The organism is Rhizobium indigoferae, from assembly GCF_034554815.1.
Classification (GTDB): Bacteria; Pseudomonadota; Alphaproteobacteria; order Rhizobiales; family Rhizobiaceae; genus Rhizobium; species Rhizobium leguminosarum.
In genome coordinates this window covers 1077296-1190082 of sequence record NZ_CP140637.1, presented here as the reverse complement: position 1 = coordinate 1190082, position 112787 = coordinate 1077296, and the positions used below count along the sequence as shown (strand labels likewise).

General features: G+C 60.2%; 107 protein-coding genes and 8 pseudogenes (2 of these 115 running past the window's edge). 68 read left to right on the top strand and 47 right to left on the bottom strand.

Features of this window, described 5'->3' with window-relative positions; all coding sequences use genetic code 11:
- From U5G49_RS32315 to U5G49_RS32205, 24 genes and pseudogenes are all read left to right on the top strand, one after another.
- A protein-coding gene (locus tag U5G49_RS32315) for a threonine/serine exporter family protein (RefSeq protein ID WP_376770341.1) crosses the window boundary here: on the top strand, positions 1-137 show its 3' end. 1210 nt of this gene lie to the left of the window's left edge; 137 of the gene's 1347 nt are visible here — the last part of the coding sequence; its start codon lies beyond the left edge, outside the window; the stop codon is at positions 135-137.
- A gap of 103 nt (positions 138-240) precedes the next feature.
- Positions 241-549, top strand: coding sequence for an FAD assembly factor SdhE (locus U5G49_RS32310; RefSeq protein ID WP_193446733.1), 309 nt, complete (start codon positions 241-243; stop codon positions 547-549).
- Positions 550-617: 68 nt separating this feature from the next.
- Positions 618-1004, top strand: a pseudogene (locus tag U5G49_RS32305) (response regulator transcription factor); the annotation flags it as partial.
- Between the two features lie 227 nt (positions 1005-1231).
- Positions 1232-1627: a succinate dehydrogenase, cytochrome b556 subunit gene (gene sdhC, locus U5G49_RS32300; protein ID WP_193443273.1), complete on the top strand. Its 396-nt coding sequence runs from the start codon at positions 1232-1234 to the stop codon at positions 1625-1627.
- Between the two features lie 11 nt (positions 1628-1638).
- Positions 1639-2019, top strand: a complete 381-nt coding sequence (gene sdhD, locus U5G49_RS32295; protein ID WP_193443271.1) for a succinate dehydrogenase, hydrophobic membrane anchor protein — start codon at positions 1639-1641, stop codon at positions 2017-2019.
- A gap of 7 nt (positions 2020-2026) precedes the next feature.
- Positions 2027-3868, top strand: a complete 1842-nt coding sequence (gene sdhA, locus U5G49_RS32290; protein ID WP_193443269.1) for a succinate dehydrogenase flavoprotein subunit — start codon at positions 2027-2029, stop codon at positions 3866-3868.
- 17 nt (positions 3869-3885) lie between these two features.
- A complete protein-coding gene (locus tag U5G49_RS32285; protein ID WP_193443266.1) occupies positions 3886-4668 on the top strand; it encodes a succinate dehydrogenase iron-sulfur subunit in 783 nt (260 codons plus the stop codon).
- Positions 4669-5019: 351 nt separating this feature from the next.
- Positions 5020-6468 carry a class II fumarate hydratase gene (fumC, locus tag U5G49_RS32280; RefSeq protein ID WP_193443264.1) on the top strand — a complete coding sequence of 483 codons (1449 nt, stop codon included), beginning with the start codon at positions 5020-5022 and terminating at the stop codon, positions 6466-6468.
- Positions 6469-6638: 170 nt separating this feature from the next.
- The gene (locus U5G49_RS32275; protein ID WP_193443262.1) at positions 6639-8264 is read left to right on the top strand and encodes an NAD-dependent malic enzyme; all 1626 of its coding nucleotides are present in this window, start codon (positions 6639-6641) and stop codon (positions 8262-8264) included.
- 149 nt (positions 8265-8413) lie between these two features.
- A complete protein-coding gene (locus U5G49_RS32270) occupies positions 8414-9751 on the top strand; it encodes an NAD(P)/FAD-dependent oxidoreductase (RefSeq protein WP_193443259.1) in 1338 nt (445 codons plus the stop codon).
- A gap of 72 nt (positions 9752-9823) precedes the next feature.
- A pseudogene (locus U5G49_RS32265) lies at positions 9824-10150 on the top strand (nicotinate-nucleotide--dimethylbenzimidazole phosphoribosyltransferase); the annotation flags it as partial.
- A gap of 213 nt (positions 10151-10363) precedes the next feature.
- On the top strand, positions 10364-11575 hold the full coding sequence (locus U5G49_RS32260) for an acyl-CoA dehydrogenase family protein (protein WP_246288798.1): 1212 nt from the start codon (positions 10364-10366) through the stop codon (positions 11573-11575).
- A gap of 64 nt (positions 11576-11639) precedes the next feature.
- Positions 11640-12443, top strand: coding sequence for an enoyl-CoA hydratase-related protein (locus tag U5G49_RS32255; protein ID WP_193443253.1), 804 nt, complete (start codon positions 11640-11642; stop codon positions 12441-12443).
- A gap of 37 nt (positions 12444-12480) precedes the next feature.
- Positions 12481-13707 (top strand): CaiB/BaiF CoA transferase family protein, encoded by a 1227-nt coding sequence (locus U5G49_RS32250; RefSeq protein WP_193443251.1) that lies wholly within the window; start codon positions 12481-12483, stop codon positions 13705-13707.
- A 41-nt stretch (positions 13708-13748) separates the two neighbouring features.
- Positions 13749-13964, top strand: coding sequence for a Clp protease/crotonase-like domain-containing protein (locus tag U5G49_RS32245; RefSeq protein WP_193443249.1), 216 nt, complete (start codon positions 13749-13751; stop codon positions 13962-13964).
- Positions 13965-13987: 23 nt separating this feature from the next.
- Positions 13988-14926, top strand: a complete 939-nt coding sequence (locus U5G49_RS32240; RefSeq protein WP_193443247.1) for a 3-hydroxyacyl-CoA dehydrogenase — start codon at positions 13988-13990, stop codon at positions 14924-14926.
- A 2-nt stretch (positions 14927-14928) separates the two neighbouring features.
- Complete coding sequence (locus tag U5G49_RS32235) at positions 14929-15879, top strand: 3-hydroxyacyl-CoA dehydrogenase NAD-binding domain-containing protein (RefSeq protein WP_193443244.1); 951 nt, start codon at positions 14929-14931, stop codon at positions 15877-15879.
- A 38-nt stretch (positions 15880-15917) separates the two neighbouring features.
- Positions 15918-17570, top strand: coding sequence for a fatty acid--CoA ligase (locus U5G49_RS32230; RefSeq protein ID WP_193443242.1), 1653 nt, complete (start codon positions 15918-15920; stop codon positions 17568-17570).
- A 285-nt stretch (positions 17571-17855) separates the two neighbouring features.
- Complete coding sequence (locus tag U5G49_RS32225) at positions 17856-18929, top strand: HlyD family secretion protein (protein WP_193443239.1); 1074 nt, start codon at positions 17856-17858, stop codon at positions 18927-18929.
- Complete coding sequence (locus U5G49_RS32220) at positions 18911-21271, top strand: ABC transporter permease (RefSeq protein ID WP_246288802.1); 2361 nt, start codon at positions 18911-18913, stop codon at positions 21269-21271. The genes U5G49_RS32225 and U5G49_RS32220 overlap by 19 nt, the downstream gene beginning before the upstream one ends.
- The gene (locus U5G49_RS32215; RefSeq protein WP_193443237.1) at positions 21261-22259 is read left to right on the top strand and encodes an HlyD family secretion protein; all 999 of its coding nucleotides are present in this window, start codon (positions 21261-21263) and stop codon (positions 22257-22259) included. Before U5G49_RS32220 ends, U5G49_RS32215 begins: the two co-directional genes overlap by 11 nt.
- A gap of 504 nt (positions 22260-22763) precedes the next feature.
- Positions 22764-23354 (top strand): helix-turn-helix domain-containing protein, encoded by a 591-nt coding sequence (locus U5G49_RS37210; protein WP_193443235.1) that lies wholly within the window; start codon positions 22764-22766, stop codon positions 23352-23354.
- Between the two features lie 100 nt (positions 23355-23454).
- The gene (locus tag U5G49_RS32210; protein ID WP_193443233.1) at positions 23455-26277 is read left to right on the top strand and encodes an ATP-binding protein; all 2823 of its coding nucleotides are present in this window, start codon (positions 23455-23457) and stop codon (positions 26275-26277) included.
- A 436-nt stretch (positions 26278-26713) separates the two neighbouring features.
- On the top strand, positions 26714-26983 hold the full coding sequence (locus U5G49_RS32205) for a hypothetical protein (RefSeq protein WP_193443231.1): 270 nt from the start codon (positions 26714-26716) through the stop codon (positions 26981-26983).
- A gap of 29 nt (positions 26984-27012) precedes the next feature.
- Here U5G49_RS32205 and U5G49_RS32200 read toward each other — a convergent pair whose 3' ends face one another.
- The 3 genes from U5G49_RS32200 to U5G49_RS32190 all read right to left on the bottom strand — a co-directional run bounded on the left by U5G49_RS32200 (position 27013) and on the right by U5G49_RS32190 (position 30226).
- Positions 27013-27240: a hypothetical protein gene (locus U5G49_RS32200; RefSeq protein ID WP_193443229.1), complete on the bottom strand. Its 228-nt coding sequence runs from the start codon at positions 27238-27240 to the stop codon at positions 27013-27015.
- A gap of 706 nt (positions 27241-27946) precedes the next feature.
- A complete protein-coding gene (locus U5G49_RS32195) occupies positions 27947-29119 on the bottom strand; it encodes an MFS transporter (protein ID WP_193443227.1) in 1173 nt (390 codons plus the stop codon).
- Between the two features lie 81 nt (positions 29120-29200).
- The gene (locus U5G49_RS32190) at positions 29201-30226 is read right to left on the bottom strand and encodes a sensor histidine kinase (RefSeq protein ID WP_193443225.1); all 1026 of its coding nucleotides are present in this window, start codon (positions 30224-30226) and stop codon (positions 29201-29203) included.
- A 191-nt stretch (positions 30227-30417) separates the two neighbouring features.
- Here U5G49_RS32190 and U5G49_RS32185 point away from each other — a divergent pair, with 191 nt between their 5' ends.
- On the top strand, positions 30418-30729 hold the full coding sequence (locus U5G49_RS32185) for a DUF982 domain-containing protein (RefSeq protein WP_193443223.1): 312 nt from the start codon (positions 30418-30420) through the stop codon (positions 30727-30729).
- 151 nt (positions 30730-30880) lie between these two features.
- Here the strand turns inward: U5G49_RS32185 and U5G49_RS32180 are convergent, their stop codons facing one another.
- Together U5G49_RS32180 and U5G49_RS32175 are read right to left on the bottom strand one after the other, a co-directional pair.
- Positions 30881-31084, bottom strand: a complete 204-nt coding sequence (locus U5G49_RS32180) for a cold-shock protein (protein WP_193443066.1) — start codon at positions 31082-31084, stop codon at positions 30881-30883.
- Between the two features lie 190 nt (positions 31085-31274).
- On the bottom strand, positions 31275-31532 hold the full coding sequence (locus U5G49_RS32175) for a hypothetical protein (protein WP_193443221.1): 258 nt from the start codon (positions 31530-31532) through the stop codon (positions 31275-31277).
- Between the two features lie 175 nt (positions 31533-31707).
- Between U5G49_RS32175 and U5G49_RS32170 the strand changes: the two genes are divergently transcribed.
- A complete protein-coding gene (locus U5G49_RS32170; RefSeq protein WP_322790951.1) occupies positions 31708-32325 on the top strand; it encodes a CGNR zinc finger domain-containing protein in 618 nt (205 codons plus the stop codon).
- A 108-nt stretch (positions 32326-32433) separates the two neighbouring features.
- Here the strand turns inward: U5G49_RS32170 and U5G49_RS32165 are convergent, their stop codons facing one another.
- Positions 32434-32745, bottom strand: coding sequence for a hypothetical protein (locus tag U5G49_RS32165; RefSeq protein ID WP_284199527.1), 312 nt, complete (start codon positions 32743-32745; stop codon positions 32434-32436).
- Positions 32746-32819: 74 nt separating this feature from the next.
- Here U5G49_RS32165 and U5G49_RS32160 point away from each other — a divergent pair.
- Positions 32820-33651 (top strand): annotated as a pseudogene (locus U5G49_RS32160) (sensor histidine kinase); the annotation flags it as partial.
- Here U5G49_RS32160 and U5G49_RS32155 read toward each other — a convergent pair.
- Positions 33582-33780 (bottom strand): annotated as a pseudogene (locus U5G49_RS32155) (BA14K family protein); the annotation flags it as partial. The pseudogenes U5G49_RS32160 and U5G49_RS32155 sit on opposite strands and share 70 nt — an antisense overlap.
- 8 nt (positions 33781-33788) lie before the next feature.
- Complete coding sequence (locus U5G49_RS32150) at positions 33789-34109, bottom strand: plasmid stabilization protein (protein ID WP_284199526.1); 321 nt, start codon at positions 34107-34109, stop codon at positions 33789-33791.
- 146 nt (positions 34110-34255) lie between these two features.
- On the opposite strand from U5G49_RS32150, the gene U5G49_RS32145 reads away from it, so the two are divergent.
- From U5G49_RS32145 to U5G49_RS32120, 6 genes and pseudogenes are all read left to right on the top strand, one after another.
- On the top strand, positions 34256-35149 hold the full coding sequence (locus U5G49_RS32145; RefSeq protein ID WP_193444373.1) for an SDR family oxidoreductase: 894 nt from the start codon (positions 34256-34258) through the stop codon (positions 35147-35149).
- Between the two features lie 218 nt (positions 35150-35367).
- On the top strand, positions 35368-35838 hold the full coding sequence (locus tag U5G49_RS32140; protein WP_193444372.1) for an Hsp20 family protein: 471 nt from the start codon (positions 35368-35370) through the stop codon (positions 35836-35838).
- A 74-nt stretch (positions 35839-35912) separates the two neighbouring features.
- Positions 35913-36212 carry a DUF982 domain-containing protein gene (locus U5G49_RS32135; RefSeq protein ID WP_193444371.1) on the top strand — a complete coding sequence of 100 codons (300 nt, stop codon included), beginning with the start codon at positions 35913-35915 and terminating at the stop codon, positions 36210-36212.
- A 9-nt stretch (positions 36213-36221) separates the two neighbouring features.
- Positions 36222-36500, top strand: a complete 279-nt coding sequence (locus tag U5G49_RS32130) for a hypothetical protein (RefSeq protein WP_193444370.1) — start codon at positions 36222-36224, stop codon at positions 36498-36500.
- Positions 36501-36586: 86 nt separating this feature from the next.
- Positions 36587-37104, top strand: a pseudogene (locus U5G49_RS32125) (OB-fold nucleic acid binding domain-containing protein); the annotation flags it as partial.
- 847 nt (positions 37105-37951) lie between these two features.
- Entirely contained in the window at positions 37952-38656 is a 705-nt protein-coding gene (locus tag U5G49_RS32120) for an SDR family NAD(P)-dependent oxidoreductase (RefSeq protein ID WP_322790950.1), read from the top strand.
- A 38-nt stretch (positions 38657-38694) separates the two neighbouring features.
- On the opposite strand, the gene U5G49_RS32115 is transcribed toward U5G49_RS32120, so the two are convergent.
- A complete protein-coding gene (locus U5G49_RS32115; protein ID WP_193444368.1) occupies positions 38695-39597 on the bottom strand; it encodes a LysR family transcriptional regulator in 903 nt (300 codons plus the stop codon).
- 132 nt (positions 39598-39729) lie between these two features.
- On the opposite strand from U5G49_RS32115, the gene U5G49_RS32110 reads away from it, so the two are divergent.
- The gene (locus U5G49_RS32110; RefSeq protein WP_284199524.1) at positions 39730-40368 is read left to right on the top strand and encodes a glutathione S-transferase family protein; all 639 of its coding nucleotides are present in this window, start codon (positions 39730-39732) and stop codon (positions 40366-40368) included.
- 259 nt (positions 40369-40627) lie between these two features.
- Here U5G49_RS32110 and U5G49_RS32105 read toward each other — a convergent pair whose 3' ends face one another.
- The 8 genes and pseudogenes from U5G49_RS32105 to U5G49_RS32070 all read right to left on the bottom strand — a co-directional run bounded on the left by U5G49_RS32105 (position 40628) and on the right by U5G49_RS32070 (position 46527).
- Positions 40628-40939 (bottom strand): putative quinol monooxygenase, encoded by a 312-nt coding sequence (locus tag U5G49_RS32105; protein ID WP_193443197.1) that lies wholly within the window; start codon positions 40937-40939, stop codon positions 40628-40630.
- Positions 40940-41184: 245 nt separating this feature from the next.
- A pseudogene (locus U5G49_RS32100) lies at positions 41185-41541 on the bottom strand (hypothetical protein); the annotation flags it as partial.
- A gap of 294 nt (positions 41542-41835) precedes the next feature.
- Positions 41836-42861, bottom strand: coding sequence for an isopenicillin N synthase family dioxygenase (locus tag U5G49_RS32095; RefSeq protein ID WP_284199523.1), 1026 nt, complete (start codon positions 42859-42861; stop codon positions 41836-41838).
- Between the two features lie 222 nt (positions 42862-43083).
- Positions 43084-44112, bottom strand: coding sequence for an NADP-dependent oxidoreductase (locus tag U5G49_RS32090; protein ID WP_193443193.1), 1029 nt, complete (start codon positions 44110-44112; stop codon positions 43084-43086).
- A 241-nt stretch (positions 44113-44353) separates the two neighbouring features.
- On the bottom strand, positions 44354-44905 hold the full coding sequence (locus U5G49_RS32085) for an OsmC family protein (protein WP_193443191.1): 552 nt from the start codon (positions 44903-44905) through the stop codon (positions 44354-44356).
- 226 nt (positions 44906-45131) lie between these two features.
- Entirely contained in the window at positions 45132-45848 is a 717-nt protein-coding gene (locus U5G49_RS32080; protein WP_193443212.1) for a hypothetical protein, read from the bottom strand.
- A 276-nt stretch (positions 45849-46124) separates the two neighbouring features.
- A complete protein-coding gene (locus U5G49_RS32075) occupies positions 46125-46316 on the bottom strand; it encodes a hypothetical protein (RefSeq protein WP_027687159.1) in 192 nt (63 codons plus the stop codon).
- 13 nt (positions 46317-46329) lie between these two features.
- Positions 46330-46527, bottom strand: a complete 198-nt coding sequence (locus U5G49_RS32070; RefSeq protein WP_193443188.1) for a hypothetical protein — start codon at positions 46525-46527, stop codon at positions 46330-46332.
- A gap of 404 nt (positions 46528-46931) precedes the next feature.
- On the opposite strand from U5G49_RS32070, the gene U5G49_RS32065 reads away from it, so the two are divergent.
- The 4 genes from U5G49_RS32065 (at position 46932) to U5G49_RS32050 (ending at position 52186) form a co-directional block, all read left to right on the top strand.
- Positions 46932-48263 carry an NtaA/DmoA family FMN-dependent monooxygenase gene (locus U5G49_RS32065; protein ID WP_193443186.1) on the top strand — a complete coding sequence of 444 codons (1332 nt, stop codon included), beginning with the start codon at positions 46932-46934 and terminating at the stop codon, positions 48261-48263.
- Positions 48260-49195, top strand: coding sequence for an amidohydrolase family protein (locus tag U5G49_RS32060; RefSeq protein WP_193443183.1), 936 nt, complete (start codon positions 48260-48262; stop codon positions 49193-49195). Before U5G49_RS32065 ends, U5G49_RS32060 begins: the two co-directional genes overlap by 4 nt.
- 188 nt (positions 49196-49383) lie before the next feature.
- On the top strand, positions 49384-50988 hold the full coding sequence (locus U5G49_RS32055; protein WP_193443181.1) for an ABC transporter substrate-binding protein: 1605 nt from the start codon (positions 49384-49386) through the stop codon (positions 50986-50988).
- A gap of 106 nt (positions 50989-51094) precedes the next feature.
- Positions 51095-52186 carry a rhodanese-like domain-containing protein gene (locus tag U5G49_RS32050; protein ID WP_193443179.1) on the top strand — a complete coding sequence of 364 codons (1092 nt, stop codon included), beginning with the start codon at positions 51095-51097 and terminating at the stop codon, positions 52184-52186.
- A gap of 95 nt (positions 52187-52281) precedes the next feature.
- Here the strand turns inward: U5G49_RS32050 and U5G49_RS32045 are convergent, their stop codons facing one another.
- Genes U5G49_RS32045 through U5G49_RS32030 form a run of 4 tightly spaced genes read right to left on the bottom strand, consistent with a single transcriptional unit; the run spans position 52282 to position 57327 of the window.
- The gene (locus U5G49_RS32045; RefSeq protein ID WP_193443177.1) at positions 52282-53442 is read right to left on the bottom strand and encodes an acyl-CoA dehydrogenase family protein; all 1161 of its coding nucleotides are present in this window, start codon (positions 53440-53442) and stop codon (positions 52282-52284) included.
- A gap of 20 nt (positions 53443-53462) precedes the next feature.
- Positions 53463-54500: an ABC transporter substrate-binding protein gene (locus U5G49_RS32040; protein WP_193443173.1), complete on the bottom strand. Its 1038-nt coding sequence runs from the start codon at positions 54498-54500 to the stop codon at positions 53463-53465.
- Between the two features lie 11 nt (positions 54501-54511).
- The gene (locus U5G49_RS32035) at positions 54512-55690 is read right to left on the bottom strand and encodes an LLM class flavin-dependent oxidoreductase (protein ID WP_183907815.1); all 1179 of its coding nucleotides are present in this window, start codon (positions 55688-55690) and stop codon (positions 54512-54514) included.
- Positions 55691-55722: 32 nt separating this feature from the next.
- A complete protein-coding gene (locus tag U5G49_RS32030) occupies positions 55723-57327 on the bottom strand; it encodes an ABC transporter substrate-binding protein (RefSeq protein WP_193443171.1) in 1605 nt (534 codons plus the stop codon).
- A gap of 282 nt (positions 57328-57609) precedes the next feature.
- Here U5G49_RS32030 and U5G49_RS32025 point away from each other — a divergent pair, with 282 nt between their 5' ends.
- The 8 genes from U5G49_RS32025 (at position 57610) to U5G49_RS31990 (ending at position 66509) form a co-directional block, all read left to right on the top strand.
- Positions 57610-58599 (top strand): ABC transporter permease, encoded by a 990-nt coding sequence (locus tag U5G49_RS32025; protein WP_183907819.1) that lies wholly within the window; start codon positions 57610-57612, stop codon positions 58597-58599.
- Positions 58596-59603, top strand: a complete 1008-nt coding sequence (locus U5G49_RS32020) for an ABC transporter permease (protein WP_183907821.1) — start codon at positions 58596-58598, stop codon at positions 59601-59603. The genes U5G49_RS32025 and U5G49_RS32020 overlap by 4 nt, the downstream gene beginning before the upstream one ends.
- Positions 59603-60598 (top strand): ABC transporter ATP-binding protein, encoded by a 996-nt coding sequence (locus U5G49_RS32015; RefSeq protein ID WP_193443169.1) that lies wholly within the window; start codon positions 59603-59605, stop codon positions 60596-60598. The genes U5G49_RS32020 and U5G49_RS32015 overlap by 1 nt, the downstream gene beginning before the upstream one ends.
- Complete coding sequence (locus tag U5G49_RS32010; protein ID WP_193443167.1) at positions 60576-61511, top strand: ABC transporter ATP-binding protein; 936 nt, start codon at positions 60576-60578, stop codon at positions 61509-61511. Before U5G49_RS32015 ends, U5G49_RS32010 begins: the two co-directional genes overlap by 23 nt.
- Positions 61512-61523: 12 nt before the next feature.
- Positions 61524-62582 (top strand): aldo/keto reductase, encoded by a 1059-nt coding sequence (locus U5G49_RS32005; RefSeq protein ID WP_193443164.1) that lies wholly within the window; start codon positions 61524-61526, stop codon positions 62580-62582.
- A gap of 73 nt (positions 62583-62655) precedes the next feature.
- A complete protein-coding gene (locus U5G49_RS32000; RefSeq protein WP_183907829.1) occupies positions 62656-63903 on the top strand; it encodes an acyl-CoA dehydrogenase family protein in 1248 nt (415 codons plus the stop codon).
- A 29-nt stretch (positions 63904-63932) separates the two neighbouring features.
- Positions 63933-65024: an LLM class flavin-dependent oxidoreductase gene (locus U5G49_RS31995; RefSeq protein WP_322790949.1), complete on the top strand. Its 1092-nt coding sequence runs from the start codon at positions 63933-63935 to the stop codon at positions 65022-65024.
- Between the two features lie 75 nt (positions 65025-65099).
- Complete coding sequence (locus U5G49_RS31990; RefSeq protein ID WP_193443160.1) at positions 65100-66509, top strand: FAD/NAD(P)-binding protein; 1410 nt, start codon at positions 65100-65102, stop codon at positions 66507-66509.
- Positions 66510-66600: 91 nt separating this feature from the next.
- Here the strand turns inward: U5G49_RS31990 and U5G49_RS31985 are convergent, their stop codons facing one another.
- Positions 66601-68220 carry an ABC transporter substrate-binding protein gene (locus tag U5G49_RS31985; protein ID WP_193443158.1) on the bottom strand — a complete coding sequence of 540 codons (1620 nt, stop codon included), beginning with the start codon at positions 68218-68220 and terminating at the stop codon, positions 66601-66603.
- Positions 68221-68240: 20 nt separating this feature from the next.
- On the bottom strand, positions 68241-69848 hold the full coding sequence (locus U5G49_RS31980; protein ID WP_193443155.1) for an ABC transporter substrate-binding protein: 1608 nt from the start codon (positions 69846-69848) through the stop codon (positions 68241-68243).
- Positions 69849-70147: 299 nt separating this feature from the next.
- On the opposite strand from U5G49_RS31980, the gene U5G49_RS31975 reads away from it, so the two are divergent.
- Positions 70148-71158 (top strand): LysR substrate-binding domain-containing protein, encoded by a 1011-nt coding sequence (locus U5G49_RS31975; RefSeq protein ID WP_193443153.1) that lies wholly within the window; start codon positions 70148-70150, stop codon positions 71156-71158.
- A gap of 31 nt (positions 71159-71189) precedes the next feature.
- Here the strand turns inward: U5G49_RS31975 and U5G49_RS31970 are convergent, their stop codons facing one another.
- From U5G49_RS31970 to U5G49_RS31940, 7 genes are all read right to left on the bottom strand, one after another.
- Positions 71190-72038, bottom strand: coding sequence for an NADPH-dependent oxidoreductase (locus U5G49_RS31970; protein ID WP_193443151.1), 849 nt, complete (start codon positions 72036-72038; stop codon positions 71190-71192).
- 22 nt (positions 72039-72060) lie between these two features.
- Entirely contained in the window at positions 72061-73386 is a 1326-nt protein-coding gene (locus tag U5G49_RS31965) for an LLM class flavin-dependent oxidoreductase (protein ID WP_193443149.1), read from the bottom strand.
- Positions 73383-74603: an acyl-CoA dehydrogenase family protein gene (locus tag U5G49_RS31960; protein ID WP_193443146.1), complete on the bottom strand. Its 1221-nt coding sequence runs from the start codon at positions 74601-74603 to the stop codon at positions 73383-73385. Before U5G49_RS31960 ends, U5G49_RS31965 begins: the two co-directional genes overlap by 4 nt.
- Positions 74604-74616: 13 nt before the next feature.
- Complete coding sequence (locus U5G49_RS31955) at positions 74617-74958, bottom strand: DUF3088 domain-containing protein (RefSeq protein WP_193443144.1); 342 nt, start codon at positions 74956-74958, stop codon at positions 74617-74619.
- A 10-nt stretch (positions 74959-74968) separates the two neighbouring features.
- On the bottom strand, positions 74969-76324 hold the full coding sequence (locus U5G49_RS31950) for an LLM class flavin-dependent oxidoreductase (protein ID WP_193443142.1): 1356 nt from the start codon (positions 76322-76324) through the stop codon (positions 74969-74971).
- Between the two features lie 11 nt (positions 76325-76335).
- Positions 76336-77514: an acyl-CoA dehydrogenase family protein gene (locus U5G49_RS31945; RefSeq protein ID WP_193443140.1), complete on the bottom strand. Its 1179-nt coding sequence runs from the start codon at positions 77512-77514 to the stop codon at positions 76336-76338.
- A 195-nt stretch (positions 77515-77709) separates the two neighbouring features.
- Positions 77710-78432, bottom strand: a complete 723-nt coding sequence (locus tag U5G49_RS31940; RefSeq protein ID WP_193443138.1) for a GntR family transcriptional regulator — start codon at positions 78430-78432, stop codon at positions 77710-77712.
- Between the two features lie 215 nt (positions 78433-78647).
- Between U5G49_RS31940 and U5G49_RS31935 the strand changes: the two genes are divergently transcribed.
- From U5G49_RS31935 to U5G49_RS31915, 5 genes are all read left to right on the top strand, one after another.
- Positions 78648-79403 (top strand): ABC transporter ATP-binding protein, encoded by a 756-nt coding sequence (locus U5G49_RS31935; protein ID WP_193443136.1) that lies wholly within the window; start codon positions 78648-78650, stop codon positions 79401-79403.
- 13 nt (positions 79404-79416) lie between these two features.
- A complete protein-coding gene (locus U5G49_RS31930; RefSeq protein ID WP_193443134.1) occupies positions 79417-80412 on the top strand; it encodes an ABC transporter substrate-binding protein in 996 nt (331 codons plus the stop codon).
- Between the two features lie 10 nt (positions 80413-80422).
- The gene (locus U5G49_RS31925) at positions 80423-81193 is read left to right on the top strand and encodes an ABC transporter permease (RefSeq protein WP_210262113.1); all 771 of its coding nucleotides are present in this window, start codon (positions 80423-80425) and stop codon (positions 81191-81193) included.
- Positions 81194-81204: 11 nt separating this feature from the next.
- Positions 81205-83571 carry a CehA/McbA family metallohydrolase domain-containing protein gene (locus U5G49_RS31920; RefSeq protein WP_193443132.1) on the top strand — a complete coding sequence of 789 codons (2367 nt, stop codon included), beginning with the start codon at positions 81205-81207 and terminating at the stop codon, positions 83569-83571.
- 114 nt (positions 83572-83685) lie between these two features.
- Positions 83686-83946 (top strand): hypothetical protein, encoded by a 261-nt coding sequence (locus U5G49_RS31915; RefSeq protein WP_193443216.1) that lies wholly within the window; start codon positions 83686-83688, stop codon positions 83944-83946.
- Between the two features lie 179 nt (positions 83947-84125).
- Here the strand turns inward: U5G49_RS31915 and U5G49_RS31910 are convergent, their stop codons facing one another.
- Both U5G49_RS31910 and U5G49_RS31905 read right to left on the bottom strand, forming a co-directional pair.
- Complete coding sequence (locus tag U5G49_RS31910; RefSeq protein WP_193443130.1) at positions 84126-84968, bottom strand: phosphoenolpyruvate hydrolase family protein; 843 nt, start codon at positions 84966-84968, stop codon at positions 84126-84128.
- A complete protein-coding gene (locus U5G49_RS31905) occupies positions 84961-86157 on the bottom strand; it encodes a Tm-1-like ATP-binding domain-containing protein (protein ID WP_193443128.1) in 1197 nt (398 codons plus the stop codon). The genes U5G49_RS31910 and U5G49_RS31905 overlap by 8 nt, the downstream gene beginning before the upstream one ends.
- Before the next feature lie 130 nt (positions 86158-86287).
- Here U5G49_RS31905 and U5G49_RS31900 point away from each other — a divergent pair, with 130 nt between their 5' ends.
- From U5G49_RS31900 to U5G49_RS31870, 7 genes are all read left to right on the top strand, one after another.
- Positions 86288-86941: a GntR family transcriptional regulator gene (locus U5G49_RS31900; protein WP_112908296.1), complete on the top strand. Its 654-nt coding sequence runs from the start codon at positions 86288-86290 to the stop codon at positions 86939-86941.
- Between the two features lie 117 nt (positions 86942-87058).
- Positions 87059-88273: an ABC transporter substrate-binding protein gene (locus U5G49_RS31895; RefSeq protein ID WP_246288784.1), complete on the top strand. Its 1215-nt coding sequence runs from the start codon at positions 87059-87061 to the stop codon at positions 88271-88273.
- An 80-nt stretch (positions 88274-88353) separates the two neighbouring features.
- Positions 88354-89277 carry a carbohydrate ABC transporter permease gene (locus U5G49_RS31890; protein ID WP_407693061.1) on the top strand — a complete coding sequence of 308 codons (924 nt, stop codon included), beginning with the start codon at positions 88354-88356 and terminating at the stop codon, positions 89275-89277.
- Positions 89274-90101, top strand: coding sequence for a carbohydrate ABC transporter permease (locus tag U5G49_RS31885; RefSeq protein ID WP_193443124.1), 828 nt, complete (start codon positions 89274-89276; stop codon positions 90099-90101). Before U5G49_RS31890 ends, U5G49_RS31885 begins: the two co-directional genes overlap by 4 nt.
- A 2-nt stretch (positions 90102-90103) precedes the next feature.
- Complete coding sequence (locus U5G49_RS31880) at positions 90104-91195, top strand: Gfo/Idh/MocA family protein (protein ID WP_193443122.1); 1092 nt, start codon at positions 90104-90106, stop codon at positions 91193-91195.
- A 16-nt stretch (positions 91196-91211) separates the two neighbouring features.
- A complete protein-coding gene (locus U5G49_RS31875) occupies positions 91212-91592 on the top strand; it encodes a cupin domain-containing protein (RefSeq protein WP_193443120.1) in 381 nt (126 codons plus the stop codon).
- Positions 91593-91625: 33 nt separating this feature from the next.
- On the top strand, positions 91626-92705 hold the full coding sequence (locus U5G49_RS31870) for an ABC transporter ATP-binding protein (RefSeq protein WP_193443118.1): 1080 nt from the start codon (positions 91626-91628) through the stop codon (positions 92703-92705).
- Positions 92706-93197: 492 nt separating this feature from the next.
- On the opposite strand, the gene U5G49_RS31865 is transcribed toward U5G49_RS31870, so the two are convergent.
- From U5G49_RS31865 to U5G49_RS31855, 3 genes are all read right to left on the bottom strand, one after another.
- Positions 93198-94007 carry an NAD-dependent epimerase/dehydratase family protein gene (locus U5G49_RS31865; RefSeq protein WP_193443116.1) on the bottom strand — a complete coding sequence of 270 codons (810 nt, stop codon included), beginning with the start codon at positions 94005-94007 and terminating at the stop codon, positions 93198-93200.
- 4 nt (positions 94008-94011) lie between these two features.
- Positions 94012-94383 (bottom strand): MarR family winged helix-turn-helix transcriptional regulator, encoded by a 372-nt coding sequence (locus U5G49_RS31860; RefSeq protein WP_246288781.1) that lies wholly within the window; start codon positions 94381-94383, stop codon positions 94012-94014.
- A 333-nt stretch (positions 94384-94716) separates the two neighbouring features.
- A complete protein-coding gene (locus U5G49_RS31855) occupies positions 94717-95607 on the bottom strand; it encodes a LysR family transcriptional regulator (protein ID WP_193443112.1) in 891 nt (296 codons plus the stop codon).
- A gap of 75 nt (positions 95608-95682) precedes the next feature.
- Between U5G49_RS31855 and U5G49_RS31850 the strand changes: the two are divergent.
- Positions 95683-95784 (top strand): annotated as a pseudogene (locus tag U5G49_RS31850) (Atu4866 domain-containing protein); the annotation flags it as partial.
- Between the two features lie 43 nt (positions 95785-95827).
- On the opposite strand, the gene U5G49_RS31845 reads toward U5G49_RS31850, so the two are convergent.
- Entirely contained in the window at positions 95828-96727 is a 900-nt protein-coding gene (locus U5G49_RS31845; RefSeq protein ID WP_193443110.1) for a LysR family transcriptional regulator, read from the bottom strand.
- A 96-nt stretch (positions 96728-96823) separates the two neighbouring features.
- On the opposite strand from U5G49_RS31845, the pseudogene U5G49_RS31840 reads away from it, so the two are divergent.
- Positions 96824-97658, top strand: a pseudogene (locus U5G49_RS31840) (SDR family oxidoreductase).
- Between the two features lie 48 nt (positions 97659-97706).
- Positions 97707-98201: a lipocalin-like domain-containing protein gene (locus U5G49_RS31835; RefSeq protein ID WP_193443107.1), complete on the top strand. Its 495-nt coding sequence runs from the start codon at positions 97707-97709 to the stop codon at positions 98199-98201.
- A gap of 226 nt (positions 98202-98427) precedes the next feature.
- On the opposite strand, the gene U5G49_RS31830 is transcribed toward U5G49_RS31835, so the two are convergent.
- Positions 98428-99339, bottom strand: a complete 912-nt coding sequence (locus U5G49_RS31830) for an NmrA/HSCARG family protein (protein ID WP_193443208.1) — start codon at positions 99337-99339, stop codon at positions 98428-98430.
- Positions 99340-99612: 273 nt separating this feature from the next.
- Between U5G49_RS31830 and U5G49_RS31825 the strand changes: the two genes are divergently transcribed.
- Positions 99613-99876 (top strand): winged helix-turn-helix transcriptional regulator, encoded by a 264-nt coding sequence (locus U5G49_RS31825; protein ID WP_246288780.1) that lies wholly within the window; start codon positions 99613-99615, stop codon positions 99874-99876.
- A gap of 28 nt (positions 99877-99904) precedes the next feature.
- On the opposite strand, the gene U5G49_RS31820 is transcribed toward U5G49_RS31825, so the two are convergent.
- Positions 99905-100837 (bottom strand): LysR family transcriptional regulator, encoded by a 933-nt coding sequence (locus tag U5G49_RS31820; RefSeq protein ID WP_193443105.1) that lies wholly within the window; start codon positions 100835-100837, stop codon positions 99905-99907.
- Between the two features lie 170 nt (positions 100838-101007).
- On the opposite strand from U5G49_RS31820, the gene U5G49_RS31815 reads away from it, so the two are divergent.
- The 3 genes from U5G49_RS31815 to U5G49_RS31805 are packed head-to-tail and all read left to right on the top strand — an operon-like array spanning position 101008 to position 103735.
- Positions 101008-101997: an MBL fold metallo-hydrolase gene (locus U5G49_RS31815; protein ID WP_193443102.1), complete on the top strand. Its 990-nt coding sequence runs from the start codon at positions 101008-101010 to the stop codon at positions 101995-101997.
- 26 nt (positions 101998-102023) lie between these two features.
- The gene (locus U5G49_RS31810) at positions 102024-103109 is read left to right on the top strand and encodes an aldo/keto reductase (RefSeq protein WP_193443100.1); all 1086 of its coding nucleotides are present in this window, start codon (positions 102024-102026) and stop codon (positions 103107-103109) included.
- Between the two features lie 41 nt (positions 103110-103150).
- On the top strand, positions 103151-103735 hold the full coding sequence (locus U5G49_RS31805; protein WP_193443098.1) for a dioxygenase family protein: 585 nt from the start codon (positions 103151-103153) through the stop codon (positions 103733-103735).
- A 92-nt stretch (positions 103736-103827) separates the two neighbouring features.
- Here U5G49_RS31805 and U5G49_RS31800 read toward each other — a convergent pair whose 3' ends face one another.
- On the bottom strand, positions 103828-104565 hold the full coding sequence (locus U5G49_RS31800) for an SDR family NAD(P)-dependent oxidoreductase (RefSeq protein ID WP_193443096.1): 738 nt from the start codon (positions 104563-104565) through the stop codon (positions 103828-103830).
- Positions 104566-104634: 69 nt separating this feature from the next.
- On the opposite strand from U5G49_RS31800, the gene U5G49_RS31795 reads away from it, so the two are divergent.
- Positions 104635-105327, top strand: a complete 693-nt coding sequence (locus tag U5G49_RS31795) for a TetR/AcrR family transcriptional regulator (RefSeq protein WP_193443094.1) — start codon at positions 104635-104637, stop codon at positions 105325-105327.
- 46 nt (positions 105328-105373) lie between these two features.
- On the opposite strand, the gene U5G49_RS31790 is transcribed toward U5G49_RS31795, so the two are convergent.
- Positions 105374-106396: an AraC family transcriptional regulator gene (locus U5G49_RS31790; protein WP_284199500.1), complete on the bottom strand. Its 1023-nt coding sequence runs from the start codon at positions 106394-106396 to the stop codon at positions 105374-105376.
- Between the two features lie 41 nt (positions 106397-106437).
- Between U5G49_RS31790 and U5G49_RS31785 the strand changes: the two genes are divergently transcribed.
- A complete protein-coding gene (locus tag U5G49_RS31785) occupies positions 106438-106803 on the top strand; it encodes a DUF1330 domain-containing protein (RefSeq protein ID WP_193443203.1) in 366 nt (121 codons plus the stop codon).
- 382 nt (positions 106804-107185) lie between these two features.
- On the opposite strand, the gene U5G49_RS31780 is transcribed toward U5G49_RS31785, so the two are convergent.
- The 7 genes from U5G49_RS31780 to U5G49_RS31750 all read right to left on the bottom strand — a co-directional run.
- Complete coding sequence (locus U5G49_RS31780) at positions 107186-107425, bottom strand: hypothetical protein (protein ID WP_193443092.1); 240 nt, start codon at positions 107423-107425, stop codon at positions 107186-107188.
- 143 nt (positions 107426-107568) lie between these two features.
- Positions 107569-108189 (bottom strand): class I SAM-dependent methyltransferase, encoded by a 621-nt coding sequence (locus tag U5G49_RS31775; RefSeq protein ID WP_193443090.1) that lies wholly within the window; start codon positions 108187-108189, stop codon positions 107569-107571.
- The gene (locus U5G49_RS31770; RefSeq protein WP_193443088.1) at positions 108186-108824 is read right to left on the bottom strand and encodes a DedA family protein; all 639 of its coding nucleotides are present in this window, start codon (positions 108822-108824) and stop codon (positions 108186-108188) included. The genes U5G49_RS31775 and U5G49_RS31770 overlap by 4 nt, the downstream gene beginning before the upstream one ends.
- A gap of 3 nt (positions 108825-108827) precedes the next feature.
- Positions 108828-109811, bottom strand: a complete 984-nt coding sequence (locus U5G49_RS31765) for an oxidoreductase (RefSeq protein ID WP_193443085.1) — start codon at positions 109809-109811, stop codon at positions 108828-108830.
- 141 nt (positions 109812-109952) lie between these two features.
- Positions 109953-110987 (bottom strand): aldo/keto reductase, encoded by a 1035-nt coding sequence (locus U5G49_RS31760; RefSeq protein ID WP_193443083.1) that lies wholly within the window; start codon positions 110985-110987, stop codon positions 109953-109955.
- A gap of 71 nt (positions 110988-111058) precedes the next feature.
- The gene (locus U5G49_RS31755; protein WP_193443081.1) at positions 111059-111910 is read right to left on the bottom strand and encodes an SDR family oxidoreductase; all 852 of its coding nucleotides are present in this window, start codon (positions 111908-111910) and stop codon (positions 111059-111061) included.
- Between the two features lie 64 nt (positions 111911-111974).
- Positions 111975-112787, bottom strand: the 3' portion of a protein-coding gene (locus U5G49_RS31750) for an MFS transporter (protein WP_193443079.1). 501 nt of this gene lie beyond the right edge of the window; the window shows 813 of its 1314 coding nt (coding positions 502-1314); its start codon lies beyond the right edge, outside the window; its stop codon occupies positions 111975-111977.

Here is a 112787-nt window from a genome sequence, read left to right as displayed (position 1 = left end):
TCTTGATCATTCTGGCAATGACCTTCGGCCTGATCCTGCCGCGCATGCTGCTCAGTCGTTTCCTGCCACCGGCTTCGAGACGATTACCAACTCAAGTGGAGAACAAGATGCCAGGCTTCATGCAGGGGGCGGATTGAAAAGATATCGAGGCTGTCGCTTGTCCATCATGCGACGCATTCAATCCCTGCTAGCGTCGCCGCCTTCGCGGTCTATTGAGGAGCATCAACAGGAGGTAATGCCATGACAGGTGTGACACTTTCGAGTGCCGGTCTCGACCCGCGCCGGCGCCGGATACTATTTCGCTGCTGGCATCGGGGGCTACGCGAGATGGATCTCGTCTTCGGTCAGTTCGCCGAATCTGAAATAGCCTCGCTTTCCGACGCGGAACTTGACGCATTGGAAACCATCATGGGCGAGGAGGACAACGATCTTCTACGGTGGATCATGGGAACCTGGCCGGCACCGGTGCGTTTTCAAACGCCCATGTTTGAGCGCCTTGCCGCCTTCAAGCCAGATTTCGAATACCCGGCCGATATCGATCCAAGGTAGAAATGCTTGTCGCGGCTCCCCAACCAGTAAGGAAAAGCGCCGCGTTCCGATGCGTGCTATCGAAAGATACCGGCCATGGTGACATCCCCATGTCGGTGCAGGCGATGAAGGGCGGTGCCATTGAGTTCCTGACGAAGCCGTTCCGTGATCAGGAGCTCCTGGACGCTATTCAGCTCGGCCTCTCTCGCGATCGTGCCCGGCTGAAGAATGAAGAAACTCTGGTCGCTCTCAGGCAGCGCTTCGCGTCGCTGAGCCCCAGGGAGCGGGAGATCATGATCGAGGTCGTGCGCGGCCGGCTCAACAAACAGATTGCAGGCGATATGGGCATCGCCGAAGCCACCGTGAAGGTGCACCGCAGCCGTCTGATGCAAAAGATGGAGGCCCATTCGCTTCTCGGGCTCGGCCAGATGGCCGAAAAGCTGCAACTGGTACCCCGGGAGCCGCAACACGGCTGAGCCGAGACCCGCTCGAACAGTGGTGGCTCTCCTGGCATTCGATCTGCCGTCCTTCACGTGTAATCCAAAGCTTAGGCCAATAAAACCATGATGCTATTCCGCGCCACCTGCGTGCAATAGATCGCGGCATCCCAAATCGCCAAACTGTCTGCTCATGGCGCGCACTGGTTTCTCGGGAGTTTGCGTTGCCTCAACAGAGTGACAACAGAAGACCCCGCGAGGTTCTGATGGTGAACGTGACAAGAAACCGGCCCCTGTCGCCGCATCTGCAAATTTATAAGCCTATCCCCACGATGGTCATGTCGATCGTTCACCGCATCACCGGTGGCGCGCTCTATTTCGGCACGCTGCTGGTTGCCTGGTGGCTGATCGCGGCGGCGACCGGTCAGGCTTATTTTGACCTGGTCAATTGGGTGCTTGGCAGCATCATCGGCAAGCTTGTGCTGCTCGGCTACACGTGGGCTCTGCTGCACCACCTGTTCGGCGGCTTCCGCCATTTCGTTTGGGATCTTGGCTACGGCTTCGACAAGGCGGTCTCGACCAAGATGGCCAGGGCTTCGATCATCGGTTCACTCTGTCTCACCGTGCTGGTCTGGGTGATCGGCTTTCTCATTCGGTTCTGAAGGTTGTTCTCATGGATATGCGCACTCCTCTGGGCAAGGTTCGCGGCCTCGGCTCCGCCAGGCAAGGCACCGATCACTTTTGGCGCCAGCGCCTGACGGCCGTTGCCAACGTGCCCCTCATCATCTTTTTCGCCATCTTCATGATCGTCTATGCCGGTGCGCCTTATGCCGACGTGGTTCGGGCGCTGTCGCACCCATTCGTCGCCGTCATCATGGGCCTGATGGTGATTGCCTGCGTCATTCACATGAAGCTCGGCATGCAGGTCATCATCGAGGACTACGTCCATGGCGAGTTCGGCAAGCTTGTCCTGCTGATCCTGAACACCTTCTTCGCGATCCTGGTTGCAGGGTTCTGTCTCTTCGCCATTCTGAAAATTGCAATCGTAGGATAACCGTATCATGGCAACGTCTTCGCCCGCCCAGAATGGCAAGGCCTACAAATATGTCGACCATTCCTATGACGTGATCGTCGTCGGCGCCGGCGGCGCCGGCCTGCGCGCCACGCTCGGCATGGCCGAACAGGGCTTCCGCACGGCCTGCATCACCAAGGTATTCCCGACCCGCTCGCATACGGTTGCGGCCCAGGGCGGCATCGCCGCCTCGCTGCGCAACATGACGCCTGACAGCTGGCAATGGCACCTCTACGACACCGTCAAGGGTTCCGACTGGCTCGGCGACGTCGACGCCATGCAGTACATGGTCATGGAAGCGCCGAAGGCGGTCTATGAACTGGAGCACTACGGCGTGCCCTTCTCGCGCAACGAGGAAGGCAAGATCTACCAGCGTCCGTTCGGCGGCCACATGCAGAATTTCGGTGAAGGCCCGCCGGTACAGCGCACCTGCGCCGTTGCCGACCGTACCGGCCACGCCATCCTGCATACTCTGTATGGCCAGTCGCTGCGCAACAATGCCGAATTCTTCATCGAGTACTTCGCGCTCGACCTGATCATGTCGGAAGACGGCAGTCGCTGCACCGGCGTCGTCGCCTGGTGCCTCGATGACGGCACGATTCATCGCTTCGCCGCCAAGATGGTGGTGCTGGCAACCGGCGGCTACGGCCGCGCCTATTTCTCGGCAACCTCTGCCCATACCTGCACCGGCGACGGCGGCGGCATGGTGGCGCGTGCCGGCCTGCCGCTGCAGGATATGGAATTCGTCCAGTTCCACCCGACCGGCATCTATGGTTCGGGCTGTCTGATCACTGAAGGCGCCCGCGGCGAAGGCGGTTACCTCGTCAATTCCGAGGGCGAGCGCTTCATGGAGCGCTATGCGCCGTCTGCCAAGGACCTCGCGTCGCGCGACGTCGTTTCGCGCTGCATGACTCTGGAAATCCGTGAAGGCCGCGGTGTCGGCAAAAACAAGGATCACATCTTCCTGCAACTCGACCATCTCGATCCGGCCGTGCTGCATGAGCGCCTGCCGGGCATCTCCGAGAGCGCCAAGATTTTTGCCGGCGTCGACGTCACACGCGAGCCGATCCCGGTTCTGCCGACCGTTCATTACAACATGGGCGGCATTCCCACCAATTATTGGGGCGAGATGCTCAACGCCGACAGCGGCAATCCGGAACGCGTCTTGCCGGGCCTGATGGCTGTGGGTGAAGCCGGCTGCGCCTCGGTGCACGGCGCCAACCGCCTCGGTTCGAATTCGCTGATCGACCTCGTGGTTTTCGGCCGCGCCGCGGCGATCCGCGCCGGCGAGGTCATCGATCGTGCAGCGCCGGTGCCGCATCTCAATGTCGCAGCCTGCGACAAGATCATGGACCGCTTCGATGGTCTGCGCCACGCCAGCGGCGGCACGCCGACGGCGCATCTGCGCGAGAAGATGCAGCGCGCCATGCAGGAAGACGCGGCCGTGTTCCGCACGCAGGATTCGCTGGAGTCCGGCTGCAAGCGCATCTCCGCCATCTGGGGCGAGCTTGCCGACATCAAGGTCACCGACCGCTCGATGATGTGGAATTCCGACCTCGTCGAGACACTTGAACTGCACAATCTGATGGCCAACGCCATTGCCACGGTCTACGGCGCCGAGGCCCGCAAGGAAAGCCGTGGTGGGCATGCCCGCGAGGACTACACCGGCGGTCCCTACAGCGGCCGCGACGACGTCAACTGGCGCAAGCACACGCTCGCCTGGGTCAACGACGCCGGTGACGTGAAGCTCGACTATCGCCCGGTTCATACCGAGCTGATCGCGGAAGGCATCGATCCGCACAAGCTCCTGCCCAAGGCCCGCGTGTATTGATCTGAAAGGAACTGACTATGGTTGAACTCGCTCTCCCCAAGAATTCTCAGATGCGCGAAGGCAAGATCTGGCCGAAGCCGGCGGGTGCGAAGAACACCCGCGAGTTTCGTGTCTACCGCTGGAGCCCGGATGACGGCCAGAACCCGTCTATCGATACCTTCTACATCGATGTCGACGACTGCGGACCAAGGGTGCTCGATGGCCTGCTCTACATCAAGAACAAGATCGACCCGACGCTGACGCTGCGTCGCTCCTGTCGCGAGGGCATCTGCGGGTCCTGCGCGATGAACATCGACGGCACGAACACGCTTGCCTGTCTCAAGGGCATGGATGACATCAAGGGCACGGTGAAGGTCTATCCGCTGCCGCATATGCCGGTGGTGAAGGACCTCGTGCCGGACCTGACGAATTTCTACGCGCAGCACCGCTCGATCGAGCCATGGCTGAAGACGGTATCGCCGACACCCGCCAAGGAATGGAAGCAGAGCCATGAGGACCGGCAGAAGCTCGACGGCCTCTATGAATGCATCCTATGCGCCTGCTGCTCGACCTCCTGTCCGAGCTACTGGTGGAACGGCGACCGCTATCTCGGCCCGGCCGTCCTGCTGCAGGCCTATCGCTGGCTGATCGACTCCAGAGACGAGGCGACCGGCGAGCGCCTTGACGATCTCGAAGATCCGTTCCGCCTCTACCGCTGCCACACGATCATGAACTGTGCGCAGACCTGCCCGAAGGGCCTCAACCCGGCCAAGGCGATCGCCGAAATCAAGACGATGATGGTCGAACGCCGGGTCGGATAAGCGAACGCCTTATCGCTAACATTCGATCCTCGCCGACCGCTTTTGCGAGCCCGACCGTGCAGAACGCTTTTTCCTCGCGCGCCGTCGCCTAAGGATCATTCAAATGAAGCGCCATGAAGACCAGAAGTCTCAATCCCCCTGCTTCGCTTTCCCGGTTGGGATGTATTTCATCTGTCTGCTGGGAATCGCGACCTACATTGCGTTTGGCACACCTTGGTCCTCCTCGCCGCTGAAGGATGCAGCCGCCCACAACGCGAGGTTTGTCGCGTCAGCACAGCCTGGCTGCATCCGAGAACCGGCCTTGCAAGCCTCATACTGAGTCGCAGCGTCATACAACGAAGTGAGACTGCCATGAACAACATCAGCAGCAAGCAGCACGTGGAGCACCTTACCACCGGTGCAAGCATTCGCAGCGAGGCCGATGGCCTTGGCTCAGTCAACGTTCCCGCCGACAAGCTTTGGGGCGCCCAGACCCAACGCTCGCTCGAGCATTTCAGCATAGGCCACGACCTGATCCCGCGGGAAATGATCACTTCCTATGCGATCTTGAAGCTGGCCGCTGCCACCGCGAACTACGAGGGTGGTCGCCTCGACGTTCAAGTCTGTGAGCTGATCAAGCGTGTCTGCGAAGAGATCCTGGAGGGGAAACTCCACGACATGTTCCCGCTCCACGTCTGGATGACAGGCAGCGGCACCCAGTTCAACATGAATGTCAACGAAGTCATTTCCAACCGCTGTTGCCAACTGATGAACACCCCACTCGGCAGCAAGACACCGGTCCATCCGAACGACCATGTCAACATGTCTCAATCATCCAACGACACCTTCCCGTCGGCGATGAATATCGCCGCCGCCGCGGAAGTCGCGATCCGCTTGATCCCGGCCGTGACCGCGCTTCGAGACGCCATCGCGGCGAAGGCCGAAGAATGGTCCGATATCGTCAAGATCGGCCGGACTCACATGCAGGACGCGACACCGCTGACGCTCGGCCAGGAATGGTCGGGCTATGCCGGCATGCTCTCCGACGATATTGAGCGGATCGAGGACGCGCTCAGGGGTGTCTATCGGCTTGCGCTCGGTGGCACCGCGGTTGGTACTGGAATCAACGCTGCACCCGGATTTGCGGAAGCTGTTGCGGCCGAAATTGCTAGGCTCACCGATCTGCCTTTTGTCAGCGCACCGAACAAGTTCACGGTCCAAGGCGCCCATGACGCACTGGTTCATCTCTCCGGTACACTGCGCACCCTTGCTGTCTCGCTCTACAAAATCGGCAACGATATCCGGCTGTTGTCGTGTGGCCCGCGCGCCGGTCTGGCAGAACTGCTGATCCCGGAAAACGAACCGGGTTCGTCGATCATGCCCGGAAAGGTCAACCCGACGCAGGTCGAGGCGCTGACGATGATCGCTGTGCAGGTCATGGCGAACGACGTGGCCGTCGGCTTCGGCGGAGCCGGCGGCTATCTTGAAATGAATGTCTACAAGCCCCTGATGATTGCCAACATCGCGCAGTCGATCACCATTCTCACAGACGGATGCACAAACTTCCGCGTCTTCCTGGTCGAGGGTACGCAACCCAACCGGAAGAAGATTGCGGAATATGTGGAGCGCTCGTTGATGCTGGTCACCGCGCTCGCGCCGGTCATCGGCTATGATAAGGCTTCGAAAATCGCTCACCACGCTGCTGACCACGATCTGACACTGAAACAAGCCGCGCTCGAGCTCGGCTTCGTTGACGAGCAAACGTTCGATCGCGTCGTCGATCCGGCCAAGATGGTGGCACCCTATGTCGCCTCCGCCTGACGACCATCATGGGCTGCGGACTTATTGTGCCAGGCTGCTAGTTCCCCTGTCGCTTTGGTCGCGGTCGGCGAGCCCATGCCGAAGGACCTACTCCGGCCGGTATGGCACCCTCGGACTGCCGCAGCCATCCGCCACCAATCGGGCTGAACAACAACAGGAAGGAAAGCCACATGTCCACTAACATCCCCACCGGCCATGAGCTGCTGCGTGACTCTCGGTTGAACAAGGGCACCGCATTCACCGCCTCCGAACGCCGCGAATTTGGCCTCGAGGGCCTGCTGCCACCTGTGCCCCTTTCTCTCGAGTTGCAGGTGTCGCGCCTGAACAACGAACTCGCTGAGCTCGACAGCGACCTGCAACGCTACCTGCTGCTGTCCGACCTGCAGGTTCGCAACGAGACGCTGTTCTATGCCCTGCTGATGTCGGATCCGGCCCGCTTCATGCCGATCGTGTACACGCCGACAGTGGGCGAAGGCTGCCAGAAATTCGACCATATCTACCGCAATCCGCGCGGCATGTACCTGCCGATCAGCGCACGGGGGCGGCTGCGCGAACTGCTTGCCAACTGGCCGCAAAAGGGCGTGCGGTTCATCGTCGTCACTGACGGTGAGCGCATCCTTGGCTTGGGCGATCTCGGTGTTGGGGGCATGGGCATTCCGATTGGCAAGCTTGCCCTTTACACCGCCTGCGCTGGCGTGCCGCCGCAGTACTGCCTGCCGGTGACCCTCGACGTGGGGACCAACAATCACGAACTTCTTGAAGACCCGCTTTATCTCGGCCTGCGCCAGGAACGAGTGCGCGGCGAGGCATACACGGCCTTCATCGATGAGTTCGTCGATGCCGTTCAGGCGCTCTATCCGAAGTGCTGCATCCAGTGGGAAGACTTCGCGAACTTTAACGCTGTGCCGATCCTCGCCGATTACCGCGATAAGGTCTGCACCTTCAACGACGACATCCAGGGCACGGCGGCGGTCGCTTTGGCCGGCATCTACGGCGCCTTGCGCATCTCCGGGCAGCGGCTTGCCGATCAGCGTTTCCTGTTTCTCGGTGGCGGATCGGCGGCGACCGGCATTGCCGGGCTGATTAGCCGGGCGATGACGCTCGATGGCATGAGCATGGCCGAGGCAGGCGCCCGCACTGCCTTGTTCGACGTCAACGGCCTGCTGGTGACTTCGCGCACCGATCTTGCGGAGTTCCAGAAGCCCTTTGCTCTCAAGCATGAGCCAGTGACAAGTTTTGTGGAGGCGGTCAAAGCGCTCCGCCCGACGGCGATCATCGGAGTCAGCACCATGCCGAAACTGTTTAATCAGCAGGTGATCGAAGCCATGTCCGAGATCAACGAGCGGCCGATTATCTTCCCGTATTCCAACCCGACCTCGCGGTCCGAATGCACCGCCGAGGAGGCCTATCGCTGGTCCGGGGGCCGGGCGATCTTTGCCAGTGGCAGCCCATTTTCCCCGGTCGAGGTGAATGGCAAGACCTTCGTGCCGGGCCAGGGCAACAACGTCTACATCTTCCCTCCCATGGGCATGGCTGTGTTCGCGACCGAGGCCGAGCGGATAACCGACGACATGTTCATCGTCGCGGCCAAGGCCGTCGCCGAACGGGTGACAGAGGAAGATCTCGCCACCGGGCTTATTTATCCGCCGCAGAGCAGAATCTTCGCAACCTCGCTCCATGTCGCGACCCGCATCGCCGAGTGCATTTTCGATAGGAACCTGGCGCGTGTCGAACGTCCCAAGGACATTGCGGCGCTCATTCAGGCGCGCCTGTACACCCCCAGATATTCGGCCTGAGGCAGGATTGTGATGACCGTCGAGGTCATTGGATGCGGGCGAGCATCGGCTGTTAAGCCGACGCTTTGCTTGGTTGCGTCTGCAACTTTAAGTCCACGGGCGTGCGATCATTGGCCGCCTCCGTCACAGCACTTGCGAAAGGGTGACCCATGAACGCCAAATTGGCAGACCCGTCGAACAACCTTGCCGTCTCAGACGCGGTTCAAACAGGGCAAACGAAAGCGCAGAAGCGTATCGTGATTATTGGAGGCGGTTTCGCAGGGATCGCCGCGGCGCGCGCTTTAGAACGCGCCGATGCCGAGGTCGTGCTGATCGACCGGCGCAATCACCACATATTTCAACCGCTGCTCTATCAAGCGGCCACTGCGGTGCTTGCACCCTCGGAAATCGCAGCGCCGATCCGGCAGCTCGCCGTCAAGCAGAGAAATTTGACCGTGATGCTCGCGGAAGTGACCGGAGTTAGCCTGAGTTCACGAACGGTCGATGCCAGCTGCCCTGGCCTCGGCACTCGCAAGGTCCCGTTCGACCATCTCATTATCGCTACCGGCATGCGCCCAAGCTATTTCGGGCATGATGAGTTTGCCCGGTATGCGCCAGCTCTCAAGGACCTTAATGATGCGGAGACGATCCGAACAAAAATACTTTGCGCCTTTGAGCTCGCCGAAACGACCGATGACGCAAGCGAGCGCGCCCGGCAGATGACCTTCGTGTTGGTCGGCGCTGGTCCTACCGGAGTGGAACTGGCGGCATCGATGGCGCACATGGCTGCTGTTACGCTGCGCAAAAATTTCCGCCGTATTGATCCGGCGGATAGCACCATCATTCTACTCGAAGGCAGCAACCGAGTGCTTCCGACCTTCGCCGAGACCTTATCGAGGAAGGCAACGGCACGCCTCGAAAAGCTTGGCGTCAAGGTTATGACGGGCGTCAAGGTCGAAAAGGTCGATGAGCAAGGTGTGGTCGCCGGCGGCAAAAGAATCTCGAGCGCGACCGTCCTTTGGACCGCTGGGGTGGCTGCATCACCGATCGTGAAAATGTTCGGCGCGGACACCGATCGGGCCGGTCGCGTCATTGTTGGTCCGTGCCTGCAGGTCCCGGGTGTGCCGGATGTCTTCTTCGTGGGAGATGCAGCATCCGTCGTGCAGAACGGACGGCCGGTGCCTGGCGTCGCCCAGGCAGCAATCCAGCAAGGACGTTACGTGGGACGGCTGATCTGCAACCGGCTTAATGGGCGGGAGTCGAAGCGTCCGTTCCGATATTCCAACAAGGGCAACATGGCCGTGGTGGGCAGGAATTTTGCGATCCTCGAGGCCGGTCGTTTTCGAATGAGTGGATTCCTGACATGGCTGATATGGGCATTCATTCACATGGCCTCGCTTCCCCAGCTGCAGAATCGACTGCGGGTCGAGTTCCAATGGCTCTGGTCGTACTTCACCGGCCAACGCACGTCGCGCCTGATTTCCGAGCCGCCGAGGACAGCGGATTAGCGCGGCCTGCCGCTCACCCTCTAGACCAGGGCCGCCACCGCAATATCCGAGGATCACAAGGAATCTGCATCCATGAGTGTTTCAGGTCTGCCGTTCGACGATTTCCGTGCGCTGCTGCGCGATTTGCCGAGGCCGGACGCCCGGGCGCTGGTAGCCGCACGTAAGCGTGACGCGCAGCTGACCAAGCCGCCGGGCGCGCTCGGGCGCCTTGAAGAGATCGCCTTCTGGCTGGCGGCCTGGACGGGCAGGGCGCCCGCCGTCAGCCGGCCGCTGGTTCCGATCTTCGCCGCCAATTATGGTGTCGTGCGGCATGGCATCACGCCTCTTCCATCGTCGGTGACGCAGCAGATGGTGGAGAATTTTGCCGCCGGCGGTGCGGCCATCAACCAGATTTGCCTTTGCAGAAAATGTCTGCAGCCAGGAATTGAGCTGATCTCCAGGCGATTTTCGATCTTTGGGCGGCGACACGTAGGCTGTCGCACGGTGCACGAGGAATTGCGCACACGCGTACTCCCCGCCGCAGGTTTCTCCAAGAAGAAAGCCTCAGCTGAAGCCATAGTCCTGCCCGTACTCCATTTCAAGAAATCGCAATAAATCGTGCAGGAGATGACGATGGCACTCGCGACCGAAAACAAGCAAGCAAAGCCTTTACCCGCGCCGGATAGCGACTTCTATCACCTCATCGATGTCCTGACCGCCGATGAAGCGGCGATGGTCAAACAGGTGAGGGCCTATATGGAAACCCGGGTCCAGCCGATCATCAACAAGTATTGGGCAGAGGACGCCTTTCCCTTCGAACTTCTGCCCTCCTTTAAAGAATTGGGCCTGGGAGGCTTAGGATACGAAGGCTATGGCTGCGCCGGCGGGAGCCAGAAGCTTTTCGGCTTTGTCGCAATGGAATTGGCACGCGTCGACGCCTCGTTCTGCACATTCTTTGGCGTGCACAGCGGCTTGGCAATGGGTTCGATCTATCTCGACGGATCGGAAGAGCAGAAGCAGAAGTGGCTGCCGCCAATGGCGCGGTGGGAGAAGATCGGCTGCTTCGGCCTGACCGAGCCGCTGGTCGGTTCGGGCACAAGCGGCGGGCTGACCACCACTGCCAAGCGCGAGGGCGACACGTGGATGCTCAATGGCGAGAAGCGCTGGATTGGCAACGCAACGTGGTGTGATGTTTCCATCATCTGGGCGCGTGACCTCGCCGACAATCAGGTGAAGGGCTTCATCGTCGAGAACAAGACAACTCCTGGATTCAGTGTCGAGAAGATCGAGCACAAGATCGCGCTCAAGGTCGTTCAGAATGGCGTCATCACCTTAAAGGACGTCTGCGTGCCGGAAGCCAATCGGCTGCAGGGCGGCAATTCGTTCCGCGATACCGCTCGCGTGCTGCGCATGACGCGTTACATGGTTGGCTGGGCCTCGACCGGCATTCAAATGGGCGCATTCGAGGCCACGCTGAAATACACGCAGGAGCGATTGCAGTTCGGCAAACCGATCGCCTCGTTCCAGATGGTTCAGGATATCCTCGCCAAAATGCTCGCCAACGTGACGGCGTGCCAGTGCCTAATGCTTCGCCTGGCGCAGATGGACGACGAAGGCAAGCTTGCCGACCATCACGCCTCATTGGCAAAGGCATTTTGCACGGCAAAGTCACGCGAGACCGTTTCCTGGGGCCGCGAGCTGTTGGGCGGCAACGGCATCGTCGCCGATTATAACGTGGCACGCTTCTTTGCGGACGCCGAAGCACTCTACTCATACGAAGGCACGTACCAGATGCAGAATCTGATCGTCGGCAAGGCCATCACCGGGCTTGGCGCATTCGTGTGAGCCGCGGCGAGCCAGCGGTTCCGTCCCACCCTGGCTCGCCCTTCCTGATAGGAGATACGTCATCATGACTTCAGAAAGCATGGGCTTGATGCTCGCAAATGTCCTCTATGAGAAGAAGGGCAATATTGCCTATGTCACGGTCAATCGTCCGAACGTCCTAAACGCGCTGAATACTGCGACATGGACGGACTTGCGCAAGGCCTTCGAGGATGCCCGGGACGATGCCGTGATACGAGGCGTTGTCCTGACAGGCGCCGGGGACAAGGCTTTCATTGCGGGCGCCGATATCAGCGAACTTGCACAGGTAACGGCCTTCGACGCTGAGCAGTCCAGTCGTTTTGGACAGCACGTCCTCAATCTCATTGAAAACCTCGGCAAGCCGGTGGTCGCCGCGGTGAATGGCTTTGCGCTGGGTGGCGGTTGCGAAGCCGCGATGGCCTGCACCATCCGGATAGCAGTGGATTCCGCTCGGTTTGGCCAGCCGGAAGTCAAGCTTGGGTTGGTCCCGGGTGGTGGTGGAACGCAGCGTCTCCCGCGGCTGGTCGGCAAGGGGAGGGCGCTTCACCTGATCCTGTCAGGCGACATGATTGGTGCGCAGGAGGCGTACCGGATTGGGCTTGTCAACGAGATTGTTCCTGCCGGCGACTTGATCACACGTGCCGAGGCAATTCTGGGAACGATTGCCGCGAACGCTCCCATCGCCATTAGGCTTGCGCTTGAGGCCACACACAAGGGAATGGAAACGAGCCAGGATGGAGGACTGTTGCTCGAGGCCTCCTACTTCGGTCTGTGCGCTGCGACAGAAGACAAGAGAGAAGGCACGACCGCCTTCCTCGAGAAGCGCGCGCCGCAATTCGGTGGTCGATGAACCCCGATGGGGCCTGACAATTCGAGAAGGACAACCCATGACGAACGACAATATTTTCTCAGGTCTGAAGGTGGTGGATTTTGCGAGCTTCATCGCGGGTCCCGGTGCCGCCGTGATCCTCTCCGACTTCGGTGCCGACGTTATCAAGGTTGAGCCCCCCACCGGGGACACCTGGCGCATCGGCTACAAGATCCCCCCGCTGCCGCGCGCCCAGGATAATTATCCCTGGCACCTCAACAACCGCAACAAGCGCGGCATGACGCTCGATCTCAAATCCCCGGAGGCGCGACGCGTGCTCAGGCGCCTAGTGGAATGGGCGGATGTGCTGATCGTCAATACGCCCCATCCCGCGCGTGAAAAACTGAAGCTCGGCTATGAGGATGTCGCGCATTGGAATCCGCGCCTGATCTATGCCGACGTCACCGGTTATGGCGACCACGGACCGGACGCGCAGCTTCCGGGATTCGACATTACCTCCTATTGGGCGCGCAGCGGATTGCTGTCGTTGACGCGTGACGCCGGCGCGCCGCCGACGTTTCCCGTGTCGGGCAGCGGCGACCATGCGACGGCGGTCAGCCTCTATTCCGCGATCGTCACGGCTCTTTACCGGCGCGAACAAACGGGCAAGGGATCATATGTCACGACATCGCTTCTTGCGTGCGGGGTCTGGGCATGTGCCGTTCCCAATCAAGCTGCGCTTGTTGACGCGACCTTCTATCCCCTCCACGATCGCTCCAGTCCGCCCAACGCCACCCTGAACGTTTATAGGGCCGCAGACGACATCTGGTTCCTGATCGTCCTGACCCCCGATAAATGGCCTGCTTTGGCCGACGGCATCGGACGACCGGACCTGCTCACCGACGCACGCTTTGCCGATCCAGCCAAGCAGGCAGCGAATTCCGCCCAGTTGACGTCGATCCTGGACCAGATATTTGCAGCGCAGCCCATGGCGCATTGGCATGACATCTTTGAACAGGCTCACCTGACCTTCGGCGCCGTGCACTCCCCGTCCGAAGTGGTGAAGGATCCCCAGCTCAGGGCGAACGATATCGTCGTGCCGCTCGAGGGTGCCGGCGGCCATGTTCAATTCACGGTCAGCAGTCCCCTCAGCGTGCAAGGCGTTGCCAAGGTGCCGGCGCACCGGGCTCCAGAACTTGGCGAGCACAATGAGGAGATCCTCCTCGAGCTCGGCTTCGGGTCGCAGGAGATCGAAAGTCTCCAGGCCAGCGGAGCCGTTCCGACTGCGCGAGGACACGCCGCGTAGGGCGACCTCGGAAACTATCGCAATCATCGGTCGGATCGAGAATGGAAATGAACGACGTAATCGTTGCTGAATATTCCGAGGGAATCCTTCGTGTTGAATTGAAGCGCCCGGAAAAACGGAACGCGATGACGTCGAACATGTACCTGAAGCTCGCAGAGGTCTTCGACATTGCAGCCGGCGACGAGCGCATACGCACCGTCCTTTGGCATCGCGCCGCCACCAATGAAAAACACGGCGATGTGCCGTGCACACGATGATCAGATTTGTGAAAGGAAAAGCTATGAGTGAGCATTTCGCGACGAAGTCGAATCTCGGATCTGACCGGGCGAGTAGGAACGCACGGCTGTTCGTTCTGGAGGCGAGTGGTGGTCGCATTCACGCGATGAATGCGGATGGCTCCGACAACAAGGTCATTGTTTCCGGGTGTAGAATCCCGGATGGAATCGTGGTCGATGTCGAGGCGGGCCATATCTATTGGACCAATATGGGTGTGCCCGACCGCAATGACGGTACCATCGAGCGTGCCGATCTCGATGGAAGCAACCGCCAGGTAATCATCCCCCCCGGCGTCACATTCACGCCGAAGCAGATCCACCTCGAAAAGCGCAGCGGCAAGCTTTATTGGTGTGACCGTGAGGGCATGCGGGTGATGCGCGCCAATCTCGACGGCACGAATGTCGAGATCCTGGTGAAGACCGGCGAGGGGGAGGATGACCGTCGCGACGCCACGAAATGGTGCGTCGGGATTACCGTCGATCCCCAGCGCGGGCAGATTTACTGGACACAGAAAGGCCCAGACAATGCCAGCGTCGGCCGCATTTTTCGCGCCGGACTAGAGATACCAAAGGGCGAAAATCCCGTCGGCCGGACGGACATCGAACTGCTGTTCGACAACCTGCCGGAACCGATCGACCTTGAGCTCGCTCTGGAGGGCCGGGTCCTATACTGGACGGATCGCGGGAACCCGCCATTCGGAAATACGGTCAACCGCGCACTCGTCGATGTGCCGGCGGGCACTAGGCCTCAGATCGTCGTCAGCGACCTCATGGAAGCCATCGGCATCGCTCTCGACGTTCCGGGCGATCGGATGTTCATCACCGACCTTGCCGGCTCGGTCTATTCGGCAAGGCTCGATGGTTCCGAGAGGCGGGCGTTCCTCTTCGCCCAAGGCAACCTGACCGGCATTGCCTATGCTGAAATCCCCCAGAAGGAGAAATGACAATGGCTGGCAGCAAGCAGATCTCTCAAGTCGCAATCATCGGTACGGGTGTCATTGGTGCGAGCTGGGCGGCGCTATTCCTGGCGAAGGGTCTCGATGTCGTCGCGACGGACATAGCACCAAATGCGGAAGAGTCGCTCAGAAGCTTCGTCCATGCGGCCTGGCCAGCGCTCCAAAGGTTGGGACTTGTCCCCGGCGCCTCCCCGATGCGGCTGGTGTTTACACCGAGCGTGGAGGAAGCGGTAAAGAGCGCCGACCTCGTTCAGGAAAACGGTCCCGAGCGGATTGATTTCAAGCGGAAGCTCTACGCCCAGCTCGACGAACTGTTGCCATGGGATGTGATCATCGCATCGAGCTCCTCCGGCCTGACCATGAGCGAAATCCAGTCCGCCTGCGCATTTCATCCGGAAAGGTGCGTCATAGCACATCCGTTCAACCCACCCCATCTGGTCCCGCTGGTCGAGATCGTCGGCGGGGCAAAGACGTCAGAGGAGACGATCCGGCGCGCTTCGGAATTCTACACAACCCTCGGCAAGAAGACGGTCCGACTCCACAAGGAAGTGCCGGGGCATGTCGCCAACCGGCTGCAGGCCGCGCTCGCACGCGAGGTCTATCATCTGGTGGACGAGGGCGTCGTCAGCGTCGCCGATGTCGACACCGCGCTTAGCTGGGGCCCGGGACTTCGCTGGGGCATCATGGGGCAGGTCATGCTTAACCATCTCGGCGGCGGCCAGGGCGGCATGGAGCATTTCCTGCAGCAATTCACTGGTCCGATGACTGCCTGGTGGAAAGTCCTGGGTTCGCCGCAGCTGACACCGGAACTGCAGCAAAAGCTGATCGACGGTGTTCATGCGGAAGTGGGCTTTCGGTCGATCGACGATCTGGCCGCGGAACGGGACGAAGTTCTGCTTGGTCTTCTCGAATTGCGCGCAAGGGCTGAGGCTAAATCTTAGCTAGCTCAACAGAAATGTGTTTTCGTAAGGATGCAACGATGACTGGAAAACTCATGCAGGTCGTGAGTTCTGCGCACAGCTATCCGCTTCTCATAAAACAACTTTGGCATACGACCCTGCAACAGGCACCCGATCAAGTCATCGTCTATCGCGATATCGCGAGATTCACCTATCGGGAGCTTCGGGAGCGCATCGGTCGGCTCGCCTCCGCTCTGGAGAGGCTCGGCGTTGACGCCGGCGATACCGTCGGCGTGCTCGATTGGGACAGCAATCGCTTCCTCGAAGCTTATTTCGCGGTTCCCATGATGGGCGCCGTGTTGCAGACGGTAAATGTCCGTCTGTCGCCGGAACAGATCGCCTATACGATCGATCATGCGAACACCTCTGTGCTGCTCGTCAATGACGAGTTCGTGCCGATGCTGGAAGGCATCAGGCAGCAATTGCCCAAGATAAGGACGCTGATCGTGATGTCCGACCGGACGGTGCCGCAAACCGGCGGACTCACATTCGCCGGCGAATATGAGGATTTGTTGCGCGGCGCCTCGCCCGGCTATGACTTCCCGGACTTTGACGAAAACCGCCTGGCGACCACCTTCTACACGACCGGGACGTCAGGTCCGCCGAAAGGTGTCTCTTTCAGTCATCGGCAACTGGTTCTCCATTCGCTCGCCGAAATGGCTTTCCTCGGCGCCGCTGCAAAACAGGGCCGTCTCTGTCGCGACGACGTCTATATGCCGATCACGCCGATGTTTCATGCGCATGCCTGGGGGCTGCCGTGGACAGCGACGCTGTCCGGCGTCAAGCAGGTCTATCCAGGTCGCTACGACCCTGCCGTCCTGCTCAAGCTGATCAAGACTGAAGGCGTCACCTTCACCCATTGCGTTCCGACGATCCTGCAAAGGCTTCTTGCCGCCGCGGCGGCTGCCGACACCGACCTCACCGGCCTGAAGATGGTGATCGGAGGTTCGGAACTGCCGAAGGCGCTCGCCAGGCAGGCGCTTGCGCTTGGCGTGGACGTCTTCGCCGGCTATGGCATGTCGGAGAGCGCGCCGTTGCTCTGTCTGTCGCAGGTGCGGTCCGCCGACCTTTCCGGCGATCCTGAAGCGGAGGCGGAGATCCGGACCAGGGCCGGCCTGGCCGCGCCCCTGGTGGATCTGCGTCTGGTCGACGCGGGCCGGAACGAAGTGCCCCCGGATGGAAAGACGCAGGGCGAAATCGTCTTGCGTGCGCCGTGGCTTACACAAGGATACATCGGCAATGCCGACGCGTCCGACGAACTATGGGTCGGTGGCTACATGCGCACCGGCGATGTCGGCATCATCGGCCCGGACGGTTATCTTCGCATCGTCGACCGCATCAAGGATGTCATCAAGACCGGCGGCGAATGGGTGTCATCGCTGCAGATCGAGGACCTTCTTTCGCAGCGTGAGGGCGTTTCGGAAGCAGCAGTGATCGGCGTCAAGGACGAGCAGTGGGGCGAGCGGCCGTTGGCACTCGTCGTCAGGGACGAGCGGACGGGAAGGGACCTCACCGACACGCAGCTAAAGGCGCATCTCAAAGGTTTCGTGGAAGCCGGCGTGATTTCAAAATACGGAATCCCGGACACGATTCTATTCGTCGAAGCGCTCCCCAAAACGAGTGTCGGGAAGTTCAACAAGAACGAACTCAGACACCAATACGGCTCTGGCTGATCCGGGCTTGCTGGATGAGAGACTGCAAACTGAATCTCCCGGAAACACTGGCAAAGGGCTGCACGATCCTGGCGTCGAAGACGGTTGAGTCACGGTTCCGCCGGACGCCATTTTTCGTGCCCAGAGAGTGAGAGCGCATACCATTATGGTCAAATTTCAGCTATCAAACAGGCATTGTGAGGATGATAATCGGCAGCTGCCATGGGAACCTGCTGGATTATCGCCGGCTGGACTAGCAAGAAAGCGATCGACAGGGCGCGTTGCGCGCCGCGGAGGGCGTTTGCGATGAGTGAACAGCTGCAGTCTTCCACCGACATATCTGCGGAAGCCAGCGCAAGATCCAAACTTGCGCCAGGCGGCAATTCACCTGGCCCTCGGCCCTCGCGGGCCGCTGCACTCATCGTCATCTTGACGGTGGCGATAATTGTCGGGCTATCTCTCTGGTATCTCGTACAGCCTCAGCCTTTGCTGGTACAGGGCGAGGCGGATGCCACGCGCATCGACATCGCCGCCCGCGTCGACGGTCGTATTGGCGAACGACCTGTGGAGCGGGGACAGAACGTTGCCGCCAGCCAAGTTCTGGTGAGGATCGACAATCCTCAGATCCTGGCCAAGTTGAAACAAGCGGAAGCGGAGAAAGCGGTCGCCATCGGCGAACTTGCGCGCATTGATGCCGGCATCCGCAAGGAAATTGTTGCCCAACGCCAGGCAGCAATTGCATCCGCCCAGGCCAATCTGGTGCTTGCCCAGCAGACATATGACCGCACAAACGAACTCACCACCAAGGGAGTAGCGTCGACGCAGACGCTGAACGAAGCGACGGCGCAGCTCGACGTCGCCAGGCGCGGCCTCGAACAGGCAAAACTTGCATATGACGAAGCGATCGCTGGTTACACAAAGGAAGAGCGCGGCATCGCCCAGGCCGAAGTGGACAAAGCGGAGGCGGCGGTTGCCACGTTGAACACGCAGGTCGATGAAATGACCGTCAAGGCGCCGGTAGCCTCACAAGTCTACCAGATCGGCACCGAACTCGGCGAATACGTCTCGCCCGGAGTTCCACTTCTCTCGCTGGTCGACTTGAGCGACGTCTGGCTGAGCTTCGATCTGCGTGAGGATCTCGTGAAGAACCTGAAGGTCGGCGACAGGTTGGAGGTCCGCATTCCTGCCCTGGGGGACCGGGAGGTAGCCGTCGAAGTCAAGACCATTGCGACCCGTGGGGAATATTCCGGGTGGCGTGCCACCCGCGCCACCGGCGATTTCGATCTTCGCACATTCGAGGTACGCGCTTACCCGACCGAGACGATTCCAGAGCTTCGCCCCGGCATGAGCGCCTATCTGCAATGGGCCGGGAGCCGCTGATGCCAAGGCCTGTTGCGCCACGCCTGTTGAGCGTCGCCACGCGTGAGGTGGGCTGGATCTGGCGCGACCGCGTGGCCCTGTTGCTCGTGCTCGCGATCCCGCTCATCGCCTTCCTCATCCTGACCGCTACCTTCAGCAATGCCGTGGTGCGCGATCTGCGCGTTGACGTGGTCGACATGGACCATTCCGATACGTCGCTGCGCTTCATCCAGACCATCGACGCAGCGCCTTCCGTCGCGGTCACGCGCCGCTCGTCCGATCTTAACGGCGCGATGCATTCGATCCGTTCTGGATCGGCGATCGCGGCGGTCTTTATTCCCGAAAACTTCGAACGGGACATCCGCGCGTCAAAACGCCCTCAGATTGTGATTTTCTACAACAAGCAGTATTTCTCGCCAGGCAATATCGCGTCCGGTGGACTGCAGGCAGCGATCGCCGCGGCGACCGCTGCATTGCCGAGGCAACCGGGCGACGGTGGTGGATACCATCCGGGGCCGCTGGTCACGGAACAATACGTGCTCACCAATCCGGCGCTGAACTATGTCCAGTTTCTGCTACGGGCGATCTTGCCGACGGTGCTGCATGTGCTGACTGCCATCGCAGGCGGTTACGCCGTCGGTTCCGAGTTCAGTTCGCGCAACGTGCGGACGTGGCTGAACGTGGCAGGAGGCAGCCCGCTGACTGCCCTGGTCGGCAAGCTTGCGCCTTATTTCGGGATCTTCATTTTGATGATGGTTCTGGGCCTCGGCATCATCCACGGCCTCAACCAGATTCCCTTCCGTGGCGACGCGGTCCTCATGGGTGCTTCCGCCTGCTTGCTTGTTATTGCCTATCTGTCGCTCGGCGCCTTGCTGCAGCTGTTGGTCAGGAATCTGCCGCTGGGCCTGTCACTTACCGGCATCATCTGCTCGCCCGCTTTCGGGTTTGCCGGCGTGGGCTTTCCGGCTCTGGCCATGAACGGGTTCGCGCGCGTCTGGGGCAATATTCTGCCGTTGCGCTGGTATGTCCAGATCCTGTTCGACCAGGCAGCTCGTGGGGTTCCGGCCCATGATTCGGTAGGCGCCTTCATGGCGCTCGCCGCACTTGCGCTTGTCTATTTCCTGCTGTCCTGGTTGCGATTGATCGGAATCGCGCGCGGGCCCGATCGTGCGGCGAGGGCGGTAGCCCCACTAGCGCTATCACGGCCTGGCATCGGTGGGGCGTTCTCGGCGGAGTACATGCGAGTGATCAGTGATAGCTCCGTCTTTGGGCTCATCGTGCTCGCGCCGCTTATCTACGGCGTCTTCTATCCTCAGCCTTATCTTGGGCAATTGGTGCGCAAAATACCGGTCGCGGTGGTCGATAATGATTCCACAAACCTCAGCCGGACGCTGATCCAGATGCTTGATGCAGACGAGGCCACCCAGGTTGTGGCCCGTCCCGACACATTGGAGGCCGCGCAGGCAGCACTCGCCCGGCGTGAAGTCTTCGGCATCGTCGGCATTCCAGAAGGAACGCAAAGGGATGTTCTAAAGGGCGTCGGGGCCCGCTTGCCGATCTACGTCGATTCCGCTTATTTCCTTCTCTACAATCGCACGCTGCAGGGGATCACGGAGGCCGCCGCAACCGTCTCGGCGGATGTGGCGGCTGGCAGTGCTCGGGCGGACGGGAGTCTGTACCGAGCAGCCCTCGTCAGGGACTCGCCGGTCGAAATACTCAATCAACCGCTTTTCAATCCAACAGGCGGTTATGCCAGCTATGTCGTGCCGGCAGCCTTCATCCTCATTCTGCAGCAGACTCTCCTGATGGGTTCGGCAAGCCTTGGCGGCCTGGCTTTCGAGCAAGGCGGAACCTCCGCACGCCGCGGTCGGGGAAGACCCACGGCGGTTTTGGGTCAGGCGCTTGCACATTTGCTGCTCGTGCTGCCTGGTTTCGCGCTCTATCTGATAATTCTGCCGCGCATCTACGGCTTCTCGACAAACGGTCGATTCCTCAACATGCTCGCGCTCGCCATTCCGTTCATCCTGTCGGTAAGCTTCCTGGGCCAATTCGGCGGCTGCTGGTTCAAGCGCCGCGAGACGGCGGTGCTGCTCTTCATCGCCATTAGTCTGCCGCTGTTCTTCCAGGTCGGCGTTGCATGGCCGATCGAGGCGATCCCCAATGCCATACGTATCGCAAGCTACGTATTGCCGAGCACCTGGGCGATCGATGGTCTCGTGCGCATCAACCAGATGGGCGCGTCGCTTGTGGATGTGAGAAGCAACTGGCAGAGCCTTTGGATGCTCGCCATCGTGTATGCCGCGCTCGCCATGGCCTCGGCATGGTGGGCAACAAGGCGCAGTGGAGGCCAGGATGAAGCCTAGGACACTTTGTCAATTTGCCCTGCTCAGGCCACTCATGACGGCGTCGATCGTCCTGGCCGCTTTGGGCAGTGGCGCAGCCACCTTCTCCGGTGATAACGGAGATATGGCTGGGGCCGCCCCGGGCATGGTTCAGCGCACCGAAATCCGCATCGCGCCGGAGGTCGGGGGATGGCTCCAAAGCGTTGCCGTCCGGCCGGGACAGCATGTCAAAAGGGGCGACTTGCTGGCGAGCCTGGACAGTCCGGAACTGGCCGCAGCCCTCGGCGAGGCGAGGGCCGCCGCCGCCAGCGCCAAAGCCTCCCGGGATCACGTCTATGCCGGTGTCCGCTCGGAAGAGGTGGCCATCGTGGAGCAATCCGTGAAAACCGCCGAGGCGAACCTGTTGCTCGCCCAACAGCAAAACGCACGCGCTGTCTCCCTTGCGGCGAAGGGTTCCGGAAGCCGGCAATTGCTTGACGATACCACTGCGCAGCTCGGCAAGGCGCAAGCCGATCTCGATCTAAAGCGCGCGCAACTGACGGCGGCAAGCGCCGGACCCACGAGAGAGGAACTTGCGCTCGCCGACGCCAAGGTTGCGGCCGCCCAAGCGGCGGAAAATTATGCGCAGATCGCGTTCGACAGGACGATGCTGAAGGCTCCCATCGATGCTACCATCCTCATCCAGGCTGCCGAACTGGGAGAGGCCCTGACACCCGGCAAGCCGGTACTTACAATCGAGCCCGATGGACAGCGCTGGTTCGCATTTACGCTTCGCGAAGATATTCTCAAGGGTTTGGCAATTGGAAAGGCCGTCGCCCTGCAGACCAGCGATGGGCGCCGCGTTGACGCCCGCGTCACCGAACTGCGACCACTCGGCGAATTCGCCACATGGCGCGCCGCCCGAGCGGTGGGTGATCACGATCTCAACAGTGTTTGGCTGCGCCTCGACCCGACAGGTGACGCTCAGGGCCTAGAACCTGGAATGACTGTTTGGTTGGATTTAAAATAACGGAATCGCTTTCGTATTGCAGGCAAAATCTGCTTTTGCAGCTGGCCAGTCTAAAAGACCGTGTGAGCATGCCTGGCGCTCGCTGCCGTCACTGAGACCATGGCCTGCACCCGGTCGAGACTCGCACTAAGCCGCAATTGGAACCCTCACCATCCTCGTCTTCGACGCTGGGCCGGATAATTGCAACAGACCCCAAGTCCGGAACCGCCACGCTTTCGTGGCGGTCTGCCCTCGAACTCGATCCCATCTGGAAATATCTCCGCATAACCGCATTCGCCATCACTGCTCTCGACGGCTTTGTCTGACCGTCGTCAATGTTGCCGAGCGTAGACCCTTTCCGCACACGACAAGCGACCGTCGATTTTTTCCGTCCGCATGGGCAGTCCCCGGTGCCGCTCATCACACAGAATAACGGTTCATAACGCTTCTTAACAAGTAAATCGGTGGTCGTTTGGACCATGGTCTCCCGCGTTCGAATTTTGGCACGAGATAGCGGGGTTCTATATGGAAAGGCCATATGGCGAGGATATGGATGCTTCGTCTCCAGTCGAACTCGAGTTTAGTTCTCTGGCAAACAGCCTGGAACTCCTTCTTGAAGCCGCGAAAACTGCGCTCGATCATGATCATGAAGCGGCAAGGACATCGCTAACTGCTGCGTCGTTCATCCTCCAGTCGGAAATTGAGCGCCGTTCACGCGCCAGGGGTTCCACAGCAGGTGGATTGGCCCCCTGGCAGGTTGCTCAGGTCCGATCTTTTATCGATAGGAACCTACATCGGACCATTCACGCAAGTGACCTTAGTGCCGTCGCGCGGCGAAGCACAGCGCACTTCTCTCGCTCGTTTAAAATCGCGTTCGGAGAGTCGCCGCACGCCTACATTGTAAGGCGTCGACTTGAGGAAGCCTGTCGCCTGATGCTGACCAGCTCGGCGTCGCTGAGCGAAATCGCTCTGAGCGTGGGATTTACCGACCATTCACATTTGTGCAAGCACTTCAGGCAGGCCCTTGGCGAAAGTCCGTCTCACTGGCGGCGCGAACGTGTGATCCCGGGAACCGCCAATAGTTCCCACGAGCGCGACCCCTGCAATGCCACCTAAATCGGAATATCTGAGGTTTTGATTGACAGTCAATTTGGACAGATGCTTACTGCGCCAGACGGACGATGAGTCCGTCGCCCAGGTTTTGCCGGAGCCTGCCATGGCGGCTAAGCAGCCAAGCACACACAGTGCAACTGGGATCCTATTCGGGCATTTCGAACTTAACCCAGGCGAGCGCACTCTCAAACAGGCGGACGAAATCGTTCCGCTCGGAGCGAGAGCGTTTGACATTCTTGTGACGCTCATCGATCGCGCAGGGCAGGTCGTCAGCAAGAACGAGCTGATCGCCAAAGTGTGGCCGGACGTGATTGTCGAGGAAGGCAGCCTGCGTGTGCATTTGTCGGCATTGCGCAAAGCACTAGGCGACGGACAGTTCGGTCGTAAATACATTACAAATGTGCAGGGGCGCGGCTATTCTTTTGTCGCCCCTGTCACCCGTCAGGAGATCGAGGACCGGGAGAAGTCGCTTGCGCGGGATTCGAATCTGCCGGCGGCGCTCGGCGGGATAGTCGGTCGTGATGACGTCGTTCTCCAGATCCGCAGCCGTCTTGGGACAGAACGGCTGATCACGATCTTGGGGTCGGGCGGCATCGGCAAGACCACGGTCGCCTTAGCGGTCGGACATGCCGTGCTGACGGAATTCTCTGACGCGGTCTTTTTTCTCGATCTCTCATTGCTGACGAGCAGAGAGCAGCTCGTCGTTGCAATAGCTTCTGTCGTGGGATTCATTGCGCAGCCCGGCGATCCGGAAGAGGCACTGTTGGAGTTTCTGCGCTCCCGAAGGGCTCTCCTTATCCTTGACAGCTGCGAGCATGTGGTCGAGCAAGCCGCGGAAATCGCGGATCGCATATATCAGTGCGCGCCCGAATTTTGCCTACTGGCCACCAGCAGAGAAGCATTGCAGACCCCCGGCGAGCGCGTGTTCCGGCTTCAGCCTCTGGACTGCCCGCCTGAGGAACCTGGGCAGACTGCGGACAAGGTTCTTTCCTATCCGGCGGTGCGGCTGTTCATGGAAAGGGTCAGGGCACGTGGCATTGATCTGGCACTCGGCAAGGACGATGCTCGTTTCGTGGCCGAGGTCTGCCGCAGGCTTGACGGCATCCCTTTGGCGATCGAGCTGGCCGCAAGATGGGCCGCTGTTTTCGGCGTCCGGGACACTGCGACGCGACTGGCGTCACACCTCGACCTGCAGAAGCTCGGTCGGCGAACAGCAAATCGACGGCATCAGACGCTGAGAGCTGCGCTGGACTGGAGCTACGACCTCCTATCCGAGATCGAGCGCGCCGTTTTGCGGAGCGTGGCGATCTTCGTGGGGCGCTTCACGCTGGAAGCGGCGCTCGCAGTGGCCTGCCAAGAGGGCACGAGCCGGCTGAGTACCGCTGACGCGGTGGGTTGTCTCGTGGAGAAATCGCTGATTGAAGTTCGCATCGACGAGCAGGGAGCGTCTTATCGACTGCTCGATATCACACGTTCTTATGCTTTGGAAAAGCTAGTCTCGAGCTATGAGCATAGCGAGGTTGCGACGCGGCATGCGAACTATTCAATTGAGCTGTTGGAGGCGAACAGCTCGGCGCCGGGCAATACGCGGCTCGTCAAAGATTATCTCGGAAGTGTTCGCGCCGCCCTCGAGTGGAGCTTCGGTCCGAGCGGAAGCGACAAATTATCCATTAGACTAGCAGCTGCTGCAGGGCCGTTACTTCTATCCATGCCGCTTCTCGCGGAGTGTCGAAATTGGATGGAGAGGGCGATTGAACGAATTTCCCCGGCCTGCGATTTGCGCCATCAGATGGAAATTCATGCGTCGTTTGCCTTGGCGTTGATGTTAATCGAAGGAAACAGCGAAAAGGTCCGCTCTGCCTTCTACGCAGCGCTTGGTTTTGCCGAGCGTTGCGACGACGCCTTTCAGCAGTTGCGTCTGCTCAGCGGTCTCTCGATGTATTTTCTTCACCTGGCCGACGCGGCTGGTGCTGGCGACGTCGCCTCCCGGGGCGAAGCCGTCGCTGCGAAAACCGGAAGGCGAGACGATGCGTCGATTGCCAATTGCCTGCTCGGAACGGCTCACTATCTTTCCGGCGATCAACTGCTGGCGCAAAAATACCTCGAAGCAGCGTTACGCGACCTGCCCGACGAGGCCCCATCAATAGCCAGCCAGTATATGTTCGCACCGCGATCCCAGTCGCTCATGTGCCTGACTCGCTCGCACTGGTTGGTAGGCAATATCGACCAAGCGATTCGCTACGCCGAAACAACCGTTGCGGAGGCCGACAAATCGGAGCATCCGATCACACTGATCAGCGCGCTCGGCATGATGATGTCACTCTATTTCTGGATCGACGATTTGCCGCAGGTGGAGCGCAACCTCGCGAAATTCGAATACATCTCCGGGAAAACATTCTTCGGTCCGTATCGTGCCGTCGCTCACGGACTAAAGGGCCTTTACTTGCTGCGCACGGATCGCACTTCGGAGGGAATGAGGTATTTGCGCGAGGCTCTCAAGAGGCTCACAGTTCGACGATACAAGATGTTGGTCTCAGATTTCGCCACTGAACTGGCCATCTGCATGGCAAAACAAAACCATCGCGCAGAAGCATTAATTCTCATTGACGAGGTTATCGCGAGCTATACCGAAGTTAACATGGTCATTCACCTGCCGGCGCTTTTTCTGACTAAAGCTCTGGTGTTCCTCCAAGGGGAAACGCCCGACCCTAAGTCGGCCGAAGAATATCTCGAGAGATCAATGGCCTTGGCCAGGAAACAATCGGCACTTCCTTACGAGTTGCGAGCAGCATTGCAGCTCGCTCAAATCCGGATCGCAAGCGACGATGCGGAAGGCGCCCGTGATCTGATCAGGCCCATCTACATAAGGTTCTCCGAAGGTTTTGAAACACCTGACCTCATCCGCGCACGGGAAATACTCGACTGACATGCAAGGTACGGTCCACACCGTGTCGCGTCGGCCCTCCTGATGGGGATACCTGGCTCGACGCACTTGTGCCCGAAGAGGAAATCCTGCGGCCCCTGCCCAGCGGGCGGATGAGCGCATCGATACCATGAAGATCAAGAGCCGGAATTTTCAGTGATTCTCGTGACAGACGCCTAGGGTTTGGGTTCGCATCCCATCAAGGCGACCAAGCTGAAGGTGTCCGACTCGGTGACAATCTCGCGCCGGCTCCACGCCGAGCAGCGACCACGAAATTACCCCATTGATTGTCTTTTCGAGGAAAAGTCTGCTGCGAGCGACGCTGGAACTAACGGCCGATGCTCATGTTATCCATTCGTGCTCCATCGCGACAAGGGCGCTCCATGAAGAACACTAGCTTGATGATGCTGCGAGCGATCACGCCTTGGAGGAGAGTACGATGGACGATAATGAGAAAAAAGAAGGCACTGCGGGCGTTATGCCTACCCGGCTCGGCGTCGTCCCGCCAGAGCGTGAGGGTCAGGCAACCTTAACGGCCCACCAAGAAGAGATCGTAAATGCCTACCGCGCCGGCCGAATGGACGAGGTGCAGTTTCAGAGGTATTTGACCGACGATCCTATTCTCGCCGAGTATGTTCGCCGCATCGCGCACCCGCGAGACGATCTGCGACCTCCGGATGGGGCACGTGACAAGCGTCGCGACAGATAGCGGAGGTAACAAAGCCCACCGCCATTCCGCTACTCGGCTGCAAGTCGTATGGATTGGTCGTCGGGAGGCTCTGCGAGCGCCACAATTTCGTAATCGCCGATCATCTGGTGCTGATCGCTCCCCAGCACCGCCAGAGTCCAATAGTCCGGTTCCGCACCGAAGACTGTCGATAGCTGGACGACGGTGAGGCGACCGTCACTCTGCTTGAGTGGTCTGGCCCAATAGAACGCGTCCGGAACTAAACTCTCTGCGAACATTGACGCCTACTCCTTCGGGAGGTTCGTTTTTAGCAGAAATCTAAAATATTGCATCACTCGCCTACTACCGGCAGATAGGACTGGGGATAAATTCGGCTCTATCATGTCCGATCGGCATCAGCCGGGGCGGTCGCATGAAGAACAAATAGCTCATTGGGCACGCGGCACGCAGATCCGCATTCAGACCCGCGACGCCCTGCTAGCCCTGCTGCATTCCTCAGAATGATATCGATGTCCATAATCTGTCCTTGCGCGCGTCGGCATCTACACGCGGATGTAGTGCCAACCGCAATGATGACAATGTCAGTGAGAATGGCCGTCCCAGCGCGTTTGCTGACTGCGTCCCGTTGCGGCGACCGCCACGCCCCTATTATTCTGAGGACAGCCAGAAAATTGGAGACCAAACACAGTGGGAGCTAGATCCCCACCAAATATGCGCTCGTAAAAATCGCCCCGCAGAGACGCGGGGCGCAAGTGAGCGTACATGGAAAGGCGGACGTTAACGAATAATCGCGATCACATCCGCGCGCAAAACGCAACGATCCAGAAAAAGTTCCGCTGTGTCTAAGCAATTTGAACTGAAATAAATTCCCAGCGAAAGAGGGGCATGACCTCCATTTGAAAAGATGCTGGCTATGCTCGGATCGTGGTTCGAAGGCGGCTGCAAATTGACGCTCGACAGATCCACCTTGCGCTCGGCGACCGGTTAACGCTGGTTTGCGACGCTCCGCCAGGCTGGCCTCGCCAGATATGCCGTCAGGCCGATGGCGAGACAGCCTCCTGTGAAGAACAAGATGATTTGAAACGTGGCGGCGGGTCCACCGGCATTTTGGGCAATCCATCCAAATACAGCCGACGAGATCGCAACTCCGAAAAACACAAGGGTGTTGAGAAAGCCCAGCAAAAGGCCTCTATGTTTGGAAGGTGCGAGTTCCTGCGCTTCGGCCATAACCAGGGGATGGAGGTTGCCGATTGAATAAAGCAGGCAGATCAGAGCGACGGCGGCGACAATACTGGAACCGGGCGAGACGCCCATTGCGAAGGCGGCCATCGTCGCCGCGGCCATCCCAGCCGTCACGATGCTTCGCGTTGACACTCTGGATACGAGCGCGGGTATGGCAAAGGACGTCCCTATGCCGACGGCGCTCACGATCGTCAGCGCGAAACCTGAGACACGCTGATCCGCGGAGAACACCCCGGACAGGTAAGGGGTCGCCCAAGCATTGCGAAAAGTCCCTCCGAGCGACAGGGTTAGGCATATTGGCAAGAGGTAGACTAAGCCCGCTGGCCTGCTCTCAGTCGCCTCTTCCGATTGTCCTTCTTGTGGCGTTGGTGCCATTTGAAAGGCCACGCCAACCGCGCAAAGCGCCATTGCTGACGCTGCAACAAGCATCGCCCCGCGCCACCCGAGGATTTCAGAAAGCCAAACCATAGGCGACGCCGAAAAAAGGGCGCCGAGGGAGCCAACAGCACTGACGGCGGCTATCTTTTTCCGCGCGGCCACCCCGTCGCCAAGACTTCCGAATTGATAGACCACTCCCATGAAGATGGGCGCGCATCCCGCGCCCAGGACCGCCTGACCGGCAACGAGCTGCCCGGCCGTTCCTGCCATGGCGACCAACGCGGCCCCCATGGCGCCGACGATCATTAACACAGTCATAGGCGTTCTTGCGCCGAAGCGGTCGAAGGCTGAGCCCAGTGGCATCTGCAGCAGCCCGAATGAAATGAAGAAGGCCGACGCCGCGTATCCATAGCGGCTGGGGTCGAGGTCGATGTCCGCAGCGACCATCGGGCCGACCACACCGAAATAGCTGCGAAAGAACATGCTCATCAGAAAGGCGAGAGCGAGGACGAAGAACTGCTTCCTGTCGTTGTGCATCAAACAGCCGCCGTTTCGGTGCGATTGGTTCCGAACCGACGCCGCCAAGCGCCCCTAACTCTTGCGGATCGTTCTCTCAAATTATTCCTCAGCGTCGGAATACGTTTTGAATTGCAGTTTCTGAAGCGATGCGTCCAGCGACAGGACGAACCCTGTCGGCGCGTAGTCAACAGTGACCTCCCCGAAGGCGGAGAGACTGGAGTTGATGAGTCTGCAGCCGAACCCCTTCTTGCTCGGAGCTTCTACCGCGGGCCCCCCGACCTCCCGCCAACGGAAGTTCAAGCGCTTGTCGCCCGCCTGGCCGCGCACAGACCAGTCGATTTCGACTGTCCCGCTATCTGCCGACAGTGCACCATACTTGTTGGCGTTGGTGACAAGTTCGTGCAGCACGAGGGAGAAGCAAAGAGCCGCCTGGGGACCCAATTCAACCGCGGGACCGCTTGCTTTGAACCGTCCTGACGTCTCAAGTCCAAGATTAACCGCGGTCGCGCCTACAATTGTCGCCATGGTCGTACCCAACCAATTCTGCTGCAGCAGAATATCGTGCGCTTTCGCATAAGCACCGATCCGTGCGGATATCGCCTGTTCCGCATCCTCGATAGAGCTGGCGTTTCGGAAGGATTGACTGGTGATAGCCTGAACGACGGTCAGGGTATTCTTCATGCGGTGAGAGAGTTCGTGCATCAGGACGCGCTGTCGCTCCTCGTTTTCTCTCTGCTCTGTCTGATCTCTCAGAATCTTCACGAAGCCCTCGACTTCGCCGTCATCCGTCGTCAATGCCATCATCTGACCCGACGCCCAAAACAACGAGCCATCCTTGCGAACGTGCCAGCGCTCATCATTGCCATGACCTTCGGTCAAAGCAGCGGTCATTTCCCGTTGAAGAATCCCCGCCTGCTGGTCTTCCTCGGTGAAGATTACCGCAGCGGGCTTGCCGATAATCTCAGCCTCATCCCATCCGAGGATCCGTCGCGCGCCCTCATTCCAGGTGGTCACTAGACCATCCAGATCTGTCGAGATGATCGCATACTCGATCGCGCTTTGGAGGATGGCTTCGAGAAAGCGCTCTCGGGAGCGACTGGAGTTGGAAAAGAGTTTCATGATCATATGACGGCCCGATCCTTCCCGGGGCCCGCAAGAAAAAGGGCCTCATCCTGTTTCTAGGACGCCGCCTGACATTGGGGACGGCGCTGGCATTTGCAATGGGTTACTCGATGGTTCTGACGGTCCTTGAATGATCGGCTATCCCTAACAATATCATTTCATCAGGACCATTGGTGGCATGAAAGGAGGAAAAAATGCCGCAGAACGATGTTCCATGGACCCGGCCGGTAAGAATCCGGCTGCAGTGCGGTTTGGAGCGCACTTTCACGGGCGCATACGGCGCCTTGGACTTTCTCGAAAACGAATGGCCGTTGCGTCACGGAGAGCGCCACGAGCGAGCGGTGAAGACGTGCCGTGGCGCCCTCAACGGCACCACCGCCGGCATTATCGCGCGGGAGGCCTTCGTGGCCGCCTGCCTGGAAGCCGGCATGCCGTCCGTTCTCGTTCCGTGGCAGAGAAAGCCGACCGCGCATCCGGCTCGGCCGGGGCGCCTTGCCATCATCTAGGGTATCAGTGACGACCTCGCCTCATCGGAGGCGAGGTCCGGCATAGCGCCTTCCCCGGCCGCGCGATCGTCGGCTCCGTCGCGCCGGTCTGCGACGACATCGTGGTGCCAGGCTGGCCTGTCTAAGCACTTGGGAAATCTATGACAGCCGATCAGAGGACCGAGACATTCTCAGCCTTCGACTTTCCGGTCTTGCGGTCTTGTCCAATCTCGAAGCTGACTTTATCGCCTTCGCGGAGCGAACCGCCGCGTTGCAAGGCAGAGACGTGAACAAACACATCCTGTCCGCCGCCCTCAGGCGTGATGAAACCGAAGCCCTTGTCGTCGTTGAAGAATTTAACCGTTCCCGTTGGCATAAGAGCCTCCTGTTTCGTCCGTCCGGATTGCGAAGCGGACGCTACAGCGCCAGCGCTGGACGATCAATGGCGAGCATATAGATGCCTGCTTCTGGGCGTCGATGGCACGAATGATTGTGATTGCGACTTCTTCGCTGGAGTTCGGTCGTCACAACAGGGAAATAGACCACCCGCCCGTTGGCAGCTTACCTCAATGAATTGTCTCCGGCTGCTTCTTCGTATGCGAAACGTCATCGAGCGTCGCCATCAGCTTTTCGAATTCGCTTAAGACACGATTAAACTCGACGTCCTGCATGCCGACGATTTCCGGGATCGTCGAGGACACGGAGGCAATGAGGGTGTCGATCCAAACGCAATACTCGGCCGGCACGTTTCCGAGCGCGCGTCGATGCGCTGTCAGCTCGTCGAGGATGCGAACGATGAGGACTCCTCTGTCCGTCCTGCTCAAGAACGGGAGGTCCCGCCTCTTCTGTTTGCCGGCACGCGGTTCACCGCCGCCGGCATGTTGCTTCTTCTCTACGGCCGGTGGGCATGAGGGTTCCGATCTTTGTAACGAGTAAAATATATTTAGATCGTTACAACTCGCCCTTGTTCAAATCGTTCCATAGAACGATATTCAAGTCATGGACACGCAAAAGACGATCGATGACATCAGCCTTCTTGGCGGTCATCCGGCACTCGACTTCGTCAACACGGTCGATAGTCGCGGTGAACGTTGGGGGCCGGATTTCCTGAATAGCTACGATGACCTCGTGGCCTGGGCCCGTCGTCTCGATCTGATCGACGACAAAGAACGCGATACCTTACTCGCCAAGGCTGGCGGGTCGCCGTCCGACGCGAAAAAGGAACTCGGAGAAGCGAAGGAATTGCGGGAGGCTCTCAACCGCCTGTTCCTGTCCGAATTTGATGAAAGCCCGATCAGCCGGGACGATCTCGAGCTTGTTGCCGGGATGGCCCGACATGCGCAATCGCAACAATCACTGGGCTGCGTTGGAGGCAGGATCCAGTGGCGTCGGATGGATGCCAAAGACTTGGATGCAATCAGCACCCGTGTCGCCCAATCAGCTGCCGAACTGCTGACATCGCGAGACGGACGCCGTCCAGTGCGCGCGTGTCAAGGTCCAAATTGCGGCTGGCTTTTTCTGGATCAATCTCGTGGCGGCCACAGGCGATGGTGCTCGGACAAAACCTGCGGATCGCATGCCAGAGTGCGCAAGTTTCGGGCTGTCCAAGCCAGTTGATCACGCCAGGCTGACCGGCCAATTTCGTCTTCGTCAGCGCGCGCCAAAATGGGTTACATGCACCCGCTGACGGCGAAGATCGCGGCGGTATCCTGACCGTGAGGCTCGTCAGGGCTTGAGCTTCACAAGCTGCTCCCCGCTTCCGGCGTCCCAGATCGTCAGGTCGACGACAAAATCTCCCCTCTTCGATATCAGGTCGAGCAAGGCTGCGGCGAGCCGTCCCGCGCAGATCGGATTGGTCGCAAGATCGAGGGTTTCATTGCTCGTCAGCGCCAACCGAAATGAAAGGTCACCGTCTTCCAGGGAAGAAAATGGAGTGGCACTGTCGAATTCAAGATAGGCGTCCGCTTCGCCATCGGCAGAAGGCCGACGACTTTCGAAGGCTCGGTGAAATTCACTCTTTTGTTCAGCGGACAGCATTGTGAATCATTTCCTCTATCGCGATGTGACGATCGTCTTGGCGCTCTCGAGCTCGTCGTCTTCCAGGATCACGTATTCGTCCCTGCCTCGCCAATGCGTCGCCGCAAAGTAAAACGCGCAGTGGTCGTGAGCGAGGCAAACGGCGGCATCGTACTATCGGAATCGCCCGAATCTCATCAATACATGAAGATTTATTCTGGAATCGGCCGTTCGAGTGGAACGCAACATGGCAGGTGAAGTTCACTCTCTTTAGAGACGTCTCGCGGGGGAGCCCGCTGACGTTCGAGCGTTTGTCGGCGAAGATTCATCCGGCCGACCGCGACAGAGTACGATCCGCCTTTGTCGCCACCCGAGTGATAGCCGGCCAATGAGATCGACTTCAGGATATTAACGGAAGCCTCCGACGTCCGTTGGATTTCTCGCGGTCATGGCAACGACGCCGGTATCGTCGCCCGAATGATGTCTGGAATATTTTTGGATGTTACCGGTCGCAAACAAGCGGAAGAGGGGCACGAGCTGCTCACCGGCGAAATGAGCCACCGCGTCAAGAATCTCTTGGCACTCGCTTCCGGTCTTACCGCTATCACCTCCCGATCGACGGCGTCGAACGAGGAGATGGTCAGCCAGCTCACGCAACGCCTGGCGGCCCTTGGACGTGCCCACGACCTCGTCCGTCCGCTCAAGGGCGGGCAGGGGAATGCTGTCCTTCTTCGAGATCTGTTCACCGTTCTACTCGCACCCTACGACGACGAAGGCGCGTTTGCGGGGCGCATTCGCGTAGCAGTTCCTCGGATGGGCGTTGGCGAGTCGTCGGCGACGAGCCTTGCACTCGTCATTCATGAGCTGGCCACCAACTCTCTCAAGTACGGCGCGCTCTCGGTGGAAACGGGGACTTTAGACGTGTCCGACATGTCGCAGCTGCGCCGCGGTCCCTCCAATGGTTGATACGTATTGCCTTCCGGTCGATACGACTTTGTAGCGAGCGGCGCACAGGGCTGCCGCCTCAGCATTCACTTTCGAGCCGCCGCCGCCGTCGGCACCGATCAATGATGGGCGCGGTGCTCCGCGTTCCGTTTCCGGGTCGCAGCCGCTTTCTTTGCCGAAGCCGAACGGTCCGCTGCCGACCGCGACGCTGCCGCCTTGCCGCCCTTCTCGCCGCCTTTGTGGGCGGCCGGATGACCGGTATGCTTGCCTTGCCCGGAACCGCCGGCCTTCTTGCCGCCGCCATCATCCTTGTTGACGGTCGCCCAGGCCCGGCGCTCGGCTTCGTTCTCGGACACGCCACGGTCTTCGTAGCTTTCGGCGATATGGTCAGCCTTGCGTTCCTGCTTGTCGGTGTACTTGGACTTGTCACCACGGGGCATGACATTTCCTCCTTCGTTGATCATCAGGACGAACGACAACGCAAAAAGTTTGTTCCGAGCCGGCGGCGTCACAGGAACAAAGGGATAAAACCTGCGTTCGCAGACAGTCATTCCCCATGCAATTCGCAAAAACCTTAGGTGTCATTATGAGCGACAAGACCTCCTTGAACGATCCGCGCACGCTTTATCCAGCACCGCCTTTCCCAGACCAGCCGCAACAGGCGCCCGGCCTCGCCCGCAAGATGGATCCCACGCCGGATCACGGCGAGAAGAGTTATCGCGGGTCGGGAAAGCTCACAGGTCGGAAGGCACTCGTCACCGGCGGAGATTCTGGCATCGGCCGTGCCGCGGCAATCGCGTTTGCCCGTGAGGGGGCCGACGTCGCCATTGCCTATCTTCCGGATGAAGAGGCGGACGCAAGGGAAGTGATCGGCCTTATCGAAGTCGAGGGCCGCAAGGCCGTCCCGCTTCCGGGCGACATCACGGACGAGTCCTGGTGCAAAGAGCTGGTCGACAGAACCGTTTCTGGCCTAGGCGGTCTCGATATCCTCGTCATCAATGCCGGCCGTCAGCAATACCGCGAAAAGATCGAGGAGTTGTCTACGGAAGATTTCGATAAAACGATGAAGACCAATCTCTATGCGCTCCACTGGATCGCACAAGCCGCCGTGCCCTATATGCCGGCGGGATCCGCGGTGATTACCACGGCCTCCATCCAGGCTTATCAGCCGTCACCGATCTTGCTCGACTATGCCACGACAAAGGCCGGTATCGTTGCCTATACGAAGGCCCTTGCCAAGCAGCTGATTGAGCGTGGCATTCGCGCCAATGTCGTCGCACCCGGACCGGTCTGGACGGTTCTCCAGCCGAGTGGCGGGCAGCCAGACGAGAAGGTGAAGAACTTCGGCAAGGACAGCGACTTCGGCCGGCCCGGCCAGCCGGTCGAACTGGCTCCCGTCTTTGTGCTCCTCGCCTCTCACGAAGCAAGCTTCATCAACGGTGAGGTCTATGGTGTCACCGGCGGCAAGGGCATCGCCTGATCGAGAAGGCTTGCGCGAAGTTCTAGTGTAGCCGTTTATGAGTTGGCTTGAGCCGGTGGAAGACGCCGAAAGCCAGAATTTTTTTCTTCCGCTACTCTTGAATCCGAAATTCTCAAAAACCAAATCGATTGCCGCCAGCCGCTGATAAAGGGCTGGCCTTGCTGGGAGCGCCGCTTTCGGCGCTTCCGTATCCATGTTGCTTCAAGGAGGATATGGCTATGGCAACATCTTACGACTATGCACCGCTCTACCGTTCCAGCGTCGGCTTCGACCGGGTCTTCAATCTTCTGGAAAACGCCCAGCGCGCCCGGTCGATCAGCGACTGGCCGCCCTATGACATTGTCAAGACCGGTGACGACACCTACCGGATTTCGATCGCGGTCGCGGGCTTCACCCAGGACGAACTCGACATCACCTTCCAATCCAATCTACTGACGGTCACCGGCAAGAAGCAGGAAGCGGCTGCCGAAGGCTACCTGCATCGCGGCATTGCCGGCCGGCCGTTCGAGCACCGGTTCGAACTCGCCGACCATGTCAGAGTGAACGGGGCGGACCTCAGCAGCGGACTCCTGTCGATCGATCTGGTTCGGGAGATCCCCGAGGCCCTGAAGCCGCGCAAGATCTCGATCGAGAGCGCTCCTGGTTTGATGTCTGCTCCCGCGCAGATCGAAGCGCACAAGGCAGCTTGACCTGCATTGTCCGCTCAAAAAGGGCGCCGTCACGTCGGCGCCCATCAACATTCCGGGTTGGAAAGGAGAGAGCGATGAAACCCGATATGTTTAGACGGCCTGTTTCCATTCTCGTCGGCCTTGGTTTCCCAGCGGAGGTTCGCAGCGTCATGGATGCCTACCGGCATCTTTCCGAGTGGCCGACATCACTCAGGGACAGCGCGCATGCGATTGCCCTGAAGGCCTGCAGTGCGGCACTGTCTGGCGAGATTGAAGCAGAAACCGCGCGTGGCCTGTTTTTGGCCTTCGCCGAGAAACACGACCTGCTGGCGCCGGAAACCAATATGATCGCGGCCTCACGCCTGCGGCGTGACCGGGATCCACACGTACAGTGAGGTGGTCCGATGACGCACGACATGTTGCAGCAGGCGGCCAGCAACGCGATGGCGATGGGACCAGCGGTCTTGCTTCAGGGTATGCAGCTTCAGCAGCCAATCGATGTGGTGAGAGCGCCGGCTCTTTCGGTCGATGATAAGCGAACGATCCTCGCGGCCTGGGCCTCCGACTTTTACGCTGTCGATTCCAAGCCGGCCCTCCGGCAGGTGCCGGGTATGCCAGAGCCGATTTCGATCGATGAGGTACAGTCTGCGCTGAAAGAACTCGATCGGCGCTATGGCATCTGACGGACTGTTCAAGCGGCCTGCTTTGAGGATTTGGCGAGCCGCTCAGTACACGCCGATTGTCGCAATGGATGCGCCCGATGGCATCGGTCACCTGCGGTGAAGCCATGTCTGCCCGCGATGGTCGTTGGTTGATGACCGCGGGCCTCGTCCTCGTCCGTCAAATGCCCGGATCGGCAAAGGGCGTGATGTATCTGACGATCGAGGATGAGACCGGTCCGGCGAACGTCGTTGTCTGGCCGAAGCTGTTCGAGCGACGCCGGCGCGTCGTGCTCGGATCGAGCATGATGGCGATCAACGGCCGGATCCAGCGGGAAGGGGAGGTCGTGCACCTCATCGCCCAGCAACTGTTCGATCTCTCGGGCGACCTATCCGCCTTGGCTGATCGTGATGGAGATTCAAACTGCCGACGGGCCGCGGCGACGAGTTCGCCCATGGCGCCCCGGGCAGTTCCGATTCAAGGGATCGAGCGCCGGCGGTCAAGCCGAGGGACATTTTCGTGCCCTTATGCCGAGTTGGCATAAGGGTATTTATCACGAGCCGTAAACTATGCCGAGCCAGTTCCCAAAAGCGCGCGATTTCCGATAGGTCCCCATTGTCGGCATAGTCCCCTGCTGTGTGCTCGGCCGGAATGCGCCAATAACAGACATTGGCGTCAGGTTGGATGTATGACCGGCTTGGGGCACGGAATCAGACTGTCGCTCCGTGGCACCCTCTCATGAAAGCGGACGTTCGACAGCGGAACTTGGTCTGGATTCGCCCCAGAAGCGGACTTTCCGGCGTATATTGCTGGCGCCTGCGGCAGAGGCGTTCTTCCGAGCATTTTACCTTACTAACGACAAGCGAGCTATCTCCAAAGGATATATTGATTTTGACTTCGGACCAGGCAGTAATCGCACCGTCCTCAAACACAATGACGGTGTCATAGCCCGCTTTATGCTGAACCTGTCGTGGCTCTTTGCCCACTAACCGTCCTGCGCGACTAGGTCCATCTACTGCCCACTTGGTCACCCGACATTAGCTCGCCTGAAGGCCATTTAGTAGATGTCCGCTCTTGGTCTGCTGGCAACCTCTTCCCGGATGGGTCTGCTTTCGGGATCCGTCAACATGCAATGTTTAACGATACCGACGACGCCGCGAGCGGCACACCCGAAAAATTTAATACATTGGTCGCTTGTGGCTCTAGCCCTAACTTGGCACGTCACAAACTCCGGAAGCATACTCTACAGGGGTTGTGGAGGAACAATAGCGGTCCGAACCAGAGGCATTCCTTCCTGGAATAATTCATAGTCGTGTTTGACCGCTACCCCGTCGTTCTCAAGGGTTTTATCTGAGTGTTGGGCCGCCCGATCGGGTGCCAAATCCGCCCAGGCAGCTCGGCTCCAAGCGGGTCAAACCAACCAAATTGAAAGTTCATTTCTATGGGCAAAAAATTGAATGGCAAGGTCGCCGTCGTGACCGGCGGCAGCGCAGGCATCGGGCTCGGCATTGCAAAGCAATTCGCTGAAGAGGGCGCGCTCGTTTACATCACTGGCCGCAGGCAAAACGAGCTAGACAGGGCTGCTGCCGAAATCGGTCACGGCGCTATTGCCGTCCAGGCTGATGCGTCGAAACTCGCGGACTTGGATAAACTATATGAGATTGTGAAGAAGAATAGCGGTCACATCGATGTTCTGGTTCTCAATGCCGGTTTCTATGAATTCATGAAGCTCGGCGAAATCACGGAGGAGCATTTCGACAAAACCTACAACACCAACGTCCGGGGTCTTCTCTTCGCCTTCCAGAAGGCCCTGCCGGTCCTGCAGGACGGTGCCTCGATCATTCTGACGGGGTCGATCGCTGCCTCGAAGGGTATCCCAAGCATGTCCGTCTATTCCTCGACAAAAGCGGCTATCCGCAGCCTTGTTCGTGGCTGGATCATCGATACCAAGGAACGCGGATTCAGGATCAATGTCCTGAGCCCAGGCCACACTTTGACGCCGGGACTGACCGGGTTGATCCCTGCCGAAGCATATGAAGGAATTGCTGGTACCATTCCAATGGGCCGTATGGGTACACCGGATGATATGGGCAAGACCGCGCTGTTCTTCGCATCCGATGACAGCGGCTATATAACAGGTGTTGAACTGGCCGTGGACGGCGGTGTCGCCCAATACTAACGATAGCGCGGGCGGCTCTGCCGCCCGCGTCAGGTGCCTTAGTCATCGCCACGGAACTGGGCTGCAAGCTCCCGCTTGATAAAGTCGGCAAAGGTTCGTGCTTTTGTCGTCGCGGCCCGCCCGCTTGGAAAGACTGCCCAGAGATCGACAGGCGGAAGTTCCCAATCCTGCAAAATACGCCGAACCTTCCCAGCTGCCAGTTCCGGTCCGAACATCCAATCAGAAGCAACGGCCAGCCCTATCCCGGCAAAGATCGCTTCGCGCACCCCCTCCGCCGCCGTCAGCCGCATGCGCCCTCCGATGGTCACAGTGCTCCGAGTTGAACCTTTGGTAAAGTTCCAGACGGTACCCCCACTGCGTAGATCATAAATGATTGCTTCATGCGACGCGAGTTCCTCAAGAGATGTGGGCACTCCAGCACGGCTCAGATACTCTGGCGAGGCGATGACGCTCCGAGGACTTTGACCAATTTTTCGTGCGGTCAGCGACGAATCCTGCAGATCGCCCATCCGCAAGGCGATGTCGATGCCTGCCTCCACCAGATCGACGTTGCGGTCGTCCATATGCACCTCGATATCGAGATTGGGATGCATGGCGAGGAATTTCGGCAGGCGTGGGACAACGTAAAGTCGGACGAAGGTGACTGCACCGCTAATTCGCAGCCGCCCACTAAGTGCCGCGCCGGAACCTCGCGCTTTAGCCTCGGCCTCGTCCGCTTCCTCGATTGCACGTTTTGAATGCTCGTAGAATGTCTCGCCGGCTTCTGTTGGGGTAAGGCCTTGGGTCGTCCGCAGAAGAAGTCTGACGCCCACCCGTTCTTCAAGCTGAGCTATCATCTTGGAAACGGCAGGTTGTCCCACGCGAAGTTGCCGTGCAGCGCTCGTGAAAGAACCAGTGTCAACGACACGAACAAAAGCGTCCATCGCGGCCAACCGATTCATATTCATTCCTCCTTGGAATGACGTATATGTCGGCGTCATCAGTTTCGCAGTCAAGTCAATGCGCGCACATATGAACCGTCTGGCACACGGCGCCAGGTCGCTTCAACGCAACCGCCAAGCTTGGAAACCAAAATGATTGAAGTTTACGCCTTCTCGACACCCAACAGCATCCGCGTGCCTATCGCTCTCGAGGAGCTTGGCCTTGCTTACAAACTGAAGCCAGTCAACGTGCGCAAGGGCGAGCAGAAGCTTCCCGATTATCTCGCAATCAACCCAAACGGAAAGGTGCCACTTATGGTTGACAGCGAAGGCTTCGATGGAAGCCCCATTACGATTAGTGAGTCCGGCGCAATCTTGGTCTACCTTGCAGAGAAGACGGGAAAGTTGCTTCCCCGAGAAGGCGTCGGCCGTGTCCGGGTCTTTGAACAGATGTTCTTCCACTTGACCAGTGTGGGTCCGGCTTTCGGGCAGCTTGGTTTCTTCAAGCGCCAGGCGGCTGAACAAATCCCCCTCGCGATCGCTCGTTTTCAATCGGAATCGGAACGCGTGCTGGCCGTGCTCGAAGGCTTGCTTGGGGAGCGCCAGTTTGTCACCGGCGACGTATTTACGATAGCCGACATCGTACACTTCGGCTGGCTTTGGCGGCGGGAGTTTGCCGGTATCGACTTTGAAAACAGCCCAAATATTGCTCGCTGGTACGGCCAAATAGATGCCAGACCGGCAGTCAAGCGAGCGCTACAGAGAGTGGCGGCACTTGTTCCTGCGGCGTGACCAGCAGCTTGTTGATGAATCGGGCGCTGGGCGGATGACGATTAGCAGCAGGGAACAGGATGTCGAGCGTAGAAGAACCGCATGCCGAAGGCTGTCGTGTTGCCGTGTGCGACAAAACGCGGCAACGGTAAAAGTCCCACACGTCCAGCCGCCCTGAGGGATCGACCGGCTCCGTGGCATCGTCATGTAGGGACGAAACAGTGTGAACTCGAACGGTGGACAACCGAAGTCGCAGCGCCTGCGCTGCGACTTCGTCGATTCAAGAGGCTTTGGTTGGCGTCCGATCAGCCAAAACGACAGGCTGGCGAATTTCGAGCGGACCGTCGAAAAGTTTATCGTACCGAGCAACCAGTGCAGCGGCCACGGCGCCTTGAAGATGAGCCTGGCGCCCTTCCTCACCATCGAAGGCGTCGAAGATCGCGAAGGTGGAATGGTCAAATCGGATGGCATACCAGGCGACGGTAAGCGGTTCTAGCAACACCAATCCTTGAGCGCTCTTGAGAAACGCGGCAACTTCTTCTTCCCTGCCCAATTTTGCTTTTAACTCGACGTAAATTGCCACTCTCGTCATCTGCATCTCCAAGTTTGCGGGGCATCAGTCTGCGCGGTATGAAGATGAAAAAAGGCCGAGGCCAGCGCGGTTGTTGGAATAACATGCATTCCTATTTGGAATATATCTAACCAGGTGAGCAAGGCTTTCATCGAAGCTTTGATCTCACTGAGTGCTGAAGGAACGCGTCGGGCTGTGATGGAATGTCCGGTGCCTGCCGGATTCAGCCGGAAAAAGAATAGCCATGCAGGTCGAGCTGCTGCTGGTTAGGATGGATTTTTCTGACCGTCGAACAACAGATCCTGATGCGCCGGTTCGAATGCCCTGCGCGGTCTTCGTCGACTGATGCGATAGACGGCTGCGGGTGGAATATTGGCGAGGGTGCATCCGACATACCTTGCCTTCAGGCCCAGACGGTCAAGCAAGGGTCTGGCGATCGGACATTTCGGGCCGTAAGTGAATTGGTAGAGTGCTCCACCACAGCGAAGATGCGAAAACGCCCCCTCCAGGATAGCATGCACCTTCCGCATCGGCATTGACAAAAAAGGAAGGCCGCTCACGACAGCGCCTACAGGCGCCGAGGCTTGCAGCGGCAACTTTCTCAATTTGGCAGCATCCATCTCGCGATGTTCGTCCTCCGCACGCCACTTCCTTGAGGCCCGGTCATGCAAGATCTTTACAGCGGCCTCATGTCGGCACTCGCGCTCGAAAGCTTCCACTGGGCACCCTCATGCTGCCTAACCTGGCATTCCTGATGGGCGGCGATATTCCTGCCGAAGGGATTGAGCGCGACGAGGCCGAACATGGCCGCAAGCAGGATCACCGTTTATGATCGAAGACGTATTCAGCTTCATGGGCGGCCCCCGCGCCAGATGTGTCGATCCCGGCATGCTTCGGTGAATGCCGGGTGGTCAGGTCTATGTCGCTTCCGCGCCCAAAAGGTCGGCATGATGCTCCTGCGCCACGTCGGGATGAGAGCGCAACCGCGATTTCAGCACGTTGCGGCCCACCTCGCGGAACAGAGGATTGAGAGGATCCTGCGTCACGCCCCGCACCTCTGCAAGAAGCGCCGGTGGCAAATCGAGAACAGGGATGGTCGCAGCCAGATTCGCACCGAGGAAGAACGGAATGGATAGCCTGTCGCCGCCGGCCGGCGGGGTGACGACGCGATGGATATTGGCCTTGAGGTAACCGTTGGAGGCGAGTTCCAAGAGCTCCCCGACATTGACGACGAAGGTGCCGCGGATCGGCGGCGCGTCGATCCAGCCGCCTTCGCCGTCATCGACCTGCAGTCCGCCAATGACGTCCTGCAACAGGATGGTGACGAAGCCGCCATCCTTGTGGGCGCCGACGCCCTGGTTGCTCTGCGTCTGATCGCGACCGGGATACCGCACGATCTTCAGAAGCTGGTTCGGACCATTGGCATAGATCGGCGCGAAGACATCAGGGCTCTGGCCGAGCGCCTCGGAAAATGCCTGGAGGACTTTCAGACCGACGGCGGTCACCTCTTCGATCCATTCGAGTACGGCTGCGCGCATGTGCGGAAGCGCCGAGGGGAATTGGTTCGGACCGAACAGCCGCTTCCATGGAGGATCGCCCGGACCGATCTCCAGCCTCTGGCGCTCAGGGCCGAAATCGACCTGTTCCCGCCAATCCTGCTTGCCGCGCGTATATTCGAAGCCGGCCCGGTTATAGCCGCGGAAATGCGGCGACTTGCGCATCTCGATTTCCAGCTTCTGCTCTTCCGGCAACGAGAAGAAGCGGCGCGCGAGTTCGGTCAGATCGTCAATCCGTCGCTGCGGAATACCGTGTCCGGTGAGATAGAAAAATCCGAGCATCCGGCTGACGTCGCGTAGCTCCGCGAGCGCCTGCTCTCGTTCCGGATGAGCGGATGCAAAACGCCCGAGGTCGAGTATCGGAAGCGTCCTTGTTGCAGCGGCCACGGCATTATCCTTCTTGATGAAACTATTACGCCGGAAATGGTGAGCTCAGATCTTGAAGATGGGCATCACGCCTTACCCTTGCGGACAACGTCCGCAGTCGTCACCTTCTTCCTGGAGTATACGTGCTCCCCCATCAGCTTCTCCGGGATTCGCTTTTTTGTTCTGTCCCGGCAGCGAGCAAAAAGAACTGCGCCGCGAAATAGAAAACGCCGAGCCGTTGTGTCAGGGCGCAACGCGCACGATCAGCTTTCCGAAATTCCTCCCTTCCAGAAGACCAAGAAAAGCCTCCGGAGCGTTTTCAAGTCCGTCAACGATGTCCTCCTTGTATTTGAGCCGTCCCTCGGAGATCCACGCGCCGGTTTGCTGATAGAAATCAGGACGCTGATCGGCAAATTCGCGCTGGATGAAACCGCGGATGGTCAGGCTTTTGCGCAGGATGGCACGCATCACAGCAGGAAGCTGATCACGTCCACTCGAGGCAGAGGACCCTTCGTTGTAATGCGCGATGAGCCCACAGACCGGTATGCGCGCGAAGTCGTTCAGCAACGGAAAGACCGCGGTCCAGACGTGGCCACCAACATTCTCGAAATAGACATCGATGCCCTTTGGACAAGCGGCTGCAAGTTGTGCCGGAAAATCGCTTGCATGATGGTCTATGGCGACATCGAAGCCGAGCGCCTGGCGTACGAAGTCACATTTCTCAGGCCCGCCTGCGATTCCGACGACACGCGCACCGGAAATCTTTGCCATCTGTCCGACTGCCGAGCCAACCGCGCCGCTCGCTGCCGCAACCACAAGCGTTTCGCCGGCCTTGGGTTTGCCGATATTGCGAAGGCCGGCATAGGCCGTGAAGCCGGGCATTCCGAGAATGCCGAGTGCCGTCGTGATTGGTGCGGTTTGCGGATCGAGCTTCCGCAAGTCCGCACCATCTGAAATGGCATAACTCTGCCAGCCGGAATGCGAGAGGACGATATCCCCCGCCTTGAACGCCGCGTTGCGGCTGCGTGCGATCCGCGCGACCGTGCCCCCTTCCATCACGCCGCCGATGTCGACCGGCTTGGCATAGGATTTGGCATCGTCCATGCGGCCGCGCATGTAGGGGTCCAGGGAAAGATAAAGCGTCTCAAGAAGAACCTCGCCCTCGGCGAGATCGCGAACCGTCTCCCGCTCGAGCCGGAAATTCGCCGCCACCGGCTTTCCGGATGGGCGCGATGCAAGAACGATGCGGGTGGCAACGGGTTGACTAGCCATGGGTGTGCTCCCTTCGGACTTTTCCTTGGTGTATCAGGAATTTGCTTCAAGCAAACTGAGCGCTCGCCATCTGGGCCCTACCGGAGCACCCCTTGTCGCCGTACACGGGCGCATTTGAATGGCCGCATGATTTTATCCCTCAATCGATTCCAATTTAAGGAATTATGCAGCAACCGACCTCCGACGCTTTCCCACACGAAACGAAGTCGAGAACACGTACTGACGCATGACTATACGGTCATCAGTCGGCGCTCGTTGTCTGATGGCCAGGTTGCTGGTGATCCAACTGCCCGCGCACCTCATTTCCGCGTTTCAGCAGATTGAGGATTGGACAGAGCTTTTCCACGGTCGCCTGCAGTCTGGCGATGTCCGCGGTGCTTGCGGGAGATACCAGGGTGACCAGGTAGTTGATGTCCTGGGGATAGACGGGAATGTCTTCATATCCTTCTGCACCTGCACGCGGATCGATCGTGGCGGAGACTTCCGCATGCAGCGATTCAAGCGGCACGCCCTGATCGGAAGCATGGATCAGAAAGGTATGGGTCAGGCAGCTCGAAAGCGCGCTGAGCAGAAGTTCTGGAGACGACGGACCCAGATTGTAGCCGGCGAAATCGGGCGGGCTGTCGGAAATGACCTGAAAATCCCGAATTCGGATACGACGTACGCCGCTGCGGCCCTCTGCGCTTGCACTGGCCTTCAATGTGACCGCGCCCAGTTCGCCCTTGCTGACGCGCGCCCGCCGATCGAGTAGTGCTTCGCGCTTCTGTCGGAGATACTCATTCAAAGTTGTCATCGCTTGCTAGTATTCCCTATTGTCGAGACCGATGCTGGGATGGCCGAAGCGGACGGTCGACTCTTCGGCTATAAAGTCCATGGATAGAATTTTCTAAATTTAGCTGTTTGCCCGAAACAGCCGCCTTCGATAGTTCCTTCTTGCCGATGAACCCCTCGCCTTGGGCCTTCAGCGATACATCGTTCCATCGCAAAGCGGTTTGTGCGTGGGCGCCTCGCACACGCCCTCATTCATCACGGTTCCAGCCCTTGCTTTCAGCTGTCTTTGCGACGAGGGATGCATAGTCTCTACTGATCTCGTCGAGCTTTTTCACCAATTCACCGTCCGGTCCGCCGAGCAGAGTTTGATAGTCCTCGCCTCTCTTCGACGTCTCCCAATCATTCCCAATAAAGCGTGCGGTTGCCTTGCCAGAAGAAGACACTTCCAGTGCGGGATCACCAAAGGATGCGGCAGCGCGTTTCAGGCCGTCTTGGAAGGTTGCGTCATCAAGGCCGCTATAAGGCTTTCCTTCGGAGTTCGTCACGTTGAGGAAGATCTGTTCGTCTCCAAACACGGTGTATCCGCCGCCCAAGCCCTTTTCCGTTGCGTCTGCTGCCTCGAAGAATTTCTGCGCGACGGTGGCGTTGAGGCTGTCTTGGTGAAACCGCACGACAACAAAGCCCGTCTTACCTGTTGTGTCGTTGAGGCGAGAGGCAAGGACGCTATATTGGCGGAAGACGTAGCCCAGGGAGCCGGCAAGCCGATCAGCCGCGGTGTCATCAAGATCCCCCTCGGTCTGAAGTGACGCATTGGTTTTGAGGAGATATCCGCCGGGCGTCACCTCTGTCTCCAAGGTCGCAGGGTCGATGCCATTGGCTGTTATGATCTTCGGCACGATCTCTTTTAGCACTTCGGCTGAAAATGCCGCTCGATCATCATAACTGGCCTGGGAAAGCCGCGGCAGATGGAAACCTGCGGAGGGCGTCGCCTCGTAGGACAGAAGCACCTTTTGGTCTGCAAGCGCCGTATTCTGGAATGCAAACGGGATGATGGCAGCCAGAACAGCTGCTCTCAATGTGGTTCGCAACACGACGGCTCTTTGGGCGAAAAATCTGCTTTGCATGCCTTGTAGTCCTGGTTGAACGTTGCAACGTTTTGTTGTCGATGGGTGATGTTGAAGATCACCTGTTGAGGGTTGGCGGCGCTGTTCCTGCCATGGAGTGAAGAGCCAGAAGCTCTTTCAATGGCAGTGCCTATACCGGCGCGAAGAGATTTCGATGGTGAGCTCGGCGCATTTCGATTGGAGTTCCTTGTCCGTGCCGTCTTCGAAATGGTCGTCGAGGAGCAGGGAGCGATACTCTCGAGCAAGCAACCTCGTTTCAAGATCGTCGCGCAGTGCGGAGAGCCGGAAGAATTGGCGTAGCCTGCCCATGGTGTCTCTCCGATTAGGCGGCGCGATGAATGCTGGCATGTGATGCCGACATCAGTGTGTGGATTGCCCGCAGCACATCCGACGGCGAGGCAAAGTGCTGGCCGTCGAGGTCATGAACATGAAACTTCACGGCGATGAACTTCAGCAAGTCCTTGTCTGGAACGACGATACCGACCGGAACGCCGGCATATTCGATCACCTGTTTGGCCATTGCGATCATCCGATAAAATCGGCCCTTCTTGCGAAGTGCACTCGACTGAGGCACGTTATAGTCTATTAATTTTATAGACTATATAGGAAGGGGATGCGGGAGACTATTCCCATCGGTGCCAACTTCTCCCTGTAATTTGAGAAAATATTTCTAATTTGAGAGCGTGGCGGCTTTCGGGCATGGGTCCAAGTGGCACCTAGGCCTTGATTTCCGACGGCATCAGCAAACAAATTATTCTTTTCCAATGCGAAAGAAATTCTGCCTTCCGGCCAGCCACATCCTAAGGATAACTGAACGGGCCGCGGCGACTGCATAATTCATAGTATTACAGCGTCCTTTGCGCGTCCGAAAAGACGCGCAGCACCGTAGTCCCGAGCAAGGCAGCGCAGGCGGACACGTTATTCATGCAAAAGCGACTTATCCTTACGGCCGGTATCAACAGTACCGGGTATCTTGCCGATTCCTGGCGCCATGTCGGCGGTTCGCCACTGGTCTTCGCGGAGTTCGACCATTATCTACGGACGACCAGGATTGCCCATGCCGGCACTCTTGATGCGGTGTTCTTTTCAGACCATCCGGCGCTCGGCGCCGATCCTGCGCAGCGGCCGCTGCACAGCTTTGAACCGCTGACCCTGTCGACGGCGCTTGCTGTTGCCGTGCCAGATATCGGCTTCGAGATTACGGTTTCCTCCACCTACAGTGCGCCCTACGATCTGGCGCGCCGGCTGGCGACACTCGATCACATTTCTGGCGGCCGCGTCATCTGTAATATCGTCTCGTCCTTCAACCCCGCCGTTGCGGCGAATTATGGCTCTGCGCCTTTGCCGCCGCGCGAGGCGCGCTACAGGCAGGCACATGAATTCATGTCGGTGGTTGGTGCGTTGCTGGATAGCTGGGAGCTGCGTCGGCCAGCCGATCCACAGGCTGGGCTTTGGGATCCGGATTTTGCCCGTCCGATCGGGCACAGGGGCGAATTCTACAATGTCGCCGGGCCGCTCAACGTGCCTCGCGATAGGCAGCGGCGCGCCCTCATCGGCCAGGCGGGAGCTTCCGGTCCGGGGCTCGATTTTGCTGTCGCCTATGGCGAGATCATCTACTGCTCGTTGCTGTCGCTATCGGCGGCTCGCGCCTTTCGTGACGAGCTCCATAAGCGGGCCATCGCGAAGGGGCGTGACGTCGGCTCTTTGAGGGTCGTTCCCGGTCTGGTTCCGATCATCGGGCGTAGCCGGGAAGAGGCGTTGGAGCGGCATGAGGCGGTGTCGGGGACAGGTAGCGAGGAGGGACTGTTGCGGCGCTTCGCCAGGGATGCCGGGATCGACTATGGCGCGCTTGATCCCGATGCGCCAGTCTCCGGCGATCTCTTCACGACGACGGCCGATCAACAGCGCCCGGCAGGTTTCTCGCAGGCTCTGGCCGAACTTGCGCGCCACGAGCGTATCACGCCGAGGCAATTCGTGCGGCGCGTGGAGGGCGGCCACAGGCTCGTGGCCGGCACCGCTGACGATATCGCGGCCGACATCATCGCCTGGTGGCGTTCCGGCATCGTCGACGGTTTCAACATCCAGGCTCCGGTCCTGCCCGACGATCTCTCCGACTTCGTCGAACAAGTGGTCCCACGCCTGCAGGATGCCGGCATATTCCCGCGGCATTATGAGAGTGGAAGCCTGCGGGAGCGCTTCGGGCTGACGCAGGAAGCATCATCAGATCGTTATCTCAAGGGAAGCGGCAGCGCATGAGCGGCAGATTGGACATCGTCGATATTCATACTCACCTCTGGCCGCCGGAATGGGGCCTTGATGGCGCCAGGCGCATATCCTCCGGACTTCCTAACGATATCCTGAGGAAGATCGTCGATCCGGCCGCGCTTCTCGACGAATTCGAGGCGGCCGGTGTATCACTTGCGGTGTTGAGCACGACGGTGGAAAGCCTGTTCGGCGTTGCGGGACCAGTCGATACCGAGGTGATCTCCAATGTCAACGATTGGCTGGCCGGACTGGTCAAGGCCAATCCGGGGCGCCTTGCGGCATTGGCGACCGTCGATCCTTTTTCAGGCGAGATCGCTGGGCGCGAGGCAGAGCGAGTGCTTGGCGAACTCGGCCTGTCGGGCCTCGTCATCGATTCTTCCCGCGATGGCAAATTTCTGGGCGACGCCAGTGTGCGGCCGACACTTGCGGTCGCAGCCCGGTTCAAACGGCCGGTCTTCGTGCATCCGGTCAACGCGCCGCAGGCGGACATTCTGATTGCGGGTGCCGGCAAACTTGGCAACTCCCTTGGCCGTGGGCTGATGAACGGTGTCGCCTTCCTGTCGGTGTTGGAGAGCGGCCTGCTTGACGAGTTTCCCGACCTCGACTTCGTTTTCGCGACCCTTGGCCTCGGCGCCATCGTGCAGGCGTCACGCGGCGGCCGTTACTCCAGGCAGAACCGCGCCGAAGGCCGAAGGCCGAATATCTATTTTGATACGATGGGCGACGATCCCTCGATCATCGCCATTCTCGCGGAATTCTTCGGTCCCGACAGAGTGCTTGCCGGAACCGACTGGCCGATCCTGCCATCGCTTTCGCAGCAATCCCTGGGCAGGAGTTTCAAGACGGCCGGCCTCGACGCGGCGGCGCAGGCGCTTATTGCCGGCGGCAATGCGCGACGGCTTCTCGGCCGCGTCGATCGGTAGATCGACGGCTCTGGAAATGCTCGATCGTTGCGGCGATCGGGAGACAGGCTCGAAACGCTGACAAGCTTTGCTTTCAAAGCGCGATAGAAAATCTGCCTTTGAGTTGGAGGGCTGTAAAGGGATCATCCGGACAGCGGGGCATGGGGCTCCGTCCGCGGCCTGCCGCGTTTGTGCTTTCGGAGCAGCCTATGTCGATCAATCGCCGCCAGTTCAATCAGTTGCTACTCGCAAGCGGGGCCGGCCTCGCGATGGCCGGCATGCCTCGTTTTGCTGAAGCAGCCGCTGAAACCCCGGTGAGGGGCGGTACGCTCAATTGGGCCTATTATCCCGACCCGAGCGCACTGATCGCCATCAACACGTCATCGGGCACCGGTCAGGCGATCGGACCGAAGATCAATGAGGGCCTGTTCGATTTCGACTACGATCTCAATCCGATCCCGCTGCTGGCGACAGAATGGTCGGTCAGCGACGACCAGCTGCGTTATAGCTTTAAACTGCGCAAGGGCGTGAAATGGCATGACGGCGCAGACTTCATCGCTGCCGACGTGGCCTTTACGATCCTTCGGCTGAAGGAAGCCCATCCCCGCGGTCGTATCACCTATCAGAACGTGACTGCCGTCGAGACGCCCGATCCGCATACGGCGATCGTCGTCCTTTCCAAACCCGCGCCTTATCTGATCACAGCACTCAGCAGTTCGGAATCGCCGATCGTGCCGAAGCATGTCTATGAAACCTTCAAGCCGGAGGAACAGCCCAAGCTTGCGCAGACGATCGGAACCGGACCGTTCATCCTCAAGGAGTGGGTGCCGGGCAGTCATCTGATCTTCGACCGCAATCCGAACTATTGGGACGAAGGCAAGCCCTATCTCGACCGGGTCGTCCTTCGCGTCATCCTCGATCCCTCCGCGCGCGCTGCCGCGCTCGAAACCGGTGAAATCGACATCGGCGCCAACCCGGTGCCCCTGTCGGACATAGAACGCCTGAAGGCCAATCCAAACCTGGTCGTGGATACGACGACCTACGCCTATTCCGGGCCGCAGCAGCAGCTGTTCTTCAACTATGAGAACGAGATTCTCACCAAGCGCGAGGTGCGGCTGGCGATCGCCCATGCCATCGATCTGCAGAAATTGCTGGATATTGCGCTGTATGGCTATGGCGTCGTATCGCCGAGCCCAGTCAGCACCGCATTGCCGAAATGGTATGATCCGAGCATCAAGGCCCGGACGCCGGATCCGAAACTCGCAGAAAAACTTCTGGATGAGGCCGGCTATCCCAGAGGCGCAAACGGCAGTCGTTTCAAGCTTCGCCTCGCCTATAACTCTTTCCTCACGCCCTCCTACGCCGACTTCATCAAGCAATCCCTTGCCGTCGTCGGTATCGAGGCGGAGATCCTCAAGTTCGATCTCGCGACCTACCTCAAGACCGTTTACACTGATCGCGCATGGGACCTTGTCATCGAATCCCTTTCGAACACCTTCGATCCGAGCCTCGGTGTGCAGCGCGCCTACTGGTCGAAGAACTTCAAGATCGGCCTCGTCTTCTCCAACGCCAGCCACTACGTCAATCCCGAGGTGGACCGGCTTCTTGAAGCGGCGGCAGTCGAGCCCGATGAGGCGAAACGACGCGACCTCTGGTATCAGTTCCAGCGCATCATTCACGAGGATGTTGTCTCCGTCGATCTGGTCGCGGCCGGTTCACAGATCATTGCAAGCAAGAAGGTCAGGAACTTCGCGCCGGGTGCGCAGGGCATCAACAACAGCTTCGGCCAGATATGGCTCAGCCCGGAGAGCTGATGCTGGTGACCGTGCGATGACGCGGGTGGAGAGACGTCGTTCACGTCTCTCCTGGCCGCCCCAATATCTTTCAGAGATCAACATCAATGCGTGATGGAGGCCCAGCGTGACCCAGAAGACAATCTCCCGAGACACATTCCGCAACTGGCTCGCCGACGGTGAGGAACTGGCCGTGTTCGACATCAGAGACCCGGCAGTTGTCGGCTATGCATCACCTCTCTTCGCTACCAATTTGCCGGCCGAGTTTGTGGAAAGCGAGATCGGCCGCTTCGTCCCGCGCACCGTCGTGCGCACCGTTCTTGCCGACGGAGGTGATGGCGCCGCTGCCCTGCTTGCCGAAAAACTGGGGAAAGCAGGATGGGCAAATGTCTTCGCGCTCGAGGGCGGTATTCCCGCCTGGACGGCGGGAGCAGAGGCTTCCCTTCCGACATTCGACATACCGGGCGTCGACTTTTCACTTGCCGTGCGAGACGAAAGGAACACGCCGGTCATTTCGACTGAAGAGTTGAAGCGGCTGCGCGATGCGGGGGAAGATATCGTCGTTATCGACACGCGCACTGTTACCGAATTCAGCCGCGATCATGTCCCCGGCGCGGTCAGCGTGCCGGGTGCTGAGTTGTTGTTGCGCTTCAAGGATGTCGTGCCATCCGAACAGACCAAGGTCGTCGTGTCCTGCGCCGGGCTGCCGCGTGCGATCCTCGGCGCCCAGACGCTGATCGATGCGAGGGTGCCCAATCAGGTCTCCTATCTGCATGACGGGACGAAGGCCTGGACCGGCGCCGGCCTTGAACTCGAAACCGGCAGGACCCGTATCTATGGCGAGGCAAGCCCAGCGGCGCTGAATTTCGCGCGCGAACATGTCCAGGCACTGAGCGCCGATGACCGTTTCCCCGAGATCGATGTCGCCACCGCCCGCAAGTGGGCGAACGATCCTGGCCGGACGACCTATCTTCTTGATGTGCGCACGCCCGAGGAGTTCGAGAAGAACCATCTCGACGGGACGCTTTCGTCGGAGGGCGGCCAGTTGCTCGGCGTCGCCTACCGCACCATCGCCGTTCGCGGTGCGCGCGTCGTCCTCATCGACGACCCGCTTGGGGTGCGGGCGCGCACCGTTGCGCATTGGCTTCAGCGCCGTGGCTTCGAAATCGCGATACTGCTGGTTGATTTCTCGGCCAAGCAACTGAGCGCGGTCGCCTGATGAAAGACCTTGGGGACCTCGCAGAAGCGAAGTCCCCGCAACGCTTCAGCGCGAAAGATACCAGAGGCTGAAACGGCCTTAATCTTCAGCCTTCGTCAGACCCCGGCCGCGGCCAACCGTGCAAGGGCATTCTTTGCAGCGATCGTACGGATCATGTGGTTCTGTGGCGCGTGCGAGCGGGCGGTCATCGCATCGCGATGCTGGCGTTCGAGCTGGAAGTCGCGGTTCAGGCCGGGATTGCCGGCCAGGTCGAGAGCCAGGCTCGTTACCGCGACGCTATTGTCGATGACGACATGGCGAACGTTCATGCCATCCATGCCGACGGCCTTGCCGGCATCGACATCTTCGCCGAGCGATCTGAGCAGCCTGGCGCTGGTCGCGAGTCGGACTTCGATCTCACCCAGGCCGTCCTGGATGCGCGGCACCGTCGCAATCGGCGCGCCGAGGCTTGCCGGCGTATGGCGGGCGGCAAAGGACAACACCCGGTCGCGCGCGGACAAGGCAACGCCGTGATAGACGGCGCCGATCAGCGAAAAGAAGAAGGCCGTCGCATGTTCTTCACGCCGTATCGGTTCCGATGCGGGCTGCGCCTCGATCACATCTGAAAATGGGATGACGACATCGTCGAGAATGATGTCGTCGCTGGCCGTCGCATGCATGCCGGCCGCATTCCAGGTCTTCTCTATCCGCAGGCCGGGGCTGTCGGTCGGGACGAGAAAGGAGGCCAGACGCGGCTCCGGCTCGTCGGTGAGCGCCAGCAGCGACACCCATTTCAAGATCGGAATACCCGTGACATAGGTCTTGCGGCCGGTGATCCGCCAGCAGTCGCCATCGCGCCGGGCGATGGTTTCGGGAAGCGCGCCATGGGCGGGTGAGCCGATGCGGGGTTGGGCCTGGGCGGCGTTGATGAGGGCAGGGCCGAGACGGTTTGCCGACAAGACCCGCTGCGCGAGATGGTCCGGCCACTTTCCGAAGCGGCGCAAGCCGTAATGACTGTTGTAGTGCATGGCGAGCACCAGCGCAGTCGACGGTTCGCCACGGGCGATCTCGCTGATGACGGCCTGAGCTTCGATCAGGCCGCCGCCATGACCACCATGTTCTCGGGCTGTCACGAGGCCGAGCAGGCCGGCCTCGTGGAGATGGGTGAAGTTTTCGAAGGGAAACTCCCCCGTCGCATCGAAATGGGCCGCGCGCTCGGCGAAGTCGATGGCCAGCCACCGCGCCTTGCCGACGGGATCGATTGCTTCCTGCAACATGCTCTTACATGCCTTTCTTCTCAGGCCACGGCGCGCTTGGCGAAAGCTTCGAGATGACGGCGATCGACCCACTCGGCAATATCGAAGTCGGCAGCGAGGAAGCCGAAATCGCGCAGGAAATCCTTGTAGTGGCCGACGGCCTCGACCAGTTCGGGCTGTAGACCGAGGCCGAGGTGACGGTGAACCTCCGGGCCATTGGCGGCAAGCACCTGTTCTTCGGTCGCACCGGCTTCGCGGGCGACGAAGCGACGTGTCTCTTCCGGATGCGCTTCGGCCCAGGCGCTCGCCTTGAAGATCGACTCCAGCAGCCGGTGAACCATATCGGGACGTTCTTCGGCAAGCAGTTCGTCCACGGTCAGCACCCGGGGTGAGCCGGAATTGATGCGGATCTTCGGGTCGGGATGAAAACCGAATTCGACGACCTGAATCGCACCGACCAGATTGGCGACGTTGATGCCCGCCGTTCCCTTGACATAGATCGCATCCACCTCGCCGCGAATGAGCGAAGCGATTTCCGCGCCATAAGCCTGCTGGCGCTTCAACCCGAAGAGCGAAGGGCCTTCCTGGCTCGCCAGGACGGAATCGGCAAGCGCGATGTCGATGACCTCGACATCTGCAAGTTCCAGCCCTTCAAGCGAAAGCGCCGAGACGAGGCCCTTCAGCGCGGTCGCCCGCATGAAGTCGACAATGCCCTCCGGGCGGCGGGCAATGCCGAAGCGGCGGCCTTTGAGATCCCTAGTGCTCTTGATGCCGCTCTCTGGCAGCGTGATGATCGCCTGGAACTCATCCGTCCAGGTAATGCCGACCAGCCGGGTTTTGCGGCCTTCCGATCGAGCGCGGATCGGCGGCACGTTGCCGCCGTGGCGGAATGACCAGTCGAGCGTGTGGTTGAAATGGCTTTGGCGGATGCTGCGATCGGGCGAGTCGATGATCGATTTCAGCGTCACTCCTTCCTTGCGGAAATTCTCCTCGAGATAGCCGAGCTGTGCGGCGAGGCCGACGGGCGTCGGCACCGGGCAGCGGGTATACCAGATTTCCGAAATGGCATTGCTCGTCATGATCGTCCCTTTCAGTGGCGCAGCCCCGCCTGTTTCATCAGCGGCAGCACCTCGCTGCCGAAGAATTCGAGATCGTCGCGGAAATCGAAGAAGCTGAGCTGCAGACCATCGACGCCGGCTGCCTTCAGCTTGACGAACTGGTCGACGACGCTCTCGGGCGATCCAATCACCCTGATGTTGCCGCCGACAAAACGATAGGCGTCCTGCGGATCGCGGCCCTTCCACGCTTGCGCGTCGGAATTCAATGACTGGAAACCCTGTGGCGAGCGCTGGTCGGCATGCGCGACGATGCGGTCGGCGAAGGCCCATGCCTCCTTCTCGGTCGGACGGCAGATGACCATTGGATTGAGCAGCGTGCGCACGGTACGGCCGACATTGGTCGCAGCGCCCTTGACCCTTTTGGTGTGGGCTGGCAGCGACTGCAGCGCGCTGTCGATGTCGGCGCCCGTCGGACTGGTGATGAAGACGATGTCGGAGTAGCGCCCGGCAAAGGCAATGCCGGCATCCGAACCAGTGGCGTTGACGAGGATCGGACGGCCAAAATTCGGTTTCGGCGTCACGAAGCCGCCGCCGAGCTTCCAGCTGCTTTCGCCTTCGAAGGAGAAGTTCTCCGTATCGCTCCAGAGCCGCTGGACGACTTCGAGGAATTCGGCCGCAAGTTCGTAGCGCTTGTCGTGTTCGATGCGCGGCCAACCGAACATCTCGTGCTCGACCGCACGATGGCCGGTGACGACATTGATACCCCAGCGGCCGCCGGTGATGTGGTCGAGCGTCGCGCCGAACTTTGCCAGATGCAGGGGATGCCAGGGGCCGTAAAGAACGTGCATGGTCGAGATCAGCATGATCTTCTTGGTCAGGCCCGCAAGAGCCGCCGTGGAGACGAAGCTGTCGAGCGCCTGGCCGTCGAAGACGCCGCCATAGCCGCCTTTCGGCAGCCATTGCGACAGGGCGAAGACGAGATCGAAGCCCAGTTCCTCGGCTCTGAGAGTAAGGGCCTTGTTGTAGTCGAACCGCCAGTCCGTCGAGCGTTCGAGCGTCGATTGCGTCCAGCCGCCCGCCTGGATCGGCAGAAAGAGACCGAGAAGAACCGGCTGTTTGAGAGCCTGCGACAGCGGGCTCTCAGGAAAATCCGTCGGGGCGGCGAATTTCGGCAAGCCGACGATGGAGCCGGGAAGATGTTGAACGGACATGGTTGTCCTCCGCTTGATCGTTGGCTCGTCGCTCAGGATGCTGCCACGTAGGCGTAGGCGAGGCTGCTGGAGACCCCTTCGCCGCCGACCGTGTGATCGGCGATGCGCTTGTTGTAAATGGTCAACTCCGGCTGGCTAACAATATCGATCGCAGGCAGGTCTTCGACCAGGATCCGCTGGATCTCACGCCACTGCTCGACGCGCTTGGTCGGGTCGACCTCGATTGCCGCGGCCTCCAGCAGCGCGTCGACCTTGGGATTGCTGTAGGCCGATCCGTTCGAGAAGGGGACGCCGGGCTTGAAGTTCTTGCTCCAATAGAGGCGCTGTACGCCGACGGTCGGATCGAAGAGGTTGCTCATTCCCTCGAAAGCGAAGTCGAAATCGCGGTCGGTATAAATACGCTTGGTGTAGGTGGCGAAATCCTGGCTGCGCACCGTCGCGTCGATGCCGACCTTGGCGAGCGCCTGGCGGATATATTCGGAGCCGCGTGGGTAACTTTCTGCGCTCGGCACATAGTCGAGATTGATGCGGGCTCGGATACCGTCGCTGCCGCGCGGGTAACCGGCCTCGTCAAGCAGCTTTTCGGCTGCCGCCAGATCGATCGGATAGGTTTTCAGATCCGGGTCGTACCATTTCGTCAGGTTGGGATTGATCGGGCCGGGAATGGTGCTGCCATAGCCGTAGTTGATGGTATTGAGGATGACTTTCCTGTCGATGACGTGGGCAAAGGCCTGCCGCACGCGAATATCCTTGAAGAACGGGCGCTCGAGATTGAATTCGATACGGCTGATACCGTTGGCATACTGATAGCCGCGCGGTTCGAAAGCGATGTCGGGGAGGGACTTGAAACGTTCCAGGTCGCTGAGCGGCACGGGTGTGGAGGGCGCAAGATCGATTTCGCCGGTCTCGATGGCGATCGAGCGTGCTGCTGCATCTGGAATGAAACGGACGATGAGCTGATCGAGATAGGGGCGCGGCTGATCCCAATAGTCGGTATTGCGCTCGTAAACGATATGGCTGCCGCGGATCCATTCCTTGAACTTGAAGGCCCCGGTGCCGATAGGCGCAAGATTTGCCGGGTTTTCGGCCACCTTGGTGCCCTCGTAGATGTGACGCGGCACGATCGGCGTTTCGGAAGCCGCAAGCGCCGTGATCAGATAGGGCGCCGGCTTGGAAAGCGTCACCACAGCGGTCAGCGGATCGGGGGTCTGGACGTCAACCAGGTTGAGGAAAGTGTTGCGGCCGCGCGGATGAACTTCCTTCAACGTCTTGATGGAGAAGGCGACATCGGCCGATGTGAACGGCTGGCCGTCGTGCCACTTCACGCCGTCGCGCAGCTTGAAGGTATAGGTCAGTCCGTCCTGGCTGATCGACCATTCCTTGGCCAGAAGCGGCTTCGGATTGAGATCGAAGTCGTAGGTCAGCAGTCCTTCGATGACTTTCGGCGACACATAGACCGAATTGAAGGCCGTGTTGGCGATGGTCGTCAGCACCGGCGGTTCTGCCGAAAGCAGGAGCGTTGCCGTGCCGCCGCGCGCGGGTGCTGCAAGGGCTGGGATGCGGGCCGTCGCCGTCACGCCGAGGGCGACGGAAGCAAGGAGAAAGCTGCGGCGCGTGGATGCCGGAAATACTGCCATAGGTTCAACCCTCGTCTGCGGGCCGCGAAGACGCCGGGCGACCCTTGCTGTTTCGACTTTCCAACGACAGGCCCTCTCGTAGAGTTTTTTACCTGCCCGGACAGAATTATTGATAAGTCATTCCGAAAGATGACATTCAGAAAGTAGATATTTCCGAATTGAGCCAGCATTTGTGGGTTTCTTGGAAATATTTACCACTACGGATTTGACAAAACCTACAGATTTAGTCAACTACTATTGCATCGCGAAGCCGAAATCTTCTCAAGCGGCGAGGAAAAGGCAATGTCAGCTTACGGACGGCTCGGCCGTACCATCAGAAAGACGATCCTCCAGGCCGTTCCAACGATGCTGGGCATTGTCGTACTGAATTTCTTTCTGCTGAAGCTCGCGCCCGGCGATGCCGCAGATGTCATGGCGGCTGAATCAGGTTCTGCGACGGTCGAGACCATGGCTGCCCTGCGTGAACGTTTCGGGCTCGACAATCCGATTCTCGTTCAACTGGCCAACTACCTGAACAATCTCGCGCATTTCAGCCTCGGCTTTTCGCCGCGCTATGGAATGCCGGTCGCCGATCTCATCGGTCAGCGTTTGCCGGGCACGCTGATGCTGATGCTGGCGGCGCTCGCGATCGCCATCATTGTCGGCCTCCTGCTTGGCTCGCTGATGGCTACATTCTCCGGCCGGGTTGCCGATCGCCTAATCTCGATCGTCTCGCTGCTTTTCTATTCCATTCCAGGCTTCTGGATAGGGCTGATGCTGATCCTGCTGTTCTCGGTCAAGCTCGGCTGGCTGCCGAGCGGCGGCGATAGCACCATCGGCTCACGGCTGACCGGACTGCCTGCGCTCCTCGACCGTGCCCGCTACATGGTGCTGCCGGCGACGTCGCTGGCCCTCTTCTACCTGGCCATCTATGCGCGCCTGACGCGCGCTGCCATGCTGGAAGTGAAGTCGCAGGATTTCGTTCGCACGGCCCGCGCCAAAGGTGTGGCGCCCTTTTTCTTGACCACACGCCATATTCTGCGCAATGCGCTGATCCCGATCACCACGATGGCCGGCATGCACTTCGGCGGCATGCTCGGCGGAGCCGTCGTCGTCGAAACGGTCTATAGTTGGCCGGGTCTCGGCCGACTTGCCTTCGAGGCCGTCATGGCGCGGGATTTCAGCGTTCTCCTCGGTATCCTGCTGCTTTCATCCTTCATGGTGATCGTCGCCAATGCGGCTGTCGATCTTCTGCAGGCCTGGATCGATCCGCGAATTGGAGCAAGTCGATGAACAGTCATAAACTTGGAACCTATGCGGCAGAGACAATCGATCTCGCGCCGCCGGCAAGGGCGGAGGCCGCACGCCCCGCAACCCAACCGACAGCCCAGCCGCGTTGGACCCACATTCACGCGCCGGATGTGCGCGCCTCCGCCGTTCACGGCACCGCCTGGCGCGGCTTGCGCCGGGAGTTGAAGGTTTTCCTGTCCAATCCCAATGCCCTGTTCGGCGTCGCATTCCTGCTGGTCGTTGCCCTTTCGGCACTTCTCGCTCCGCTGATCTATCCTGGCGACCCGATGGAAATGGTGGCGAGACCGTTTCTCTGGCCCGGCCAGAATGCGACCTATCCGCTCGGCACGGATTCCATGGGGCGCGATGTGCTGGCCGGAATTCTGCACGGAGCGCGCATTTCGCTGACGGTGGGCATCGCCGCGACATTGCTCGGGCTTTCGGCCGGGATACTGATCGGCGCGGTCGCTGGCTATTTCGGCGGTTTGGTGGACGACATCCTCGTCAAGTTCGTTGAGATCTTCCAGACAATTCCGAGCTTCGTCCTGCTGGTGGTGCTGGTCGCCATCGCTCAGCCGACCACCGGGACGGTGACGGTGGCCATCGCCATCGTCAGCTGGCCGACCGTCGCGCGCCTGACCCGGGCGGAATTCCGCGCGATCCGGGAGAAGGATTACGTGCTTGCCGCCCGCAGCCTCGGCTTTGGCCATGCGCGCATCATCTTTCGGGAAATCCTGCCCAACGCCCTGCCGCCGCTGATCGTCACATCGTCGGTCATGGTGGCCAGCGCAATCCTGATGGAGTCGGCGCTCTCGTTCATGGGGCTTGGCGATCCCAATCGCGTCTCCTGGGGTTCGATGATCGGCGCCGGCCGCGACGTGATCCGCACCGCTTGGTATCTCACGGCCCTGCCAGGCCTGGCGATCGTCTTCACCGTGCTTGCCCTCAACCTGATCGGCGACGGCCTCAATGACGCGCTCAACCCGCGTTTTTCGGAGGAGCGCTGATGGCCGCCTTGCTCGACGTCCGCGACCTTTCCGTTCGCTTTCCCTCCGCCGAACCCGTCAAGGGCGTAAGCTTCACCGCCAATCCCGGCGAGATGCTGGCAATCGTCGGCGAATCCGGATCGGGAAAGTCCCTTACGGCATTGGCGTTAATGGGGCTTCTGCCGAGGCAGGCGCGGGCTGGCGGTCAAATCACCTTCGATGGCCGCGACCTGCTGTCGCTTCGGGAGCGAGACCTGCGGCGCATTCGTGGTCGCGACATCGCAATGATCTTTCAGGAACCGATGACATCGCTCAATCCGGTGCTGACAATCGGCGATCAGATCGTCGAGGTGCTGCGCATCCATGAGGATCTCAGCCGCCGGCAGGCCCGCGCCAGGGCGATCGAACTTCTGGAGCTTGTCAGTATCCCCGAACCTGCCCGGCGCATCGGTGACTATCCGCACCAACTCTCCGGCGGCATGCGCCAGCGGGTGATGATTGCGATTGCCGTTGCCTGTAATCCGAAGCTCCTGATCGCCGATGAAGCAACGACCGCGCTCGACGTCACGATCCAGGCGCAAGTGCTGCAGCTGCTCGACAATCTCCGTGTCAAACTGAACATGGCCGTCATCCTCATCACCCACGACCTCGGCATCGTGGCGCAATGGGCCGATCGTGTCGTCGTCATGTATGCCGGACGTAAAATCGAGGAAGGCTTTCCAGGCCCCGTCTTCGACGCGCCATACCATCCTTACACGCGCGGGCTGCTTGCCGCCTCGCCGCGACTGAAGGCCGACTATCACTACAGCGATGGCCCGCTTTCCGAAATCCCCGGTTCGATCGTCTCGGCATCAGGCGAAAAAGGCTGTTCCTTCCGCCCGCGCTGTCCCGTCGCCCGGCCGGCCTGCGGTTTCGCGATACCGGAACTGCTGTCGGTTTCCGCCGAGCGGCAGGTCGCCTGTCCCTATGTGCCGGTCCTTTCGGAGGTAGCCCATGTCGCTCCTGTCGGTCGATAGTCTCTCGACCCACTATCCCGGGGCAGCCGGTACGGTCAGGGCCGTCGACGGCGTATCGCTGGAGATTGCCGAGGGCGAAACGGTGGCGTTGGTCGGGGAATCCGGCTGCGGCAAGTCGACGCTCGGCAAGTCCTTGATGCGCCTCGTCACGCCTTCGTCCGGCCGCGTCCGTTTTCAAGGGCGTGACGTCACGGCGATGTCGGCGAAGGAATTGCAGTTAATTCGCCGCAGCGTTCAAATGATCTTCCAGGATCCCTTCGCCTCGCTCAATCCGCGCCAGACAATCCGCACGATCCTGACGGCGCCACTCGCCGTCCATGGCGTCAGCGGCCGCAAGCGGCGCGAAGCAATCGCCGCCCAGATGGTAGAGCATGTCGGCCTGCCGGCTGATGCGCTTGATCGCTTCCCGCATGAATTCTCCGGCGGTCAGCGGCAGCGCATCGGCATCGCCCGCGCGCTGATCCTGCAGCCGCAGCTGGTGATCTGTGACGAGCCGGTTTCGGCGCTCGATCTCTCCATCCAGGCGCAGATCCTCAATCTGCTCGTCGAGATGAAGACCGAACTCTCGCTATCCTACCTCTTCATTTCCCACGACCTGTCGGTCGTTCGCTACTTCGCCGATCGCGTCCTCGTCATGTATCTCGGCCGCATCGTTGAAAGCGCGTCGACGAGCGATCTCTGGCGCGGTGCAAAGCACCCCTATACGCAGGCGCTGCTGGCCGCCGTTCCCGACCCGAGCCGCCGCAAGCAGGCCGCTCCCATCACCGGCGATCTGCCGAGCTCGCACAATCCGCCGGCCGGCTGTCGTTTCCACACCCGTTGTCCGCTTGCCACCGACATCTGCCGGACCGAGGACCCAACCTTTCGCCAACTCGCCGACGGCCACGCCGTTGCCTGTCACCACGCTCAATGAATGGAGAATGAAATGGTCGATTATCGCTATCTCGGACGCAGCGCCCTGAAAGTCTCGCCGCTCAGCTTGGGAACGATGATGTTTGGTGGGCCGACGCCAGATGACATCGCCTTCCGCATCATCGACAAGGCGCGCGAACAGGGGATCAACTTCATCGATACCGCCGACGTCTATCACGACGGCAAGTCCGAAGAGGTGGTCGGTCGCGGCATCAAGGCGCATCGTGATCACTGGGTACTGGCGACCAAATTCGTCAATTCCCACACCAAGGGGCCGAACCTTGGCGGCCATTCGCGCAAGTGGGTGATCGAGACGGTCGAAAATTCGCTGCGTCGCCTCAACACCGACTATATCGACATCCTCTATTTCCACCGCGCCGTCTTCGACGCACCGCTGGAAGAGCCGGTGCGTGCCATCGCCGACCTCATCCGCGCCGGCAAGCTACGTTATTTCGGCGTCTCCAACTTCCGCGGCTGGCGCATCGCTGAGATCTCGCATCTTGCCGATCAGCTCGGCATCGATCGTCCGGTGGCAAGCCAGCCGCTCTACAATATCGTCAACCGCACGGCCGAGGCCGAACAGCTCCCCGCGGCGCAATATTATGGTCTTGGCGTCGTCTCCTATTCGCCGCTCGCCCGCGGCGTGCTGACCGGCAAATACGAGCCCGGCAAGGAGCCTGCCGCCGATACCCGCGCCGGCCGCGGTGACAAGCGCATTCTGGAGACCGAATGGCGTCCGGAATCGATCGCCATCGCCAAGGAGATCGCAGCGCACGCGACCCGCAAGGGCATCAGCCCGACTGAATTTGCTCTGGCTTGGGTGCTGAACAACAAGCTGATCTCAGCGGCCATCACCGGTCCGCGCACCGAAGAACACTGGGACAGTTACGTCAGGGCGCTCGACGTCAAACTCGATGCCGAGGACGAGGCCCTGGTCGATCGGCTGGTCGCGACCGGCCACCCCTCGACGCCCGGTTTCAACGATCCGAGCCACCCGGTTGAAGGCCGCGTGCCGCGCAGCCCGGCGTCCGGCGCCGACAATGTCGTGCCGCTGACACGCGCCGTCGCCTGACAGCCCCGGCTAGACCCGCAGATCGCGGATCCAGCCGGTCCTTTCCAGTTGGTGCCGAGAAGGTCTCCGCCGCATGCCGAACACCGCCCCTTCTGCCCTGTCGCCAGTCGCCGCATCCGTATCTGTTGCACCCGACCTTGCCGCACTGCTCGCCAAGGTGCCGGAGCTTGCAGCCGAAATTGCCAGAGAAGCGGCGAAGCGCGATCTCGAGCGCGAGCTGCCGTTCGAGGCTTTTCGTCGGTTCAAGGAGGCAGGGCTCGGGGCGCTGCGCATTCCAGTCGCGCTCGGCGGACCGGGGGGCTCCGTCGTCGACTACATCGAGACGATCATGACGCTTGGCGCGGCCGACTCGAATGTCGCCCACGCACTCCGCAGCCACTTCAATTTCACCGAAAGCCTGCTTCTCAACCCGAATTCGGCCATCGACCGCACCCAGCTCGGACGTGTGCTTGCCGGCAAGCTCTTTGGCGGGGCGCACACCGAGCAGGGCACCAAACGGCCGGGCGAAGTAACGACACGACTGACGAAATCCGGCGAAAGCTTCCGGCTCAACGGCCGCAAATGGTACGCAACGGGAACCGCCTTTTCCGACTTTGCCTCCTTCAGCGCCAGGAATGACGAGGATCAGCTGGTCAGCCTTCTCTTGCCGGTCGACCGGAAGGGCATCACCATCCTCGACGACTGGGATGGGATGGGCCAGCGGCTGACGGCAAGCGGCGGCGTGTTGCTCGAGGATGTCGAAGTGCTGCCGCACGAAATCTCCACGCGCGGCCTCAATACGCTGGTCGGGCGCCACACCTCGACGCTGCGCCAACTCCATCTCGCCGCTTCCATGGCCGGCGCCGTCCGAGGCGCCGTGGCCGAAGGTACCGACTACGTGCGGCGGCAGGCGCGTTCCGCCGCCCATAGTGCGGCCGAAACCGCCAATGCCGATCCGTTCGTTCAGAAGATATTGGGCGAGATCGCCGCCGGCTCGTTTGCTGTCGACACGCTGATCCGCGAGAGCGCCCGTGCGCTCGACCGCTCAGTCGAGGCCTTCGGTGCTGGAGATCCGGACAGGCTGGAGGCGGCGCTGATCGAAAGTGCGTTGACGACGGCACGCACGCAAATCGTCGCCTCGCAGATCGCCCTTGCGGCGGCCACCAACGTCTTCGAACTCGGCGGCGGTTCTGCCACGTCCCGTCATCTCAATCTCGACCGGCACTGGCGCAATATCCGCACGGTTCTGAACCACAATCCGCTGCTGCACAAGGCGCGCGTGGTCGGCGATTATTACATCAACGGAACGACGACACATCTGGAGGAAGGCAGGGTTTTCTAGCCCCGTCGCCTCATGGGAAAGGCTGTTTCATGACTTCGGAATTCATCGGGCATGTCTCCAACCGCGAAGGTTCGGATATCGTGCCACCGCAGGGGCCTGTTATCGACAAGGACTATATCCTGAGACATGCACGGGCGGCCGAAGAGGCCGGTATAGACCGGTTGCTGATCGGTGCATTCTCGACCTGGCCTGACAACAACCAGATCGCGGCGCATGTCTTTTCCCACACCAGCCGCATCGGGGCGCTTCTGGCTCACCGCACCGGCTTCATGGCGCCGACACTGGCCGCCCGTCAGCTTGCGACGCTCGATCAGTTTTCCGACGGCCGTCTCTGGGTCCATATCATTACCGGCGGCTCCGACGCCGACCAGCAACGCGACGGCGATTTCCTCGATCACGACCGACGCTACGAGCGCACCGACGAATATCTGACCGTGCTCAAGAAGGTCTGGGAAAACGAGGCGCCTTTCGACCACGAGGGTGAGTTCTACAAATTCAAAGGCGCGTTTTCGCAGGTTAAGCCGGCCCACGGCACGCGCATCCCGATCTCTTTCGGCGGCTCGTCGGAGGCAGCCTTCAAGGTGGCGGGAAAGCACGCCGATATCTATGCGCTCTGGGGCGAGCCGCTGGACGGCGTGCGTGAGACGATCAGCAAGGTGCGGGAAGCGGCAGCGCCGTTCGGCCGGGCCGATGACATCCGCTTCACGCTAGCCTTCCGCATTGTCGTTGCCGAGACCGAGGACAAGGCATGGGAAAGGGCTGACGCCATACTCGAGCGGGTCAAATCGATCGCGCGGCCGGGCGGCAATGGCGAAAAACTCCCGTCCAATGTGGGTTCGGTGGGGCTTCGCGAAGCCGCAGCGCGCGGCAAGGTTCTCGATAAACGGCTCTGGACGGAGGTTGCGGCGGCAAGCGGAGCGGGCGGCAACTCGACGGCCCTGGTCGGCACGCCGGACCAGGTCGCCGAGGCACTCCTCGATTATTATGACGCCGGCGTTTCCAACTTCCTGATGCGAGGGTTTTATCCGACCGAGGATACCGTCACCTATGGGCGCGATGTCGCGCCGCTGGTCAAAGCCGGCATCGCGGCACGCCAGGCGCGTGCTGTCGCGGCGGAGTAATTGGCCAGGCAACGATCGCCATCCGCAGCTTTCATATTCCAATCTGTTCCCCTGCCGCGGCGGGAAGGAGTTTTCATGCGCATCGACCATCGTCCTCACCATTCCATTATTATCGTCGGTGGCGGCTTTGCGGGGGCGTTGACGGCGCTCAACCTCCTCGATCGAACGGCAGTGCCGCTCGCCATCACCATCATCGAACGGCGGGAAGAGCTCGGTCGCGGTGTCGCCTACAGCACGACCGACCCCGCTCATCTGGTAAACGGACCGGCCAACAATTTCTCGCTCTACGTCGATGATCCCGGGCATCTGTCCCGATGGCTTTCAGAAAAGGCTGCTGCCAATGGCAGGCAGCCGCCGGATATCGGCTCGAGCAGTCCGCCGCGTTACCTTTACGGAACCTATGTGCGCGACGAGCTGAAGCGTGCCGTCGGCGAGGCCCGGTTCGGATCGAGCCTGCGCCATATTCGCGCCTCGGCGTCAACTTTGTCGTCCACCCCGCATCGGATCCAGGTTTCGACGAGCGACGGCCTTGTCGTCGAAGCGGACGAGGCGGTGCTGGCGCTCGGCGTTTTTGCGCCGGATCCACCGACGCATGAGGTTGCCGGCCATCCGCGCTTTGCCGTCAATCCCTGGGATGCGGCAGCACTCGACAGGCTGAAGGATTGCGAAGAAATCCTGCTCATCGGCGCGAGCCTTTCGATGGTCGACGCCGTTGCGAGCATGGAGACAAAAGGGTTCCATGGCCACTACAGAGTGATATCGCGGCGCGGCCAGTTCGTCGAAGGCAGGCGGGAGGTCGCGGCCGCCCGAGACTTCCTTGCCGACAAACCGCTGCCCTCGACCACCCGGTCTCTGCTTTCGCTTGTTAAGACCGAACGACGTGCGATCGCAGCGAGCGGCGGTGACTGGCAAGGCCTGCCGCTTGCCATCCGCCCGCACATCCTGTCTCTCTGGCAAAAGGCGGACGACTTGGAAAGGCTGCGCTTTGCCCGGCACCTCCGAGCCTTCTGGGATGTGACGGCGCATCGCTCCGCTCCGGAGAGCAACCTGATCGTCGAGAGGGTTCTTTCGCAAGGTCGCTTGTCTCACGGCGTGGCGCGGCTCATCGATCTGGCCATCGACAAGAAGGGCATCACCGCTAAACTGAAGACGCGGACCGGCATCGAAAGACAGGTGTTCGATGGAGTCATCGATTGCCGCGGTCACCAGTTGCACGACTGGCGGCGCATCTCCGATCCCTTCATTCGCCAGCTGCTTGCGAGCGGCGAAGTGCGCCCCCATTCCACCGGCTTTGGCATTGACGCCACGCCCGAGGGGGATCTCATCGATGAGGAGGGACGGATTCACCGCAATCTCAGCGCCATTGGCCATCCGCTACGCGGCGTTGCCTGGGAGTCGAGCTCGATCACGGAGCAGCGAGCGCAGGCGATCGCGCTTGCGGACCGTATCCTGCTGAAATTCACGCCTGCCCGAGCCGCATCCTGACGGCGCCGTCGGACAAAGAGAAAACCTGACAAAGGGAGGGGCGCATCGGCGATGCGCCCCTTATCCTTGCAAGCCGGCCGCGATTGCCCGCTCAGCCTTGCCCGTCCTTGATATAGACCTCGGCGAAATTCGCCTGCACGCCCTCGGCGCCGATCGTGTGGTTCTTCACGCGTTTGTTGAAGACAGTGACGTTCTCGAGCGCGATGAGATTGATGACCGGAACCTCGTCAGCGATGATCTTCTGGAACGCATTGAATTCCTGCTTGCGCTTGTCCTCGTCGATTTCGACCGATGCCGTTTCCAGAAGGCGATCGACCTCGGGATTGGCGTAGTGGCTGGCATTGGAGAAAGGCAGGCCGAGTTTGAAATTCTTTGACCAGTAGACACGCTGCACGCCGAGCGTCGGATCGAACTGGTTGCCCAGGTACTCGGCGGTCACGTCGAAGACGCGCTCCTTATAGACCTTCTGGATATAGGTCGAGAAATCATAGGAATCGATCGTTCCGGCAATGCCGATGCGCGCCAGGTTCTGCTTCAGATATTCGATGACGCGCTTGAAACCGTCATTGTAGGAATTGTGGGTCAGCCGCAGCTTGAAGCGGATGCCGTCGGCGCCGCGCTTGTAGCCGGCCTCATCGAGCAGTTGTTCGGCAGCCTTGAGGTCGAAGGCGTAGGGTTTGATCGATGGATCGTAATAGCGCGGCAGGAAGACGCTGATCGGCGTCGGAGAAATATGGCCGTAGCCATACCAGACAGTGTTCAGGATGACGTCGAGATCGATGGCGTGGGCAATCGCGCGTCTGACTTTGACGTCCTTCAGATACTCGTTGTCGAGATTGAAGATCAGCTGGGTCAGGTCACCCTTGGTTTCGTAGCCGCGGGAATCGACGCCGATATTCGGCAACGCCTTGATCCGCTCGAGATCGCTGAGCGGTATCGGATTATCGCCGCCGATGTCAAACTCGCCGGTCTCGAATCCGGCCGCGCGCGCCGCGCCGTCCGGCACGAAACGGATGGCGATCTGATCGAGATAGGGCTTGCCGGCATCCCAGTAATCGGGATTGCGCTCCAGGATGATATGCGAACCACGCACCCACTCCTTGAAGACGAAGGGGCCGGTGCCGATCGGTGCGCTGCCGTTCGGATTGATCGGCACATCGGCGATCGGGATATTCTCGTAGACATGTTTCGGCACGATCGGCGATTCTGCCGCATAGAGCGCGCGCAACAGATAGGGCGCCGGTTTGGAAAGGCGGATGACGGCCGTCAGAGGGTCTGGCGTCTCGACTTTCGTGACATTGGCAAAAGTTCCCCGACCTCGCGGGTGAACCTGTTTTAGGAGCTCGATGGAATAGGCGACGTCGTCTGCAGTAAAAGGCTTGCCATCGTGCCATTTGACATTCGGGCGAAGTTTGAAGGTGTAGCTCAGCCCATCATCGGCGATCGACCACTCGGTCGCCAGCTGCGGCTTCGGCGTCAGGTCGAAATCATAGGTCAGAAGCCCCTCGGTAATCTTGGGGCTGACCTTCTGGGTGCCGCCTGCCGTATGCGCCAGCGCAAGGATGGTCGGCGGCTCCGGCTCGACGATGAAATTGAGTGTTCCACCGCTCTGCGGCGTCTCGTCATTCGCTCTGGCGCCGAAGGACGGCAGTAGCGTGCCGGCCGTCGACAGCAGCAGCAATTGGTTGAACCGGCGTCGATTGATGCTCATCGGACCATTCCTTGTCAGCGTCAGGCGTTCTTGAGGATGTAGGTGGAGGAAAGGCTGCCGGAGAGGCCGTCTGCGACGACCGTATGGTCCTGCACCTTCCTGTTGAAGATCGTCAGCTGCCGGAAGGAGACCAGCGTAATGTCTGGCAGGTCACGGGCGATGATCACCTGCATGCGGTTGAAGAGCTCGACGCGTTTGGCGTGATCATTCTCGACCGCGGCCTGTTCGAAGATCGCATCGATTTCCGGATTGCTGTAGCCGGAGCCGTTGGAGAAGGGCACGCCCTTCTTGAAGTTCTTCGACCAGTAGAGGCGCTGGACGCCGATCGTCGGATCGAAGGTGTTGCCCATGCCATTGGTGACGAAGGCGAAATCGCGATCCGTATAGACGCGTTTCAGCCATGTCGGCACGTCCTGTCCGCGCAGGCTGACCTTGACGCCGATTTTCGACAGCGCGTCGCGCAGATAGTTGCCGATCCGCGTGTAGGTATCGCCGTAAGGCATGACATCATGCGGCACCTCGAAACGGATGCCGTCGGCCCCTCGCGGAAAGCCGGCCTCGTCAAGAAGTTCTTCCGCTTTGGCGGGATCATAAGCATAGACCGGCACGTTGGGATTGTAGAAGGCCTTGAGGAAAGGGCTGATCGGACTTGGGGCCGGCACTGCGTAACCGTAGAAGGCGATATCGGCGATCTTCTGCCGGTCGATCGCGTGGGCGACCGCCTGGCGGACCTTGTCATGTTTGAAGTAGTCGTTGGCGAGATTGAACTCGATGCGGTAGACGGTTGGCGAATAGTCGTTGCCGCGGTCGTCGACGGCAAGCGTCGCCGACGCCTTCAGACGATCGATTTCGCTGAGGGAGACGGGGGTGTCGGGTGCGATGTCGACCTCACCGGTCTCCAGTGCTGCGAGCCTGGCGCTCGCATCGGGAATGAACTTGATGACGATACGATCGAGATAGGGCTTCCCTTTGTCCCAGTAATCAGGATTGCGATCGAGAATGATATGACTGCCGACGGCCCATTCCCGGAAGATGAACGGCCCGGTTCCGATCGGCGCGCGGCCGTTCGAATGGGCGGCGAAGTCTTTCGTGCCGTCGTAGACATGTTTGGGCACGATCGGCGACTCGCTCGCCTGCAAGGCGCCGATCAGGTATGGGGCGGGCTTCGAAAGCCGGATGATCGCCGTATGCGGATCGGGGGTCGCGACCTCCTTCACACTGGAGAAGGTGGCACGACCGCGTGGATGGACCTCCTTGAGCGCCAGGATCGAAAAGGCCACGTCCTCTGACGTAAAATCTTTCCCGTCATGCCACTTCACACCCTCTCGCAGCTTGAAACTATATTCCAACCCGTCATCGCTGAGATCCCATTCGGTGGCGAGCTGCGGGATCGGCATGAAATCGAGGCCATAGGCGAGCAGGCCTTCGGTGACCTTGCCGCTGACGCGGGTCGTCGGGCCGGCCGTATGGGCAAGCGTGACGAGCGTCGGTGGCTCGGGCTGGACGAGAAGGTTGAGCGTTCCGCCCGCAACGGGTTCTGCGGCTTGCGCAAAATCCCTGAAGGGCAGGATGGCACTGAGCGCGCTCAAAGCGAGAATCTGGTTAAGCTGACGTCGGCGAATGTCCATCGATACCCCCTGATCCGGAACGAACCCTTTCGGGCAATGCTTTGTCGGGACCATCATCGGGCGGGAAAAGCGGAATCGCGAAGAATGTTTTTCTGCCAGTGACCGAAAGAAAAGCTTGCGCTCGCTCGAGAGCCGCTGGCACGCACGCATCTATAGTCTAGTAATTATATAGACAATTAGCGGGTTTTAGTTTTTGCTTCTCAGTCGAGCGGCTTGGGCAGAAGAAAATGTCTCCGCCAGCAGGGCTCGCGCAAAGCGGATGCTCGTCTAGCCGGGCCTATTTGTGGTGCAATCGCTTCATGAATACGTCCGTTCAACCCCGCAAGACAGTCATCCAGCCGACGCTCGCGCGGCTTCCGCCGCTGACATCGTTGCGCGCTTTCGTTGCGACGGCGCGGCATCTGAATTTCATCCGCGCAGCTGAGGAGCTGCACGTCACGTCAGCCGCCGTCGGCCAGCAGATCAGGCTGCTGGAAGACTATCTCGGTCAGTCGCTGTTTCATCGTGCGCGCGGCCAACTGCAGCTGACGCCGGCGGGCCTGGCATTGGTCCCTGGTCTCACCGCCGCCTTCGATGCCGTGCTGTCGGCGATGACGCAATTTGTGACGAGCGACCACGAACAGCCGATCCGTGTGTCCGTCGCTCCTTCCTTCGCCAGCAAATGGCTGATTCCACGGCTCGATGCCCTGCGTCGTGCAGCACCGGGCCTGCAAATCCTCGTCGATGCCTCGACACAGCTGACCGATCTCGATGCGGGCGATGCGGATTGCGTCATCCGCTACGGCAGCGGAGCCTATTCGGGGCTTGCCGTCGACTATCTCTTGTCGGAAGCGGTGCTGCCGGTCTGCAGTCCGGAATTCGCCGATCGCTACGGGCTTTGGAAAGGCGCGGAAGCGATCGAGGGGGTGCCGTTGCTACACGAGGAGGGTGCCGAACACGACCACTCCTGCCCCGATTGGCACAGCTGGCTGCGTGCCGAGGGACTTTCCTATCGGCTATCACAGGGCGGCTTTCACCTCAATCAATCCTCGCTGGTGCTCGATGCGGCAATGGCGGGGCAGGGGCTTGGTCTTGGCAAGATAAGGCTTGCGGAAGCCGAAATCCGGTCCGGCCGGCTCGTCAGTCCTTTTGGAGCGCCGCAGCCGGTGAGCTTTTCCTATTTCTTTGCGACAACGCAGCACAAGGCCCGGCTGATGCGCGTTGATCTGTTTCGCAATTGGCTGCTTACTGAGGCGCGCGCCTCGCAGACGATCGATGCAATCGCGATGCGCAGCATCCGTCCGGCCCTCGGCATGATCGCGGCCGAATAAGAGCCTGCGTCAAGCCGGGGTCGATCGGTCTTCATTTCAGTTTGAAGCCCAGCCTGCGCGCGACATCGCCGAGGACATGACGTCCCTTGAGGGATTCGACCGTAGCGATGCGGCTCAGCACCTGATCGGTCCAGTCGACCAGAGGCATTGCCTGCTCGCCCTGAAAGCTTTGGAGCACACGATTATAGTCGGTAAGATCTTCCTGCGGCAGCTGCCGGCCATAGGTCTCGCGATGCAGGACCGTGGTCTGCGGCAGGCGCGGCTTTACGCCCGCGGGCACCGCCGGATCGGGAAAGCCGACCGTGAGGCCGAAGACGGGGAAGACGCCGTCCGGCAGGCCGAGTTCACGGGAGACGATCTCTGCATCGTTGCGGATCGCACCGATATAACATGTCCCGAGGCCGAGCGATTCAAGGGCGACGACGGCATTTTGCGCAGCAAGGGCCGCATCGATGACGCCGAGGAGGAAGCTCTCGATATAATCGAGGCCTTCTGCCGTCGAGCCGCGTTCCGTCGCGATGGCGCGTGGCCGGGCGAGATCGGCGAGCCAGATGAGCAGGAGCGGCGCCTGGGCGATCTGCCGCTGATTGCCGGCAACGGCATTCAATCGGCTGCGGCGATCCGCATCCTCGACGGCGACCACGCTCCAGGCCTGAAGGTTGGAGGAACTCGGCGCCGACTGGGCGGCGGCAATAGCAAGTTCGACCGCTTCGTATGGCACCGGGGTGGGCAGATAGTGGCGTACACTCCGATGACTGAGGAGCGTATCGACCGTCTCATTCCAGCGTCCCTCGAGGCGTTGGTCATTGCGATAGCGCTCGCCGGCAAGCTCCCTCAGACGATCGCTCTCATCTGGCTTGGTCGCTACGGAAGGGGTCATCTCATTCTCCTTGCTGATCTCGTCATTCTGCCGCTGCGGCATAAGGGTTGGCCGGACGGGCGAGACCAAGATGCTCGCGCAATGTCCTGCCGGTATATTGCTGCCGGAAAAGGCCGCGTCGACGCAGGATCGGCACGACCTCGTCGACGAAAACCTCCAGGCCGTGGGGCAGCACATCAGGCATGAGATTGAAGCCGTCAGCGGCCCCGGCACTGAACCACCGCTCGATATCGTCGGCGACATCCTTCGGCGTGCCGACAATAGTGCGATGGCCGGTGCCGCCATTGAGCGCTCGGATAAGACCCCGCACGGTCAGGCGCTCGCGCCGCGCAAGCGCCAGTGTCGCCCGGAAGAAGGTATGGCCGCCGTCCGGCGCGAGCGGAATATCGTCCGGAAGCGGCGCATCGAGATCGAGGCCTTTCGGATCGACCTGCAGCACCCCTGCAAGGCGCGACAGGCTGTATTCCAGCGGGATCAGTTCACGGAGCTCCTCCTGGCGGCGGCGCGCCTCGGCCTCGGTGCTGGCGATGATCGTCGCAAGGCCGGCCAAGACCAGAATGCTGTCCGCCGGCCGGCCGAAGCGGCTGGCGCGCTGCCTGAGATCGGCAGCGTAATCAAGCGCTTCCTCGAAGGATTGCGAGGCGGAAAAAACGGCTTCCGCGTGTTTGGCGGCAAGTTCCCTTCCGTCATCGGAGCCGCCGGCCTGGACAAGGACCGGGTGGCCCTGCGGGGGACGCGGGATGTTGTGCGGCCCATGCACGGAAAAGTGCTTTCCGCGATGGGCGATGGCATGCACCTTTGCCGGATCGACAAAACGCCCCGTCGCTGCGTCGCCGACAAAGGCATCCTCTTCCCAGCTGTCCCAGAGGGCTTTGACGATTTCGGCGAATTCGCCGGCGCGCTCATAGCGGCTGCCATGAGCGACCGGTTTTTCCAGTCCGAAATTGCGGCTTTGAGACAGGTCCGCGCTGGTGACGACGTTCCACCCGGCCCGGCCCCCGCTTGCATGATCGAGCGTCGCGAAGCGGCGCGCGAGATTGTAGGGCTCGTTGTATGTCGTCGACGCCGTGGCGATCAGACCGATCCGCTCCGTATGAGCCGCGACCAGGGCCAATACGATGGTCGGCTCCAGTGACGTCAATGGTCGGAAGTCCACCCGGTCCGAGATCGCTGCCTGGTCGGCGAGGAAGACAGCGTCGAAGGTGCCTCTTTCGGCGATCCTGGAAACATTGATGTAGTGGTTGACGTCGAATGAAGCGCGGGGATCGCTACCCTCCATCCGCCAGGCGGCGGGGGAGAAGCCGGAGTGCAGGATGTTTATGTTGAGATGAAGCTCGCGCGGGCTCATTGAAAGATCCCGGGCTCGGGATATTCGCCCGTCAGGAACCATGTCCCGACATTGCGGGTCTTATACTCTGCCGGATTGTGCAGCGTGTGAATGCGGACGTTGCGCCAAAAGCGGTCGAGGCCGTAGGGGCGAATGGCCGAGCGCGCTCCCATGACCTCGAAAATTTCACTGGTCACTTCGAGCGCGACACGGCCGGCAAGGACATTCGCCGCGGCGACGGCGATCGCGGCCGCCCCGCGATCGGCCTCCGTCAGATCCTGTCCTTTTTCATAGACCGCATCGACCGCCGTAAGCGCCCGGTCGGCAAGCGCGGTTGCCGCCTGAACCTTGATCCAGAGTTCGCCGTACTGGCGTTTGATCCAGGGATCGTCCTGATGACGCTCGACACCGGAAAAGATCCAGGGACGCGATCTGGTGACGGTATAGTCCCGCGCGGCGATAAGCGCTCCCTGGGCGCTGCCGATGAAGACGTTCAACAGCACGCTCTGCTGCTGCAGCGGCGCAAGCAGCGCGATCGGATCGCGCTGCCGCTCGGGCACGATCTCATCGGCGTGGATTTTCACATCCTTGTAGAAGACCCGGCCGCTGCCCGTCTGCCTCTGTCCGATGCCGTCCCAGTCATTCGCGATGGTGACACCTGCGCGTGTGGGCGGGATATAAGCAATGCTGCGCGCGTTCGTCTCTTCGTCCTCCCAGGCGACCAGCAGATAATCGGCCACATGCGACCCCGAGGCGAACGGCCTGAACCCGTTGAGGACAACCCCATCCTGTTCACGCCGCCCGAAAAGGCTTTTCGAAAAGCTGTTGCTGGTATTGCCCCAGAACCAGCGCCCCGCCGCCGAACGACGGAGAAGATCGCGGGCGTGAGCGTCTGGTCCGGAGTTGATCGCATTTTGCAAGGGGCTGAAATGATATCCGAACAGATGTCCGAGCGATCCATCGACCTTGGCGAATTCGCGAACGATCCGCATCGCCGTCGAGTAGCGTTCGCCGATGCCGCCAAATTCCTCGGGGATCAGCAGGTTGACCAGTCCGCTCTCCTTCAGCAGCCGGATCTGTTCTTCCGGTCTGCCGCCGGTTTGGTCCCGCTCGATTGCATCCCTTGCGAAAATGTCGCGCAGCTCCGTCGCCTTCGCGATATAGGAATTCGTTCTGTCCGGCTCGAAAAGTTCAGGCGAGGAGATCGATCGTTCGAAACTTGCGGGTTTTATGGTCATGGCTCGTCACTCCTCATTTGTGCAGGCGCGGAAAGCCGTGGCGCTCGGAAAGCAGCTCGAGAATGCGATCGGTTGTGTTGACGAAACGCTTGCCGTTCCAGTCGCCGGCGTCTGGCGGGGCTGCGTCGGCAAGAATGAAGACCGGCAACGACTGGTTCTCCTCACCGACATTCTCGATGACGTTGCGGCGCGGACGAGGGAAGGGCACCCGCTCGATGTCGATCGCGGCTGCAAGCTGCGGAAAGCTGGCAAGCAGCCCTTCGATCGCGTTGCAGTGAGGGCAGACAAAGGTGATGCCGGGATGTTTCGGATCGGAAAAACCGGGCTCGATCAGGTAGAGTTTGTCACGCGCCATTGATCTGGTCCTATTCTGCGGCTGCCGCATTGCTGACGGCAAAGCGATTGACTGGACGCTTGAGGCCGAGATTTTCTCGAAGTGTCGTGCCCTCGTACTCGGTGCGGAAGAGGCCGCGGCGGCGCAGCTCCGGCACGACGAGCTCGATGAAATCGGCAAGGCCGCCCGGCATGATCGGCGCCATGATGTTGAAGCCGTCCGCGCCGTAGTTTTCGAAACGCTCTTCCATGACATCCGCGATCTGAGACGGCGTGCCGACGACCTGCCAGTGTCCGCGTGCGCCGGCGATCCGCAGATAGAGCTGGCGGATGGTGAGGTTTTCCCGGCGGGCGAGATCGAGCACTAGTTCCTGCCGGCTCTTTCCGGCATTTGTCACCGGCAGATCGGACGGTATCGGCCCGTCGAGCGGATAGGGGCTAAGGTCGACACCGCTCAGCTGTGACAGCAAGTTGAGGCCAACCTGCGGCTGGATCAGCTCCTGCAGTGCTTCGAACTTCTCCTGAGCTTCCGTCTCGCTGCGGCCGACGACGGGAAAGATGCCGGGCAAGATCTTGAGATCGTCCGGGGAGCGGCCGTATGTGCCGAGCTTTCCCTTGACGTCGGCATAAAAAGCCTTGGCCTCATCGAGCGTGATGTGCGCGGCGAAAATCGCCTCCGCGGTGCGGGCGGCAAGCTCTTTGCCCGGCCCCGACGCGCCCGCCTGAACCAGGACGGGGCGTCCTTGCGGCGAACGTGGAATGTTCAGCGGGCCGCGCACCTTGAAGTGCCGCCCCTTATGGTCGAGCCTGTGCAGCCTTTCCGGATCGAAATAGCGGCCGCTTTCCCGATCACGGATAAAGGCATCATCATCCCAGCTGTCCCAGAGACCGAGCACCACGTCGGCGAATTCCTCGGCCCGATCGTAGCGGTCGGCATGCAGGATCTGCGCCTCATGCCCGAAATTATAGGCGGCCTCCGGGTCTGACGACGTCACCAGGTTCCAGCCGGCGCGGCCGCCGCTCAACCGGTCGAGCGATCCGAATTGGCGGGCAAGGTTGTAAGGGTCGGAGAAACTGGTCGAGGCCGTGGCAATCAGGCCGATGTTGCGCGTGACGCTTGATAGCGCAGACAGGAGCGTGATCGGCTCAAAGGGGTAGACGCCGCTATGCGCCTTCCGGCTTGCGGCTTCGACATCCTTCAGCCGGGCTGCCACGCCGTCTGCGAAGAATATCGCGTCGAACTTTGCCGCTTCGGCAAGCTTGGCGAGCTCGAAATAGTTCTCGAAATCCGTCCCAACCGAAGCCTGCGGATGGCGCCATGCCGCAACGTGATGGCCGGTAAACAACAGGAATGCACCAAGCTTGATCTTATCTTTACGTCTACCCATGAGATGTCCCTTCAGCGGTACATTGCCGGCACCGGGAATTCACCCGAAAGGAGCCAGGTGCCGACAGTCCGCTTTTTGTATTCGGCTGGATTATGGAGAGTGTGGGTGCGGACATTGCGCCAAAACCGGTCGAAGCCGTTGGCGTTGGTTGCCGAACGCGCGCCCATGACCTCGAAGATTTCGCTCGAAACTGCCAGTCCGGCCTCGCCTGCATAGACATTGGCTGTCGCGATATCGATTGCCACCGCACCCCGATCAGCGGCTGTCAGACCAGGGCCTTGGTTGAAGGCGTCATCAAGGCTGCGGGCAGCCTTGTCTGCGAGTTCGGTTGCGGCGAGCGTCTTGATGTAGAGTTCGCCATATTGCCGTTTGATCCACGGATCGTCGGTATGTTTTTCGACGCCGGAATAGATCCAGGGACGCGACAGGGTGGAGGTATATTCCCTGCCTTCCTCAAGAGCGCCTTGGGCGCTGCCGACGAAGACATTGAGAAGGACGCTTTGCTGCAGCAACGACGTCAGCGAGGTATAGGGTGTCAAAGGGATCTTGGGCGAGCTGATCAGCTCTTCGTCGAGGATCTCCAGATCTTTGAAGCTGACGGTGCCACTGCCCGTCTGGCGCTGGCCGATACCGTCCCAGTCGTCTTCGATCACGATGCCAGCCCGGTCGGCGGGAACAGCGGCAGTCAGCCGTTCTCCCTCCGGATTTTCCCATGACAGCTGGATGAAGTCGGCGATGTGAGAGCCGGAGGAGAAGGGACGCGAGCCGTTTACGATCCAGCCGGTGTCGATGCGCCGGCCCGACGAGGTTTTCGACATCGCATTGCCGGAGTTGCCCCACATCAGATTTCCGGCGGCTGACGCGCGCAGCCAGTGGTCTTTCTGCGCGCTCGAGCCACGAAAAAGGACGAGGTTAAGAGGAAGATGATGATAACCGTAGAGATGCGCCAGCGAGCCGTCCGTGCGGGCAAACTCTCGCACGACACGCAGGATCGACAGCCATGAGGCTCCTTGTCCACCGTAGCCGACCGGGATCTGGGCCGATGGCAAGCGGCTTTCTTTGAGAAGGCGGATCTGCTCGACCGGCCTGCCGCCCTGCTTGTCGCGCTCGACCGCGTCTCGATGAAAAATCGTCCTGAGCTCGACGGCCCTGGCAACGAGGGGATCCGTTACATCGCATTCGAAAGACATTTCAGCCCCATACCTCTCCGCCATGTGGCAGCGCTTCGGGCTCAAAGGTTCGGCGAATGTCGGTTCAAGTCCAGCAATATCTATTTGAGTTCACGGCAAGAGATTCTTTCTCGCGCCAGGTCACGACCTGGCACGCGAGTTGCCATTGACGTCGGCTCGGTGGTCGAGTCCTACCAAAAGCAAATACTCGAACACTCAGCGGTCCGGCATTCGACTGCCGAGGACAAATTGGTACCGCTCTGGTCGAATAAAAAATTCAGACTTTTCGGCGCAAGCGCCCGTTTCGAAATAGGAACTCCGTTCCAGAACAAGCAGGATCGCATTTTCAGCCGCTCCAATCAGCGACGTTATCCGAGGCGGGACAGCACGCGCTCCGATCGCAATCTCAGCGGAGACAATGTCGGCGCCGGCTTTGTCTTTAAGTAGCGCATAAGTTGGTTGCTGTTCGGCGATCTCTCGCTCCAGCTCCGACATGAATGCCGGCAAGAAGCTTCGGCCCAATGCAATCGGCTCGTCGTTCACCACATGAAGCCGTTCCAGAAGTGCGCATGTCGTTCCGAACAGCGGGATGAAAGCAGACGGTGTCTCAATTGCGGTCAACTCGACAATCCGCATCGTAGCATCGAAGCCTTGGACTTTCAGCGATTCATGAAAGCTACGCAGTGTATCAATTTGATGGCGCACCTGCTTGCCGGCCACGAAAGTGCCTTTGCCTTTCCGGCGTTCGATCAGCCCATCCCTATCGAGTTGTTGGAGCGCCAGCCGCACGGTGACGCGACTAACTGTGAAGCGTGCCATAATTTGCGATTCCGACGGGAGCTGTCCAGACGGCTCGTAGGCGCCTTCGGTGATCTCGGCACGAAGCCGATCGGCGATCTGCAGGTACATAGCCACCGGGTTATTGCGTATGAGACTCATCTATTTTTCATAGGGTCGAAAACACCACGAAGCAGCGAAGCTTTGGAATAGCGTTCCCTTTTGCTGCCACGCAAGGGGAACTCTTCACGTTGATGACCTGTATTATAATGTATTAAACATTGGGACAACTCCAATCCAGGGTCGTCCTACGCAACATGGCATCTCCAGTTATCCCAAGGCAGGTTTCATCCGGTGCCGCCTTCTCGGTGGACCGCATGGCTTTCGCCTATCCCGAAAGCCGGCGCGCCGTATTCGAACGGTTTTCGCTGAAGGCTCGGCCGGGAGAATTCGTGGCGATCCTGGGTCCGTCCGGTTGTGGCAAGTCGACGCTCCTTAATCTTCTCTCCGGCTTCCTGCGCCCGCAATCGGGGCATATCACCATAGACGGTGTGCCTGTCGTCCCTGAGCATCCGGTCCTCGGATATGTATTTCAGTCGCCAAACCTCTTCCCTTGGTTGAGTGTCCTGGAAAACGTTCGCTTTGGCCTGCGCATGAATCGTCGCGGATCTACGCAGGAGCAGAGAGCCGCCGCGCAGCACTTTCTTCGACTTGTCGGCCTGGAAGAGCAGGCACATGAGCCACCTCACCGACTGTCGGGCGGCCAGCGTCAGCGGGTTGCGCTGGCGCGCTCACTCGCGCTCGAGCCGCGCCTGTTGCTCATGGACGAACCCTTCGCAGCGCTCGACGCCCTAACGCGTGCATCCCTCAATGACGAATTGCTGCGCATCTGGTCGGGGTGGGGGAAGACCGTACTGTTCATCACCCATGACATCGACGAAGCGATCTATCTTGCCGACAGGGTTCTCGTCCTTGGGCTACCGCCGACAGGCATCACCGCTGAAGTGGCAATCGACCTGCCGCGTCCTCGCGATCAGCGTGGCACGAGAGCCAATCCTTTATTCGCTCAACTGCGCGAACAGCTCTCGGAGGAAATCGCCAAAGTCATGACCAGCAATCAACCCGTTACCTGAAGGGGAGCATCCGATGAAACACATTCTACCTGCAGTTCTTCTCGCCCTTGCAGCGGCTTTGCCTGCCCATGCCGAGGACCCGCGGCCGCTTCGCATTGGCTGGGTCCAGGCTATGGCGAATGCACCTGCCCTGATCGCCGAGGAGAACGGCTATTTTCGCGACGAGGGGTTGAACGTCGAGCTCAAAGGTTTCGGCGATGGTCCCGTCATCCAGCAGGCGGTGGCTGGAGGCGAAATCGATGTGGCCTATATCGGTGCGCCCCCGGTCTATCAATGGGCGGCGCGCGGTCTCGACGCGAAAATCATCGCCAAGGTCAACTATGGTCAGGCAGCGGTGATCGCGAAGACTGACGGCCCGATCCACGCCCTTTCCGACCTCAAGGGCAAGAGGCTTGCCGGCGTCAATAGGGGCAGCGGCATGGATGTGCTGCTGCGTGGCTACGTTCTGAAAGAGGCCGCCGGCCTCAGCCCGGATGCGGATCTTGCGCTGTCGCAAATGCCCGCGGGCAACATGAACGCTGCCCTCGATACCGGCGTCGTCGATGCAGCCTTTTTGTGGGAACCCTTCATCAGCCAATCGGTGCTCCGCGGTACAGGTCGCGTCGTCTTCGACGTGAACGGAGCTTTGCCCGGCTATCCCTGGTACGTCATAGCAGCGCCTGCCAAGACGCTGAAGGAACGCCCGGACGATCTCGTGAAACTGTTGCGGGCAAATTCGAAGGCCATCGCCTTTCTACGAGAGCATCCTGAAGAGGCCGACCGGATCATCGCCCGAAGCTTTAAGCTGGAAGCCCTGAGGGCTGCGGACGGAAGTGTCGTGCCGCCGGAAGCGATCGTCGCGGAGGCGAGGAAGCGCCTTGGGTGGTCGGCGGAAATCGAGCCGTCCGACCGTGCCTTCATCCAGCGGCTCATCGACTATTCTGTCGCTCTCGGCTTTCTCGATAAGCGTTTGAATGTCGACGACATTATTGACGACAGCTTCGCCGCAAAAGCGGCCGCGCAACGATGAGATCCGATCGATGAAGACGTTGGCAGCGCGGCTGCGTTTTCCGCAACCGTCCTGGCGCTGGGCAGCGCTTCCGTTCCTGCTTGTCGTGTGGTGCCTCGCGGCAAGCCGCGTTCCCTCCTATGTGCTGCCGCAGCCGTGGGACGTGGCGGCCGAAGGGCTCCGCTGGATCCGGTCGGGCGAGTTGGGCCGCCAGGTCATGGCGAGCTTGTTGCGGGAATTCGGCGGCTTCGGCGCGGCCGTCGTGGCTGCCGCGCTCATCGGCGTATCCGCCGGACTTTGGCGGCCGTTTCGCGAATTCGCCCAGCCGCTGCTCGGTCTTTTCATGGCCATCCCTCCGATCGCCTGGGCGCCGCTGTCGCTAATCTTCTTCGGCCTCGGATATCTCTCCATTGCCGTCGTCATATTCATCGCATCGGCCTTTCCGATGGCCCTGACGATTCAGGAAGGCGTGCTTTCCATCAATAGCGGGGAGGTGCGTGCGGCACGCATTTTGGGTGCCAAGCGGCTGCAACTGCTGGCTCATGTGTATCTCCCGGCCTCTCTCCCTTTCCTGACCGCCGCATTGCGCATCGGCTTTGCCCAGGCGTGGCGTGCGCTTGTGGCGGCCGAGATGATCGGAGCATCCCAAGGGATCGGCTGGATGGTCGCCATGGGCGGGCAGCTCGGCAATTCGGCGCAGGTGCTTCTCGGCATCGCCCTGATCGGGCTCACGGCGTGGCTCATGGAGAGCCTCGTGTTTCGACGGATAGAGCGCCACTACGAAGGCTGGCGCGGACAATAACGGATATTCCCATGACAGAGATTTTGCCGCATGAAACTTTTCAAGCCGGCGCCCATTCTCCAACGGGCCTTGCCGACCATTTCGATACTCTGCCCTTCCTCGGCCGTCTGACCTGCCAGAGGCAGACGCTGACGGCGGGGGAGTGGACCGAACTGGAGCTCGTTTATGAGGTCGGCGCTGTCGGTCTCGCAGACGGCGCGTGGCTGAAGCTCGCCTTCAAGTTCTATTCCGATTGGGCGCTGTTCCAGACAACAGAGCCGACGGGCGCCAACTATGTTTCTGCCGAATACCATGCCGGTCCTCTGGTTTCGGGGCAAAGCCCGGGCACGGTTCAAGCACTGAAGGTGCGTTTTGATCAGAAGGGACACGAACGTCCCTTCCAGAAGGCTGTCATTATCGACGTCGTCGACGGCTATCTCAATCCCGGTGACAGGATCGTCATCCGTCTGGGCGATCGGCGGCAGGGCGGCGCCGGCACCCGTGTGCAGACTTTCGTGGAGAAGGCGTTCCGTTTCCGGCTGTTCGTCGATCCGCTGGGTAGCTCGAAATTTGCAGAAGTGCCAGGCGACTGTAGGCTGGAAATCGCGGCCGGCCAACCGTATGCACTTCAGGTCATCGCGCCGCGGCTGGTTGGCCTCGGTCAATCCTTCGATGCGATCGTGCGCGTCGACGACATATGGGGAAACACCTGCCACGGTCGCGACCTGCAGGGTGCGCTCGTCATGACCGCCCCGGATGGCAAGCAACGAACGGAGCCAGTGGCATTCGCCGCTGAAGGCTGGACATTCGCTCGGATTTCCGGCCTTTCCTTCGCCGAGGCCGGCGAATGGAAATTGGAAGCATGGCTGAACGGCGAACCCTCCGTCGCCCTGGGCCTCGCCTATGTCCAGAGCGAAGAGGGCGCCTTGCGCCCTCTCTATGCTGATCTGCACGTCCATTCCGACGACACCGTCGGCACCAATGACGCGACCTACAATCTCACCTATGGACGCGATATCGCCGGGCTTGACGTGGTGGGCTATACCGTCAACGACTTCAACATCACCGAGGCGAGTTGGGACAAGGCGGTGGAGATCATCCACGATCTCAACGAGACCGGTCGTTTCGTCTGCTATCCGGGCACCGAATGGTGCGGCAACTCCGCTGCCGGCGGCGACCGCAACGTCGTCTTTCTCCGCGACGGCAAGCCCCGGTTTCCGTTCGACGAGAAGGGGAATTCCCTTCGCTCTTTCGAATGGAATGAGACGACGGCGGGCGCGATCCGTCCTGGGATATGGCCCGTCGACAGGCTCTATGGCGCCTATGAGGATGATCCGGAAGGCCATTTGCTAATCCCGCATGTGGGTGGCAGGCGCTGCATTCTGGACTGGAACCATCCGGAGCTGGAACGACTGATCGAGGTCGGCTCCGCGTGGGGACAATTTCATTGGCTTTACACCGAAGCCCTGGCACGCGGGTACAGGGTTGGCGCTTCCGCTGCGAGCGACGAACACCAGGGCCGTTGCGGCGGTGGCGCGCCGGCCACCGGCGCTTTCGGTGCGCGCGGCGGGCTCACCGGCGTCATCGCCGACCGCTTCGACCGAGCCGGCGTTGCCAGCGCGCTTCGGGCGAGGCGCACTTTTGCCACGACTGGCGAGCGTAGTTTCGCCGTTCTGTCGCAAGGTACGCATTTCATGGGCGAGGTGTTCAGCCAATCCAAAGAGCCGCTTTCTTACCGCCTCCTCGGAGATGCCGGGTGGGAGGAGGTTCAGCTCTTTGACGGAGATTGCGTCGTATGGCGTCGCGATCTTCATGCCGAAGCGGGCTTCAGCGAGCGGAGGGTTCGCATTCGCTTCGGTGGCGCACGGATCAAGGATCGCTATCGGGCTGCCTATTGGAGCGGCGAGGTGGCTGTGACCGGTGCAGCGCTTTTGGATGTGCACGGGATCGGTTTCGATCATCCCGAACAAAGCGTGTGGCGCACTGGGCTCGGCACGCTCGGCTTTAGGACGGCAACGCATGGAGACGTCGACGGGATCGAACTTGAGCTTTCCGACCTTCGCGACGCGCGCATTGCCATTGCCGCGAAGCTCCATGGCTACAGCAAGATCGGAGATCCGCTCCAGCCGCCGCCGCATCTCCATGCCCCCGAGGTGTCGCTGGAGGCAAGCGGAAACGAGCTGATCGCAAAGGGCTCCATCTCGGTCGATCTTGCCGGTGTTGAGCTGCGCCTTCTGTTGGAGCGCGTCACCGATCACCCTCTTCCGCGCGATCTCTTAGGTGAGATACGACTTGCGGGACTTGCATTGAACGACGGGCCTGAACACTCGCTTTTCCTGACAGCGAGACAGAGGGATCAATCCCGCATTTGGACGTCACCGCTATTCATGACAGCCTGAAGTGAGATTGAGCAACAGTCCCGGTCCCGAGGTTCGGCTAAGTCAGGCGGCGTGCACCTGTTCGGCCCGCAAACCGCGACCAATCGGAATGGGACTTCATTTACGGTGGCGCGAGTGCCAAGCAATGCAGTTGGGGAAATTAGCCAGAGCTCCGACGATCTGTCGAAACGCACCGAACATCAGGCCGCATCGCTCGAAGAGACTGCGGCCGAACTCGACCAGATCCCAGCGAACGTCTCGCTGGCCACTTACCCAAGTCAAAAACGCGGCGTTATCCTGAACCTCGCGAAGGCGTTTGTAGGATACATGGCGCAAACTGCCGTCGTTGGTCCAGCCCCGGAAGTCTCCTCTGCAGGCTTTCGTCTTCGGCTATGAGCGAGGCAAGCCGCGTTGGTATTTGTGGCGGACGCGCTCTATGCCTCCGGCGAAGCGATCCTTCCGCCGTCTCCGCCGATTCCGGTAACGATCACTTGTTCAGCGGCTGCTGACGCATCCAGCAATGAGGCCTGGCCCTGCCCACCTTGTTCGTTTCCATCCCTGACATCACCCCACACCTATATCTTCGCGAAGTCCTCGACCTGCGCCCTGATCGCGACCTCGGTCGGCAAGCGCTCCATCGAACTTGCGCCGTAAAAGCCGTTGCAACCCTTGCAGCGGGCGAGCACATAGGCCGCATCCGCGGGCATGGCGATCGGCCCGCCATGGCAGAGCACGATGACGTCGTCGCGGACTGACCTTGCGGCATCCGACCATGCGTTGATCTTCTCCACGCATCCATCGAGCGTCAGCGCCGTTTCAGCGCCGATCGCGCCGCCCTTGGTCAGGCCGAGATGGCAGACGACGATATCAGCGCCGGCTTTGGTCATGGCAACGGCGTCCTCACTGCTGAAGACATAGGGTGTGGTCAGCATGTCCTTGGCGTTGGCGCGGGCGATGATATCGATTTCCAGATCGAAGCCCATGCCGGTCTCTTCGAGATTGGCACGAAACGTGCCGTCGATCAGCCCGACGGTCGGAAAGTTCTGGATGCCGGCAAAACCCATTGCCTTCAGCTCGTCGAGGAAGTGATCGGGCAGCATGAAGGGATCGGTGCCGTTGACGCCGGCAAGCACCGGCGTGTGGCGCACGACCGGCAGGACTTCGCGGCCCATCTCCTTGACGATCTCGTTGGCATTGCCATAGGCGAGCAGGCCGGCAAGCGAGCCGCGTCCGGCCATGCGGTAACGGCCGGAATTATAGATCACGATCAGATCGATGCCGCCTGCCTCCTCGCTCTTGGCGGAAAGGCCGGTGCCGGCGCCGCCGCCGATGATCGGCCGGCCCTCGGCGATCTTGCGGCGAAGCTTGTTCAGAATGTCGTTTCTGTCGATGGGGGTCAAAACTCTCTCCTCACGCATGAATGTCATGGAAGCTGGCAACGAGTGCGGCAGCGAATTCCGGGCTGTTGATATGGGCGTCTATCTCGACGAGGCGCCTGTTCGGCGCGTCGCGCCAGCCGGCACGAATGGCGGAAAACAGCGCCTCGTCGGCTTCGGGATCATGGAATGGCTGACCGGCAGCATCGATCGCCGAAACGCCCTGAAGCGGCAGCAGGACGCGAACCGGACCCTGCATCCGGTTGAGCCGTTCGACAATGAAAGCACCGATCCTGCGGTTTTCCTCCGGGGTGGTGCGCATCAGGGTCACCTGCGCATTGTGGACGTGAAGCCTGCGGTCGCGGAACGGCGCCGGCACGGTTTCCCGCGCTCCGAAATTCACCATATCCACGGCGCCGACCGAGCCGACATAGGGCAGGCCGGTGCGGATAATGGCGCCGAAGCGATCCTCGGTCGCCGGAAAGACACCGCCGATGAGAAGGTCGGGCACCTCCGTCGTCGTCACGTCGATCACGCCCTGCAGCAGACCGGAATCGGCAAGCTTCTCCATCGACTGGCCACCGACGCCGGTCGCATGGAAGACGTAGATTTCATGCGTCTTGCCGAGCAATTCGCGGAGCTGGGTGACGCAGGAGGTGGTGACGCCGAACATGGTCATGCCGATGCCCGGCCGATCATCGCTGGAGACGGGGATGGGGTTGCGGGCCATGCCGGCCGCCGCATTTGCCGCATTGCCGATTACCTTGCGCGAGATGGCGTTCAAGCCGGCGATGTCGACGACCGAATACATCATGGTGAGATCATTCGGGCCGACATAGGGCGCCACATTGCCCGAGGCGACCGTCGAGACCATCAGTTTCGGCAGGCCGATCGGAAGCGTTCGCATCGCCTCCGTCACCAGCGCGGTATTGCCGGTGCCGCCAAGGCCGAGCACGGCGCCGATGTCGTTGCGCGATTTCAGGAATGCCGTCAGCGCTTTGGCCATGGCCGAAACCGCCGTTCCCCGATCGACCTGCCCGAGCACGGCCGCAGGTCCCTCAGGATGAAATGCGGCGACGTCGCGCGCCTGGACATCGGCGCCGGCGCCTTCCCCAAGCGTTCCGACATCGACCAGAACGGCATCGGTTCCGGCCGAAAGAACCACCTCCCTGGCGTAGCTCAGTTCAGCGCCTTTGGTGTCGCACGTGCCGACGATATAGACCTTTCCCATTGGTTTTCCCCCCTTTTTGCTCGGTCTCCGAGGTTCTTACGATAAAATTTCCAATTTCGTATTTTCCATATTGTATATTCTTCCGTATATTGCATACTTAAATTATGAATGCCAGACGGAAATGGAGACCATGAACGCACCGCGCCACCTCACCCTTCGCGAGCGGATCTACGAGGAAATCGTTCGCCTGATCGTCTCCGGCGAGCTGCCGAGCGGCGTCTCGATCGACGAAAAGGAGCTGACGGAACGCCTGCAAGTCAGCCGCACGCCGTTCCGCGAAGCGATCGGCACGCTCGCCAAGGAAGGGCTGATCGAGATCAAGCCTTATCGCGGCTTCTTCGTGCGCAGCTTCACGTCGAAGGAGATCGACGACCTTTACGATCTGCGCAAGACGCTCGAATGCTTCGCCGTCGAGCTTGCCGTGCCGCAGATGAGCGACCGGCATATCTCCGGCTTCGAGCGTATTCTGGATGAGGCGGTGGCCGCATTGCGTCGAGGCGACATGGAAACCTACGGCATTCGCGACAAGGAGTTTCACGAGACCATCGCCGAGCTTTCTGGAAGCGCGCCGCTGATCGAAACGCTGGCACGGCTCGCACTGCAGATCCAGATCTGCCGCTCGATCGCCAATGAGAGCCGCGATTTGGCCGAAAGGGCAGCCGAAGAGCGCGATCAGATCCTGCAGGCGTTCCGGGCGCGCGACATCCCGCGCGCAAAGGCGTTGATGCATGCGCATATCAGTGATGTCCAGCAAGCCGTCATGGCGCGCTTTCAGAAGGGTTAGCTGGAGGGAATGAAGGAGAGGGAGGTCTCCTTTACAACAATCGAAAAACGTGGCCGTGGAGCGGCCCGGAGGAGGGAGCAATGCTGAAATTTCTTGCCCGCTGCACGGCTAGTGGCGATGATCGCCGCAAGTTCGCTGGCGCATGCCGAAACCCTGAAAATGTGGGGTCCCGAACAGATCACCGAACCGCTGGTGGCGCTGCTCTGGAACGGCATCAAGGCCGATTTCGAAAAGGCCAATCCCGGCGTGACCGTCGAATTCATGCCGCCAACCGGGACGATCAGCAACGGCGCGGTGCAGGCGGCGATCCAGTCGGATGCCGGCCCTGATGTGATCCTCACCAATTCCGGCATCGGCCGCATCAGCGTCGTCAGGAATGCCAAGCAGGTTATGCCGCTTACCGAGCAATATGAAAACCGCGGCTGGAAGGATGAGATCTATCCCTGGCTCTACACCGAGCTGAAGGGCCAGTTCGGTGGCGAGATCTACGAGGTTCCTGATGGCCTTGATGCGCTTGGCATTTGGTATCACAAGGATGTTTTCGAAAAGGCCGGCTGGAAGATCCCGGCGACCTGGACCGAATTCGAAGCACTGATGAAATCGATCGGTGAGACTGGTCTGCAGCCGATCGCCATCGGTCCCCGTACCACCGGCAGCGCCGGCCACCTCTTCGGCAACCTGCTGCAATCTGCGAGCGGCAAGGAGGTAATCGGCAAGGCACTGCGCCGCGAGATCGCCTGGGACGATCCTTCGGTCGCCGCCGGCGCCGTCCGGCTGCAGAAGCTGGTCGAGGCGGGCGACATCAAGAAGGAAATGGCCGGCCTCGATCTCGATGGCGCCTCCCGCCTCTGGTTCAACAAGCGCGCGGCGATGTTCGTTGCCGGCCCGTGGTTCACCGCCAATGCCCGCAAGGCCGGCTATGACCTCGCCAATGCCGGTTACGCGCCCATGCCTTCCGACATCAAGGGTGCGGCGATACCGACCGGCGGCGTCGGCTGGAGCTGGCTGGTGCCGGTCAACTCCAGGCAGCCGGAACTCGCGATGAAATGGATCGACTTCATGCTGTCCGATGCGGTGATGAAGAAACGCGCGCAGGATCCGGCAAGCACGATGATCTATCCGCGCGAAATCCCCGGCGTCGAGCCGCCGACGCCAGTGCTGAAGGACATCTTCGCGGCCGCCGCCGGCGGCGTCGGCTACAATCCGAGCGTCTATCTGCCCGGCCCCGTGCTCGACACCTACTTCCAGGTCATCCAGGGCCTGATCTCCGGCCAGATCGGCGGCGAGGACGGCATGAAGCAGATCCAGGCGAAGATGGCAGAGGCGAAATAGTGGTCATTCCAGAAACGCTCGGAAGCAAGGTCGTGGCTCCTCTCAGGGATGCGCCTGGCGTAGCGGGACATACGGGCGGCATGTCCGCCCGTATGTCCGAACGCCGGGCGACCGGGGCTGCCTCATCTGACTCATCCGGTGGCGATGCCAGCACCGCATTGTGGCTGATGGCGCCGGCGCTCGCCCTTTATGCCGCCTTCACCCTGCTGCCGATCGCCGCCACCTTCTGGCTGAGCTTCAACAGCTCGGCCGGCTTCAATACCTCCGCCAACTTCGTCGGCTTCGACAACTACGCCAAGGCCGCACACGATCCGATCGTCTGGAAGAGCCTCGTCCATACCTTCCTCTGGCTCGCCTATCATGTGGTGATGGCAGGTGGGCTCGGCCTTATGCTGGCGCTTGCCGTCAGCAGGCTGCGTATCACCCAGGTCTTCTTCCGCACCGCCTTCTTCCTGCCGCATCTGGTGTCGCTGGCGGTGGTCGGCGTCATCTGGGCCAATATCTACGATCCATTCTTCGGCCTGCTGAATACGGCGCTGACGCGCATCGGGCTCGGCGCCTTCACGCAAGGCTGGCTTTCCGATCCCGCTTTGGTGCTCTTTTCCGTCAATGTCGCAAGCTCGTGGCAGGGTTTCGGCCTCTACATGCTCCTCTTCATCGCCGGTCTGCAGAATATCGACCACTCGCTCTACGACGCGGCCGAAGTGGACGGCGCCAATGCCTTCCAGAAGTTGATCTACGTGACGCTGCCGGGGCTTCGTGAGGTGACGACCTTCGTCGTCTCGCTGGCGATGATCAACGGGCTGAAGGGCTTCGCCACGGTCTTCGTCATGACCAATGGCGGGCCGTTCTACCAGAGCGAGCTGATCACCACTTACATCTACCGGCTTGCCTTCCAGTCCCAGGATCACGGGCTTGCGGCGGTGCTCTGCATCCTGCTCAGCCTGCTTGCGATCGCCATCACCATCCTCTTCAACCGCTGGCGCGCGAGGCTTTCGCAATGAGTGTCCGCAATCGCGAATGGCCGGTGGCGCTGGCCCTGACCCCGGCACTGATCCTGATCCTTGCCCCCTTCGTCTGGCTGGTGGTCTCGAGTTTCAAGACCGAGGCCGAGATCGGCCAGGCCGACCCCTTCACCTGGCCCGCCGACCTGATGTGGCGGAACTATCTGGATGCATGGCAGATCGGCGGGTTCGGCGAACTCGTCGGCAACAGCCTCATCAATCTCATCGGCGTCGTCGCCCTGTCGCTAATCACCTGTGCGCCGGCCGGCTATGCGCTTGCCAAGATCCGTTTTCCCGGCCGGGAATGGCTGTTCTACGCCTTCATCCTCGGCTTGACCGTGCCCGTCCAGGCGATCGTCATCCCGCTCTATCAGGTGCTTTTCGGGCTGAACCTCGTCAACACGCTTGCTGGTATCGTGCTGGTGCAGGTCAGCAACGGCATTCCCTTCGGCATATTCCTGATGCGGAGCTTCTTCATCGGCGTGCCTGATGATCTGATCGAGGCCGCCAAGATCGACGGCGCCTCGCATCTGCAGATCCTCACCAAGGTCTTTCTGCCGATCTCGACGCCGGCGGTGCAGGCGCTCGTCATCATCAGCGCGCTCTCCACCTGGAACGATTTCTTCCTGCCGCTGATCGTGCTGATCAGTCCCGAGGTGCAGACGCTGCCGCTCGGGCTCGTCCGCTTCGCCAGCACCTATGCTTCCGATTACCGCCTGGTTTTTTCCGGGACCGTCATTTCATTCCTGCCGATCATTCTTCTCTACATCCTGATGCAGCGCCGCTTCACCGAGGGGCTAACGCAGGGGGCAATCAAGGGCTGACCATGTCGCATCATGTCCAGCGGGAAATCCGCTACAATTTCGAATTCGATCACCGCATCAAGGCTTGCTTCATCGGCGCCGGGGGTCATGCCTATCGCAATGTCTATCCGGCACTGCGTTACGCGCCGGTCGAGCTTGCCGGCATCTGCGATCTCGATCTCGGCCGCGCCGAGAAATTCGCAAAACTCTTCGGCGCCGGAAAAGCCTATACCGACCATCGCGAGATGCTCGAACGGGAAAAGCCTGAGCTGGTCTTTCTCGTCACCGCCTATCATCCCGACGGCCGGCTGCAGGCGACCGACCTGGCGCTCGACGCGCTTGCATCAGGCGCTCACGTCTGGATGGAAAAACCGACGGCGGCAAGCCTTGCGGACATCGAAAGGCTGCAGGCGGCAAGTAGCGCGGCCGGCCGCATGGTGATGACCGGCCTGAAGAAGACCTTTTTCCCCACAATCGAAAAGCTCAAGGATCTGATCGGCTCGCCGGGTTTCGGCCGGCTGACCTCGATCAATGTCCGCTATCCCCAGAGCCTGCCGAGGCAGGAAGACCGCGCCGATCTCGTCAAGATGCAGAGCTTTCTCGACCATATCTACCATCCGGGCGCGATCCTCAACTTCCTCGGCGGCGAGATCGAACGGGCTGGTTATGAATGGGAAGCGTCGACGGGCGCGACCGTCACCAGCCTGCGCTTCCGCTCCGGGGCAATCGGCACGCTGCATCTTGCCGCCGGCCAGTCGGGCGGCAGCATCTTCGAGCGGGTCGAAATCATCGGCGAAGGCGCCAACGCCATCGTCGAAAACGGCAGCCGGCTGACCTACTTCCGCAAGGCCGACTTGCCGTCCTATGGCCGTGCCGCGAGCTTCATCCAGCCGGACGAGAATGCGGCGCTGTTCTACGAGCCGGAGCATTCGCTCGGCCAGCTCTACAACAACAACCTGTTTTATCTCGGTTATGTGCCCGAAATCCTGCATCTGACGGATGCGATCCTCTCCGGCACGCCGATCTCCAGGGGCACGCTCGAAATCGCCCGCGAGATCATGAAGCTCTTCGAATTCTACAGACGCGCGGATGCCGGCGTCACCACCAATCTCTGACAGGGGAGCGACAGCCTTGACCGATACCGATGTCATTTTCAGGAAAGCCGGCGGCGAATTCATGCCCACCAGCTGGGGCGAACTCAATTGGAAGATCACCGGCGACGGCACGCCCGGCGCCGAGATGACCTTCGGCACCTGCCGGATCAATCCCGGCGAGCGCAACCAGTTGCACTCGCATCCCAATTGCGAGGAAATTCTCTACGTCGTTTCCGGCCACTGCGAGCACAAGCTCGGCGATGCGCTCTACCGTCTCGAAGCCGGCGACGCGATCCGGATACCCCGCAATATCAGGCACTGGGCGCGCGCGCTCGGCGCCGAACCGCTCTTCGCCTTGATCATGTTCTCCTCCGGCGCCCGGACGGCGGTCAATCATGAAGGCGAGGGTGCGGCCTGAAATCGTCCTGTTCTCGTGGGGGAGGGAAATATCATGGCGTCGATTGCGCTTCACAACATCCGCAAGTCCTACGGCAACCTGCCTGTTATCCACGGCGTCGACGTCGATATCCAGGATGGCGAATTCATCGTACTCGTCGGACCGTCCGGCTGCGGCAAGTCCACGCTGCTACGCATGATCGCCGGCCTGGAGACGATCTCGGGCGGCCGGCTTTCGATCGGCGGCCGCATGGTCAACGACCTGCCGTCGAAGGAGCGCGACATTGCCATGGTGTTCCAGAGCTATGCGCTCTATCCGCATCTGACGGTGGCCGAGAATATGGGCTTTTCCCTGAAGCTGCGCGGTACGGCCAAGGACGAGATCGGCCACCGGGTGCAGTCCGCCGCAAAAACCCTTGCACTGGAACCCTATCTCGACCGCCTTCCGCGTCTTCTCTCGGGCGGCCAGCGCCAGCGCGTTGCCATGGGCCGTGCGATCGTGCGCGATGCGAAAGTGTTCCTCTTCGACGAACCGCTTTCCAATCTCGACGCCAAGCTGCGCGTGGCGATGCGCGCCGAGATCAAGGAGCTTCACCAGCGGCTGAAGATCACCACCGTCTATGTCACCCATGACCAGACCGAGGCGATGACCATGGCCGACCGCATCGTCGTGATGCGCGACGGCATCGTCGAGCAGATCGGAACCCCGCTGGAAATCTATGATCGCCCCGCAACCACCTTCGTCGCCGGCTTCATCGGCATGCCGGCGATGAACCTGCTCAGGGGCCGCATCCAGGCCGACGCGCCTTCGATCTTTCGCACCGAAAGCGGCGTCGCCATGCCGCTGTCGCTGAGTCCCGGGACGGCCGATCCCGGCGAAGAACTCATCTATGGGATCAGGCCGGAACAGTTCGTCATCGCCGATGAAGGAACACCGGCGAAGGTCGTGGTCGTCGAGCCCACAGGCGCGGACACGCAGGTCGTTGCCCGGATCGGAGAGGAAAACGTCAACATGCTGTTTCGTGAGCGCATTGCCGTAAGGCCGGGCAATACGATCCGTTTCGCCTTGCGGGCCGCCAGCGACCATCTGTTTTCGGTGGCAACCGGCAGGCGCCTTTCCATAGCGGGCGCCTGAAGCGGCCGTTTTCCTTAGCTTTGCCAAGGCTCTGCCACCTACCGATTTCAATTGAAGCCGTAAGCTTAAATTTCGGCGCCAGGTTTTGACCTAACGGTTTCACGCAGGCAGGAGTGGGGCGTCTTCAACGTCGCGCCGCGAGAAAATTTAGACTTCATCAAAGAATGTAAGCCAACCTATTCGAAATTTTATGGAAAACGATATTGGCTTGGCAAATTCTGATCGGCAATGTGGCTGCCGTTTCGCTCCTCATCTCGGTTTGGATGCGCGTCGGGTCCGGAAACGAGTTGGCGTGCGATGGAAAAAAGTCGGGGTCGATGGCGCGCTCATCTAATCGAGGTTCCATAAATCAACGATATGCTGCAATCGCCTGGTCGATGGTTCGAATCCTTTCAAGAGCGCTAAGAAAAAAACCAACCATTCAGGTGCGCCAAGTAGGCAACAAACGCTAACAGGCCATGTCGAGCTCGGCCACCAAGTTCTGCGATCCGCCTACGAAATTCCTTCTTGCCAGGCTTGGTAGACCGTTCTGACGCCGGGATGAAAACCCAGGCTGCGGGCGAGGGACGTATCGACATGCAGGTACCAGGGATTTGAGAGAGGTTCGCAACTTGAGTCCAACCGGGACCCCACCATGCCCGCGAGTTCGTAGATGGAGGTAGGCGCCTCGTCGGCCAAGTTTACCACGTGCCGATCAAAGGCACCCTCCAGCGCCAGCGTGACTGCTCGTGCGATGTCACGATGGTGGATCGTGCTCATGCGCTGAGCCGGGTGCCAGGTGCTGATGTGCTCGGGCAGAGATTCAAGATGTCCGTCACCATCGCCATAGACAAATGGGAAGCGAAGGATCGACCAGTTCAACCCGCTTTCGCGCAGTTCTTTCTCCGCGGCCACCTTGCTCGCGGGATAGGCGTGCTGTGGCTCGACCGGATCTTCTTCCCTTCCCGGATGCGGATTGTCCTTGTTGTAGACATGGCTGGTGCTCGACATGATGAAACGGGCGTCGGGTGCGTGGGTCTTCACCGCAGCGATCAAGTTGCGTGTGCCATCGAGGTTGCTTTTCCAGATGAGATCGGTGTCTTGTGTGCGAAATACGGCGGCCAGGTGCACTATAGCGGAAACTCCTCGCACGGCGCTCGTCAGGGTCGAAGGGTCGAGGATATCGCCCATCACGGCTTCTAGTCCTTCAGCGCAGCTCTTGCCCGCCCGAAGCAGGGCTCGGCAAGCATAGCCGGTCTCCACCAACCGCGGCAGAAGCCGCTCGCCAACCAGCCCGGTGGCTCCGGTGATCAATACGGACATTTACTCAATCCTTTCGCAACAGGGCCTGCAGTCGCTCGGTCGCTGATTTGAGGACACGGATGGTCGTGGCCAGGTCGGCCTCGTCGATCCCGCCGAAGGCAGCGTCGTGAATGAAAGAAAGATCAGGAATTCTGCGCCACAGCGCCTCCCCTGCGGCTGTCAGCTTCAGCAGACGTTGACGCTGATCGCCTCCATCCGCGGTCTGCGCGACCAGATCCTTGCGGACGAGCGTGGCGATGATTCCGCTCAAGGTCGCGCGTTCAAGTTCGAGTGCGCGACCGAGGTCTCGCTGGACGGACGAGCCGTTGTTGACGAGATACCAAAGCACATACCATTGCGTGGATCCCAGATCGAAGGGCCGCAGACGCTCGTCCATGAGAGCCCGGCCAGCGAAGTAACATCGCTTCGTCCATGCCCCCACGGAAGGATTTCTGGTGTCCGCCTGATCGTGCATGGAAAAGCCCTACCCATTTCGTTCGCTACCATACGATAATTGCAAGGTAGCGAACGAATGTCAACGGGTTCGGATGAGGTAATCTCAGAGTGCTGAGCCAGAAAGCTCGACAGCGTCTTCGACGAAAGCGGCGCGATGGAGCGGGCAATCCAGACGACCATCCACGATACGGCAACGGCTTCAAGGTAGCCGGGATCCTCCGTCAGCTCCGCTGTGCCTGGCAGTGCCGGTCACGACAGCGATGTTAGGCGGATGCTATCGCCACCGCTTCACATGGTCGACGAGTGCACGCAGTTTCGGAGCGAGATTGCGCCGGCTGGGGTAATAAAGAAAGAAGCCGGCAAACGGAGGGCAATAGTCCTGAAGGAGAGGGACCAGTTGACCGGATGCGACATAGGGTTTGAACGCCTCTTCCATACCGAAGGTGATGCCGCCGCCGGCACAGGCTGTGCGGATCATAAGCCACATGTCGTTGGTGGTGATCTGGGGGGCGACAGCCACGTCAAACTCGCGCCCCTTTTCACCGAATTCCCAGCGATAGGGTGCGCTGTGTGGCGCTGGACGCCAACCGATGCACCGATGCGCTGAGAGTTCCGAAGGATGCTTGGGCCTACCGAAACGTTCAATGTAGGACGGCGCGGCGAAGGCGCCCTGGCGCTGGTCGCCCGAGACTGGAACGGCAAACATATCCTGATCGATGACCTCGCCCAACCGCACCCCCGCGTCGTAGCCTTCCGCCACGATATCGAATTCCTCGTCCGTGACCGTCACGTCGATCTGAACTGAGGGAAAGGCATCCGCGAAACGCGCCAGAAGCGGCCCCGAAATGAACTGCTCGGCGATGGACGACACTGCCAGCCTCAACAGTCCGCTCGGTGCGCTGTCGCGGTCCGCCGTCGTGTCGAGCGCCAGTCCGACTTCGGAAATCGCTGGCGCCACCCGTTGATACAGTTGTTCGCCGGCCTCCGTGAGACTGACACTGCGCGTCGTGCGCCGCACGAGCGCGACGCCCAGCCGATCTTCAAGACGTCGGACAGCCTGGCTGACCGCTGGTCGAGTGACGCCCAGATTCTCCGCGGCCACACGAAAGCTGCGCGCTTCGGCGACAGCCAGGAAAACGGAAATGCCATTCAGATCGATCGCCATTGGTTAGATAGATTTACCAGAGTGGTCATCATTGGGCAAATTGTCCGATCTCATCAAGGCGCCTACCTTAGATCATATTGGGACGACACGGGCTTCACCGCCGATGGCGATTTCGTCGATGCCAACACACTGCACCATGGCGGCATGATCTTACGACGTCAGCCAGCAACGCCTTGACATAACCAGTTGACAGGGGCGGCGCCCACTCAGTGCCGCCCTGTCATTGCGACCTGTCCACTTCTCGGAGGAGGTTGATGAAGGCTCGTAGTGGTGACGGCATGTGCCGGCTGCTCGGGTAATAGAGCGCCAGGCCCGGCGTCGGCGGGCACCATTCATCAAGTACGGTGCGTAACTGGCCGGACGTCAGAAACGGCAGCGCGAAATGGTCGGGCACATAGGCGATACCGCGTCCGTCCACCGCCGCCTGCACGAGAAGATCATTGTCGTCGAGGGTGAGGTTGCCCTGGACGTCGATCGCCACTTCGGCGCCGCGCTTTGAGAACTCCCAGCGATAGCGCTTTCCGCTCGGCAGACGTTGGCGGATGCAGCAATGGGCGTCAAGGTCGTCGGGCGTATGCGGTGTTGCTCTACCCTCGAGGTAGGACGGCGCTGCCACGGCGATGAAACGCACGTCGCCGCCGAACTTTACCGCGACCATGTCTTTCGGAACCGCTTCCAGTAGGCGGATGCCGGCATCGAAGCCCTGTTCCACGATATCGACGAGCCGGCCTTCCGATACCAGATCAAGCTCGACATCGGGATAAAGATCGAGAAAGCGCGGAACGACGTCGGTGAGCAGGATACGGGCGCCGCTCTTGTTCGCATTGATCCGCAGCGAGCCGCTTGGGGTGCCGCGCTCCTCCGACAGGGTATCGAGTGCTTGATCGAGATCCTGCAGAACCGGGTCGAGTCGTGCGAGCAGGCGCGCGCCGGCCTGCGTCAGCGATACGCTGCGTGTCGTCCGATTGAAGAGTCGGACGGCCAGCTTTCCCTCCAGAGCGATAATCGCATGGCTAAGGGCGGACCGCGAAACGCCCATGACGTCGGCCGCCCTGCGGAAGCTCTGATAATTTGCGACCGCGGCAAAGGCGGCAAGGTCGTTCAAGCTGGGGCGCACCATTCGTGAATTATTCTCACCATCTCATCTCAAATTGAGGATCTTATATCACCAGTTTGGCCGATCTAAATTCGCAAATGAAAAGATAAAGGAGATCACATGCCAACAACATGGTTCATAACCGGCACTTCCTCGGGACTTGGTTTCGAGATGACGCAGCAGCTGCTTGCCCAGGGGCACAAGGTGGTCGCAATCGCTCCGCCGCCCGGGACCGCTGACGCAACTCAAGCAAGAATATCGTGATCGCCTGGATATCGTTCTGCTCGATCTGGTCAAGCCGGAAAGCATCGCCGCCGCCGTTGAAGGAGCCTTCCAGCGGCACGGCCGCATAGACGTGATCGTCAGCAACGCGGCTTACGGTCTGTTTGGTGCTGCGGAAGAGCTCACGAATGAAGAGATCGATCGGCAGATCGCCACAAACCTCACAGGGTCAATCCATCTGATCCGTGCCGCACTGTCTCGTCTTCGCCTGCAAGGCGGTGGGCGGATCGTTCAAGTCTCGTCCGAAGGCGGGCAGATCGCGTATCCAGGCTTCAGCCTGTATCACGCGACCAAGTGGGGCATCGAGGGGTTCCTCGAATCCGTGGCACAGGAAGTGGCTCCGTTCGGCATCGACATCATCATCGCCGAGCCGGGGCCGACCGGCACGAATTTCGGAGCCAATCTCGTCAGCGCGACACCAATGGATATTTACGATGACACCCCCGCCGGCGCCGTGCGCCGGGCGATCACCGGGGGTAGCTTTGAGATCAAAGGGGATGCGGCGCGCACCGTGTCCGCAATCATATCAGCCGCCGAGAGCGAGAAGCCACCGCTGCGGCTGACGCTGGGCAGCACGGCCTATTCCTCTATCTCACATGCGCTTTCCGCTCGGCTGTCCGCCCTTGAGGCACAGCGAGACGTCGCAGATTCCGTCGACAGGCAGGATCTGTGAACCGCAGCGGTCCGGAAACACAGACCTCATGAACAGGAAGGAAACAACATGTCCATCCGACCAGGCGTGTTGGCGCTCGCCTTCAGCATATCGTCGTCCGCCTTCGCACAGACCGCCACGGAGAACCAGGTCGTAGGCACCTGGCGCATGGTGTCGGCGACCATCGATCCCGGCGGCAAAAACATCGCTGCCTATGGAGAAAAGCCCAATGGTCTTCTCGTCTTCACTCCCGACATGCACTTCGTGGAAGTTCTGACCGACGCCGACGTCCCGCGGTTTGCTTCCAATGCTCGCGGCGAGGGGACGGACGACGAAAATCGCATGGCCATGTCACGCAGCATCGGGTTCTTCGGCACCTACACCGTCGATGAGAAAGGAGAATTCAGCGGAAACCATGTCGAAGGGGCGACATTTCCGAACTGGGTTGGCAGCATACGAACACGCAACGATCTGACGCTTGTCGTAACCGGCGACCGGATGAGCGAACAGTTTCGCAGGCCGGAAGGCACCGAAATCAGAATTGAGTGGCAGCGCGTCAAATAAGGAAAGAAAGCCGTGCCTAAGGCAAGCTCCCCAACTTTGCGAGCTTCGCCCTTCCAAACCGCCTGAGTACGAAGTCGATGCAGAGCAAGAAAGCGATGCTCATCGATCGTCCTTCCATGTTCAAGGCATCAACCGCCCCAACCGCATTGCCTTTTTCGACGGCTCGGATCATGACACGCGCCGCTTTCGCAGCAGGAGGGAATGGTCCCTCCGGCTGCTTCATGCGTCATCGCAGTCCGATCCTTGACGGTTCCGCGCTGAGTGCGTGTTCAAACAACGTTTTTCCTGGACCGGAAAGCCACTGTTCCAATCTCAACATAGGTCCGAACTCACGTTCGAGGGCAGCGATGTCTGCGATTCCCGCGACCACGCCGTTGTCGACGAGCGCAGTCAGCCGTTTCAGAAAGTCGTTCTCGCTCAGCAATTCCTCGGAAAACCGCTGGTAGCGGATAGGACGTCCAGCGGCACGCGAGAAGGCCTCTTGCAGATCCTTGCCTGTGATGTCTTGTCCCGACAGTTCTATCACCCGGCCGGCATGGAGGTCTGGCTGGCAAAGGATCTGCGCGTTGATGCGACCAAGATCATGGAGTGCTATCATCTGCATCGACTGATCCGGCCGCATGAAATAATTGAAAACGCCGGTGTTCAAACCCATTCCCGGGAGCATCATCATTTCCATGAAGCTGGCTGGGCGGGTGATTGTCGTGGTGATGGGCAAGCTGCGGACATAGTCCTCGATGCGAGACTTGCTGTCGAAATGACCCATCCCGGTGTGGCCCTTGCCCGCAGCTCGGGTTGAGGAATAGACGAGATGAGCAACGCCATTGGACACCGCGCTGTCAGCAACAGACTTGCCCTGCTCCACTTCCTGTTCATCCGTAAGCAATCCCGATGGGGAGCTCGTCTGCACGCTGAACACGGTACGGATTCCTTTCATCGCGTGGTCGATCGATGCGCGATCGAATAGGTCACCCACCGCCAGGCTAACCCCGTCCGCGGCGAGTGACTTTGCCTTTTCGCTGTATGGGTCACGAACGAAGGCGCGAACTCCTCGGCCCGCTTCGAGCAGCGCCCGTGTCACCGCTCCCCCTTGCTGGCCTGTCGCTCCGAACACGAGAAACTCTGGCGCATTTGATATGTTAGTTCTCCTTGGTAACTTACGCAGTTACCATGTGGAACAATCGGAAAACGCGCGCAAGACGGCACAATTTTGGTCCTCAGGCACACGAAGATAACCAATGGAAATGTCTGACGGAGGTCTAATGCCACGCGAGATAAACGGCCGACCTGTGATCGAAACGCCGCGAGGACCGGTTCTGACCCGTGCGCCCCCGGCAGCGTACTGGCTCGCCTTGGAGACAAATGGACGATCCTTGTCGTCTCGATGCTATCACTTTCCCCCGATGCGCCCATGCGGTTCGGCGCCCTTCGACGCGGTATCCCCGATATATCGCAGCGTACGCTGACGCTCACTCTTCGTAATCTTGAGAGGGATGGGCTCGTAGCACGGCATTATTACACCGAACTGCCTCCGCGCGTGGAATACGAATTGACCGATCGCGGAAAATCGATGCTGAAGCCGCTCGCGGGATTTACCGACTGGATCCGCGACACATGGCAAGACATCGAAGCCTCACGTAGAGAGTTCGATGAGGCCGAAGAACGTCGGATTTAGAAGAAGCTCCGATCTGCTTCTACGCAAGCTACTGACTAAATAACCGCGGGGCGAGGGCGTGTTTCGCCTTCCAGTCGTAGCTCCTCATGTAGTCGAGGAACGCACGCATGGCTGCGCTCGGGAGGCGGCGGCTGGCGTAGTATAGAAACCAGTGCGGCAAGGTGGGGCTCCAGTCGCAGAGAAGCTCCACCAGCCGGCCGGTTTGGATGTACGGCTTGGCGTAGTCATCGAAAACATGGGCTATTCCTCTGCCCGCCAGTGCAGCTTGCAGTTCGTTGTGTGCAGAACTCACCGTCAAGCGTCCAGTTGGAGTGACTTCGATCTCTTCGGTTCCCTCGTCAAAGCGCCAGGTGACGAGCGTGCCACCTGGGAAACGGCGTCTTATACAGTCGTGTCCAACAAGTTCGTGCGGTGTCTGCGGCTGTCCGCGCGTACTGATATACTCAGGCGAGGCTACGATTGCATAACGAAGCGCGGGTCCAAGCGGCAGCGCAATCATGTCCTGCGCCAGCTGCTTGCCGAACCTGACGCCGGCATCGAACCCCTGCTTCACGATATCGATGACGGCCGCATCGCTGATGATCTCGATCTTCACCTCGGGATAAACGTCCATGAAGTCGAACACGAGCGGACAAAGAAAATGATCGACCGCCGGTGCCGGCGCGTTGATCTTGAGCGTTCCGGATGGGCTATCACGCAATTCATCGACCTCTGCGATGGCGAGTCTGATGTCGCTCAACGCGGGTGCCAAACGTTCGAGGAGGCGCTGTCCTGCCTCCGTTGGAAACACGCTCCTCGTCGTTCGATTGAGGAGCCGGATACCGAGAGCCTCTTCCAGCCCATTCATCGTTTGGCTCAAGGCCGACGAAGACACGCCTCGCTCAAGTGCGGCGGCGCGGAAACCACCACAGCGCACGATGGCCACGAATACATCGAAGCTGTCCAGGCGAATAGGATCCATTGCGAAGTTTTTCTAATCAAGGCGATAAACTTAACGCAGGTTATCAGATCAATCGCCCCATGTCATGGTTGATGCCGAGCTCAACGCGGTGCTTGATGCTTGCTTTCACGGTCAATTCGACCCGTGCGAAGCGATGAAGCGACTGAGCGCCCAACACGGAGGAAAACCCGATGAGTGCCTTTACCCTCAAAAGACGTGCCATCATGCTGTCCGCTGTCGCCAGCGCATCGACCATGTTCATCCCAAACCTGGGTAGCTCCGGCAGTGCCAACGCTCAGGCCGCGTCCCCGGTCGGCAATGCCGGGCACTACCGCTTCCGCGTCGGCGAAATCAGCGCGGCTGTCTTGAGCGATGGCGTGATTGGTGGGCCGCCACGCGTTTACGCCAGCGACGCGCCGGAAGCTGAGCTTCAAGAGGTTCTGCGGCAAGCATTCCTTCCGACCGACCACATGACCCTCAACCTCAACACGCTGCTGATTGAAACCGGCGGTCGGCGGATTCTGATTGAAGCCGGCGCCGGCAAGACCATGGGCCCGAACGGTGGCCGCATCTTCGATAATCTCGCGGCGATCGGCCTCGGTCCTGCGGACATCGATGCGATCGTCATCTCCCATACTCACCCCGACCATGTCGGCAACTTAAGGACCGCGGACGGCGGCAAGGCCTTTCCCGGCGCCACGGTCTTCGTCCCGAAGGCCGACTGGGACTTCTTCGTTCGCACCGATCCGGATCTCTCCTACATGCCTGTGCCAGAGGAATTCCGTCTGCGCTTTGCGGCGAACATCAAGAACAGCCTTGGGCCGTTCAAGAACGATGTCGAGCTTTATGAAGCCGGTGCCGAGATCGTGCCGGGCCTGACGACGATCGTCGCATCCGGCCACACGCCGGGCATGGCCACCTTCCTTGTCCATTCCGGAAACGACCAGTTGCTGCTGACGGCAGACCTTGCCTACCACCCCGTCGTCAACGTCGACAATCCTTGGCTACCCGGGCCCGACCGCGATAAGGAGACGGCTCTCTCTTCGCGCCGGCGCATCTTCGACAGGGCGGCCACTGAGCGCATGCCCGTGCTTGGCTTCCACTATCCATTCCCCGGCCTCGGCCGGATGCTGAAGACCGATGGCGGCTACGCTTGGGTTCCCGCCAACTGGCAGTTCTGAAGCTCAAGGAACCAAGGAGAGATTTTATGGCAAAGTCAAACTTCAACAGACGCGGCTTCCTTGGCGCGATGGGTGCGGCGGCAACAGGGTTGGCTCTCGCCACCCACGCTACGGCGCAGACCCAGGGAACGAATGCGGCGTTGTCAGCTTCTGGAGCAAATCCGGATATATTGACTCGTACCTTGCCACGCACCGGCGAACGGGTCACAGCCCTGGGTCTTGGCACCTTCCTGACCTTCGACCTGAAGCCCGGTGGTCGCCGCGACGCTCTCCGTCAGGTCTTCGAACGGTATGTTGCCGCAGGCGGTCGCGTGGTCGACACGTCGCCCCTCTACGGCTCGGCCGAAGTCAGTGTCGGCCAGTTCATGGGCGAATTTGAACGATCCGACGAAATGTTCCTCGCTAACAAGGTGTGGTCGACGGGAGAATATCTCGGAGACGAAAGCCACGCCGTCGAAAGCTTTCGGCAGTCGTGTATGCGGACATGGCGTGACACAATCAATCTCATGCAATGCCACAGCATCACCAATGCGCCGGTCGTCATTCCGCTGATGAAGGCATGGAAGAAAGAAGGCCTCATACGCCATGTCGGCGTGACCCATCACGAGTCGGCGGCACAGGACCAGCTGTTGGCGATCGTTCAACGCGACGACGTCGACTTCATCCAGACGAACTACTCGATCTTCAACCGGGATGCAGAGCGACGCCTGCTTCCGACGGCGGCCGACAAGGGCGTCGGCGTACTCATCAACCTGCCGCTCGAAAAGGCACGGTTAATGAAGGTGGTCGAGGGACATCCACTTCCGGGCTTCGCAGCCGAGTTCGGCGCGACGAGTTGGGCGCAGTTCTTCCTGAAATGGGTCATGGCGCATCCGGCCGTCACGAGCGTGCTTTGCGGCACGTCCAACCCCGACCACATGAGTGACAATGTCCAGGCGATGACAGGACCGCTTCCCGATGAGCGCATGCGTGCCCGCATGGTCGCACATATGGAAACGATTCCCGGCTTCGGGTCCATCGGCACGATGCCGTGGTATCCCGGCAAGGAGAATATGTATTTCGGCCTTATCCGGGAGGCGCAGGCGAACGCTGCGCAGCGCCTGCAACCGTAACGGCGCGTCGATTAACCCGCCATCACACTGGGAGACCGGCCTTGCCTTCCACCAGACGCTCGCTTCTGACGGCCTTTCTGACGCTGCCGCTCGTTGAGGCGCCAAGAATGAGGGCGTTTGCGCAGGCCGCTCCCGAGCTGCCGCTCACCCCCACGTGTGACGAAGGAGACGAACTGACCCTCGAACGGGAAGCCGGTCCCTTCTTCAGACCGAACTCACCGCTCAATCGGGATCTCTATTCGGATGCACCTGGAGGCGAGCGAATAACCGTCGCCGGTTTCGTGTTTGACAATCGTTGCCGGCCGCTTGGCGGCAGCCTTATCGAAATCTGGCACGCGGACGAAAACGGCGACTATGACAGCGTGGGCTTCCGCCTGCGCGGACACCAGTTCACCGACACCCAGGGGCGTTGGTGGTTCAGCACCATCGTGCCGGCGCTTTATCCTGGCCGAACGCGTCATTTCCATTTCAAGGTCCAGCGCCCGGGTGGGCGCGTCCTCACCACCCAACTCTATTTTCCCGGCGAGGCGAGGAATGCCGGAGACAGGTTGTTTGACGAGGCGCTGCTCCTCGACATCAAGCAAACCGGTGACGGAGGGTTCGCGCGGTTTGATTTCGTGATGTAACGAAGGACGCCGCCGGACATGGCAGGGTTCAATCGCGCTCCAAATTGAAAGCCGGACGCCGAAGCACGACGTCCGGACGATGCGAGGCAAAATCAGGCGTTGAAGCCTGCATCGACACTGAGAACTGCGCCCGTAATCAGATTTGCACCTGGACCTGCCAGAAATGCGACGGCACTGGCGACTTCACTGGGCTCACCGAAGCGCCCAAGCGAGGTGAGGCTCCTCTGATAGTCAGCATTCTCCCCGTTGGCGGGGTTCATCTCCGTGTCGGTCGATCCCGGTAGAACCAAATTGACGGTGATGCCTTGAGGTCCGAGCTCGCGCGAAAGGCCCCGAGTGAACGACAGAAGTGCCGACTTCGACATCGCGTAAGCCGTGACGCCGGGGAAGGGGACGCGCTCTGCCAGGGAGGAGCCGAGAGAGATGATCCGGCCACCGGATGAAAGATGTGGGATTGCCGCCTGTGCGAACAGGACGGGCGCGCGAACGTTCACATCAAGCATGGCCTGCAGGTCGGCGAGTGCCAGATCCGCAGTCATGCCGGCGGTTCCGATGCCCGCACTGTTGACGAGGATATCAAGCCCTCCGAGTGCATCGACCGTCTGGCTGACGGCGCGACGGATGGCGTCCGGGTCGGCACTATCGGCTTGAATGGCAAGCCCGCGACGGCCTTTTTCCTCGATAGTCTTGACCACCGATGCAGCCCTGTCGGCCGAGCGATGATACGTGAAGGCGACGTCCGCGCCATTCTCGGCAAGCGCAACAGCGATCGCGGCCCCTATTCCTCGCGAGCCACCGTTCACCAAGGCGCGTTTTCCAGATAATTCCATGAATTTCCCTTTATGCAGTGATCGATGTACAAATACGTAAAGCCGTTGCAAACTTCGGTCAAGTGATTTATGCAGTGGTCGATGCACAATAACGTTTTGACATCTCCGCCGAGTTCACCGTCGCCTCGCGCTCCACGCGGTCGGCCGCGGGAGTTCGATCGCCAGGTGGCGCTTGCCACCGCCACGAGACTGTTCTGGATCAAGGGATATGAGGCGACTTCGGTCGTTGATCTGACGGAAGCGATGGGGATAGGTACGAAGAGCCTTTATGCTGCCTTCGGTTCGAAGGATGAGCTCTATGCCGAAGCGCTTAAATATTATTACACGAGCTACGAGGGGCTGGTATGGACCCGGTTCAGAAAGGCGTCGACCGCGAGGGAGGCTGCCCTCGCATTCCTCCAGGATTCCGCGATCGCCATGACCGGCGGAGATAGCGATTTACCGCACGGGTGCATGGCAACGCTCGCCACTGTGGGCAGCGAAGGACACTCCGAACTGGCCGAACTTATGCGAGCGACGCGCGCAGGCGGCTTCGATCTCCTGAAGACACGCTTTGACACCGCGAAGAGCGACGGTGATCTTGAGCCCACGACAGACACGACCAAACTGGCGAGGTTCGTGCAGATCGTCCAGAGTGGCATGGCGATCCGAGCTCGCGATGGAGCCGATCGCGCCGAACTCCATGCCGCGGCGGAATTTGCGCTTTCGGGCTGGGACAACATCACCGGTACCATCGATCAGAGCATGCAGATCAAGGGCTGACCCCTAAAAGTGATGGCCCCCCGCAACTGACTTTGAGGCTAGTCCCTTATTCAGAGCGGGAAGGACGTTCTGCGAAGCGGCTTGGCGAGCAGCCGACAGCACGTGTGAAAGCGGTGCTGAACGCGCTCGCTGACTTGTAGCCAATCGAAAAGGCGATTTCCTCCACCCTAGCCGTTCCAGATTTGAGCGCCTCCTTGGCAAGCGCCATGCGCCACCGCAACAGGTAGGAGATCGGACCGATCCCGACGACGGCACAAAAGTTCGTGGCGAAGGCAGATCGCGAGACACCGCAAAGCCTCGCCAGAGACTCGACCGTCCATTCCTGCCCAACATTTTCATGCATGGCACGAATTGCCTTGGCGGTGACCGGATCTCGAAGGCCGGCAAGCAGGCTGCGGTTGGTAGGATCGGTGGCTTGTTCCGGAAGGCCCGAGGGAGGCATTCTGAGTATTTCGACCAGCGCTAATTCGATGAGACGGAGGATTATGAACTCGCTGGCCGGCCCAGGGTCGCGGCCTTCGGATTCGATCAGCGTGAGCAAGGTGTGAAGCCGATGGAGTCTAGGCGAACGGGAGGGTATCTGAACGAGAGGCGGAAGAAGCCCCGTCACGAGGTCCTCGTTGGCTGTCGAGAACAGAAATTTGCCCATGTGAAGCGAAATCGGTGTTTCCTGACCGGAGCCCAGCTTCAACCGTCCCTCCCGTTTGGCGGCAACTGCAGCGACGCTGTCCAACGGCTCTACTTCCTGACTTGAGGCGAGCGTAAAGGGAAGCGTTGTCCGCAGCAGCACGAAGTCGCCCTTTCTCAGCGACAGCGGAGCGCAACCAGGGCGTATCAGCAGGCAATCGCCCTCTTCCAGCCAGAAAAACAACAGGTCTCCCAGCGCTGGAAAACTAAGGCCCCAGTCGCCGGCGGCGTCCACGCCGCGACCCAGAAGGGCAGCGCGCGGCCGCAGCAATCGGATAAGATCAAGAAAGGGATCCATCTTTTTGGGCTTTAGATAAAGTCTTTTGGGGTTTGCATTATGGAGCGTGCAGAAGCGATAGCATAAATTGCCGGAGGATTTCACGAGACCCCTATACCCCGGGGCCATTTCACCGGAGATTGATGATGATCAAAGTCACCGCCGCCGATATTGACCGTTTTCTTGCCGAAGACGACGACCAGCCCACCGTCATGCTGAACTTGCTTCGGTTCAAGGCCGATGGTGGGAGGCAGCGCTATCTGGACTATCTCGCGATGGCCGGTCCGATCGTCGGACGATACGGAGCTGAAATCATCCTCGCCGGCGATGGGGCGACCGCACTCTGCGCCGAACCGGGCCAATCCTGGGATGCGGTGGCGCTGGTGCGCTATCCAAACCGGTCAACTTTCGTCGAGATGATCGCCGACCCGGCCTACGCCGTTGCCGATCCAATCCGGATGTCGGCTCTGGAAGAAGCGGTGCTGCAGCCGATCCGCATTATGAGGTTATGACGGGACGGGAGAGGAAATCCCAGCGTTTCCGGTCGTTGCAGAGCGAAAGCTCGAGGAAGTTTACCCGGCACGGTCTGGAGCATACATCGCTGGCCAGTCGTATAAAGCCACAGCGCCGCGCAAACCTGGGCCGTTCTTGACCGTCTTAGGCGACCGGTCACGAAACCAGAATGTGACTGCGACGACGGTGCTGCGCGGGCGGACGGTGCTATCCAGGAATTTCGATAGCCTTGGCATAGCGCTGGGCATCAAATAGCAGGTCACCGCATCCGCGTCCGCCAGGTCGCAGGCATAGAAGTTGCTTCTCATTACCGAGACGTTGGGAAGGTGCCTGGTCCGAACCCAGGCCACGAAGCACGGGAAAGGGGAGATCTCCACCCCTTTAATATGCGCGCCGGGGAAAGCCCAATTGAGCGATCAGAAGCGAGCCCCATCCACATCCAAGATCGTAAATCACGGCCGAGCCAGAAAGGTTCGCATCGCGCAACAGAGCGATCACGTCGGCTGCTTCCGCTTCTGCGAGCGGCCATGACGGTACTCTTGTCATGGCATGGAAAAACAACAAGGAAAGACAGACCGATGAGACCGCAGCAAGCAGAACGACGGAAAAAACTTGATGCATTTTGCTCCTCTCAAAAATTGAGCTTGGCCGGGCGCTGACCGGATGGCGTTGGCCGCGATGGGATGCCCGAGGCCCGACAGCCTCAAGCAGACCAAAATAGCAATTCACGTGGGGCTCATACCCACTAAGACAGATTCGTATACCTATCGAAGCGCAGATCCTGCTAGGTCTGATCCACAGCCCCGCCGCGGTCTTCGTCGAGTGATGCGATAGACCGCTGCGGGTGGAATATTGGCTAGGGTCCACCCGACATACGTTGCTTTCAAGCCCAGGCGGTCGAGCAAGGGTCTGGCGATCGGGCATCGCGGACCGTAGATGAACTGGTAGAATGCTCCACCATGGCGAAGATGCGAGAATGCCCCTTCCAGGATAGCATGCACCTTGCGCAACGGCATCGATAGAAGAGGAAGGCCACTGACGACAGCACCCACGGGCGCTGAGGCGTGAAGCGGCAACTTGCGCAACTGAGCAGCATCGATCCGGACGGTTTTTGCGGCTGGAAAACGGCCGTCGAGTTGGTTCGCAAACTCCGCACCGTATTCGACCAGCACGAGATTTTCTTCGGCAACACCCCGTTTCAGCAATGCCTCTGTAAAGACCCCGGTTCCAGGACCCAACTCGATGACTATGCCCGTCTGCGCCGATATCTCGGCGATCATAAGAGAAGACAGCGCACGCCCCGACGGTGTAACGGAGGCGACCCGAAGGGGCGCGGAAAGCCACGCCCGAAAAAACAAAAGCGCATCAGCAGTCCTGTTCGTCATCGCTTGCTGGCTCCCGGGTGCAGGCGCATCGAATGTCGTCGCTGAAGCCGCCACACCAACGCGATGAGCAGTTCTGCGGCAACAAGCAGGACCAGTACTTTCAGCGCAAGTGCCGACGAATTGATGCCGGGCATGGCCATCACAGCGAGGTAACCGGCGGCAATGAACAGCCCGTTCCACAGAACAATGCCAACTGAGACGCCGGCGGCAAATCGCAACGCACTTGTGCCTAAAAGCCCCGCGGCCACCGGCGAGATCAACCGCACGGTGGGAATGAGTTGCGACAGGATCGTGAGCGCACGTTCCCGGTCGCGCAGGGAGGACAGTGTCCAGTCGATACGGGGTCGCGATAGTACCACCCATCCACCGACAGAGTAGAGAAGCGCTGTAGTCCGCCTTTTCCCGACTGCACGCACGAGAAGATAGAGGCCGAGAGCTCCGATGGCGCTTCCAACCGTCGTCCCGATCACGGCCGTGTGGAGTGACCAGACCTCATCGTCGGCCGCAATACCTATGGCGACCAGAACCCCATAGGAGGGAAGAGCCGGCAGGAAACGCTCTGCAAGCCCGATCGCGAAGAGACCAAATATGCCGTATATCGCAATCCACTCGATAAGATCTCCGAGGGGGTCCATAGCTTACCCCTCCCGTTTGATTGTTGCCTCGCCCTGACCGAAGAGCTCGGGATGAGGAACTTGCGCGTTGAACGATATACCCGTCAGCTTCTCTGAAATCTCCCACAGCCTATGCGCCACATGCTTTTCCATCGCCTGTCGCGGAATCTGTGCCTCGGTCGGGTGTCCACGGGTTTCGCCGAGTCTGTCGGGCCCGTAATATCCGCCGCCTCGGGCGTTTGGAGACGTCGCCGCAAACAAAGTCGGCAACGCGCCTTGCGCAACGGGCTGAAACAGAAACCATAACACCGTCCTGAGGAGGCCTTGAGCACTGTGGCGCCCAGGGCCATTATGAAGTAGATCGGTGCGCGATACGCCTGGGTGGGCGGCGATGCTGGTAACACCCCAGCCCGCGTCTTCACTTCTTCGTTGCAGTTCGAAAGCAAACATTAGACATGCTAGCTTCGACTGAGTGTAGACAGGCATCGGCTTATAATTTCGCTCCGCTTGCAGATCGTCGAAATTGATTGCGGCGCTTGCGCTTCGAACAGCAATGCTGGAAAGCGTTACGACGCGTGGGGTTTTTGCCCGCGTGAGCAACGGCAGGAGCTGGCCAGTCAAGGCAAAGTGGCCGAGATAGTTGGTGCCGAACTGCAGTTCGAAACCGTCGCTGGTCGTCTGTCGTGTTGGCGGCGTCATCACGCCGGCGTTGTTGATGAGGACGTCAATATGATCGCGCGTTTCTTTCAGTCTTTTGGCCAGCCCCTCTATCGATGCAAGGCTGGCGAGGTCGACGATTTCCAGGGTAACTGATGCCTGCGGCGCCCTTTCCTTGATGCGCCGAACGGCTTCGGCGCCTTTCGTTGGATTGCGCCCTGCGATGATCACGTCGCCACCGGCTTCAGCCAGCGCAAGCGCATCTTCGAAGCCCAGACCGCCGGTTCCGGTGATCAGGATCGTTCGGCCCTTCTGAGACGGCATATCGTCAAGTGTCCACGGTTGTGACATTGTCAGTTCCTTCTGTTTCTGCTGGGGCACGATCGTCCGCCGAAGACGCGTTGTTCGAGGGCACGCCCTCGGCGGACAGAAGGTCGCCTGGGGTAAAACGACCTTTCACGGATCCGGAATGGGGCGGTTCAGGGTCCGAGCCTATGCGTTGGCGAGCGGCGGCTTTACCGCGGCCCCACGCGTTCGCTGCATCCATGCCGGATATTCGGGGGTGATTTTACTGACGGCTTCCAATTCGGCGACATCATCCGCACTGAGCGTGATTTCTGACGCCCCGACGCTGTCGTCGAGCTGCGCGACTGTTTTCGCACCGGCGATAACGCTTGTGACATGCGGCTGATGCAGCAGCCAAGCCAGCGCAATCCTTGCAACGCTGACGCCTTTGTCGGCGCCGATGCGTTCCATCACATCGATCACGTCATAAGCCCGATCCATGGCGACCGGCGGAAAATCGAACGTGGTCCGCCGGCTGCCTTCCTCGCCCTGCTTGCCGCGGCCGAACTTGCCGCTAAGTAGCCCGCCTGCAAGCGGACTCCAAACCAGAAGGCCGAGTTTTTCGGCCTTGACGAGGGGAACGATGTCCCGCTCGATATCGCGACCTGCGAGCGTGTAGTAGTTTTGCGAGGTGGCGATCTTCGCGATCTGAAGGCGCTCACTGTGGCCAATGGCCCGCGCCATTTGCCAGGCCGCCCAGTTCGACACGCCGACATAACGAACAAGACCCTGCTGGACCAGCGCATCCAACGCGGACAGGCTTTCTTCGATCGGCGTTACGGTATCGAAGTTATGAAGCTGGTAGAGATCGATGTGATCGATCTGCAGTCGCCTCAGACTGGCTTTGACGCTGTCGAAGATGTGGCCCCGGGAATTGCCGGCGTCGTTTGGCCCCTGGCCCATGGGTCCGCAGACCTTGGTCGCGATGACCACATCCTCCCGCCGGACCCCCAGGTTTTTGAGTGACCGGCCAATCATCTCCTCCGATGTGCCACTCGAATAGATGTCGGCAGTATCGATAAAGTTGATCCCGTGCTCGATCGTGCGGGCGATCAGAGCCTGAGCGTCGTCTTGCTGGACGTTGCCCATATTGGCCCAGATCCCCTTGCCGCCGAACGTCATCGTGCCCAGGCAAAGCTCGGAGACGAAGAGGCCTGTATATCCGAGTGTGTTGAATTTCATGACGAGGGTGTCCTGCAGGAGTGGCTGGTTGCGAACCCGCTGCGGCGCGTCCACGCCGCAGCGAACATCGATCAGGCGATACCGCCATTCGCGAAGATGTTTTGACCGTCGATCCACGCCCCGTCCTGCGAGCAGAGAAGGCCGATGACATTGGCGATATCTTCCGGCTGGCCCAGCCGACGGAGCGGGGTAGCCTCTGGTATGCCTCGAAGTGCCTCTTCCCCATGCTGGCGCAGAAGCTGAGTGTCGACGGCGCCCGGCGATATCGCGTTCACCGAGATGTTGCGGCCGCCTAGTTCCTTTGCGAGAACGTTTGAATAGATCTCCTGCGCTGCCTTGGTTGCAGCGTAGGCTGCCGTAGCGGGAGGGCTCATCTTGATGATGCTTGAGCTGAGGCTGATAATCCGGCCGCCGTCGCGAACGCGGCGCGACGCCTCGCGCAGAACATTGAAGCTTCCTTTGATGTTGGTGGCCATCATCCGGTCAAAGGCCTCGTCGGTCATCTGAGCGAAAGGACCGACGTTCATGATGCCGGCGTTATTGACGACGATGTCGACGCCGCCGAAGGCTTCATCATTGGCGTCGAAAAGAGCTTTGACTGCAGCTGGATCCGCAACGTCCCCCTGGCGAACGATGGCGCGACCGCCAGCTGCCTCGATGTCGCGAACGACCGCTTCGGCAAGATCCCGGTTCGTCAGATAGTTCACCGTTACGGCGTACCCGTCCCGCGCCAGGCGTCGGGCTGTCGCGGCGCCAATGCCGCGGGAAGAGCCAGTGACGACCGCGCCACGCTTGTCATTTGGTTGGGCGATAGCGCCAGTATCGGACGATTGGGCCGATGCAACACTCGTCATGGCGAGAGCTGAAGGAACAGCGGCGGCCAGAGCCAGAAACGAGCGGCGAGAATTATCGGTATCGGACATCGTAGTATCTCCTCTGAAAAAGTTTCTGGATGCTGCAGACTTCGTCCGCAGCCGCGTTTCGCGCTCAGCGCTGGCGAAGGGAATTCGCGATACGCTGGTTGGTGATCAGGTAGACAAGGCCTGCCACAGCGCTTGCCAGTGGCACGATCAACAAGCCGAGCCCTAGGCCATTGGGAATGTCGGCCGCCGTGGCCGCATCACTGACGATGCCGACGATCAAGGGGCCGAGTGCCGGGCCGGCAAGACCGGAACCGATCATAACGAGGCTGGTCGCCTGTGCCTGACGCCCAGGACCGGCGATAAGATGCGCGGCGCCGAAACCCCACGGCAACATGAACGAAAACGACAGCATCCCGGGCACAAAGAGCGCAATAGACATCCAGCCGGTCGGTGCAAACAGCGCGGCAGTCGTCGTTACACTGGCGATCAGAAACAGAATTGCCGGGGGGCCGAGCACCTTTCCGGTGCCTGAGCGAACAGCGTGGTCGAACCAGCGTCCACCGCCCAATGTCCCGATGATCCCCATCAACCCTTGCAACATGCCGAACGAAACGCCGACCTCTGTCGCGGTAAAACCATGAGTGCGGATCAGAAACGGTATGGAGAAGGCATAGAACGGCGCACCTGCGAAGCCCAGGAAAATGGCGCCCGCGAACAACGAGCGGAAGGCCGGTGAGGATAACAGGTGGAGACTGGTTCGCAGGAAGGGTTCGTTGCGAGCGGCTTTGCCGTGAAGCGGTGGCGTGGGACCGGCGACAAAAATTGTTAGCAACCCGATCAAGATGCCGATGGCTCCAGCACCCATCAAAACGACGCGCCATCCGAAAACATCTGCAATCGCGCCGCCTGCGGCAAAGCCCACCATGGTGCCCAACGG

Coding starts and splice junctions, on each gene's coding strand:
- U5G49_RS32310 (WP_193446733.1), top strand. CDS start 241: ATGACAGGTGTGACACTTTCGAGTGCCGGTCTCGACCCGCGCCGGCGC.
- sdhC (WP_193443273.1), top strand. CDS start 1,232: ATGGTGAACGTGACAAGAAACCGGCCCCTGTCGCCGCATCTGCAAATT.
- sdhD (WP_193443271.1), top strand. CDS start 1,639: ATGGATATGCGCACTCCTCTGGGCAAGGTTCGCGGCCTCGGCTCCGCC.
- sdhA (WP_193443269.1), top strand. CDS start 2,027: ATGGCAACGTCTTCGCCCGCCCAGAATGGCAAGGCCTACAAATATGTC.
- U5G49_RS32285 (WP_193443266.1), top strand. CDS start 3,886: ATGGTTGAACTCGCTCTCCCCAAGAATTCTCAGATGCGCGAAGGCAAG.
- fumC (WP_193443264.1), top strand. CDS start 5,020: ATGAACAACATCAGCAGCAAGCAGCACGTGGAGCACCTTACCACCGGT.
- U5G49_RS32275 (WP_193443262.1), top strand. CDS start 6,639: ATGTCCACTAACATCCCCACCGGCCATGAGCTGCTGCGTGACTCTCGG.
- U5G49_RS32270 (WP_193443259.1), top strand. CDS start 8,414: ATGAACGCCAAATTGGCAGACCCGTCGAACAACCTTGCCGTCTCAGAC.
- U5G49_RS32260 (WP_246288798.1), top strand. CDS start 10,364: ATGGCACTCGCGACCGAAAACAAGCAAGCAAAGCCTTTACCCGCGCCG.
- U5G49_RS32255 (WP_193443253.1), top strand. CDS start 11,640: ATGACTTCAGAAAGCATGGGCTTGATGCTCGCAAATGTCCTCTATGAG.
- U5G49_RS32250 (WP_193443251.1), top strand. CDS start 12,481: ATGACGAACGACAATATTTTCTCAGGTCTGAAGGTGGTGGATTTTGCG.
- U5G49_RS32245 (WP_193443249.1), top strand. CDS start 13,749: ATGGAAATGAACGACGTAATCGTTGCTGAATATTCCGAGGGAATCCTT.
- U5G49_RS32240 (WP_193443247.1), top strand. CDS start 13,988: ATGAGTGAGCATTTCGCGACGAAGTCGAATCTCGGATCTGACCGGGCG.
- U5G49_RS32235 (WP_193443244.1), top strand. CDS start 14,929: ATGGCTGGCAGCAAGCAGATCTCTCAAGTCGCAATCATCGGTACGGGT.
- U5G49_RS32230 (WP_193443242.1), top strand. CDS start 15,918: ATGACTGGAAAACTCATGCAGGTCGTGAGTTCTGCGCACAGCTATCCG.
- U5G49_RS32225 (WP_193443239.1), top strand. CDS start 17,856: ATGAGTGAACAGCTGCAGTCTTCCACCGACATATCTGCGGAAGCCAGC.
- U5G49_RS32220 (WP_246288802.1), top strand. CDS start 18,911: ATGGGCCGGGAGCCGCTGATGCCAAGGCCTGTTGCGCCACGCCTGTTG.
- U5G49_RS32215 (WP_193443237.1), top strand. CDS start 21,261: ATGAAGCCTAGGACACTTTGTCAATTTGCCCTGCTCAGGCCACTCATG.
- U5G49_RS37210 (WP_193443235.1), top strand. CDS start 22,764: ATGGAAAGGCCATATGGCGAGGATATGGATGCTTCGTCTCCAGTCGAA.
- U5G49_RS32210 (WP_193443233.1), top strand. CDS start 23,455: ATGGCGGCTAAGCAGCCAAGCACACACAGTGCAACTGGGATCCTATTC.
- U5G49_RS32205 (WP_193443231.1), top strand. CDS start 26,714: ATGGACGATAATGAGAAAAAAGAAGGCACTGCGGGCGTTATGCCTACC.
- U5G49_RS32200 (WP_193443229.1), bottom strand. CDS start 27,240: ATGTTCGCAGAGAGTTTAGTTCCGGACGCGTTCTATTGGGCCAGACCA.
- U5G49_RS32195 (WP_193443227.1), bottom strand. CDS start 29,119: ATGCACAACGACAGGAAGCAGTTCTTCGTCCTCGCTCTCGCCTTTCTG.
- U5G49_RS32190 (WP_193443225.1), bottom strand. CDS start 30,226: ATGATCATGAAACTCTTTTCCAACTCCAGTCGCTCCCGAGAGCGCTTT.
- U5G49_RS32185 (WP_193443223.1), top strand. CDS start 30,418: ATGCCGCAGAACGATGTTCCATGGACCCGGCCGGTAAGAATCCGGCTG.
- U5G49_RS32180 (WP_193443066.1), bottom strand. CDS start 31,084: ATGCCAACGGGAACGGTTAAATTCTTCAACGACGACAAGGGCTTCGGT.
- U5G49_RS32170 (WP_322790951.1), top strand. CDS start 31,708: ATGGACACGCAAAAGACGATCGATGACATCAGCCTTCTTGGCGGTCAT.
- U5G49_RS32165 (WP_284199527.1), bottom strand. CDS start 32,745: ATGCTGTCCGCTGAACAAAAGAGTGAATTTCACCGAGCCTTCGAAAGT.
- U5G49_RS32150 (WP_284199526.1), bottom strand. CDS start 34,109: ATGCCCCGTGGTGACAAGTCCAAGTACACCGACAAGCAGGAACGCAAG.
- U5G49_RS32145 (WP_193444373.1), top strand. CDS start 34,256: ATGAGCGACAAGACCTCCTTGAACGATCCGCGCACGCTTTATCCAGCA.
- U5G49_RS32140 (WP_193444372.1), top strand. CDS start 35,368: ATGGCAACATCTTACGACTATGCACCGCTCTACCGTTCCAGCGTCGGC.
- U5G49_RS32135 (WP_193444371.1), top strand. CDS start 35,913: ATGAAACCCGATATGTTTAGACGGCCTGTTTCCATTCTCGTCGGCCTT.
- U5G49_RS32130 (WP_193444370.1), top strand. CDS start 36,222: ATGACGCACGACATGTTGCAGCAGGCGGCCAGCAACGCGATGGCGATG.
- U5G49_RS32115 (WP_193444368.1), bottom strand. CDS start 39,597: ATGAATCGGTTGGCCGCGATGGACGCTTTTGTTCGTGTCGTTGACACT.
- U5G49_RS32110 (WP_284199524.1), top strand. CDS start 39,730: ATGATTGAAGTTTACGCCTTCTCGACACCCAACAGCATCCGCGTGCCT.
- U5G49_RS32105 (WP_193443197.1), bottom strand. CDS start 40,939: ATGACGAGAGTGGCAATTTACGTCGAGTTAAAAGCAAAATTGGGCAGG.
- U5G49_RS32090 (WP_193443193.1), bottom strand. CDS start 44,112: ATGGCTAGTCAACCCGTTGCCACCCGCATCGTTCTTGCATCGCGCCCA.
- U5G49_RS32085 (WP_193443191.1), bottom strand. CDS start 44,905: ATGACAACTTTGAATGAGTATCTCCGACAGAAGCGCGAAGCACTACTC.
- U5G49_RS32075 (WP_027687159.1), bottom strand. CDS start 46,316: ATGGGCAGGCTACGCCAATTCTTCCGGCTCTCCGCACTGCGCGACGAT.
- U5G49_RS32070 (WP_193443188.1), bottom strand. CDS start 46,527: ATGGCCAAACAGGTGATCGAATATGCCGGCGTTCCGGTCGGTATCGTC.
- U5G49_RS32065 (WP_193443186.1), top strand. CDS start 46,932: ATGCAAAAGCGACTTATCCTTACGGCCGGTATCAACAGTACCGGGTAT.
- U5G49_RS32060 (WP_193443183.1), top strand. CDS start 48,260: ATGAGCGGCAGATTGGACATCGTCGATATTCATACTCACCTCTGGCCG.
- U5G49_RS32055 (WP_193443181.1), top strand. CDS start 49,384: ATGTCGATCAATCGCCGCCAGTTCAATCAGTTGCTACTCGCAAGCGGG.
- U5G49_RS32045 (WP_193443177.1), bottom strand. CDS start 53,442: ATGTTGCAGGAAGCAATCGATCCCGTCGGCAAGGCGCGGTGGCTGGCC.
- U5G49_RS32040 (WP_193443173.1), bottom strand. CDS start 54,500: ATGACGAGCAATGCCATTTCGGAAATCTGGTATACCCGCTGCCCGGTG.
- U5G49_RS32035 (WP_183907815.1), bottom strand. CDS start 55,690: ATGTCCGTTCAACATCTTCCCGGCTCCATCGTCGGCTTGCCGAAATTC.
- U5G49_RS32030 (WP_193443171.1), bottom strand. CDS start 57,327: ATGGCAGTATTTCCGGCATCCACGCGCCGCAGCTTTCTCCTTGCTTCC.
- U5G49_RS32025 (WP_183907819.1), top strand. CDS start 57,610: ATGTCAGCTTACGGACGGCTCGGCCGTACCATCAGAAAGACGATCCTC.
- U5G49_RS32020 (WP_183907821.1), top strand. CDS start 58,596: ATGAACAGTCATAAACTTGGAACCTATGCGGCAGAGACAATCGATCTC.
- U5G49_RS32015 (WP_193443169.1), top strand. CDS start 59,603: ATGGCCGCCTTGCTCGACGTCCGCGACCTTTCCGTTCGCTTTCCCTCC.
- U5G49_RS32010 (WP_193443167.1), top strand. CDS start 60,576: ATGTCGCTCCTGTCGGTCGATAGTCTCTCGACCCACTATCCCGGGGCA.
- U5G49_RS32005 (WP_193443164.1), top strand. CDS start 61,524: ATGGTCGATTATCGCTATCTCGGACGCAGCGCCCTGAAAGTCTCGCCG.
- U5G49_RS32000 (WP_183907829.1), top strand. CDS start 62,656: ATGCCGAACACCGCCCCTTCTGCCCTGTCGCCAGTCGCCGCATCCGTA.
- U5G49_RS31995 (WP_322790949.1), top strand. CDS start 63,933: ATGACTTCGGAATTCATCGGGCATGTCTCCAACCGCGAAGGTTCGGAT.
- U5G49_RS31990 (WP_193443160.1), top strand. CDS start 65,100: ATGCGCATCGACCATCGTCCTCACCATTCCATTATTATCGTCGGTGGC.
- U5G49_RS31985 (WP_193443158.1), bottom strand. CDS start 68,220: ATGAGCATCAATCGACGCCGGTTCAACCAATTGCTGCTGCTGTCGACG.
- U5G49_RS31980 (WP_193443155.1), bottom strand. CDS start 69,848: ATGGACATTCGCCGACGTCAGCTTAACCAGATTCTCGCTTTGAGCGCG.
- U5G49_RS31975 (WP_193443153.1), top strand. CDS start 70,148: ATGAATACGTCCGTTCAACCCCGCAAGACAGTCATCCAGCCGACGCTC.
- U5G49_RS31970 (WP_193443151.1), bottom strand. CDS start 72,038: ATGACCCCTTCCGTAGCGACCAAGCCAGATGAGAGCGATCGTCTGAGG.
- U5G49_RS31965 (WP_193443149.1), bottom strand. CDS start 73,386: ATGAGCCCGCGCGAGCTTCATCTCAACATAAACATCCTGCACTCCGGC.
- U5G49_RS31960 (WP_193443146.1), bottom strand. CDS start 74,603: ATGACCATAAAACCCGCAAGTTTCGAACGATCGATCTCCTCGCCTGAA.
- U5G49_RS31955 (WP_193443144.1), bottom strand. CDS start 74,958: ATGGCGCGTGACAAACTCTACCTGATCGAGCCCGGTTTTTCCGATCCG.
- U5G49_RS31950 (WP_193443142.1), bottom strand. CDS start 76,324: ATGGGTAGACGTAAAGATAAGATCAAGCTTGGTGCATTCCTGTTGTTT.
- U5G49_RS31945 (WP_193443140.1), bottom strand. CDS start 77,514: ATGTCTTTCGAATGCGATGTAACGGATCCCCTCGTTGCCAGGGCCGTC.
- U5G49_RS31940 (WP_193443138.1), bottom strand. CDS start 78,432: ATGAGTCTCATACGCAATAACCCGGTGGCTATGTACCTGCAGATCGCC.
- U5G49_RS31935 (WP_193443136.1), top strand. CDS start 78,648: ATGGCTTTCGCCTATCCCGAAAGCCGGCGCGCCGTATTCGAACGGTTT.
- U5G49_RS31930 (WP_193443134.1), top strand. CDS start 79,417: ATGAAACACATTCTACCTGCAGTTCTTCTCGCCCTTGCAGCGGCTTTG.
- U5G49_RS31925 (WP_210262113.1), top strand. CDS start 80,423: ATGAAGACGTTGGCAGCGCGGCTGCGTTTTCCGCAACCGTCCTGGCGC.
- U5G49_RS31920 (WP_193443132.1), top strand. CDS start 81,205: ATGACAGAGATTTTGCCGCATGAAACTTTTCAAGCCGGCGCCCATTCT.
- U5G49_RS31910 (WP_193443130.1), bottom strand. CDS start 84,968: ATGCGTGAGGAGAGAGTTTTGACCCCCATCGACAGAAACGACATTCTG.
- U5G49_RS31905 (WP_193443128.1), bottom strand. CDS start 86,157: ATGGGAAAGGTCTATATCGTCGGCACGTGCGACACCAAAGGCGCTGAA.
- U5G49_RS31900 (WP_112908296.1), top strand. CDS start 86,288: ATGAACGCACCGCGCCACCTCACCCTTCGCGAGCGGATCTACGAGGAA.
- U5G49_RS31895 (WP_246288784.1), top strand. CDS start 87,059: ATGATCGCCGCAAGTTCGCTGGCGCATGCCGAAACCCTGAAAATGTGG.
- U5G49_RS31890 (WP_407693061.1), top strand. CDS start 88,354: ATGTCCGCCCGTATGTCCGAACGCCGGGCGACCGGGGCTGCCTCATCT.
- U5G49_RS31885 (WP_193443124.1), top strand. CDS start 89,274: ATGAGTGTCCGCAATCGCGAATGGCCGGTGGCGCTGGCCCTGACCCCG.
- U5G49_RS31880 (WP_193443122.1), top strand. CDS start 90,104: ATGTCGCATCATGTCCAGCGGGAAATCCGCTACAATTTCGAATTCGAT.
- U5G49_RS31870 (WP_193443118.1), top strand. CDS start 91,626: ATGGCGTCGATTGCGCTTCACAACATCCGCAAGTCCTACGGCAACCTG.
- U5G49_RS31865 (WP_193443116.1), bottom strand. CDS start 94,007: ATGTCCGTATTGATCACCGGAGCCACCGGGCTGGTTGGCGAGCGGCTT.
- U5G49_RS31860 (WP_246288781.1), bottom strand. CDS start 94,383: ATGGACGAGCGTCTGCGGCCCTTCGATCTGGGATCCACGCAATGGTAT.
- U5G49_RS31855 (WP_193443112.1), bottom strand. CDS start 95,607: ATGGCGATCGATCTGAATGGCATTTCCGTTTTCCTGGCTGTCGCCGAA.
- U5G49_RS31845 (WP_193443110.1), bottom strand. CDS start 96,727: ATGGTGCGCCCCAGCTTGAACGACCTTGCCGCCTTTGCCGCGGTCGCA.
- U5G49_RS31835 (WP_193443107.1), top strand. CDS start 97,707: ATGTCCATCCGACCAGGCGTGTTGGCGCTCGCCTTCAGCATATCGTCG.
- U5G49_RS31825 (WP_246288780.1), top strand. CDS start 99,613: ATGCGGTTCGGCGCCCTTCGACGCGGTATCCCCGATATATCGCAGCGT.
- U5G49_RS31820 (WP_193443105.1), bottom strand. CDS start 100,837: ATGGATCCTATTCGCCTGGACAGCTTCGATGTATTCGTGGCCATCGTG.
- U5G49_RS31815 (WP_193443102.1), top strand. CDS start 101,008: ATGAGTGCCTTTACCCTCAAAAGACGTGCCATCATGCTGTCCGCTGTC.
- U5G49_RS31810 (WP_193443100.1), top strand. CDS start 102,024: ATGGCAAAGTCAAACTTCAACAGACGCGGCTTCCTTGGCGCGATGGGT.
- U5G49_RS31800 (WP_193443096.1), bottom strand. CDS start 104,565: ATGGAATTATCTGGAAAACGCGCCTTGGTGAACGGTGGCTCGCGAGGA.
- U5G49_RS31795 (WP_193443094.1), top strand. CDS start 104,635: ATGCAGTGGTCGATGCACAATAACGTTTTGACATCTCCGCCGAGTTCA.
- U5G49_RS31785 (WP_193443203.1), top strand. CDS start 106,438: ATGATCAAAGTCACCGCCGCCGATATTGACCGTTTTCTTGCCGAAGAC.
- U5G49_RS31780 (WP_193443092.1), bottom strand. CDS start 107,425: ATGCATCAAGTTTTTTCCGTCGTTCTGCTTGCTGCGGTCTCATCGGTC.
- U5G49_RS31775 (WP_193443090.1), bottom strand. CDS start 108,189: ATGACGAACAGGACTGCTGATGCGCTTTTGTTTTTTCGGGCGTGGCTT.
- U5G49_RS31770 (WP_193443088.1), bottom strand. CDS start 108,824: ATGGACCCCCTCGGAGATCTTATCGAGTGGATTGCGATATACGGCATA.
- U5G49_RS31765 (WP_193443085.1), bottom strand. CDS start 109,811: ATGTCACAACCGTGGACACTTGACGATATGCCGTCTCAGAAGGGCCGA.
- U5G49_RS31760 (WP_193443083.1), bottom strand. CDS start 110,987: ATGAAATTCAACACACTCGGATATACAGGCCTCTTCGTCTCCGAGCTT.
- U5G49_RS31755 (WP_193443081.1), bottom strand. CDS start 111,910: ATGTCCGATACCGATAATTCTCGCCGCTCGTTTCTGGCTCTGGCCGCC.